The sequence below is a fragment of the Pseudoalteromonas sp. S1727 genome, assembly GCF_005886375.1.
Classification (GTDB): Bacteria; Pseudomonadota; Gammaproteobacteria; order Enterobacterales; family Alteromonadaceae; genus Pseudoalteromonas; species Pseudoalteromonas haloplanktis.
This window is the reverse complement of sequence record NZ_PNDT01000016.1, coordinates 1-100,420: the sequence shown is the minus strand read 5'-3', so window position 1 is coordinate 100,420 and position 100,420 is coordinate 1. Positions and strand designations below refer to the sequence as shown.

At 40.8% G+C, this 100,420-nt stretch carries 89 protein-coding genes and 1 tRNA gene; 58 read left to right on the top strand and 32 right to left on the bottom strand.

Annotated elements, in window-relative coordinates; translation table 11 throughout:
- Positions 1-206: 206 nt before the first annotated feature.
- A complete protein-coding gene (locus CWB85_RS05650) occupies positions 207-833 on the bottom strand; it encodes a trimeric intracellular cation channel family protein (protein ID WP_138554344.1) in 627 nt (208 codons plus the stop codon).
- Positions 834-1,123: 290 nt separating this feature from the next.
- Here CWB85_RS05650 and CWB85_RS05645 point away from each other — a divergent pair, with 290 nt between their 5' ends.
- Positions 1,124-3,010, top strand: coding sequence for a M61 family metallopeptidase (locus CWB85_RS05645; RefSeq protein ID WP_212748232.1), 1,887 nt, complete (start codon positions 1,124-1,126; stop codon positions 3,008-3,010).
- Between the two features lie 57 nt (positions 3,011-3,067).
- Here CWB85_RS05645 and CWB85_RS05640 read toward each other — a convergent pair whose 3' ends face one another.
- Positions 3,068-4,393, bottom strand: coding sequence for an amidohydrolase (locus tag CWB85_RS05640; protein WP_138554343.1), 1,326 nt, complete (start codon positions 4,391-4,393; stop codon positions 3,068-3,070).
- A 50-nt stretch (positions 4,394-4,443) separates the two neighbouring features.
- Here CWB85_RS05640 and CWB85_RS05635 point away from each other — a divergent pair, with 50 nt between their 5' ends.
- The 5 genes from CWB85_RS05635 to CWB85_RS05615 all read left to right on the top strand — a co-directional run bounded on the left by CWB85_RS05635 (position 4,444) and on the right by CWB85_RS05615 (position 7,633).
- Positions 4,444-5,118: a Crp/Fnr family transcriptional regulator gene (locus CWB85_RS05635; RefSeq protein WP_138554342.1), complete on the top strand. Its 675-nt coding sequence runs from the start codon at positions 4,444-4,446 to the stop codon at positions 5,116-5,118.
- Between the two features lie 87 nt (positions 5,119-5,205).
- A complete protein-coding gene (locus tag CWB85_RS05630) occupies positions 5,206-5,619 on the top strand; it encodes a hypothetical protein (protein ID WP_249314795.1) in 414 nt (137 codons plus the stop codon).
- 87 nt (positions 5,620-5,706) lie between these two features.
- A complete protein-coding gene (locus CWB85_RS05625; RefSeq protein ID WP_138554340.1) occupies positions 5,707-6,210 on the top strand; it encodes an Mpo1 family 2-hydroxy fatty acid dioxygenase in 504 nt (167 codons plus the stop codon).
- A 26-nt stretch (positions 6,211-6,236) separates the two neighbouring features.
- On the top strand, positions 6,237-7,028 hold the full coding sequence (locus CWB85_RS05620) for an SDR family oxidoreductase (RefSeq protein ID WP_138554339.1): 792 nt from the start codon (positions 6,237-6,239) through the stop codon (positions 7,026-7,028).
- 140 nt (positions 7,029-7,168) lie between these two features.
- A complete protein-coding gene (locus CWB85_RS05615) occupies positions 7,169-7,633 on the top strand; it encodes a DUF4826 family protein (RefSeq protein WP_016707293.1) in 465 nt (154 codons plus the stop codon).
- 100 nt (positions 7,634-7,733) lie between these two features.
- Here CWB85_RS05615 and CWB85_RS05610 read toward each other — a convergent pair whose 3' ends face one another.
- The 10 genes from CWB85_RS05610 to CWB85_RS05565 all read right to left on the bottom strand — a co-directional run bounded on the left by CWB85_RS05610 (position 7,734) and on the right by CWB85_RS05565 (position 19,259).
- Positions 7,734-8,192 (bottom strand): GNAT family N-acetyltransferase, encoded by a 459-nt coding sequence (locus tag CWB85_RS05610; RefSeq protein WP_016707292.1) that lies wholly within the window; start codon positions 8,190-8,192, stop codon positions 7,734-7,736.
- A gap of 12 nt (positions 8,193-8,204) precedes the next feature.
- Entirely contained in the window at positions 8,205-9,350 is a 1,146-nt protein-coding gene (locus tag CWB85_RS05605) for a ribosomal protein uL16 3-hydroxylase (protein WP_016707291.1), read from the bottom strand.
- A 72-nt stretch (positions 9,351-9,422) separates the two neighbouring features.
- The gene (gene purB, locus CWB85_RS05600) at positions 9,423-10,793 is read right to left on the bottom strand and encodes an adenylosuccinate lyase (RefSeq protein WP_016707290.1); all 1,371 of its coding nucleotides are present in this window, start codon (positions 10,791-10,793) and stop codon (positions 9,423-9,425) included.
- Between the two features lie 32 nt (positions 10,794-10,825).
- Positions 10,826-11,428 (bottom strand): high frequency lysogenization protein HflD, encoded by a 603-nt coding sequence (hflD, locus tag CWB85_RS05595; RefSeq protein ID WP_138554338.1) that lies wholly within the window; start codon positions 11,426-11,428, stop codon positions 10,826-10,828.
- A complete protein-coding gene (gene mnmA, locus CWB85_RS05590; protein WP_138554337.1) occupies positions 11,428-12,528 on the bottom strand; it encodes a tRNA 2-thiouridine(34) synthase MnmA in 1,101 nt (366 codons plus the stop codon). The genes hflD and mnmA overlap by 1 nt, the downstream gene beginning before the upstream one ends.
- 364 nt (positions 12,529-12,892) lie before the next feature.
- Complete coding sequence (locus tag CWB85_RS05585) at positions 12,893-14,740, bottom strand: ABC transporter ATP-binding protein (RefSeq protein ID WP_138554336.1); 1,848 nt, start codon at positions 14,738-14,740, stop codon at positions 12,893-12,895.
- 153 nt (positions 14,741-14,893) lie between these two features.
- A complete protein-coding gene (locus CWB85_RS05580) occupies positions 14,894-15,205 on the bottom strand; it encodes an Mpo1-like protein (protein ID WP_138554335.1) in 312 nt (103 codons plus the stop codon).
- Positions 15,206-15,376: 171 nt separating this feature from the next.
- Positions 15,377-16,774 (bottom strand): DcaP family trimeric outer membrane transporter, encoded by a 1,398-nt coding sequence (locus tag CWB85_RS05575; RefSeq protein ID WP_138554334.1) that lies wholly within the window; start codon positions 16,772-16,774, stop codon positions 15,377-15,379.
- 10 nt (positions 16,775-16,784) lie between these two features.
- The gene (locus CWB85_RS05570; protein ID WP_138554333.1) at positions 16,785-17,879 is read right to left on the bottom strand and encodes a DUF481 domain-containing protein; all 1,095 of its coding nucleotides are present in this window, start codon (positions 17,877-17,879) and stop codon (positions 16,785-16,787) included.
- A 90-nt stretch (positions 17,880-17,969) separates the two neighbouring features.
- Positions 17,970-19,259 (bottom strand): anti-phage deoxyguanosine triphosphatase, encoded by a 1,290-nt coding sequence (locus CWB85_RS05565; RefSeq protein ID WP_138554332.1) that lies wholly within the window; start codon positions 19,257-19,259, stop codon positions 17,970-17,972.
- Between the two features lie 176 nt (positions 19,260-19,435).
- Between CWB85_RS05565 and CWB85_RS05560 the strand changes: the two genes are divergently transcribed.
- The 6 genes from CWB85_RS05560 to CWB85_RS05535 all read left to right on the top strand — a co-directional run bounded on the left by CWB85_RS05560 (position 19,436) and on the right by CWB85_RS05535 (position 24,855).
- Positions 19,436-20,242, top strand: coding sequence for a glucosaminidase domain-containing protein (locus CWB85_RS05560; RefSeq protein WP_138554331.1), 807 nt, complete (start codon positions 19,436-19,438; stop codon positions 20,240-20,242).
- Entirely contained in the window at positions 20,235-20,903 is a 669-nt protein-coding gene (locus CWB85_RS05555) for a DUF2987 domain-containing protein (RefSeq protein ID WP_138554330.1), read from the top strand. The genes CWB85_RS05560 and CWB85_RS05555 overlap by 8 nt, the downstream gene beginning before the upstream one ends.
- 193 nt (positions 20,904-21,096) lie before the next feature.
- The gene (locus tag CWB85_RS05550) at positions 21,097-21,573 is read left to right on the top strand and encodes a GreA/GreB family elongation factor (RefSeq protein ID WP_016707279.1); all 477 of its coding nucleotides are present in this window, start codon (positions 21,097-21,099) and stop codon (positions 21,571-21,573) included.
- A 251-nt stretch (positions 21,574-21,824) separates the two neighbouring features.
- Entirely contained in the window at positions 21,825-23,219 is a 1,395-nt protein-coding gene (locus tag CWB85_RS05545) for a RimK family ATP-grasp domain-containing protein (RefSeq protein WP_016707278.1), read from the top strand.
- Positions 23,219-24,325, top strand: a complete 1,107-nt coding sequence (locus CWB85_RS05540) for a GNAT family N-acetyltransferase/peptidase C39 family protein (RefSeq protein WP_138554329.1) — start codon at positions 23,219-23,221, stop codon at positions 24,323-24,325. Before CWB85_RS05545 ends, CWB85_RS05540 begins: the two co-directional genes overlap by 1 nt.
- Before the next feature lie 14 nt (positions 24,326-24,339).
- The gene (locus CWB85_RS05535; protein WP_016707276.1) at positions 24,340-24,855 is read left to right on the top strand and encodes an MgtC/SapB family protein; all 516 of its coding nucleotides are present in this window, start codon (positions 24,340-24,342) and stop codon (positions 24,853-24,855) included.
- A gap of 18 nt (positions 24,856-24,873) precedes the next feature.
- Here the strand turns inward: CWB85_RS05535 and CWB85_RS05530 are convergent, their stop codons facing one another.
- Positions 24,874-25,899, bottom strand: coding sequence for a GlxA family transcriptional regulator (locus CWB85_RS05530; RefSeq protein WP_016707275.1), 1,026 nt, complete (start codon positions 25,897-25,899; stop codon positions 24,874-24,876).
- A gap of 126 nt (positions 25,900-26,025) precedes the next feature.
- Between CWB85_RS05530 and CWB85_RS05525 the strand changes: the two genes are divergently transcribed.
- The 7 genes from CWB85_RS05525 to CWB85_RS05495 all read left to right on the top strand — a co-directional run bounded on the left by CWB85_RS05525 (position 26,026) and on the right by CWB85_RS05495 (position 35,278).
- Positions 26,026-27,924, top strand: coding sequence for a beta-ketoacyl synthase (locus CWB85_RS05525; RefSeq protein ID WP_138554328.1), 1,899 nt, complete (start codon positions 26,026-26,028; stop codon positions 27,922-27,924).
- A gap of 185 nt (positions 27,925-28,109) precedes the next feature.
- Positions 28,110-29,915, top strand: coding sequence for a M14 family metallopeptidase (locus CWB85_RS05520; RefSeq protein WP_138554347.1), 1,806 nt, complete (start codon positions 28,110-28,112; stop codon positions 29,913-29,915).
- Positions 29,916-29,918: 3 nt separating this feature from the next.
- Positions 29,919-30,560: an MBL fold metallo-hydrolase gene (locus CWB85_RS05515; RefSeq protein ID WP_016707272.1), complete on the top strand. Its 642-nt coding sequence runs from the start codon at positions 29,919-29,921 to the stop codon at positions 30,558-30,560.
- Between the two features lie 89 nt (positions 30,561-30,649).
- Entirely contained in the window at positions 30,650-31,108 is a 459-nt protein-coding gene (locus tag CWB85_RS05510) for an Lrp/AsnC family transcriptional regulator (protein ID WP_016707271.1), read from the top strand.
- A 124-nt stretch (positions 31,109-31,232) separates the two neighbouring features.
- Positions 31,233-32,789, top strand: a complete 1,557-nt coding sequence (locus CWB85_RS05505) for a SulP family inorganic anion transporter (protein ID WP_138554327.1) — start codon at positions 31,233-31,235, stop codon at positions 32,787-32,789.
- 106 nt (positions 32,790-32,895) lie between these two features.
- The gene (locus CWB85_RS05500; protein WP_016707269.1) at positions 32,896-33,513 is read left to right on the top strand and encodes an NUDIX hydrolase; all 618 of its coding nucleotides are present in this window, start codon (positions 32,896-32,898) and stop codon (positions 33,511-33,513) included.
- 151 nt (positions 33,514-33,664) lie between these two features.
- Positions 33,665-35,278: an ABC-F family ATPase gene (locus CWB85_RS05495; protein ID WP_016707268.1), complete on the top strand. Its 1,614-nt coding sequence runs from the start codon at positions 33,665-33,667 to the stop codon at positions 35,276-35,278.
- Positions 35,279-35,333: 55 nt separating this feature from the next.
- Here the strand turns inward: CWB85_RS05495 and CWB85_RS05490 are convergent, their stop codons facing one another.
- Complete coding sequence (locus tag CWB85_RS05490) at positions 35,334-35,750, bottom strand: MgtC/SapB family protein (RefSeq protein WP_016707267.1); 417 nt, start codon at positions 35,748-35,750, stop codon at positions 35,334-35,336.
- 226 nt (positions 35,751-35,976) lie between these two features.
- On the opposite strand from CWB85_RS05490, the gene CWB85_RS05485 reads away from it, so the two are divergent.
- The gene (locus CWB85_RS05485) at positions 35,977-37,488 is read left to right on the top strand and encodes a BCCT family transporter (RefSeq protein ID WP_249314794.1); all 1,512 of its coding nucleotides are present in this window, start codon (positions 35,977-35,979) and stop codon (positions 37,486-37,488) included.
- Between the two features lie 36 nt (positions 37,489-37,524).
- Here the strand turns inward: CWB85_RS05485 and CWB85_RS05480 are convergent, their stop codons facing one another.
- Positions 37,525-39,507: a BCCT family transporter gene (locus CWB85_RS05480; RefSeq protein ID WP_016707265.1), complete on the bottom strand. Its 1,983-nt coding sequence runs from the start codon at positions 39,505-39,507 to the stop codon at positions 37,525-37,527.
- Positions 39,508-39,679: 172 nt separating this feature from the next.
- Between CWB85_RS05480 and CWB85_RS05475 the strand changes: the two genes are divergently transcribed.
- Entirely contained in the window at positions 39,680-40,063 is a 384-nt protein-coding gene (locus tag CWB85_RS05475; protein ID WP_138554326.1) for a hypothetical protein, read from the top strand.
- Here CWB85_RS05475 and fghA read toward each other — a convergent pair.
- Both fghA and CWB85_RS05465 read right to left on the bottom strand, forming a co-directional pair.
- Positions 40,014-40,859, bottom strand: a complete 846-nt coding sequence (gene fghA / locus CWB85_RS05470; protein ID WP_016707263.1) for an S-formylglutathione hydrolase — start codon at positions 40,857-40,859, stop codon at positions 40,014-40,016. The two genes, CWB85_RS05475 and fghA, sit on opposite strands and share 50 nt — an antisense overlap.
- Before the next feature lie 55 nt (positions 40,860-40,914).
- Positions 40,915-42,036, bottom strand: a complete 1,122-nt coding sequence (locus CWB85_RS05465; protein WP_016707262.1) for an S-(hydroxymethyl)glutathione dehydrogenase/class III alcohol dehydrogenase — start codon at positions 42,034-42,036, stop codon at positions 40,915-40,917.
- Between the two features lie 114 nt (positions 42,037-42,150).
- On the opposite strand from CWB85_RS05465, the gene CWB85_RS05460 reads away from it, so the two are divergent.
- The 12 genes from CWB85_RS05460 to CWB85_RS05405 all read left to right on the top strand — a co-directional run bounded on the left by CWB85_RS05460 (position 42,151) and on the right by CWB85_RS05405 (position 54,359).
- Complete coding sequence (locus tag CWB85_RS05460) at positions 42,151-43,020, top strand: LysR family transcriptional regulator (protein ID WP_016707261.1); 870 nt, start codon at positions 42,151-42,153, stop codon at positions 43,018-43,020.
- A gap of 139 nt (positions 43,021-43,159) precedes the next feature.
- Positions 43,160-44,377, top strand: a complete 1,218-nt coding sequence (locus CWB85_RS05455; RefSeq protein ID WP_138554325.1) for a lipoprotein-releasing ABC transporter permease subunit — start codon at positions 43,160-43,162, stop codon at positions 44,375-44,377.
- The gene (gene lolD / locus CWB85_RS05450) at positions 44,370-45,068 is read left to right on the top strand and encodes a lipoprotein-releasing ABC transporter ATP-binding protein LolD (protein WP_016707259.1); all 699 of its coding nucleotides are present in this window, start codon (positions 44,370-44,372) and stop codon (positions 45,066-45,068) included. The genes CWB85_RS05455 and lolD overlap by 8 nt, the downstream gene beginning before the upstream one ends.
- Positions 45,058-46,302 (top strand): lipoprotein-releasing ABC transporter permease subunit, encoded by a 1,245-nt coding sequence (locus tag CWB85_RS05445; protein WP_016707258.1) that lies wholly within the window; start codon positions 45,058-45,060, stop codon positions 46,300-46,302. The genes lolD and CWB85_RS05445 overlap by 11 nt, the downstream gene beginning before the upstream one ends.
- A 240-nt stretch (positions 46,303-46,542) precedes the next feature.
- The gene (locus CWB85_RS05440) at positions 46,543-47,016 is read left to right on the top strand and encodes a YehS family protein (RefSeq protein WP_138554324.1); all 474 of its coding nucleotides are present in this window, start codon (positions 46,543-46,545) and stop codon (positions 47,014-47,016) included.
- Positions 47,017-47,360: 344 nt separating this feature from the next.
- Positions 47,361-48,713 carry an NADP-specific glutamate dehydrogenase gene (gene gdhA / locus CWB85_RS05435; protein ID WP_016707256.1) on the top strand — a complete coding sequence of 451 codons (1,353 nt, stop codon included), beginning with the start codon at positions 47,361-47,363 and terminating at the stop codon, positions 48,711-48,713.
- Positions 48,714-48,899: 186 nt separating this feature from the next.
- Positions 48,900-50,297: a M28 family peptidase gene (locus CWB85_RS05430; RefSeq protein WP_050901562.1), complete on the top strand. Its 1,398-nt coding sequence runs from the start codon at positions 48,900-48,902 to the stop codon at positions 50,295-50,297.
- A 349-nt stretch (positions 50,298-50,646) separates the two neighbouring features.
- Entirely contained in the window at positions 50,647-50,922 is a 276-nt protein-coding gene (locus tag CWB85_RS05425) for a DUF6678 family protein (RefSeq protein ID WP_249314792.1), read from the top strand.
- Positions 50,892-51,017, top strand: a complete 126-nt coding sequence (locus CWB85_RS23030) for a DUF6678 family protein (protein ID WP_446887223.1) — start codon at positions 50,892-50,894, stop codon at positions 51,015-51,017. Before CWB85_RS05425 ends, CWB85_RS23030 begins: the two co-directional genes overlap by 31 nt.
- Positions 50,968-51,378, top strand: coding sequence for a hypothetical protein (locus CWB85_RS05420; protein ID WP_249314791.1), 411 nt, complete (start codon positions 50,968-50,970; stop codon positions 51,376-51,378). The genes CWB85_RS23030 and CWB85_RS05420 overlap by 50 nt, the downstream gene beginning before the upstream one ends.
- A gap of 355 nt (positions 51,379-51,733) precedes the next feature.
- Entirely contained in the window at positions 51,734-52,645 is a 912-nt protein-coding gene (locus CWB85_RS05410) for a hypothetical protein (RefSeq protein WP_249314789.1), read from the top strand.
- A gap of 871 nt (positions 52,646-53,516) precedes the next feature.
- Positions 53,517-54,359, top strand: coding sequence for an alpha/beta hydrolase (locus CWB85_RS05405; protein WP_138554322.1), 843 nt, complete (start codon positions 53,517-53,519; stop codon positions 54,357-54,359).
- Between the two features lie 60 nt (positions 54,360-54,419).
- On the opposite strand, the gene CWB85_RS05400 is transcribed toward CWB85_RS05405, so the two are convergent.
- From CWB85_RS05400 to CWB85_RS05390, 3 genes are all read right to left on the bottom strand, one after another.
- Positions 54,420-56,165: an AMP-binding protein gene (locus CWB85_RS05400; protein ID WP_138554321.1), complete on the bottom strand. Its 1,746-nt coding sequence runs from the start codon at positions 56,163-56,165 to the stop codon at positions 54,420-54,422.
- Positions 56,166-56,362: 197 nt separating this feature from the next.
- Positions 56,363-56,809: a DUF3010 family protein gene (locus CWB85_RS05395; protein ID WP_016707249.1), complete on the bottom strand. Its 447-nt coding sequence runs from the start codon at positions 56,807-56,809 to the stop codon at positions 56,363-56,365.
- A gap of 41 nt (positions 56,810-56,850) precedes the next feature.
- Positions 56,851-57,891, bottom strand: a complete 1,041-nt coding sequence (locus CWB85_RS05390) for an endonuclease/exonuclease/phosphatase family protein (RefSeq protein ID WP_138554320.1) — start codon at positions 57,889-57,891, stop codon at positions 56,851-56,853.
- A 258-nt stretch (positions 57,892-58,149) separates the two neighbouring features.
- Here CWB85_RS05390 and thrS point away from each other — a divergent pair, with 258 nt between their 5' ends.
- The 6 genes from thrS (at position 58,150) to CWB85_RS05360 (ending at position 63,546) form a co-directional block, all read left to right on the top strand.
- Positions 58,150-60,060, top strand: coding sequence for a threonine--tRNA ligase (thrS, locus tag CWB85_RS05385; RefSeq protein WP_016707246.1), 1,911 nt, complete (start codon positions 58,150-58,152; stop codon positions 60,058-60,060).
- Between the two features lie 59 nt (positions 60,061-60,119).
- Positions 60,120-60,683 carry a translation initiation factor IF-3 gene (infC, locus tag CWB85_RS05380; protein ID WP_016707245.1) on the top strand — a complete coding sequence of 188 codons (564 nt, stop codon included), beginning with the start codon at positions 60,120-60,122 and terminating at the stop codon, positions 60,681-60,683.
- Between the two features lie 208 nt (positions 60,684-60,891).
- Positions 60,892-61,092, top strand: a complete 201-nt coding sequence (gene rpmI, locus CWB85_RS05375; protein ID WP_004587840.1) for a 50S ribosomal protein L35 — start codon at positions 60,892-60,894, stop codon at positions 61,090-61,092.
- A 15-nt stretch (positions 61,093-61,107) separates the two neighbouring features.
- A complete protein-coding gene (gene rplT / locus CWB85_RS05370) occupies positions 61,108-61,470 on the top strand; it encodes a 50S ribosomal protein L20 (RefSeq protein ID WP_008110477.1) in 363 nt (120 codons plus the stop codon).
- A gap of 181 nt (positions 61,471-61,651) precedes the next feature.
- On the top strand, positions 61,652-62,725 hold the full coding sequence (locus tag CWB85_RS05365) for a sensor histidine kinase (protein ID WP_016707244.1): 1,074 nt from the start codon (positions 61,652-61,654) through the stop codon (positions 62,723-62,725).
- Positions 62,722-63,546: a LytR/AlgR family response regulator transcription factor gene (locus CWB85_RS05360; RefSeq protein WP_016707243.1), complete on the top strand. Its 825-nt coding sequence runs from the start codon at positions 62,722-62,724 to the stop codon at positions 63,544-63,546. Before CWB85_RS05365 ends, CWB85_RS05360 begins: the two co-directional genes overlap by 4 nt.
- Before the next feature lie 105 nt (positions 63,547-63,651).
- Here the strand turns inward: CWB85_RS05360 and pyk are convergent, their stop codons facing one another.
- Positions 63,652-65,088 carry a pyruvate kinase gene (gene pyk / locus CWB85_RS05355; RefSeq protein ID WP_016707241.1) on the bottom strand — a complete coding sequence of 479 codons (1,437 nt, stop codon included), beginning with the start codon at positions 65,086-65,088 and terminating at the stop codon, positions 63,652-63,654.
- Between the two features lie 439 nt (positions 65,089-65,527).
- Here pyk and gnd point away from each other — a divergent pair, with 439 nt between their 5' ends.
- Positions 65,528-66,901 carry an NADP-dependent phosphogluconate dehydrogenase gene (gnd, locus tag CWB85_RS05350; RefSeq protein ID WP_138554319.1) on the top strand — a complete coding sequence of 458 codons (1,374 nt, stop codon included), beginning with the start codon at positions 65,528-65,530 and terminating at the stop codon, positions 66,899-66,901.
- An 84-nt stretch (positions 66,902-66,985) separates the two neighbouring features.
- On the opposite strand, the gene ansA is transcribed toward gnd, so the two are convergent.
- Both ansA and sppA read right to left on the bottom strand, forming a co-directional pair.
- Positions 66,986-67,996, bottom strand: coding sequence for an asparaginase (gene ansA / locus CWB85_RS05345; protein ID WP_016707239.1), 1,011 nt, complete (start codon positions 67,994-67,996; stop codon positions 66,986-66,988).
- Positions 67,997-68,069: 73 nt separating this feature from the next.
- Positions 68,070-69,935 (bottom strand): signal peptide peptidase SppA, encoded by a 1,866-nt coding sequence (gene sppA / locus CWB85_RS05340; RefSeq protein ID WP_138554318.1) that lies wholly within the window; start codon positions 69,933-69,935, stop codon positions 68,070-68,072.
- Positions 69,936-70,154: 219 nt separating this feature from the next.
- On the opposite strand from sppA, the gene CWB85_RS05335 reads away from it, so the two are divergent.
- The 7 genes from CWB85_RS05335 (at position 70,155) to bamJ (ending at position 75,480) form a co-directional block, all read left to right on the top strand.
- Complete coding sequence (locus tag CWB85_RS05335; protein ID WP_138554317.1) at positions 70,155-72,116, top strand: oxidoreductase; 1,962 nt, start codon at positions 70,155-70,157, stop codon at positions 72,114-72,116.
- A gap of 64 nt (positions 72,117-72,180) precedes the next feature.
- Positions 72,181-72,858, top strand: a complete 678-nt coding sequence (locus CWB85_RS05330; protein ID WP_138554316.1) for an HvfX family Cu-binding RiPP maturation protein — start codon at positions 72,181-72,183, stop codon at positions 72,856-72,858.
- A 154-nt stretch (positions 72,859-73,012) separates the two neighbouring features.
- Complete coding sequence (locus CWB85_RS05325; RefSeq protein WP_016707234.1) at positions 73,013-73,561, top strand: NAD(P)H nitroreductase; 549 nt, start codon at positions 73,013-73,015, stop codon at positions 73,559-73,561.
- 191 nt (positions 73,562-73,752) lie between these two features.
- Positions 73,753-74,130, top strand: a complete 378-nt coding sequence (locus CWB85_RS05320) for a hypothetical protein (RefSeq protein WP_016707233.1) — start codon at positions 73,753-73,755, stop codon at positions 74,128-74,130.
- Positions 74,131-74,231: 101 nt separating this feature from the next.
- Positions 74,232-74,322: transfer RNA gene (locus tag CWB85_RS05315), tRNA-Ser, on the top strand.
- A gap of 49 nt (positions 74,323-74,371) precedes the next feature.
- Positions 74,372-74,758, top strand: coding sequence for a hypothetical protein (locus CWB85_RS05310; protein WP_016707232.1), 387 nt, complete (start codon positions 74,372-74,374; stop codon positions 74,756-74,758).
- Between the two features lie 104 nt (positions 74,759-74,862).
- A complete protein-coding gene (gene bamJ, locus CWB85_RS05305) occupies positions 74,863-75,480 on the top strand; it encodes a BamJ family beta-barrel-assembly machinery protein (protein ID WP_064666301.1) in 618 nt (205 codons plus the stop codon).
- 127 nt (positions 75,481-75,607) lie between these two features.
- On the opposite strand, the gene CWB85_RS05300 is transcribed toward bamJ, so the two are convergent.
- Complete coding sequence (locus CWB85_RS05300) at positions 75,608-77,986, bottom strand: TonB-dependent receptor (protein ID WP_138554315.1); 2,379 nt, start codon at positions 77,984-77,986, stop codon at positions 75,608-75,610.
- Positions 77,987-78,135: 149 nt separating this feature from the next.
- On the opposite strand from CWB85_RS05300, the gene CWB85_RS05295 reads away from it, so the two are divergent.
- Positions 78,136-78,663, top strand: coding sequence for a YaeQ family protein (locus CWB85_RS05295; protein WP_016707229.1), 528 nt, complete (start codon positions 78,136-78,138; stop codon positions 78,661-78,663).
- Positions 78,664-78,700: 37 nt separating this feature from the next.
- Here the strand turns inward: CWB85_RS05295 and yfaE are convergent, their stop codons facing one another.
- The 5 genes from yfaE to ubiG form a co-directional block, all read right to left on the bottom strand.
- Positions 78,701-78,973, bottom strand: a complete 273-nt coding sequence (yfaE, locus tag CWB85_RS05290) for a class I ribonucleotide reductase maintenance protein YfaE (protein WP_016707228.1) — start codon at positions 78,971-78,973, stop codon at positions 78,701-78,703.
- Entirely contained in the window at positions 78,973-80,103 is a 1,131-nt protein-coding gene (nrdB, locus tag CWB85_RS05285) for a class Ia ribonucleoside-diphosphate reductase subunit beta (protein ID WP_029216021.1), read from the bottom strand. Before nrdB ends, yfaE begins: the two co-directional genes overlap by 1 nt.
- 69 nt (positions 80,104-80,172) lie before the next feature.
- On the bottom strand, positions 80,173-82,455 hold the full coding sequence (gene nrdA / locus CWB85_RS05280) for a class 1a ribonucleoside-diphosphate reductase subunit alpha (protein ID WP_016707226.1): 2,283 nt from the start codon (positions 82,453-82,455) through the stop codon (positions 80,173-80,175).
- A 401-nt stretch (positions 82,456-82,856) separates the two neighbouring features.
- On the bottom strand, positions 82,857-83,540 hold the full coding sequence (locus CWB85_RS05275) for an HAD family hydrolase (protein WP_138554314.1): 684 nt from the start codon (positions 83,538-83,540) through the stop codon (positions 82,857-82,859).
- Positions 83,540-84,250, bottom strand: coding sequence for a bifunctional 2-polyprenyl-6-hydroxyphenol methylase/3-demethylubiquinol 3-O-methyltransferase UbiG (gene ubiG / locus CWB85_RS05270; protein WP_138554313.1), 711 nt, complete (start codon positions 84,248-84,250; stop codon positions 83,540-83,542). Before ubiG ends, CWB85_RS05275 begins: the two co-directional genes overlap by 1 nt.
- 178 nt (positions 84,251-84,428) lie before the next feature.
- Between ubiG and gyrA the strand changes: the two genes are divergently transcribed.
- From gyrA to pyrF, 9 genes are all read left to right on the top strand, one after another.
- Entirely contained in the window at positions 84,429-87,125 is a 2,697-nt protein-coding gene (gene gyrA, locus CWB85_RS05265; RefSeq protein WP_016707223.1) for a DNA topoisomerase (ATP-hydrolyzing) subunit A, read from the top strand.
- Between the two features lie 78 nt (positions 87,126-87,203).
- The gene (serC, locus tag CWB85_RS05260) at positions 87,204-88,286 is read left to right on the top strand and encodes a 3-phosphoserine/phosphohydroxythreonine transaminase (protein WP_138554312.1); all 1,083 of its coding nucleotides are present in this window, start codon (positions 87,204-87,206) and stop codon (positions 88,284-88,286) included.
- Positions 88,286-89,563: a 3-phosphoshikimate 1-carboxyvinyltransferase gene (gene aroA / locus CWB85_RS05255; protein WP_138554311.1), complete on the top strand. Its 1,278-nt coding sequence runs from the start codon at positions 88,286-88,288 to the stop codon at positions 89,561-89,563. Before serC ends, aroA begins: the two co-directional genes overlap by 1 nt.
- A 107-nt stretch (positions 89,564-89,670) precedes the next feature.
- Positions 89,671-90,381, top strand: a complete 711-nt coding sequence (gene cmk, locus CWB85_RS05250) for a (d)CMP kinase (protein WP_016707220.1) — start codon at positions 89,671-89,673, stop codon at positions 90,379-90,381.
- Between the two features lie 95 nt (positions 90,382-90,476).
- Positions 90,477-92,144: a 30S ribosomal protein S1 gene (gene rpsA, locus CWB85_RS05245; RefSeq protein WP_029216020.1), complete on the top strand. Its 1,668-nt coding sequence runs from the start codon at positions 90,477-90,479 to the stop codon at positions 92,142-92,144.
- Between the two features lie 62 nt (positions 92,145-92,206).
- Positions 92,207-92,494, top strand: a complete 288-nt coding sequence (ihfB, locus tag CWB85_RS05240; protein ID WP_016707218.1) for an integration host factor subunit beta — start codon at positions 92,207-92,209, stop codon at positions 92,492-92,494.
- A 21-nt stretch (positions 92,495-92,515) separates the two neighbouring features.
- On the top strand, positions 92,516-92,797 hold the full coding sequence (locus CWB85_RS05235) for a lipopolysaccharide assembly protein LapA domain-containing protein (protein WP_016707217.1): 282 nt from the start codon (positions 92,516-92,518) through the stop codon (positions 92,795-92,797).
- A 2-nt stretch (positions 92,798-92,799) separates the two neighbouring features.
- Complete coding sequence (gene lapB / locus CWB85_RS05230; protein WP_064666289.1) at positions 92,800-93,936, top strand: lipopolysaccharide assembly protein LapB; 1,137 nt, start codon at positions 92,800-92,802, stop codon at positions 93,934-93,936.
- A gap of 35 nt (positions 93,937-93,971) precedes the next feature.
- Positions 93,972-94,676: an orotidine-5'-phosphate decarboxylase gene (gene pyrF / locus CWB85_RS05225; protein WP_138554310.1), complete on the top strand. Its 705-nt coding sequence runs from the start codon at positions 93,972-93,974 to the stop codon at positions 94,674-94,676.
- Positions 94,677-95,292: 616 nt separating this feature from the next.
- Here the strand turns inward: pyrF and CWB85_RS05215 are convergent.
- The 3 genes from CWB85_RS05215 to CWB85_RS05205 form a co-directional block, all read right to left on the bottom strand.
- A complete protein-coding gene (locus CWB85_RS05215) occupies positions 95,293-96,477 on the bottom strand; it encodes a hypothetical protein (protein WP_138554309.1) in 1,185 nt (394 codons plus the stop codon).
- Positions 96,478-96,824: 347 nt separating this feature from the next.
- A complete protein-coding gene (locus CWB85_RS05210) occupies positions 96,825-97,655 on the bottom strand; it encodes a CvfB family protein (protein WP_138554308.1) in 831 nt (276 codons plus the stop codon).
- Between the two features lie 2 nt (positions 97,656-97,657).
- Positions 97,658-98,983 carry a DEAD/DEAH box helicase gene (locus tag CWB85_RS05205; protein WP_138554307.1) on the bottom strand — a complete coding sequence of 442 codons (1,326 nt, stop codon included), beginning with the start codon at positions 98,981-98,983 and terminating at the stop codon, positions 97,658-97,660.
- Between the two features lie 200 nt (positions 98,984-99,183).
- Between CWB85_RS05205 and trhO the strand changes: the two genes are divergently transcribed.
- Positions 99,184-100,191, top strand: a complete 1,008-nt coding sequence (gene trhO, locus CWB85_RS05200; protein ID WP_016707209.1) for an oxygen-dependent tRNA uridine(34) hydroxylase TrhO — start codon at positions 99,184-99,186, stop codon at positions 100,189-100,191.
- The last annotated feature ends 229 nt before the right edge of the window (positions 100,192-100,420 follow it).

Below are 100,420 nucleotides of genomic sequence, written 5' to 3'. Positions count from 1 at the left end.
CATGTACGACTGCATGGATGCAGGAGGTAGAGCAATGCAGGAGCAATTGCCGAGAACAACCACATGTCAAAATTTATGCCTTGTTATCACTCCATTTATCTGTCGCTATAAATGGTCAGTAACTTAACACGATTGGTATTATTGAATTGTAATCGAGAATTAAAAATTAAAATAACAACTCAGCTATTTATTTAACGGATAGCTTATTACTTTCTGATAGTCCTCTTTCTGAATATATTTGGTTGCCAGCCCCAGCGAAGGGCACCGAGTCGTAAAAATACGGTAATAAATAACGAGCCAAATATACACCATAAGTAAGGAACGCCTAATAAAAATAGTGCTGCGTAAGCAAGGCCACCGCAAAAACAAGCGGTGGAGTAGAGTTCATCACGCATCACCAGCGGGACTTCGCGGCAAATTACGTCGCGCATCAAACCGCCGAATATACCCGTGGTCATGCCCATGGTAATTGCAACTATCATGGTCGTGCCTTCGATTAATGCTTTTTCGATACCAACTACATTAAAAATTGCCATGCCAATGGCATCAACAAGTAACATATAATAGTTCGATACATCAGGCATATAGCGAATAAATATCACAGCAACGAAGATTGCAGCATACGTTGCGTATAAGTAATCGGGCTGGGCAATCCAAAACACTGGCTGATTTAATAATACATCACGTAGTGTGCCGCCGCCTAAGGCTGTAACCGTACCGACGACGACAACACCGAATCCTCCGATATCTTTATCATGGCCAAGCAACGTCCCTGAAATTGCGAAAAAGGCAACCCCAATAATGTTTAAAAAGTGAAAATAGTCAGCAGTCACTTTGATATTTATTCCATTAAAAATAACTGTGGATAAGTGTAACTGACTTTAAATTTATAGCACCTTAATATAACGCTATGTGATTAATTGTCATAATAGGTAGTGATCGCTTTAACGCTTTTAATCGTCATTGGTCCCATAAGTTATTGCTATTAGGGTTTCATGGCGTTATAAGGTTATGGTTGTTTCAGTAATTACTGAAATAAGTGGAGGTTTCCGAGTGTTTTGCACTCACATTATCAGGACAAGTCTAAATGCGCGTGCTTTGCGCTTCTTTATTGGAGAAGTAAGTGAAAAATTATGTTATCGCTGCTGCCCTCAGTTCTTTTATGGGCCTTGCTCTATCAGCTTCGGCTGGCGTTCAAAATCCGGTTGATAAAGTATTTCCCGGAACAATTAAAATCAAAGTTGATGCTACCGATCTTGCTCATCGTATTTTTCAAATAAACGAAACCATCCCAGTAAACTCTGGTGATATGACATTACTTTATCCACAGTGGATACCAGGACACCATTCACCGGTTGGACCAATAAGTCAGTTGGCTGGATTGAAAATTTCAGCAAAAGGTAAAGCGATCGCATGGCAACGCGATCCTGCTAACGTATACGCTTTTAACTTTAAGGTTCCTAAGGGTGTACGTGAGTTGCATGTTGAATATCAATTTTTGTCACCACAAAGTTCAGAGCAAGGACGCGTTATGATGACGCCAGAAATGCTCAACTTACAATGGGATACAGTAGCGCTTTATCCCGCAGGGCATTACAGTCGTAAAATTAAATTTCAACCAAGTGTAACGTTGCCGAAAGGCTGGCAATTTGCTACTGCACTTGAAAAGTCTTCGCAAAAAGACAATACAGTTACCTTTGAGGGAATTGATTTTGAAAACCTAGTCGACTCGCCTATGTTTGCTGGTAGCCACTATAAACGTGTTGATTTAAACCCAAATGCTGATACTAAAGTGTTCTTAAATATCTTTGCAGATAAAGAAAAAGATCTTCAGATCAGTGACGAAGGGTTAACAGCACACCGTGAGCTTATTCAGCAAATGTATGCGCTTTATGGTGCACACCACTTTGATCATTATGACTTTTTACTTGCCCTTACAGATAAGTTAGGCGGTATTGGTATGGAGCATCATCGTTCAAGTGAAAATAGCGCGAAAGAAAATTACTTTACCGATTGGGATAAGTCATGGGTGGGTCGCGATTTATTAGCGCACGAATTTAACCATTCTTGGAATGGTAAATATCGTCGACCTGAAGCCTTATGGACACCGACCTATAATCAGGTAAAAGAAGCGAATGGCCTTTGGGTTTATGAAGGGCAAACCCAGTTTTGGGGGCAAGTTATTGCGGCTCGTTCAGGACTTTGGAGCCAAGAAAATACGATGGACATGCTAGCCCGTTTAGGCGCAACCTATGATCAAGGTCGCCCTGGTATGACATGGCGCAATATTTTAGATACTACTAACGATCCAACCATCGCTCAGCGCTCATCTTTGCCTTATCGCAGCTATCAAATGAGTGAAGATTATTACTCAGGGGGCGAGTTAATTTGGTTTGCTGTTGATGCGAAATTACGTGAATTGAGTAACAACGGTCATTCATTAGATGATTTTGCTCACGACTTTTTTGGTGTAAACCCCGGTGATTGGAATGTACTGACCTATAAATTTGACGATGTGATCAATACTCTCAATGGGATTGAAAAGTACCAATGGGATGAGTTTATTAATGCGCGTTTAAAAGGCCATGTAAATTTGTCTAACTCACTTGCAGATCAAGGTTGGCAATTGATTTATAACGATAAAGCCTCTGATGGCATTAAAGCAATTGAAACCCGCTATAAAGCGACGGATCTACTTTATTCTCTGGGCTTTTCAGTAAATAAAGAGGGCAAAATGCGCGATGTATTATGGGATAGCCCTGCATTTAATGCGGGTCTTGCGCCAAGTATGCAAATTATTGCGGTTAATAATACGCAGTTCAGTGGTGATGCACTTAAAGATGCCGTCACTGATGCTAAAGGCACAACAGCGCCAATTAAGCTACTGGTGAAAAACTTTGATCAGTACAGTGAAATTCAGATAGATTACCATGATGGCCTTAAATACCCTCATCTTGAGCGTATCGAAGGAAAACCAGATTACTTATCGCAGTTACTTACTGCGCGCTAAGCCTTAGCTCCATAAATGTTCATATACCCACATCATGTGGGTATATTTTATTAAGAATTATTTTTCATTAGCAAAAAAATCCACAACCAATTGAGTCATTGAATCAACCCCCAGCTGCAATGCTTTCTCGTCGGCGAAAAACTGTGGCGAGTGATTACTTGCCGCCATTTTGGCATCTTGGCCTTGGGGTGTAACACCTAAGAAAAAAAACAAGCCCGGAGTTTCTAATGCGTAATAGCTGAAGTCTTCAGCACCGGTGATCAAATCAGTGGTAATGATATTCTCAGCCCCAGCCACTTTAGCGAGTGTTGGCGTCATTTTTTGGGTGAGTTTTACATCATTCACAGTAACCGGATAGCCATGATCGATATGTACATCGGCTTTAGCGCCGGCAGATTCTGCTACTAGTTCGGCGGTTTTCGCTAACCGTGTTTTAATATCTGCACGCATTGTTTGGTCAAAGGTGCGAATAGTGCCAATTAACTCAACACTATCAGGAATGATATTTGAGCGGACGCCGCCATTAATAGCCCCAAAGGAGATAACAGAGGGCGCTTTGGTAACATCAACTTGACGAGATGAAATGGTTTGTGTGGCCATAATAATTTGCGAAGCTGCGACGATTGGATCAACCCCATTCCAAGGTCGTGAACCATGGGTTTGGCGACCTTGAACATTAATAGTAAAAGAATCTTCACTGGCCATAAGTGGGCCTTCACGAAAGCCAATTTGGCCTGTATTTAATGAGCTGGTTACATGTAAACCAAATACCGCTACGGGTTTTTCTTTGAATAAACCTTCTTTGAGCATCAGTTCAGCACCGCCTTCCTCGCCGTCTGGTGCACCTTCTTCCGCTGGTTGGAATACGAACAGGACATCACCCGCTAAGTCATCTTGAACTTTAGCTAAAGACTCTGCCACAGCCATCAAAATAGCAACATGATTATCGTGACCACAGGCATGCATAACACCGACTTCATTGCCACGGTAGGTTGAGGTCTGGGTTGATGCAAATGGTAAGTCAACTTGCTCAGTAACTGGGAGGGCGTCCATATCGGCACGCAGCGCCACTAAAGGACCTTTTTTACCGCCTTTGAGTTTAGCCACCACACCAGTATGAGCTACCCCAGTTTGAACTTCGAGGCCCATTGCTTTTAAATGTTTAGTAATGTATTTAGCAGTTTCAAATTCGCGATTACTCAGCTCAGGGTATTGGTGCAGATGACGTCGCCACGTGATCACTTTTTCACTGACACTGTGATTGGCTTTTTTTAGATTATTGTTGAGCTGCTGATCATAAGCTGCTGCAAAGCTAGGGGAAGATAACGTGCTTATCAATATGCCGTTTAGTAATAAACTGCTGTAAATAATTTTGTTTAACATAGCAATCCCTTTTATTATTAGAGTATTAAACTACTGTAGAGTAAAGCGATATGAATGAACAGGACCGTGCGATAATTAACCAAGGAAACTGGTTTAGTAGCCGCGCTGACGAATTTCAGCAGTCGTTATTGCAACATGCAAAAGTAATTAAACTCGACGCTGGTGAGGCGTTATTTTTGCGTGGTGATGAAAACTCAGGTTTATACGCTGTACTTAATGGGGTAATACGAGTCAGTGGTGCAAATAGCGAAGGAAAAGAGGCGGTTTTGACTTTTATTGACGCTTCGACTTGGTTTGGCGAAGTAGCATTATTCGATGGCGGCCTGCGCACTCATGATGTACATGCACAAATACCGAGCCGATTACTGTTTATCCCCTATTGTGCACTGATACAACTATTGGCCGCTAAGCCGATATATTGGCATGACTTTGGGGTATTATTATCACAAAAAATGCGCTTATTGTTCACTTCATTAGAAGATCACGCTTTATTAACTGCACAGCAAAAAGTGTGTAAGCGATTGTTGATAATGACAGCGACTTCACTTGCTCGAAATACTGCAACAATCATGTTATCACAACAACAACTTGCAGATATGACCTACTTAACTCGGCAAACAATTAATCAAATTCTGCAACTGCTGAGCGAAAAAAACATTGTATCTTTACATTATCAACGGGTAGAAATTATAGATAAAGAAAAGTTGGCGGCATTGGCACAGTAAATTTCTTATCCGTTTTTAGCTAACTGGCTTCATAATTGCTTAGCATGGGGAGTGACCCATCTTTTCAATGGAATTGAGGCAATGAGCATGCTTACCTTTAATAATCAGTACCGTACACAGCCATATCGTGCGCCTGATCAAACACAAACAGTGATACCTCCTAAAGCGGCAACTGAATTGCCGGATATGGCAAATACTAGCCAAGTTGATACAACAACATCTCTTAAAAACCCACGCTATGAAAAAAGCTTTCTTGAACAGGCAAAAGAAGCGCTTATTTATCAACGATTAGGTGTCGATAAAGAAAAAATAGCTGAACTTAAGGCGGCGATAGAAGAGCTGGCGAAAAAAATACAAGATCATGACGGTGATACAACAGCATTATCTGAACAAATGGCAAATATGCAAAAAATGCTTGAGCAAGAGTATCAAAAAGGGCGAGAACTGCAACCCAAAGCACCAGAACACGACAAAGGCAAGATTATCAGTGCATTAGTATAGTTTTATTCAAATGTCGGCTAGCAGACATTGTTACTTTATAGTTATTTGCTAAAGTAATTTTATTACATGATAAAACTAGGATATGCGATGAAAACGTTACAACAACAACTTGGTAAGTATGGCTTATATCACCGCTCAAAACGAAATGTTTTAACGCACTTTTTTGGTATACCTTTGATTGTATTTGCGGTCATTTGTTTACTTGCACGTATTCATATTCCACTTGGAGAGTTTGTGATAAATGGTGCACAGCTTGTGGTGTTCGTGTCTGTGGTTTATTACTTAATGCTCAGTGTGTCATTGGCGTTAATGATGGCCGTGTTATTAGTATTATTGTCGATTGCTGCAGCCCCCATAGCGCACCTTGCTTTTAGTCATTGGTTGCTGATAAGTGTTGGACTTTTTGTACTTGGTTGGGTATTACAGTTTATCGGTCATTATTATGAAGGAAAAAAGCCAGCCTTTGTTGATGATATAGTGGGCCTTGTTATTGGTCCTTTGTTTGTCCTTGCCGAACTACTTTTTATGTTGGGTCTGTATAAAAAACTCGAACATGAAGTGACTGAAATTGCCGGACCAACTAAACCTTAAACACCCAATATCAATAAAGGTAAATAATGAATTTTAATAATAAAACAGTGTGGATCACCGGTGCATCTTCAGGCATTGGTAAAGAGTTGGCAATTCAATTTGCACAGCTGGGGGCGCGGGTTATTTTGTCAGCACGGAATGTTGCTAAGCTTGAACAGTTATGCAGTGAGTTAAACGGTAGCCAGCATCAAGTTATCCCTCTTGATTTAGCACAACCAGAGCAGGTACTTGAATACGTCACTCAGCACATCAACGACATTGGTAAGGTTGATATTCTGATCAATAACGGCGGTGTGTCGCAGCGTAGCTTATTTTTGGAAAATGATTTCTCAGTGTATCGCCAGTTAATGGAAGTGAACTACTTTGGTTTAGTGGCACTTACCAAAGCAGTGTTACCTTCAATGGTGGCACAAGGCGGGGGGGCGGTTGTATCAATCAGCAGTGTAGCGGGGAAAGTAGGTTCTCAGTTTAGAACGGGTTATTCAGGCTCTAAATATGCGGTAGTGGGTTTTATGGATTGCCTGCGCGCAGAGGTGTCAAATAAAAACATTCATTGTTTAACAGTATGCCCTGGTTCAATTAAAACGGCTATCGCACATAATTCGTTAAATGAGCATGGTGTGGCGCAAAATAAAGCGGAACCCTCTATTGAAAATGGCATGGACGTTACGGTTGCCGTTAAACAGATGATACACGCCATTGCGAACAGAAAAGATGAAGTTGTAATAGGTGAGGGGATCAGTGGTTGGGCGCCTACTATAAAACGTTTTTTCCCGGGTTTATTTAACCGTTTAACGGCAAGAACCAGCTATCGGTAATATAAATTTGGTCAGTTGTGCATATTGGTTGAATAGCAAACAAACACGCGGGTAACCACACCGTTTTGTCTTTTATTACTTGCACCATCAATTATATGCCCTTAAAGTGTAAAAAATGTTGTAAAAGAGTAACTATTGTAATGGATAAAGAACAAGTGGAATCAAAGCAAGCCAAGCCGCTAACAGCCGAAGAGCAAGCATTGGCTCATCAGCAGAGTGTAATGTGGCAGCGAGAATGCTTTCAAAACGCGCAAAAACATTTAGCAGAAAAAGGCGTAATGCCAAAGAGCTTAATAGAAAAAGAAAGCCGGTTTATTGCCCCACTGTGTGCACTTTGGAAGTTTAAAGGCCAAGACGGAAAAAGCTACTGGGTTATAACAGGTCGTCTGCCAACAGATCATGCGCTAGCGTCAGTGGCAGAAAACGCCCGTGAAGCATTGCGTTATTTTTCTTTGCAATGGCAGTTAAAAGCGGATCAAATCATTCACAGCGGCGGCGCGCGTGATAAAACCCAAGTTGATTTTGCTAATCTTTTAATTAATCGTGCACACGGTCTTTATGAGATGTACGAAAAAGAAGAGTTGTGGCTAAACGAACCTAAATAACATTAGCTCAGCTATACTAGCTCAACTTAAGTTAATAAGTACAAAAGCGAACGTATTATCTGGCTCTTCAAGCTTAATAAGTTCGCTTTTTTATATTTATTTAATGAACCAGCGTGAACGGTTTTGTATTAAATCTATTTATCGGGCATTGCATACGCAGCCGCGGAATTCCTGCTTCCATAAACACATGACCTTGTTGCTCAAAACCATTGCGTTTAAATCGCTCTACTTCGTTTAAAATGCAATTAATACTGACGCAATCACAGCCTTGTTGTTGTGCAAGCTCAACAATATAGGTGAGTAGTGAGCGATATACAGAACGGTTGCGATGCTCGGGTAGCACCGCAATTCGCCCAATTAGCCCATCGTTACATAACCGGCCGGTTGCAATAGGGCTTTGGCTATCATCGGTGACTAAAATATGATGAGCGCACCGATCAAGGTTATCAAACTCAACATGCTTGGGAATATGTAGTTCATATACAAAAACCCGCTCTCTGATCTGTTGCAGTAACTCCTTACCTAACTCCCATTCTACTTTGCTGATATGATAGCCCATAAATACCCACTCCTAGCAAAACCAAATCCCCTCATTAAGAAGTGTAGTAAAGGTTTGTACAAATAATAAACTATTTTTTGAACTATTAAGTTGCTCTGCTGTCACTGTGGTGTGATCTGTGAGTAATTTAACCGCGCTTAAATCACTCTCAGGGAGGGTATAATTTTCGCCATTAATACTTAGAAGTATTTCGTTTTCAAAAACTTGATATAGCGCTCGAGTACCACCTAAACGCTCAAAAATAATCTCATCATCCGCTATTAGCTCGCTCACTTGCTCACTACTAAATAAATCTTCTGGTGGCATTAGATCCATCTCATGCTTAGGTTGACTCAATGTAGTTCCTAACCAAGATTTAAATAAGATGTCGTCCTCTAAGATAGCCTGCATTAATTGCTTTACGTTATCGGCCTCTGTTGATTGGATCTCACCTTTAGACTCACGTAATGTGATTGCTGGATCTTGATAACGTTTATTTCCAGCTTCTTTATCAATGATATGATCGGCAAAGTTTGACAGTAAATCACGCTGATTTGGGGCGCGAAAACCGATAGAGTAATTCAGCGCATTTTCTACAGCGTAACCTTCATGTGGACAGCCTGGCGGAATATATAAAATGTCGCCAGGTTCTAGGATACAATCGATAACAGCAGGAAATTGTTCAACTTGTAATAAGCTTTTATTTTGTGCAAATTGTTTTAAACTCGCATCAGGCATTCCAACCCGCCAATGGCGCTTACCTTCACCTTGAATGATAAATACATCGTATTGATCTAAATGTGGGCCTACACCGCCGCCTGGCGTTGAAAAGCTGATCATTAAATCGTCAATACGCCAATTCGGAATGAATCTAAATGGCTCAAGAAGCTGTGCAGCTGCAGGATGCCAGTGGTCAACGGCTTGTACCAATAGGGTCGAATTTTGCTCTGTTAGTAATTCAAAATTTTCAAATGGACCATGGTGTGCTTGCCAATCGTTGTTCTGGTTTGTGATTATTCGTGATTCAATACTCTCTTCCATAGCAAGGCCAGCAAGCTCATTAGCATCAAGTGGATCTGCAAATTCTACAAAACCTTGTTTGATCAAGAGCGGTTGTTTTTGCCAATATTGGGTTAGAAATTGTTGCTCAGTTAAGCCATTTATAGTTAGTTGATACATGCTGCGCCTATTAAAAATAAAAAAGCGAAAGGCAAGGGCCTTTCGCTTTATAAACGTTTTAGCTAAAAGCCTTTATGCTAAGTTGTCGATGAACTCGACAGCACGGCCAATGTAATTAGCTGGCGTAAGTTTTTTCATTTCAACTTTAGCTTCTTCTGGTAATTCTAAACCATCGATGAAATCAGCCATAATTTCTTGGTTAACACGTTTACCGCGAGTTAAATCTTTAAGCTTTTCATATGGTTTTTCGATGCCATATTTACGCATAACTGTTTGGATTGGCTCTGCGAGCAATTCCCAGTTTTGGTCAAGTTCTTCAAGTAAACGCTCTTCGTTAACTTCTAACTTACTCACGCCTTTAAGCGTTGATTGGTATGCAATTAACGCATAGCCCATACCAACACCTAAGTTACGAAGTACCGTTGAGTCAGTAAGGTCACGCTGCCAGCGAGAGACAGGTAGCTTTTGTGCTAAATGGCCAAAAATAGCATTTGCTAGACCTAAGTTACCTTCTGAGTTTTCAAAATCAATCGGGTTAACTTTGTGTGGCATAGTTGATGAACCAATTTCACCAGCAATGGTTTTTTGCTTAAAGTGGTTAAGCGCAATGTAGCCCCATGCATCACGATCGAAGTCTAATAAAATCGTGTTAAAACGGGCAATGGCATCGAATAATTCAGCAATGTAGTCATGCGGTTCAATTTGTGTTGTAAACGGGTTGAATGTTAAGCCTAGGCTCGTTACAAATTGCTCAGCATGGTTGTGCCAATCGTAATCAGGGTAAGCGCTTAGGTGAGCGTTGTAGTTACCTACCGCGCCATTAATTTTACCGAGCATTTCAACTTGGGCAATTTGGTCACGTTGACGCTTTAAGCGCATATACACGTTGGCAAATTCTTTACCCATCGTCGAAGGTGTTGCTGGTTGACCGTGAGTTCGGGTCATCATTGGAACAGCTTTGTACTCAATGGCTTTTTCTTTAATAGCATTAAGTAATTGATCACAGTAAGGCAGTAATACTTCGTTACGAGCTTCGGTTAGCATCAAACCGTGAGACAAGTTATTGATGTCTTCTGATGTACAAGCAAAGTGAATAAATTCATTGATTGCATGTAGCTCGGCGTTATCTGCTACTTTTTCTTTTAGTAAGTACTCAACCGCTTTTACATCGTGGTTTGTGGTACGTTCGATATCTTTTACACGTTGCGCATCGGCTTCGCTGAAGTTATCAACAATCGCGTTAAGTAAAGCATTGGCTTCGTCGCTAAATGCCGGTACTTCTTGGATAGCATCCGCTGATGCAAGGGCTTGTAACCAACGAACTTCGACTGTTACACGGTATTTAATCAAGCCAAATTCGCTGAAAATACTGCGTAGTTCAGTGGTTTTGCTGCCGTAGCGACCATCCACCGGAGAGATAGCTGTTAACGCTGAAAGCTCCATAATAACTCCTAAATTTTAGTTTTGAACGATAATTAAATATGGTTTTTAGCAATGGCGATAATTTTTCTTTTTGCAAAGAAAAAATGACGGCGTTTACCGCCCATTTGTCGCCATAATACTGCACTGCGAATACCTGCTAATAATAACGCACGTATTTTGTGTTGTACTAATTGCTGTTTTAATAAATCAGGTTTGCCATAAACCTGAATTCGGTGCCCAAGGGGGCTAAGCACCTTTGAATAAATATCGGCAAGGGCAGCGATCACGGTGTCATCGGTGATGGCAAAGTGATTAAGGCGTCGCTTAACATCTTCAATACCTTTGCCAAGTTCTGTTAAGCTGCTTGCTTTGGCGCTTAAAGCGCGTTCAAGTTGCATTAAACCGCCAACGTATTTGACGATTTCTACATCTTTATTTTCACCAGTACTGAGTTGATTAACTAATATTTTATAGCCTTCTCTTAGGTTTTCAGTGCCTTGGTAAACATCGCTGGGTGTTTCTGGTGATGTTTCTACTATGCTGTTTAAGAGCTTTTCTAACTCGTAATCGTTACTACTGCCGTATTGCGCTATTTTTTGTACTTGTTTAGCTGCTTGGCACATTGCGGCCAGCGCCATAACTTGGTTTTCAGTCATTATTTGATCACCGAATCAATGATACCACCGCCCAAACACACTTCATTGGCATAAAATACTGCTGATTGACCTGGAGTGACGGCTTTTTGCGGTTCATCGAATAACACTCTTGCTACACCATCATCACCAACCAGCAGAGTACAGTTGATGTCTTCTTGGCGATAACGTGTTTTTACTGTGCAGCGCGTAGTGCCTTTAGGTCCAATACGGTCAACCCAGTGTAATTGGTTGGCATTTAAACCATTGCTGTAAAGGCGAGGGTGATCTTTACCTTGACCAACCACTAATACATTACGCTCAATATCTTTATCAACCACGTACCAAGGTTCGCCTGAGCCTTCTTTCATGCCGCCAATAAGTAAACCTTTACGTTGGCCTAATGTGTGATACATCAAACCTTCGTGCTCACCTACATTATTGCCGTCTGTATCTTCGATAGTTCCAGGCTGCGCAGGTAAGAATTTTTGTAAAAAGTCTTTAAATTTACGTTCGCCGATAAAGCAAATACCGGTGCTGTCTTTTTTATCGTGGGTAATTAAATCTTGCTCTTCAGCAATGCGCCGTACTTCTGGTTTGGCAATATCACCCACCGGAAACAATGTTTGTGCAATATGTTCATGGCTTAATGTATATAAGAAGTAACTTTGATCTTTATTATCATCAAGGCCACGGCACATTACGTATTTGTCATCGCGCAATTCACGACGTACATAATGGCCTGTTGCAATATAATCAGCGCCAAGTGCACCTGCAGCAAACTCTAAGAAAGCTTTGAACTTGATTTCTTTATTACACATGATGTCAGGGTTCGGTGTACGGCCCGCTTTATACTCAGCAAGGAAATATTCAAACACGTTATCCCAATATTCTGCAGCAAAGTTTACTGTATGTAGCTCAATCCCTAGCTTGTCACAGACTGCTTGGGCATCTTTTAAATCATCTGCCGCAGCGCAATATTCATCATTATCGTCTTCTTCCCAGTTCTTCATAAACAGGCCTTCAACGTGATAGCCTTGTTGTTTTAATAAATAAGCTGATACAGAAGAATCAACACCGCCGGACATGCCAACGATGACTTTAATGTGACTATTTTCGCTCATGGATAATTTCGCTTATACAGGTTACTGTCATTTAAACTACTAGCGTTTATACGCATTACAGGGCTCAAGAAAAGACACTCTGACAAATTACGCAGGCTATGAAAGGCCGCGATTATAGCAGCATACCCAAACCACCTCAAGATGCAGAATTCAGCGTTTCACAGGGGCTTAATATCAAGGCGTTACTTTGCAACAATGGCGGTCCCTTTTAAGAAGTAACAACGCCGAGAGTAACTACCTGTGAAACGCCCAACGGGTTGGTTTAAAAACGACAAAATTTTTTGTAATGGCATGTGGCAGGTTAAGTTTCAAAAAAACAGCGCTTGGATTTTGAAACTTAACCTTGTGTTATGGCTAGGTAAAATTACTCTACGCCAATAAAACCGCCGGTTTGATGTGCCCATAAAGCAGCATAAATACCATTTTGCGCTAATAGTTCATCATGACTGCCTTGCTCTACAATCCCGCCGTCATCAAGCACGATAAGCCTATCCATTTGTGCGATAGTGGATAGGCGGTGAGCAATTGCGATCACGGTTTTGCCGGTCATTAAGTCATCAAGACTTGCTTGAATGGCTGCTTCGACTTCGGAGTCAAGTGCGCTGGTTGCTTCATCTAAAATCAGTATCGGGGCATTTTTCAGCAGCACGCGGGCGATGGCGATACGTTGACGTTGCCCGCCGGAGAGTTTTACACCACGCTCACCTACTTGTGCGGCAAAGCCTTTATTGCCTTTGCTGTCTTCAAGATCGTCAATAAACTCAAGTGCTTTGGCTTGCTTGGCGGCGCGTAGCATCTCTTCATCACTGGCGTCAGGTCGGCCATATAAGATATTTTCTTTTACTGAGCGGTGTAGTAAAGAGGTGTCTTGTGTAACCATTGCAATGTACTGTCGTAAGCTTTCTTGGCTCACTTTTGAGATGTCTTGACCATCAATATTAATACTGCCGCTATCCACATCGTAAAAGCGCAATAATAAATTAACCAGAGTTGATTTACCGGCGCCTGAGCGTCCTACTAAGCCTATTTTTTCACCGGCTTTTATATTTAGATTTAAGTGATTGATCACTGCACCGCGGTTGGTTTCATTTGCTGCTTTGCCATAATTAAAATGCACGTTGCTAAAGTCAATTGCACCGCTGCTGACTTTCAGTGTGCCAGCATTTGGCAGGTCATCAACTTCTATTGGATTAGAAAGGGTTTTCATACCATCGGCGACAGTACCGATATTTTCAAATAATCCGCTAATTTCCCACATGATCCACTGTGCCATGCCGTTTAAACGCAGTGCTAAGCTCACGGCAATCGCAATTGCTCCCGCACTAATAGCGCTCAAGGTCCATAAATATAATGATAGGGCTGCAACGCTAAATACTAAAAAGTAATTTAGGGTTTGAATGGCAAAATTTAAGCTCGTTACTAAACGCATTTGTTTATAAACAGGTTGTAAAAATACATCCATACTGTCTTTTGCATACTGTTCTTCACGTTGTGTGTAGGAAAACAATTTAATAGTGGAAATATTGGTGTAGCTATCAACGATACGGCCTGTCATTTCTGAGCGGGCATCAGCTTGTGAACTGGCTACTTTTTTAAGTTTAGGCACGTAGTACATTTGAATCAAAATATACAAAGCTAACCATACCAAGAGTGGGATCATTAACCGCCAGTCTGCTTCTGCAACTAAAAATACCATAGCACCAAAATAGACAACGATGTACATAAGTACATCGAGTAATTTCATTACCGTTTCACGAACTGCAAGCGAGGTTTGCATGACTTTGGTAGCAATACGTCCTGCAAATTCGTTTTGATAAAAGCTGACGCTTTGACGCAGTAGGTAACGGTGTGCAAGCCAACGAATGGACATGGGGTAATTCCCCAATAAAGCTTGGTGTAGTATCGCAGAATGAAAAAACACCACGGTTGGCAAGACGATAAGTAATACAACCGCCATTTTTATGAGTTCGGACTTTTGCTCAACAAATAATGTTTCAGGCGTATAGATACTCAGCCAATCAACAAGTTGGCCCATGTAACTAAATAAAGACACTTCTAAAATAGCCAATAACGCCGCACTTAATGACATAAAGAATAATGAAACTTCCATGCCCTTTGTATAGTGGCGGCAAAAGGCAAACAAGGTTGTTGGCGGTTGAGTCGGTTGTTGCTCTGGAAACGGCTTGGTCATCCGTTCAAATAATCGATACATTCTAATATCTTGAATAGCTAAAATGACGTTAACTATATCATTGAAAAGCGACAAAAACAGAATTAGATAACGAACTGTTTGTGTTTAATATTAGGCGAGGTAGTCGTGTTGATTTGTAGCCCACGATTTTAACTTCGACTCGCTATCATGGAATTACCACTTTATTTTCCCAACCAACATGTCTTTAAACATTACCCAATCTCCCAACAAGCTATAGAGCGGATGTTTGAATGTCGCAGGGCGGTTTTTTTCAAAGAAAAAATGGCCAACCCACGCAAAACCGTAGCCAATAATAGGTAATAACCACAATAACGAAAATTGCTGGCTAAACAACGCGTATAAAATGACAAGGAGGATTAAAAAACTACCAGCAAAATGCAGACGACGGCAAGTGGCATTTCTATGCTCTTGTAAGTAGAAAGGGTAAAAGCGTTTAAAACTGGTAAATTCTGGGGTACTTTTCATATTACTTATCTTTTTATGTTGTTAATAGTCAACAATACCTGTGAGGCATTTATTTCGGCGAACGTTGAGTATTTATCCAACTCAATAAACTGAATAAAGGTGGTTCATCGATAGTTTAGTAAATTGTACTTACAAACAGGCTTGTAATTTTGTCATCATGGTACTTCCTTATTAATATTTAAAACCAATTGATGTTTGTAGCCTTACGTTATCAGCATCTTCGTTACCAAAACTTTCAACTTTACCGTATTGTAGTTCAACACCAACGCGAGACATTGGGGTTGGGTTCCAGATCAAATTAACGTTTGAGTAAAATGAACTGCTAAGCGCGCGACTTCGCTGTGAATCAATGTTATCAATCTCAACGTAGCCAAAACCGATAGAGCTGGTGTATTTATCACTCCATTGGTGATCTAAATAGGCGTAGCCAACGGTGATTGGGATTGCTTGCAGTTTGCCATTAATATCGACTCCCGCATCACTGCCACCTGTTGCAACGCCATCCGCAGTGCCATCTGCATAATAACTGCAGCAGGCATCATTGATGTAGCGGCCGATGCCTTCGCCATGAGTAAGCTGATATTTTAGGGTGTTTTTGCGGTCTATGGCGTATTTACCCGAGACGTTAATACCCCAGCCAATTACCTTGTCATCGCTGCTACTGGTCTCATAACCAAGTTGGCGCAAAATAATCGATGATTTAATATAGCCTTTTGTAAAGCCATTGATGTAGCTGGCTGTAATATCAGGTAAGTCATTTTGCTCTACGTATAAAAAGTCATTACCCGTGACAAAATTAGGCAAAGCTAAATCGGCATCTGACTTTTCAATGGTGAACATGAATTTATCATCTGTGTTGGTATGAAGGTTATAGCGCAGTTGCGGTTGGCGAGCGAAGACCACTGAATTTGGGCCCCAATAATCCATGATATTTGGAAACGCATCTATGTCCATAAAACCAGAAAACGTTTGCCCAGCCCCCCAATTACCGAGCTCTCCCCACAAATGTGTAAGATTAAATTTTGCATTTCCTTGGGAGTCAAATAAGTCAACACCAAAACGGGTGGTCATTGCACCGTATTGAGTGGGGGTGGAGCTATTAATAGTTAGGTTAGATTGTCCAGCACTGAGGGTGGTTTTATCGTGGGTTGCTCCTTCGTCATACGCAATAGAAGAAGGTTGAAAACCCGCTCTATTGGTCATTTCGCCACTGTTGTAAATTGCATCTAACCAAATTTGTCCGCCAATCTGTAAAGTGGTATCAGAGTTAGTGAGTTGAATACTCTTGTCGGGGGCGTCAAATTGATAGCTTGGCCGCTCTAAAAAACGTGTGAATAATGCCGACGAAATGGCCACTTCTGCCGCTTTATCAGCTAGGTGTGCAGTAACCACGGTCTCTCGTTCTAGCTCTTCAATTTTACGATCTTTTTGAGCGACTTGCTGCTCAAGTTCAGCTAAACGTTTTTCCAGTTGATCAAGGCGTTTATCTGTTTCATTAGCAAGCACAGGTTGTAAGCTTAAAATCGTTGCTACAGCAGTTGCACAAACTGAGTGATGAAATATCTTCATCTGTATGTCCTTAAAGTTCTATACCTAATTGTACAACCATTTTGTAGTCATCTTTTTCTGGAATAGTGCCATCAGCATTCGCAATTGGCGATTTTAGGTGATCCCATACAAATGAAATATCAAAATCGATGTCATCGGTAATATCAAATGATGCTCCTGCTTTTGCCGCTTGGGCATTACCACCAGCTGCGGTTTCAGCAAAGGTAAATTTATAGTCAAAGGTTAAATCAATATTAGAAGTGAGTTCATATTCTGTGTGAGACTCAATATAGAAGGAACTCGATGAATTAGTGGTGTCTGTACCTTCGACAACATCATCAAACTCGGTACGTTGGTACGCAGGACCCATACCGATATCCCATTCGGTTTTATCCGTATCAATTAAATAGTAACCAATACCAGCCCCGACAGTGTATTTGTGGGCAATATTTTGAAACGGGTCACGAAAGTATTCAAAGGAGATTGGTCTGAAATACAGTGACTTAGTGTAAAACCAGTCAAATGTGCCGCTAGCGCGAATATTATTTTCAGTTACTTCATTGTCATTTGAAGTTCGGTCAGCAAGTCCATTAATTAGCAAGCGATTTGTTGCAGTTCGACGTTTAATATCAACAGAGGCAGAATATTCTGTTTGTTCAGTATTACCTTTACTGATATTTGCCCCGATCCCCACTTTGATACTCCATGCACTTAGGGCATCGTCAAATGAGGGGGCCACAGAAACTAAATCACTGTACTTGTACTGATCGGGTCGGCTCATACCAACGACTACATAACCACCGGAAATATTGAGTGGGCCTTCAAGTACTGTTCCGTCATTAAAACGAACAGAGTGACTGCGCCCTGAAATAACCATGAAAATATCATCTCTATCAATATAGAGGGTATCGAGTACATCACTCTCAAATTCAAGCTGTTTATCGTAGTAGGCCTTGATATCACCTTTGAGCCACTCCCCCGATGTGAGTCTCACCCAGTCATATTTTTCACTTTCTTTTACAATGGCGCGTTGTTCATCCAAATGGGGATCTGGATTTTTAGTTGCTGCGAAACAGCCAAAAGATGTCATGGAAGCGATAGCGAGCGCTACTGGCAATATTTTCATTGTACAATCCTTGATTATTGCAGTTTCTATAAATCAACGTAATGCTAGTCCAAGCTAAAATAAATGTATAGCTTTGGGGACGCTGAGTGTTTAATTATTACTTGAAAACAAGCGTTGATGCGTTTTAAACGCATATTCATCTGTCATACCACTTAAGTAGTCACAAATTACCCGTTGCGTATTGCCGTTTTGTTGTTGTACGCGGCGAAATATGTTCGCAGTCGTTTCAGGCAAAAGCCGTAAAGGCTCACAAGCAAATGCTTCAAATAACTCAATGATTAACTTTTGTCCTTTAAATTCAATTTGCTGCATATGAGAGGCTCTGATCAACCGTTGATAAATGAAAGACTTTAAAGTATCGAGTAAGTGTTGGTAGCATGGCGCTAAAGTGACAGTGTGATTCAATATCGGGTTTTCAAACCCTATTTCTGTGTTAATGATTGATGATTGGGTGATAAAGAGGTTTACAAGCTCACCGATCACATCTTTTCTATGTGCTTCACTACCTAAAAATAACCGCTCGGTTAACTGGCTGTGTACAAGCCAGTCACACTCTACTTGAGCAAGTGCTGGTAAAGCATGATTTTGCCATTCCTTTAAGGTAATTTGTTCTGTTGCAATGGCGTCTTCAAGATCATGCACTGCATAGGCTATATCATCAGCAAGTTCCATGATCGCTGCGTCAAGGGACTTGAAATTGGTTTTAGATCTAAATTCATCAATCACATTAAACTGGCCTAAGCGCTGTTTATCAGTAGAAGACAGGGGGGCAATAATCCAATCAAAGGTTTCTTGATCATCTTGATATAGGCCTTTTGCAGGTCGCCAGTCATCCGCCTTTATGTAGGCACGCAGTGGATCATGATGAGGAATGGTATGCCATAAATCATTAATAAAAGCTGGGTACTTTATAAACCCGAGTAAAGTGCGCCGCGTTAGGTTCATACCGTGGCCATCACTGTAGGGTTCTAACTTTGATACAATTCTTAGCGTTTGTGCGTTACCTTCAAAACCGCCGTGTTCACGCATCATGTAATTAAGCGCGATTTCACCACCATGACCATAGGGAGGATGACCTATATCATGAGCTAGACATAATGTTTCGAGTAAGCTCGGATCGGGGAAATGAGTGAAGTCAGGGTGTTGCTTTTCTAAATGACGAAGTAAACCGCTACCAATTTGCGACACCTCTAAAGAATGGGTTAATCGTGTACGATGAAAATCATTAAGCCCTATACCCATTATTTGCGTCTTTGCTTGTAAACGACGAAATGCAGCTGCATGGATTATGCGGGAACGATCGACCTGCCATGGTGAACGGTTATCATTAGGGCGGTGTTTATTTTGATCAATAATACGACTTTGCCAAGCGAATTCCATTAAATGAACATCCAAAACTTCTTTAAGGTTTATATGAACTTAATTGTAGCCGATTTTTTTAGATTATAAATCACCCAAATGGGGATATTCGCCTTTATTTGCGGTGTTAGGTATAATGGCGGGTCACATGCATGTGGATATACCATGCATATATGTTAGTTTTTTTGAGAGAATACATGCTTAAGTTCCTATTTCGTTTAATTGTTAGCCTATTTTTTATTTGGGCATTAATTTACCCATTCATAGAAAAATCGACTTCGTTAATTGACAGTGAAACAATTGCAACTAAACCCCCGATAAAAAAACCAGAAAAGCCACTACACTCTGTAAAACTACCCGATTTTAATGGGTTTGTTGATGTTAAAGAAAAGAAACATGCATTTTTTGACTTTATTCGCCCACACATTGAAGCTGAAAATAAAAAGATTTTACAACAAAGGGCTACCTTAGAAATTGCGCTTATGATGCTGCAATACGATGAGCCATTGAGTGCTAGTCAAACAAAACAAGTTAAAACGATTTTAAACAGCTATAAATTACCCAAAACCATTGATCGATTGGCATTAAAGCAAGCTCTGCGTCGAGTAGATATTATTCCAAAGGAACTCGCATTGATGCAAGCTGCTAACGAGTCAGCATGGGGAACCTCGCGGTTTGCTCGTATTGGTTTGAATTTTTTTGGGCAATGGTGTTATAGCAAAGGATGCGGTATGGTGCCAAACCGCCGTAATGATGGGGCTGAGCATGAAGTGGCAGCATTTAAATCAGTTCGCGCCGCCGTTAATTCGTATTTTAGAAATATAAATACGCATGCAGCTTATAAGCAATTACGTAGTATTCGCGCCGATTTACGTCAGCAACAACAGCCGATTTCAGCCACTGAATTGAGCTACGGGCTCACGTCATATTCTGAACGTGGTGAAGCGTATATTGAAGAATTAAATCAGATGATCAACCACAATAGAGCTTACTTTGATGAATAATCCAGTATTTAGTTTTAGTTATGTAATTGCCACAGTAATTGCGCTTCTGGCCACTTTTAACCTACACGCAAAAGAGTTTGTGGTCTCTTATGATGGTTTTTATGACCGTTTAAAAGTGGTTAATAAAGGGGATTTTCAATTTGCTCAAGTTAACTTTTATATAACTGACATAGCGACTAATGACGAATGTTTAATTGAAAGTGGACGTATAATTACTGAGCGTGAAGAATTTGCTCTCAATTATACTGAACACGCCCAGTTATTATTACCCTACGATAAACAGCTTGATACAAACAAAGCTGTGGTTGTAATTGAACCACAAAATAAAAATCATGATTGTCAGTTAAAATTACAGATTGAAGCGCGTGAATTTTCCAACAGTAATTTAAATAAACATCAATTGTATCAGCTTGACCAAGAGTTTGATGACTTGCTTTCTGATTTATCAGGCTTTTTTATCAGTAAACTAATGAGCTTTTTGTTACCTGAACAAAAAGGGGTGGTATTAACATTTAGCTCCCCCGTTACCATTGCTGATCCTGCTTTTAGTTGCCAAGATGCAATTTGCCATGTCAGTGTTACTGACGAGTGGGAAGATGATAAATTTGCTTTTGATATTACAACACCATTATTAAAAGTAACTCCTTGGATTGCTAAATAGTAAGTAATACCAATCGACTTAAATATTTAACCATTATAGCGAGCTATAGTTGCTCAGTAACTTAACACGATTGGTATAAAAGATGGCCAAGCACTGTGGTATTCAGTGCTTGGTTTGCGTGGCTTGCTTGTTAAACGCAGCCGATGGCAGGCTTAGATACCTGTATAACTGATTGAAATTAATCTATTAAACTATGAATAAAAACCATGTAATTGAGTGTTTACGTTTTGCTCTAGAGGCCCAACTAGCAACCGCACAGGCTGCGGCTAAAACAGCTTACGATACTGCTATCCATGAAGAAAACATTGCTGAAAATAAGTACGATACACTAGGGCTTGAAGCGGCGTATTTAGCACAAGGGCAAGCCGAACGGGTGAATGATTGTCACTTAAGCATAATTGAATTTGAAAAAGCATTTAAAACACCGACTTCAAAGCAGGTTACAATCGGGTCATTGGTGTGTATTTGTGATGAAGATGAAAATCTCAAATGGTATTTTATAGGGCCACTGTCAGGCGGTTTAAGCATAAAAATAAAAAACACCTTAGTGTATGTACTGACCCCACAATCACCATTAGGGAAACTACTCATAAACAAGCAACAAAATGATGAGCTTAGTTTTACAGTAGCAAATAACACAACGCTTTTGGAAATAATTTCAATCAGTTAGCTTTATTTCAAGTCGATTCGCTAAGCTGTTAATCGCTGAACTGAGATTGATTAAATTTACTTATCTTAACGCCAAAAATTATTCGTTGGAAAGAGGCTGCAAAACCCTTTATAAATCACCTGTAGATTAAGCAGTAGCTAAATCTAAAGCACCCATCCTGTTAAGTACACGTGCTACGCACAATTATTACTTAGCAGTATGGGTGTTTCTATTTACATTCATTTTTATTTTGACTTATTTTAGGAAAAGTCGTGTTTAAAACCTTGATCGTGGTTGATAACAACGAGCAGTCTCTTGCTCACTCATTCGAAAACGTAATTACCTTCAATACCTACTTACGAGATTACCCAAAACATAATGAGCCAAAAACACGCATAATTAATTTATGCGACTCAAGTCAGTACTTGAGTAAAGGCTATTATTGTTCATTACTTGCTGAAGCACGGAAACATCAAGTTTTACCAAGTGTGAAAACCATTAATGCGTTACGCAGTGGTCAAACATTAATGCTAAGCATAGGCGTGCTGACTGATGCAGTTTACTTTGGTCAGGCTGTCAATGAGCTACAAAACAAAGCAGCTAAATCGGTATTCAAACAATACCCAGCACCGATTTTATTTGTAGATCAACAAGGGCTACTAAAACAAGGTTCTTTGGCGTCTCTTAATGCTGAACAACACCATGAGTTTGTAGCTAAACTAACTGAATTCACGCAAACACAATGGCGGATCAGTAGCACTCAAAAGCGTTACCGTTGGGATATGGCGATTTTGGTTGATCACAATGAGAAAGTACCACCAAGTGATAAAGATGCGATTGCCCGATTTATTAAAGCTGCTGCTAAACACGGTATTCATGCGCAAGCGCTTAGTTTTGATGAGATAGATAATATTGCTCAGTTTGATGCGTTATTTATTCGTCAAACAACGGCGATAGATCATCCAACCTATCGTCTGGCAAGTAAAGCGCAAAGCTTAGGTTTAGTGGTCATCGATGATGCTGACTCTATTTTGCGTTGCTGTAATAAAGTGTATTTACATGATGCGTTTAATTATCAAAAAGTGCCGAGTTTAAAAACATTAGTGGTTGCAGATCAAAATGACGACACCATTACTCAGCTTGAAAATACTTTTACTTACCCATTAGTACTGAAGATGCCTGAAGGCTCGTTCTCTAAAGGGGTGTATAAAGTAGCTGATCGCACTGAGTTGGTTGCAAAATTAAATGAGCTGTTTGAATTTAGCGCCTTAGTATTAGCGCAAGAATACATGTATACCGAGTATGATTGGCGAGTAGGGGTGTTAAATGGCCGTGCTATTTATGCATGTCGTTATTTAATGGCACGTAACCATTGGCAAATCTATAACCACGACGCAAAACGCTTCTTCTCAGGTGGCTTTGAAACATTACCTACTTTTGAGCTACCTAAAGCGGTGCTTGATGCTGCTTTAAAAGCCTGCAAAACAGTGGGGAAAGGTTTATATGGTGTTGATGTTAAAGAGCATCAAGGCCGTGCTTATGTGCTAGAAGTGAACGACAACCCAAGTATTGATCATAAAGTAGAAGATGCCTACTTAGGTGATGAATTATACATGCTTATTATGGATGAATTTAAGCAACGTCTTGAAGCTCGAGGTCGAGGTTAATGTCTGTTCATGATGTGGCAGTGCGAGTTGCCACAGACGCTGATTTAAAGGCATTACTTGCAATAGAGCAACAAAGCTTTAGTCAAGATCGGTTAAGTGCCCGCAGTTTGAAACGTTGGATCGCGGCTAAGCATGGAATTTTGCAGGTTGTCGAATCAAACAATCAATTGCTTGGCTATGGTTTAGTATGGTGTCACAAAGGCACTCGTTTAGCTCGTTTATACTCACTTGCAGTAGCACCGCAGGCGCAGGGGAAAGGTCTTGCACAGCAGTTACTAAGTTCACTTGAACGTGCTACTGCAGAGCGCGGTAGGGTGTTTATGCGCCTTGAAGTGGCGGTAAATAATTTAGCCGCCATTGCCTTGTATAAGAAACTGGGGTATCGGGTATTCGGGCAATACAGTGATTATTACGACGACCATAGCGATGCGCTACGAATGCAAAAAAACATTCGTAACACCAATGAACTTGAGTTTACACGAGAAACTCCTTGGTATCAGCAAACCACGGAGTTTACATGTGGGCCTGCTGCGTTATTGATGGCCATGTCATCACTAAAAAAAGCAGTGATCACCCAGGTCAGTGAACTTGCGATATGGCGTGAAGCAACGACTATTTTCATGACTTCAGGACATGGTGGTTGTCATCCATTAGGGCTTGCACTAGCGGCAAATAAACGTGGCTTTAAGGCTGAAGTGGTTATTAATACCCGTGATACTTTATTTGTAGATGGCGTGAGAAACGACAACAAAAAAGCGATTTTGCATACTGTGCATAATCAATTTGTAGTTGAAGCCATTAATCATAAACTCGATGTTAAATATCAGGAATTATCACTGGAACATATCGAGCGCTGGCTGGCTGAAAAAATGGCTGTGGTGTTGTTGATCAGTACATATCGCTTTGATGGTAAAAAATCGCCTCATTGGGTGTGTGTGACCCATCTAGATGAACATTGCTTGTATGTGCATGATCCGTTTTGTGAAAACGATAAACAACTAGCGATTGATTGCCAGCATGTACCCATTGCAAAAAGTGATTTTGTAAAAATGGCGAGTTTTGGCAGCTCTCGTTTGAGTACCGCACTGGCTATAAAAATAAAGTAATTTTAGGATGTTGAGTGAGTTTTTTTGAATTAGTAGATATTACCCCTTATTCGTGGTCAGCAATTGGTAGCGCGGCTTTTTGTGGCGCCTTAATAGGCATGGAGCGGCAATTACGAGGCAAACCCGTTGGGATCCGCACCTCTGTGTTGATCATATTGGGTACGTATTTGTTTTTAGCCACCGCGTTTATGCTCCATGGTGATGTAATTGACCATTCGCGGGTGGTTGGTCAAATCATCACTGGGATTGGCTTTTTAGGCGCTGGAGTCATGCTTGCGAAAGATGGCGCTGTGGTGGGGGTGACATCGGCCGCAACGATCTGGGTATTGGCATCCATAGGAGTTGTGATTGCAACGAATAATTTACTGGCAGCGATTAAATTGTCTATTCTCGTGGTGGGTATTTTATATGGTGTTGATGTACTTGAAGCGAAATTCAAAAGTTTGAGCAAAGGTGTACATCGCCATGTGAAAATTTACTCAAAACGGTATTACAGAAGTAATAAAAAAGAAGCTGAACGCCACGATTAAGTGGCGTTATTTGTATCATTAATTGCCAAATAACTTTCTTCTGACCACGTTGCGATAATCGCTAGGGGTTTGCGAGAGTAACTTTTTAAACACTCGGGTTAAATGTCCCTGATCGTTATAGCCCACCTCTAATGCGACTTCTTGAATCGACAAGTTTGATGACGCTAAAAGCTCCTTTGCCGTTTGCACTCGTAGTTGTTGCCAGTATTCAATCGGACTTTGATTGGTGGCTACTCTAAAGCGTCGTGTAAACGAGCGATAGCTTAAGCCAAATAATTGGGCCACTTCGGTTAAGCTTTGTTCTGTGGCTAAGTTGTTTTTTAGCCAAAATTGAATTTGAGCGATGAGTTCGTCGGGATGGCGATCCACCGCACCTTCAAGGTAGCGCTGATCTTCATAAGGTTTTCGTATTTCATGAGAAAAGTTACGTTCAACATGTTGAGCGGCAGCTTGTCCATAGTATTGACTAATAATGTGCACAATGACATCCGCTAATGCATTCAAACTTGCCACACTGTATAAACGTTCTGACTGAGTGATGAAAAAGTCAGGTTTGAGTAATACCTGTGGGTAATCGCGTTTAAATTGTTCTGCATAATGCCAGTGAGTTGTTGCTGGATGACCATTTAATAGCGTTGCCTCAGCCACTAAGCAGTTACCAGTGCCGACCCCAATAATCGAGCTACCCTGTTGCCAACTACAAGTTAGCCACTTCACAAGCCCTTGGTTTGCCCTAACAACGGGGCGCGGGTTACGCCAAATACCGGGCACTATGATCAAATCACTGTATGGTGCATTGGCATAGGTGTATTCGGGTATAATCGCCAAACCACTGCGATTTTGGATTGGCTGTCGATCTTCAGCTATCAAATTGATCTGCAATGGTCGAAATTGCGTTGCGGTTGAATGGCCTTTTGCATGACCTTTTGCGTAGGCTTCACCTGCTCTAAGCATTTCGATGGGCAGTGTTAAACTGGTGATCAATAAATGCTGATAGACCAACATACTGATCTGTAACGGGCTATCTTTGAAGTTGTTGTCCATTTAATTGCTCCGACCAGTCGCTACTGGCCTATTAAGCTTGTTATTTGGCTATTTAAGCACAATGCTTACAGTAAAATCCATCTAAACTAGTTACTTCTCCTATAACACGTTTTCTCAAGGTAAATTATGACAGCATTACCCGTTATTGTCGGCATGGGCGGAATTAACGCCGCGGGCCGTACCTCATTTCATCAAGGTTATCGTCGTATCGTGTTAGACAATTTAGCAGGCGACGCACGCCAAGAAACGTTTCTAGGCTTAGCGACTTTAATGAATCTTGTTTCTTTACAAGAGGGCGAATTAAAAGATCAACACGGTAACTCAATTAAACAAAGCGATATAGAGGCTCAGTTTGGCGAACAGATTATCGCGGGGACTTTGATCCGTAAAATTGAAAAAAATCATTTTGATGTTGATGCGACGCCATGGCAACAAAAAATGACATTAACGCTTAGCGATGAGCAAGCGATTGTATTTGAAGCACGTCGTCGTGACTTACCGCAACCAGTACCGTCAAGTTGGATAGTTGAAGACATTACTGATAAAAAAGTTAAAGTCACTATTGCGGCTGAGCTAGACATAAAGCATGACAGCACCCGTGATAACCCCATTAAAGCCGCAGGTCAGTTACCAACAGGTTTTGATCCGGCCATTATGTACAATAGCCGTTACCAACCACGTGGTTTACAAGCCACAATTTTCGCTGCTACGGATGCGATACGCTCAACAGGGCTTGATTGGCAGCATATTATGAACAGTGTTGAGCCAGACCAAATTGGTACCTATTCAGCATCTGTAGCAGGGCAGGTCAATGATGAAGGTTTTGGTGGTTTAATTCGTTCGCGCCAACAAGGCGAGCGGGTCAGCACTAAGCAGTTGGCACTGGGTTTAAATACCATGTCTACCGATTTTATCAATGCCTATGTAACTGGTAATGTCGGTACTACGTTTACCACCTCCGGTGCCTGCGCGACGTTTTTATATAATCTGCGTGCCGCTGTTAATGATATTCAAGCTGGGCGTACTCGTGTAGCTGTTGTAGCGTCTTCTGAATGTGCTATTACACCTGAGATCATTGAAGGTTTTGGCAATATGGGCGCACTGGCTAACGAAGAAGGCCTAAAGCGTTTAGATAATACAGAGACGGTTGATCATCGCCGTACAAGCCGTCCATTTGGTGAAAACTGTGGCTTTACAATCGGTGAAGGTGCACAAGTGGCTATCCTGATGGATGATGCGCTCGCATTAGCATTAGGTGCAGATATTATGGGAGCAGTAGCGGATGTATTTGTGAATGCCGATGGAGTGAAAAAGTCGATCACAGCACCAGGACCTGGTAACTACATTACTATGGCAAAATCGGTGGCATTAGCGGCTAATATTTTAGGCACTGAAGCGGTTCAACAACGCAGTTTTATTTTAGCGCATGGATCAAGTACGCCGCAAAACCGTGTGACTGAATCGCTAATTTATCATCGAGTAGCGCAAACCTTTGCAATTGATAACTGGAAAGTTGCTGCGCCTAAAGCGTATGTTGGGCACACTATTGCTCCTGCTAGTGGCGATCAGTTAGCCATGGCATTGGGTGTATTTAGCCACAATATTATGCCGGGTATTACCACTATAGATAAAGTGGCAGATGATGTGTATGACCAACATTTAGATATTCGTACAACACATTACCAATGTACAGATATGGACATTGCTTTTATCAATTCAAAAGGCTTTGGCGGTAATAATGCGACAGCGACAGTGTTATCACCTAAAGTCACCATGGAAATGTTAGCAAAGCGTCATGGCAGTGATGTAATGAACGCATACACAGTGGCCAATAACAGCGTTGCGGCTGCGCAAGCCAGTTATCAGCAACAAGCGGATTTAGGTCAGTATGACCTTATTTATCGCTTTGGTGATGGCATGATTGAAGAGAATGACATTGTTATTTCTGAAACTGATATGCAGATCCCAGGTTTTGACAAAGCAATATCATTTACTAAAACCAATCCTTATCAAGATATGTTTTAAGCACATAATTCTTGAATGGCAAGGCGCTTTTATAGCGCCTTTTTTAATGTATAAATATTAGCCCTATAAAGTTTTCAAATTGTCATTGGCTGCATTTTTTTGTTGAATCACCGCAGTTTACGCGATCTGTCATTTTTCCTTGTTATAATTTCACCCTATTAAAGAGGCCAATGTTTGAGAGTCCTATGATCGCCAGTTTATTATTGTTAAGTGCAACTACTGCCACATTAGATAGCCATTTACCGCCATTACTACCTTGGCAAGGGCAAAGTCTGACACTGATACAACAAAAAGGCCCATTAACCACTGACTTCGAACTGAGCGAAGGGCTAAATTCGCCAAATTACCAACAAACAATGGCGTTTGTTGATCGCCTTGTAGCAGCAAACCCGACTCAATTTCAAGTGCAAACTATTGCCCATAGTGCCAGCGGCCGTGCGATAAAAATGTTGGTCGCCAGTGAAGAGGGGGCTTTTACGCCTTCTCAGCTGATGCAAAATACAAAACCAACACTATTCATTCAAGCGGGTATTCACGCAGGTGAAATTGACGGTAAAGATGCGACGTTTATGTTACTACGTGATATCGCAACCGGTAAGCGTCGTGACATTTTAAGCCAAGTAAATATCTTGTTTATTCCTATTTTGAATGTGGATGGTCACGAGCGTCGTAGTCAATTCAACCGTATCAATCAACGTGGCCCAGTAGAAATGGGTTTTCGCACTAATGCTAATAACCTTAACTTAAATCGTGATTATACGAAGCTAGATACCCCAGAAGTACGCGGCGTATTAAAAGTCATTAAGCAGTTTAAGCCTGACTTATACATTGATGTACATGTAACAGACGGGGCAGATTATCAGTATGATGTTACCTATGGTTACAATCCTGTATTTGCAAGTGAATCACCCAGTGTTTCAGCTGCATTGGATCAGTATTTTAAACCTGTTATTGATAAAAAGTTACAGGCTCAAGGTCATCTTCCTGGACCTTTAGTTTTTGTTATGGATAAGCGCGACTTTAAAAAAGGCCTAGCGGGCTGGGTTGCGACTCCTCGTTATTCGAATGGTTGGGGCGATTTACGCTCACTACCTACAATTCTTGTTGAAAACCATTCGCTTAAACCTTATAAGCAACGAGTGCTTGGTACTTACGTGTTTTTAGATGGCGCGATTTCAGCATTAGCGCAGCATCATCAACAATTAACGGAGGCGGTTAAAAAAGAGTTAGCATTTGTACCAAGCCAACTGATTGTTGAGCGTGGTTATGCTAAAGAGCCAAATACGCTAATATTTGAAGGCATTAAATATACACGTAGTGAAAGTGCTTTGAGTGGCCAGATGGAAGTAAAATACCTTGGTGAAAAGCAACATTATGATGCATTACCTATTTTTTGGCAGAAAGAAGTAAAAACAACAATCAAAGTACCCAATGCATTTTATATTCCTCCAGCGTATCCACAGATTGTCGAAAAGTTAAAGCTACACGGTATAGCAGTACAAACAGTGACTGCAGATGCACTACCAAGCCATTTAAAAATGGCGATTGTAAAACGTCATGAATTTGCTAAAACGCCGTTTGAAGGTCGCTTTAGGGTAAGTGCTGATTTTGACTTTGTTGATGTAGCGGAAAAGAATTTGACCGGGTGGTCTAAAGTCGAAACTGCGCAACCGTTAGGTGAATTAGCGACGCATTTACTACACCCAAAGGCACCGGATTCATTTTTTGCTTGGGGTGAGTTTAATACGATTTTTCAACGCACTGAGTATATGGAAAACTACGCGTTAGCGCCTTATGCTCGTCAGATGTTAAAAGACAAACCGGCATTAGCATTAGAGTTTGATAAAAAAATTCGTGAAGATGCTGCTTTTGCAAACGATCCGCAAGCGCGCCTGAACTGGCTTTACGAACATACGCCATTTTATGATCAAGCCTATTTAAAGTATCCGGTACTTATGACATTTTTAGAACACGCCCAAGAAAAGAATTAATTTATGGAAATTATTACTCTACCGGTTACTGCGTTTGCACAAAATTGTCGAATTATTATTTGTAAACAGACTCGCCAAGCAGCTGTGATTGATCCAGGTGGCGATGCTGAAAAAATTATTGCTGAGCTGGCTAAGCATTCAGTTAGTGTGCAATGTATTTTACTGACTCATGGTCATCTTGATCATGTGGGTGCCGCAAAAATACTGGCAGAACATTTTTCAGTTGATATTGTGGGCCCACAGCAAGACGAGTTATTTTGGTTTGATGCATTACCTATGCAAGCGCAAATGTTTGGCTTTGCACCAATAACGCCTTTTTACCCCCATCATTGGCTCAATGATGGGGATATTTTCCCAGTGGGTGAATTGCGCTTTGAAGTTCGCCATTGCCCTGGCCACACGCCGGGTCATATAGTCTTTTATGAAGCAAAGCATCAGTTGGCCATTGTTGGTGATGTGATTTTTAAAGGCTCAGTAGGGCGTACTGACTTCCCTAAAGGAGATGCACAGCAGCTACTTGCGTCAATAAAACAAAAAATCCTAACTCTGCCAGATGAAACCAAAATCCTTTCAGGGCATGGACCTGACACTAAAGTAGTTACAGAGCGCATATCGAATCCATTTATAAGTGGTAAATATGGTTAGTTACGCATAAAAAATGCATAAAAACACAAGACTCAGCTAATAAAGCAATGTATAATTTAATCAATTTAGTAAAATAAAAAAGAAATAAAATGTCTCTAAATCACGTAGATCGCCAAATATTGGCACTGTTACAGCAAGATGCAAGTCTTTCGACCGCAGATATTGCTGATAAAGTAGGCTTATCTCAGTCACCTTGTTGGCGTCGTATTGCGAAACTTGAACAAGATGGTTACATCAAAGGCAAGGTTGCATTATTGGATGAGAAAAAACTTGGTTTTGATATGTTAGTGTACGCCCATGTTCGTTTGTCGAACCATGGCCGTACTAATCTTGCTGAGTTTGAACGACTGATCTTAAGTTACGACGAAGTAACGGAATGCTACAGCATGGCCGGTACTATGGACTTTATGTTGCGGATTATTTCAAAAGGTATTGAAGGCTACGAGCAGTTTGTTCGTGATAATTTATTAAACCTTGAGTTCGTCCAAGAAGTTCATTCAAATGTGACGATGACCTGCGTAAAACGCAGCACTTCACTACCGCTTTAATTATATTCCAACAGGCTAAAACGACTCTCGTGTTTAGCCTGTACCCCTTACTGCAATTGTTAACCTTAGCTTAATTTGTTAGAATTGGGCGCTTTTTTGATCCCACATCCGCAAGAGGAATTCAATGTTTAACTTACTAAGCAAGGCGCCAAGCTCTGCTAAAAACGATATTTTGTCAGGTATTACGGTTGCGCTTGCACTCGTACCTGAAGCTGTTGCATTTGCGTTTGTTGCGAATGTGGAGCCTTTGGTTGGTTTATATGCAGCATTTATTGTTGGCCTGATCACTGCTATCTTTGGTGGTCGCCCTGGCATGATATCTGGTGCGACCGGTGCACTGGCTGTTGTGATGGTAAGTTTAGTGCTTGATCATGGTGTTGAATACTTATTTGCGACCGTGTTGTTAATGGGGATCCTGCAGATATTAGCTGGGGTGTTTAAGCTCGGTAAATTTATTCGGATGGTTCCACATCCTGTTATGTTGGGTTTTGTGAACGGACTCGCGATTGTGATCTTTCTTGCCCAACTCGGCCAGTTTAAAGTCTCTGATGGCGCGGGCGGCGTGCAATGGATGACAGGTACTCCGTTGATGATCATGCTTGGACTTGTAGCATTAACAATGGCTATTATCCATTTTTTACCAAAGTTAACGACGGCAGTGCCCTCAACTTTAGTGGCTATTGTAACTGTGACAGCCATTGTGATGGGCTTGGACCTTGAAGCGCGCACTGTACTTGATTTCTTAAAAGATATGACTGGAGACAGCGCTGCGACTATTGCTGGTGGCTTACCAGAATTTCATATTCCAATGGTGCCGTTTACGTTTGAAACGTTCAAAATTATTTTCCCTTATGCACTTATTTTAGCGGCGATTGGTTTAATTGAGTCGTTGTTAACATTGAGCTTAATTGACGAAATAACAGAGACCCGTGGTCAAAGTAATAAAGAGTGTATCGGCCAAGGTGCTGCAAATGTCACGTGTGGTTTCTTTGGCGCGATGGGGGGCTGCGCAATGATTGGTCAATCTATGATCAATATTAACTCAGGGGGTCGTTCACGTTTATCTGGGATCACGGCAGCTGTTATGTTGCTTGCGTTTATCCTGTTTGCAGCGGGCTTAATTGAAATGATCCCATTGGCTGCACTTGTTGGCGTAATGTTTATGGTGGTACTCGGCACATTTGAGTGGGCGAGTTTCAAAATGATGAAGCGTGTACCTAAGTCAGATGCCTTTGTGATTGTGCTCGTGTCGGGTGTTACAGTAATCACTGATCTAGCGATTGCCGTCTGTGTGGGTGTGATTGTCTCAGCGTTAGTTTTTGCATGGCAACATGCAAAACATATTTTCACAACAAACTATATTGATGAACAAGGCTCTAAAGTTTACGAGTTACACGGCCCATTGTTTTTTGGCTCGGTGAAAAAGTTTGCAGAATTGTTTGATGTGAAAAATGATCCTAAAGACGTGATAATCGAATTTAAATACAGTCGTGTAGCTGATCACAGTGCGATTGAAGCTATCGATGCGTTAGCGGATAAATACACTAAAGCAGGCAAGCAGTTACATCTTCGCCACCTTAGTAAAGATTGTACTCAGCTACTGCATAAAGCCCGTGACTTAGTTGAAGTAAATGTGATTGAAGATCCAACGTATAAAGTTGCCTCAGACAAACTTGCTTAAGCAGTTTATTTGAGTAAAAAGCGAAGGCAGTTGCCTTCGCTTTTTTGTATTGAATGCTTTATTGTGTAAAATAAAAATAGGTCGCTTAAATCGAGATTAAAGTCATATGTCACAGTGGTTAGCATGGGCCAAACAAATACAGGCCATTAGTCAAACAGGTAAAGCCTATACAAAAGATGGTTATGACATTGAACGTTATGAGCAATTAGCTGATATTAGTCACCAAATGTTAGCTTCGCTTGCTGAGCAACCTGTCAGTGTGGTTGAAAATCTATTTATTGATGAGCAAGGCTATCCGACTCCTAAAGTCGATTTGCGCGCAGGTGTAATCGTTGATAATAAAATCTTGCTAGTACGAGAACGAACTGACGATAAATGGTCGTTACCAGGTGGGTGGGCTGATGTTAATGAAGCGCCTCGCGAAGGGATTATTCGTGAAGTATTAGAAGAGTCTGGGTATCAGGTAACGAATCCTCGTTTAATCGCTTTAAAAGATCGGGCACTTCACCCGTACTTACCTGTCTCTGCACAGCATATCTATAAATTATTTTTTCTGTGTGAGCTTATTGGCGGCGAACCTACAATTAACTTAGAAGTGTCTGAAATTGGCTTTTTTGCTTTAGATAATTTACCGGAGCTATCTGTTGGCCGGGTGCTCGTTGAGGATATACAGATGCTGTTTCACCACTATTATCAGCCCACCGAAGCATTGTTTATTGATTAACACTCATTACCCAAATAACTAAGACTAATCTCGACTAGTGCGCGGGCTGCCTGTATAATTCGCGTCCTCTTTATACCGTGTTATTGCCTGTATTAACTTTTCCTTATTTATCGAACAGTTTACTTGCCAGTATTTGCTTAGGAAATTCATCTTGATATCTACCGCTAACATTACCATGCAGTTTGGTGCTGAACCTTTATTCGAAAATATTTCAGCTAAATTTAGTAACGGTAACCGTTATGGCTTAATTGGCGCCAATGGATGCGGTAAGTCAACGTTTATGAAAATATTAAACGGCTCACTAACACCTACTTCAGGCAATGTGTCAATTACACCGGGCTTAAAGGTTGGTAATTTAAGCCAAGACCAATTTGCCTTTGAGCAATACACAGTAGTTGATACGGTGATCATGGGAGATGTTGAATTATGGAAAATAAAACAAGAACGTGAACGCATTTATTCGCTCCCTGAAATGAGTGAAGAAGATGGTATGAAAGTCGCCGAGCTTGAAAGTATTTTTGCTGAAATGGATGGCTACAGTGCAGAAAGCCGCGCTGGTGATATTTTGTTAAAAGCAGGTATCGAGGAAGAATTTCATTTTGGTTTAATGTCACAAGTTGCCCCTGGTTGGAAATTACGTGTACTACTAGCCCAAGCACTCTTTGCCAACCCAGATATTTTATTATTGGATGAGCCAACTAATAACTTGGATATTCATACAATTAGCTGGCTTGAGCAGGAGCTGAACCAACGTAAATGTACCATGATCATTATATCTCATGACCGCTACTTCCTTAATGCTGTGTGTACTCACATGGCAGATATTGATTATGGTGAGCTGCGCATTTACCCTGGTAACTATGAAAAATTCATTGAAGCATCAACGCTTATCCGTGAGCAACTACTAGCTGGTAATGCGAAAAAGCAATCAGAAATTGAAGAACTACAAGACTTCGTAAATCGCTTTGGTGCCAATGCATCAAAAGCGAAGCAAGCGAGCTCACGTGCTAAACGCATGGAGAAAATTAGTTTAGACGAAGTGAAGTCTTCAAGCCGTATGGCGCCGTCATTGTATTTTGATGAAGGTAAAAAAATGCACCGTCAGGCATTGATCTTAGAAAATTTTGGTCATGGGTTTGATGGAGAAGTACTGTTTGAAGGTGGCGAACTGATCCTAGAAGCGGGTTCGAAACTGGCGATTATTGGCGAAAATGGTGTTGGTAAATCAACATTTATTCGTTGCTTAGTAGGTGAGCTTGAAGCGAACCACGGCGTGGTTAAGTGGTCAGAAAATGCTTCTATTGGTTATTGCCCGCAAGATAGCAGCAAAGATTTTGATAACGATTTAACCCTGTTTGATTGGATGTCACAATGGCGTACCGCTAAACATAACGACTTAATGGTACGCGGTATGTTAGGGCGCCTATTGTTTACCGCTGATGACGCGAATAAAAAAGCGCGTAACTGCTCAGGTGGTGAGAAAAACCGCTTACTATTTGGTAAGTTGATGATGCAAGATGTCAATGTGTTGATCATGGATGAACCGACAAACCACATGGATATGGAAGCGATTGAAGCATTAAATAATGCATTAAAAGGTTTTGAAGGCACATTGATTTTTGTCAGTCATGATCGCGAATTTGTGTCGTCTTTGGCTACCCGCATTATTGATATTCGTGACAAGAAAGTCGTCAACTTTCATGGCACGTTCAACGAGTTTATGGCAAGCCAGCAAGAGCAAGCTAAGTTACTCGAAACCAAGTAAGCTTTTTATAGTTTAAACCGGCTTAGGCCGGTTTTTTGTATTCAGTCAAATATAGTTATTTTAAGCGTTTCACATAGCGCAGAGTTATAAAGTTGATAATGGCCATCAACACGGCTATTTCGTAGCGACTAAATGCCACGGCAATACCAATTAAGCCCATGTTCCATATGCTTGCGGCGGTGGCAGTACCGTATGTAGAGTTTTTGTTTTTTAAGATTGCACCACCGCCAATAAAACCAATTCCGGTGATGATCCCTTCAAGTACTTTTGCCTCAGCCTCTGAGGTGGTTAAGACTGACATAGCGACTAATGCGTAACCGCATGAAGCAACCGCTACGAGTGGAAAGGTACGTAAACCTGCGCCATGGTTTGAGCGTTCACGATCAAACGCCATCGGCAGGGCTAGTAAATAGGCAATTGATAAATGAATTAAATTTTCGATAATTTCATGTAATTGTAAGTTAAGTTCCATCTTAGATCTCATCGGCTATTTTTAAATAAAATTGCAAAGATCAAACCACCTTGGTAGATATAGTTTTTATTTTTTATCAATATGTTATGTTTCTGTAGTTAATAGCTTTACGTATTTTAGGTAACATTTACATATTACTGTGGGAGTTTTACTCAAGTAAATTGCTAATTTGATATCCGTATGAAAGCGCCGTATTCTTAGCATTGCTAATTTTTAAGGTATGAGTGTGACAAGTCGATCTCGTTTTTACAATTTTACTGCTAGTCTTGAAACGTATGCACTGATACTTTGTATGATCTCAGTTGCGGGGGCATTTTTGTTCCCGGATGCACTGACTGCGACTATCAAACCATTGATCATTAATGTGTTAGCAGTATTAGGCGGGCCATTTTTTCTGCTCGTGAATTTTTTATTGATTGGCGTGATAGTACTGGCGTTCAGCCCTCTTGGGCAACGTAAAATAGGGGGGGAACACGCAAAAGTTGAGTTTTCAAACTTTGGTTGGCTTTCTATGTTATTTGCTGCAGGAATGGGATCTGGTCTTGTTTTTTGGGGCGTGGCTGAACCCGCAATGCATGTTTTACAACCCCCTTTAAAGCAAAGTTTATATCCTGATCGCCAAGCAGCCGCGTTAGCTATCACATTAGTGAATTGGGGTGCACATGCGTGGGCTTTGTACGCAGTATTTGGCTTAGTGCTAGGTGGCTTAAGCCATAATAGTGGTAAAGCTGGTGATATTAGTGCCCCGGTGCTGAGTTTGACACGCTCATTTTTTAACAGAGCAGAGCAGTTAAAGTTAAAATTTTTGATTCAGTTATTAGCTATTTTGGCCATATTTTTTGGTGTGGTTGGTACGATTGCCAATTCAACTTTACTACTGAGTAAGGGAATTGAGTTAAAGCTGGATGTTCATACGCCGTGGTTGGTGGGGTTAATTATTATTGTGTTATTGGCTGTACTTTACAGCTTATCTGCACGATTAGGGCTTAAAAAAGGTGTGCAGACACTGAGTCAGTTTAACGTGTTTTTAGCATTTTTTATCCTTGTTTGGTTAATGACTATGGTACCCCTACAACCGATCATTGATGTGGCGATCAGTGGTAGCCAATATTATATCCACTTATTAGTAACGGGAACTTGGCAGTTCTCTAGCCAATTAAATGCGCCTAGTTGGGCGAATAGCTGGACCTATAATTATTATTTTTGGTGGTTAGCATGGGGACCATTTGTTGGTGTATTTTTAGCTAAAATAAGCCAAGGACGTCCAGTATGGCAATACATTGTTGGTGTGGTTATTGTGCCAACCTGTGTCACTATTTTATGGTTTAGTGTTTTTTCTGGATCTGCAATCGCTTGGGACAGTGGTCATAACAGCGGTATTATGGCCGCGATTAAAGTTGATTATACCCAAGGTTTATTTGTATTTTTTAAGCAGCTAGGCTGGCAAGGTGGTGTACTCATTTGGGCAAGTTTATTGCTTTTGTTGATCTTTGTGGCAACTTCTGTCGACTCTGCAATATTAGTGATACGCAACTTAGCTGGGGCAAAAAGCAGTCACCGTTTAAGCCTGTATACTTGGTCTTTTGTTCTTGCGTTGAGCAGCTGGGTATTGTTATTACAAAATAATGAACTACTTAACCGTAGTCTGGCAGTGATTGGTGCTCTGCCATTTTTGTTTATTTTTATTCTGCAGCTGATTGGTTTTGTGAAAGAATTTATGGCTGAGCTACAAGAGTAAGCATAAGATACTTACTCTTGTAATTGCTTTGCTGATTTAGCGTAGGGTATGTAAGAAGTGCATGTGTTTATGGTATTGATCGATCAGATCATTAATTACGGCTTCTTTAGACCATCCCATTACATCATAATCTTGACCACCTTCACGTAAATGAACCTCGGCACGGTAATAATTTTCATCACTATCGTCATCATCTTCATCATCAATTGTGTACGACGGTTTTTCATAAGAGCGGCGTTTTACTACATAAAGAAAGTCTATTTCTTCGCCAAGTAATACTCTTAAGCTGACTTGACCACGCTCAAGCTTATCAACATCAACGATGACCTCTAAGTTATGAGTGCCAAGCTCTTTGGCTACGCTTTGCATCGCGGGTAAAGCAATTGATTTAACAAATCGATTAACGTTGGTTTTATTTGGAAAATCAACAATATTGTTCAGGCGTTCTTGCCAACTTGCACCTTCACTGCCAGGTAAGGTAGGCGCAATTGGTGCTATATTCATTTGCAAGCTTTCCCGTTTGGCAATATCAACTCGCAATGCTTTGATCAAGCCGTATGTTGCTATGAGTAACACCACCGCAAAGGGCAGTGCACTGGCAATGGTCATCGTTTGCAGTGCCCCTAGGCCACCAACCATCAGCAGTACCGCAGCGACAACACCTTCACCACCGGCCCAATAAATACGTTGCCAAACAGGTGTGTTGTCTTTACCGTTAGAGCACAGCATATCTACTACCATTGAGCCTGAATCAGAGGAAGTAACAAAAAATACGATAACCATACAGGTGGCAATAAATGACAGTACACCAGACATAGGGAAGTTTTCTAAAAAGGCGAAAATTGAAATCGCGACATCTTGAGAAACAGCTTCACCTAGGCTTGTAACACCTTGATTCATGATCAAGTCAATGGCCGAATTACCAAAAAAAGTCATCCACATTAATGTAAAACCAGTTGGAATAAATAGCACACCCATTACAAATTCACGAATGGTACGTCCACGGGATACTCGTGCGATAAACAAACCAACAAATGGCGCCCATGACATCCACCAACCCCAATAAAGAATAGTCCAACCACCCATCCAATCCGTTTTTTCATAGGCAAATAAATTGAAGGTGTGGTTGACAATGTCGGATGCGTAAGCGCCTACGTTTTGCACAAACGCTTGTAATAAATAAACGGTAGGGCCAAGAATAAGTACAAATGCTAGCATGATGACCGCAAGGCCCATGTTTAATTCAGATAAAATACGGATCCCTTTATCAAGGCCTGTGGTAACCGAGATTATCGCTAAGCCTGTGACTGCTGCAATTAGGATCACTTGGGTGATAATACCCACGGGCACATCAAATAAATAATTTAACCCAGAGTTCACTTGCAGGACGCCATACCCTAGGGAGGTGGCGACGCCGAATACAGTACCAATAACGGCAAATACATCAACAGCATGACCAATTGGGCCGTAAATTTTATCGCCAATTAATGGGTAAAGCGCTGATCGTAATGTCAGTGGTAAGCCATGACGGTAGCTAAAAAAGGCTAAGATCAGTGCAACGATAGCGTAAATGGCCCAAGCATGTAATCCCCAGTGAAAAAAGGTGATTTTCATGGCTTCACGGGCAGCCTGTACGGTTTGTGCATCACCAACGGGAGGGTTCATGTAATGCATAACTGGTTCAGCAACCCCAAAAAACATTAAGCCTATTCCCATACCTGCACTAAACAGCATGGCAAACCAAGTAACATGATTATAATCGGGGGTCGAATGATCAGGCCCAAGCTTGATGTTTCCGTAGCGTGATAAACCTAAGAATGCCACCGTGATCAAAATAATGGCAACGGTTAACACATAAAACCAACTGGCATTTTGAACAATTGCAGCTTGCAAAGTATTAAAGAAGCTATCAGCTGTTGTTGGCGCTAACGCGGTAAACATGACTAATAGGATAATGAGTGCAGACGCCGTGTAAAACACGGGCGGATTGAGTTTTGATTTTTCTTCTGTGGTGGACATTGATATTCCCCGTGCTGAATTAAATGTTCATAGAAATAAAATTTCTAAAAAAGTATAGCATATTCAATTAATTAATTCATTGTCATGAACTTACAGTTTTTTACAGTGTTTTGTACTGTGTTAGTTATAGTATTAATTAACAATACATCAACGTAGTACAAGGATTTAATTTATGTTCAAACATTTTGTTGTAGCTTTAGCTGTTAGCCAATTATTGTCTGCATGTACCGTGGCTGGGGTATTGGTTGATGGCGCTATTTATTCAAAAGCAGATGAAAATTACGATGCTGATTTAGCGCTTTCCCCTGCGCATGTGGCGCCAGAAAAGGATTTTCCCGTTGGTGATCAACAAACATTTTCTTTTTCTGAGTTGGGTTTGGAAGTAGACCGATTCTTAGTTGGCTTAGTACAACAGCAATCACAGCCGCAAGTGCTCTGCAAGCGAGTGACTAAAACACTTAAAGAATGTGAGGAAGTACCGGCTGACAACCTCACACAGGAGCAGACTATTGAGCCTGCAAATACGATTGATGAAATAATAGGTGTTCGTCAATAAAGCTACTGATAAAAAAGTAACTATGGTCATAACCTGCATGCATGTTAATTTCAGCAGGGTAGTCATTCTCATTCACTTGTTGGAATAAGTTTTCAGTTTTTAGTTGTTCCACTAAAAAGTTATCAGCTTCACCTTGATCAATGCGCATTGGTAGGTAATTTTTTTGCTTGGCGTGTTTCATTAGCTCACAGGTGTCGTATTGGGCCCACGCCGATTTATCACTGCCTAAATACTGACTAAATGCTTTTTGCCCCCAAGGACAGTTAATTGGGTTCACAATCGGGCTAAACGCTGAAGCACTGGTGTAATTTTGTGGGTTACGTAGGGCAATCATCAACGCGCCATGCCCCCCCATAGAATGACCACTAATTGCTTTTTTGTCGGTTACTGGAAAGTGCTGCTCAATTAAAGCAGGTAGCTCATTTACCACATACTCATACATATTGTAGTGGGTGTTGTAGGGCGCTTGTGTGGCATTGACATAAAAGCCAGCACCTTGGCCGAAGTCATAGCTGTCTTCATCCGGAACATTGTCACCGCGTGGGCTAGTATCAGGAGCAACAATGGCAATGCCTAATTCAGCTGCTTTTTTAAAAGCACCGGCTTTTTGCATAAAATTTTCATCAGTGCAAGTTAAGCCTGATAACCAATACAGCACGGGAACTTTATTGGTTTGGCTTGCGCCGGGTGGCAAAAAGATAGCAAAACGCATTGTGCAGTGAGTACTGTTTGCAGTATGGCTATATTGCTTGTGCCAGCCACCGCTGACTTTTGTGGCACTTAAATTATCTAACATAGTATCCTCGCTAACAGGCCACCGAGCAAAAGCTGGGTGGCATGTGTACTTTATATTAGTAATGGATGACAGTACGAATACTTTTACCTTCATGCATTAGATCAAATGCGTCATTAATATCTTCAAGCCCCATGGTATGGGTAATAAAGTCATTAAGCGCAAATTCGCCCGCCATATAACGCTCTACAATCTCTGGTAGTTGTGAGCGTCCTTTCACACCGCCAAAGGCACTGCCGCGCCATACACGCCCAGTAACGAGTTGAAACGGGCGTGTGGAAATTTCTTGGCCTGCACCCGCAACCCCAATGATCACCGACTCTCCCCAGCCTTTGTGGCAACACTCAAGGGCAGAGCGCATCACATCAACGTTACCAATGCACTCAAATGAGAAATCAACGCCACCATCGGTCATCTCAACAATCACTTCTTGAATCGGTTTGTCGAAATCTTTTGGATTAATTAGATCTGTTGCGCCTAACTTAGTCGCCAGATCAAACTTAGAGGTATTAATGTCGATGCCGATAATGCGTGAAGCGCCAGCCATTTTCGCACCAATAATCGCAGATAGACCAATACCGCCTAGGCCAAAGATAGCAACTGTATCACCGGCTTTTACTTTTGCCGTATTTGTTACTGCACCCATACCCGTTGTTACGCCACAGCCAAGTAAGCAAATTTCTTCTAAAGAGGCTTCTTTATTGACTTTAGCTAGAGAAATTTCTGGCAGTACTGTGTACTCAGAAAATGTTGAGGTGCCCATGTAGTGATAAATTGGCTGACCATCTTTGAAAAAACGAGTTGTACCGTCAGGCATTAAACCTTTACCTTGAGTTTCGCGAACAGCCGAACACAAGTTTGTTTTACCTGAGGTACACATTTTACACTCACCACACTCAGCGGTGTATAACGGGATCACATGATCGCCCACTTCAACACTCGTTACCCCTTCACCAACAGCATAAACAACCCCAGCACCTTCATGGCCTAAGATAGCCGGAAAGATACCTTCAGGATCTGCACCTGATAAAGTGAACGCATCGGTATGACACACACCCGTTGCTGTGATTTTGACCATGACTTCACCTTTTTTCGGCATCATCACATCCACTTCTTCAACAGACAGTGGTTGGTTAGGTCCCCAAGCTATTGCAGCTTTTGATTTAATAAACTCTGACATGGGTTCTCTCTTTTATTAATTACTTAGATGGTTTAAAACAATAGCGCTATTTTATTTGTTTCTCAAACAATGTTAATCTTCATTTTAATAAAACACTTTTACAGTATGGTAATAATGAGTCGTTGGTTAGGCATAGATGAATTTATCGCAGTCGGCGAAGAGGGCAGTTTTACTCGTGCAGCCAGTGTGTTGGGTGTATCGGTAGCGCATATAAGCCGTCATGTTACGCAATTAGAGCAACGTTTAAACACACAATTATTAACCCGTACAACCCGAAAGGTAGTGTTAACCAAAGAAGGGGAAGTATTTTTACACCAGACCAAACACTTGCAGCACGCCTTAGACGACGCCACCGGCTTACTCGCTCAGCAACAAAGTACACCCAAAGGTAAAATTAAACTTACTGCGCCAGTGATGTATGGCGAAAGCTTTGTGATGCCTGCTGTACACACATTTATGCAGCAACACAGTGATGTTGAAGTAGAAATGGCGCTGAGTAACGAGCAAGAAAACCTATTAGAAGGTGGGTTTGATTTGGCTATTCGCTTGGGTCATTTAAAAGACTCTAGCTTAAAAGCACGGCGCTTAAGCGAGCGGCATTTTGTAATTTGCTGCTCAAAAGCCTATTTAGCGCGTTTTGGTGAGCCTCATACCTTAGCAGAATTACAAAATCATCAATGTTTAGTGGGTAACAGTAGTTATTGGCGAGTGTGCGAACAAGGGCGTGATAAGCATATTAAAGTAGCAGGACGATTACGCTGTAACAGTGGCTGGGCATTAGCGGATGCGGCAAAAAAAGGACTAGGTATTATTCAATTGCCTAACTATTACATTGAGCGTGACTTAGCCGCGGGGGATTTAGTACCAATATTGATGAACAGCCAGCCAAAGCCCGAAGGTGTGTGGGGCGTGTATCCCCCGAGACAGTTTGTGGCAACCAATGTACGTGCATTACTTGACCATCTTATAACGTCACTAAATTGAAGATCATTAAAAATAGGCGGGCCAATTGACGGCAGTAGTTGATTTGTCATTAATTTTTACATTTTTGCACATACCCAACAGCCGTTTATCTATGCTAGTATGAGCGCTGAATTGGCATTAAATGTAACCATAAATAATTATGTTTCAACCTGTTAGCCTGTTTATCGGGCTGAGATACAGTCGTTCCTCGAAAGGGAATGCATTTATCTCATTTATTTCGTTTTTCTCCATCGCCGGTATTGCCATAGGCTTAATGGCATTATTTACTGTTAGTTCAGTAATGAATGGTTTTGAAAATAACCTTAAAACTAATATGCTAGGCCTTATTCCCCATGTTGAAATTGCAGCTGATGGGCAAACACAGGCCCAAATGACGCAGTTACAAAATGATATTATGGCATCTGAATTTGTAAAACACGCGAGCTTGTATCGTCATGGTGAAGCAATTTTACAAACTAACCATGACCTTCACGGCGTATTGCTGCAAGGCTTATACGATGATAACGCATCTTTGTATAAAATCAGTGATAGAGTGACTCAAGGTAATTGGCAAACTGTTATGGCATCGCGCTATAACATTGCTATCAGTCGTTACTTAACTCGTAAACTCGGTATTGGTTTAGGTGATAAAGTACGGGTGATCATGCCCAATGCGTCAAGTTACACGCCGCTTGGTCGTGTCCCTAGCCAACGTTTATTTACAGTTGCGGCAATTTATGAAACCGGCTCTGAAATAGATATGAGTTTGGCGTTTACTAGTGGCGAATCGCTGCAACGGATTTTAAAGCTACCAACTAATAGCACACCAAATTTAAGCATTTCACTTTATGACCCTTTTGAGTTAGATACCTTTAGCGCATCAGCCAGCAACATTTTAAATCAATACACAGTCACCGATTGGCGTCAGTCACAAGGGACTTTATTTGCTGCTGTAGCTATGGAAAAACGCATTATGTCTATGCTGCTTGGGCTTATTGTGCTAGTGGCGGTATTTAATATTGTTTCAGCGTTGACCATGATGGTGAGCGAAAAACAAAGTGAAGTTGCTATTTTACAAACTCTAGGGTTAACCCCAGCACAAGTCCAGCACGTTTTTATGATCCAAGGTTTATACAACGGTTTAATTGGTACCAGTATTGGTGCAGGACTCGGCCTGTTACTCAGCGCTTATATTAACGAAGTATTAGCTGGGATTGGTTTAAACCTATTAACGGGGATTGCTTTACCCGTTAAATTTGACGTGATGAGTTTATTAGTGATTGCCATTGGCAGTATTACCATGAGCTTTTTAGCCACATTATATCCGGCACGTAAAGCTGCCAATGTTAGCCCCGCAGAGGTATTGCGTTATGAATGATTTAGTTATCCAATGTGAACAATTAAGCAAAACATATCAAGATGGTGCCAACCAAGTAGAAGTATTAAAAGGGATCGATTTAAGCTTGCAGCAAGGTGAAATGTTGGCAATTGTAGGCAGTTCTGGTTCAGGCAAAAGTACCTTGCTACATATTTTAGGCACACTTGATTCGCAAAGTGCTGGGACGGCTAAAATCAAAGGTCAGCAGGTCGCTAAGTTATCACGTGCTGAACAAGCTAAATTTCGTAACGACCATTTAGGATTTATTTACCAGTTTCATCATTTACTGATGGAGTTTAATGCTGTTGAAAATGTAGCTATGCCTTTATTAATAAAAGGTTTAAGTGCTAAAGAGGCCAATGTTAAAGCCCTCGCCATGCTTGATAAAGTTGGCTTGTCGCATCGCAGTAACCATAAACCCTCTATGTTATCTGGTGGTGAACGCCAGCGCGTGGCGATTGCTCGTGCCTTAGTAACTGAGCCTGATTTAGTTTTAGCCGATGAGCCTACAGGCAACTTAGATAAACAAAATGCGATTAAAATTTATGATTTGATCAAAACACTCAATAGCAGTTTAAACACCAGCTTTGTAGTAGTGACTCATGATTTAGAGCTCGCCGATAAACTAGGTAAAATTGCATACCTTGATGATGGTAAGTTGGCAATTAAAGAGGCTAATCATGTTGCTTAGTGCCTACTTAAGTAAACGTTTTAGAGCAAGTTCAGGTAGTAAAGACGAAAAAAATGGTTTTGTTAGCTTTATAGCAAAAGCCTCGACCATAGGTATTTTACTCGGTGTTGCTGTGCTCATTGTGGCTTTGTCAGTGATCAATGGTTTTGAACAGCAGCTTGTGCATCGTTTATTAAGTGTTGTACCGCAGGTTGAGTATGTTGCGCCAAATCGTGCAATTGATAATTGGCCTGAAAAAGTGGCAAAACTCACGAAGCAGCCAGGGGTAACGGGTGCTGCTCCTTTTATAAGTGTCAATGGTATGGCGCAATATAAAAGCGAACTAAAAGCGGTTGAAGTGCGTGGTGTTGATCCAGCTTTTGAAACTGAGGTGTCTGCGGTTAATCAGTTTACTTATGGCAAGTTGGTCAGCCAAATTAGCGAAGATGAAATTATTTTGGGCCAGCAAATTGTTAAACAGTTAGGCGTTGAACAAGGCCAGTTAATTACTTTATTGATCCCCCAAGTTAATCAAGCTGGTGCTGAAATACTCGCGCCAAAAAGGGTTACCTTAACATTGGTTGGTGTAATTGAAATGGGAGGCCCCATTGATAGCAGTGCGGCATTTATTCATTTAAGCAAAGCACAATCAGTACTTGGCTATGAACAACGACAAGTAACTGGGCTTCGCTTAGCAGTAAACGATGTATTTCAAGCACACCAAATAGCGCTGCGTGTTGGTCAAACAATTGATGATTATGTGTATATCTCTAGCTGGTTTAGAACCCAAGGTAGTTTATATCAAGATATACAAATGGTCAGAACCATCGTTTATATTGTGGTATTTTTAATTATTGCCGTGGCAAGTTTTAATATTGTTTCATCATTGGTGATGGAAGTACGAGAAAAGCAAGCTAACATTGCAATCTTAAAAACCATGGGTGCAAAAGACAGCACTATACTCGCAACGTTCATTTTGCAAGGGCTTAGCCAAGCCTTTATCGGCGTAGTGTTAGGCAGCTTTATTGGTGTGATGCTCGCGTTGAATATTAGTGAGCTATTTACTTTAGTGAGTCAGTTACTCGGGGCCAACCCTCTTGAAGGTGTTTATTTTATTGAATTTTTACCGAGTAAACTAGTATGGCAAGATATTGTGGTTACTGTGATCGTCACATTTATTCTCGCAGTACTGGCAACCCTTTACCCCGCATGGCAAGCAACCCGTGTTGATCCTGCTAAGGTGCTTGGCAATTGATCAAGTTTCATTTAAGAACCTGTGTATAAAAGGATTATTAATCAATTCGCACGTTACCTGCACGCTAATGAGGTTTATAAGGCGCACTTTGTATCAGTGGTGTAATGTCGATATTGGCATCGTGGCGTGGGGGGGCGAAAAATATCAATAGGGGAGCTTCATTAACTCTGTTAAACTGCACGGCTTCTTACTTAGCCAGCAATACTTGCTTGGTTGTCTTATCTTACTCTGGAATTTACTTTGACTAATAATGATATTTTACGTCGTCTGCGTTATACCTTTAATTTAACAGATACTAACATGATTGAAATTTTTGCGGCGGCGGATCATGTTGTCACACCACTACAAGTAACAGGTTGGCTGACGAAAGAAAGTGAAGCAGGGCATGTAGAGCCAAGTGACACTGAATTTGCGACTTTTCTAAATGGTTTTATTAATACAAAACGCGGTAAACGCGATGGCGAGCAGCCACTTCCAGAGCGCACACTAAATAATAATAGTATTTTAATGAAATTGCGTATTGCACTGAATATGAAAGCAGACGATGTGATTGCGGTACTGGCGTTGAGTGGCTTTAACTTAAGCAAGCATGAGTTAAGTGCTTTTTCACGCAAAGTAGATAATAAGCATTACCGTGTTTGCAACGATCAGGTGTTACGTAATTTCTTAACCGGTATTCAGCTACAATTACGTACAACGGTTAGCGGCGAATAGATTGTCTATTATATCGGTATGGCAAACGTTATTGAAACACAATACCTTGTTTATCGTTAGAAAAAGCTAAATGCTAATTGTGCTGCTGTTAAAGCTCTATTTCCCCAAGCTACTCACAGCATGAGTGTGCTTGGGTTTATATGCGGAATTTCTGGGTAAAAATTTAATTGTATTTTCGTTAACTCAAAAATAATTCACGTTACTAGGCGTTAATTATAAGGCTTCATCATGTTAGAGTGTTAAAAATTCTATTTTTTAAGGGTCTTACTATATGAATCACAAACTTGATCACGTTTATTTTAACATCTGATACAACTACAAATTTTGAACACGGAAGAATAATTATGAATTATATACACAGTACAATTGCGCAATTAAAACAGACGAGTCCGGCACAATGCGAATTTTACCAAGCAGTAGAAGAAGTGCTAGAATCACTCGAACCTATCCTCGAAAACTCCGCTGAATATCAAAAAAATGCGATTATCCAACGATTAGTAGAGCCTGAACGGCAAATTATGTTTAGAGTTCCTTGGGTTGATGATGAAGGCAACATTCACGTTAACAAAGGGTATCGAATTGAATTTAACTCCACCCTAGGCCCCTATAAGGGCGGCTTACGTTTTCACCCAAGTGTGAACGCCAGTATCATAAAATTTTTAGGGTTTGAGCAAATATTTAAAAACGCATTAACCGGGCTGCCTATTGGTGGTGGTAAAGGCGGCGCTAACTTTGATCCTAAGGGCCGCTCAGATGGCGAAATCATGCGTTTTTGCCAATCATTTATGAATGAAATGTACCGTCATATTGGCCCAACGACCGATGTTCCTGCGGGTGATATTGGTGTTGGCGCGCGTGAAATTGGCTATATGTTTGGCCAATATAAACGTTTGACTGGCCGTTACGATGGCGCGTTTACAGGGAAAAGTTTGGCCTGGGGCGGCTCATTGGTTCGTAAAGAAGCAACGGGTTATGGTGCTGTGTATTTTGCTAATTACATGCTGCAAGAGGCCAATAACTCTCTGCAAGGTAAACGCTGCTTAGTATCAGGTGCTGGGAATGTGGCTATCTATGCGATGGAAAAGCTCTATCAATTAGGCGCAACCCCTATCACGTGCAGTGATTCAACAGGCACACTTTATCATGAGTCAGGAGTTGATCTTGCGCTTGTTAAACAGCTCAAAGAAGGTGCTCGTGCAAGTTTAGCTGTGTATTTAGATACTCACCCGGATGCGCAATATATTCCAAAAGTTGATTATCCATGTGATGGCCACGCCGTATGGCGATTTGCTGCAGATGCCGCATTTCCATGCGCAACGCAAAATGAATTAACACAAGCTGATGCCGAAATGTTAATTGAAAATGGCTGCATTTTAGTCAGTGAAGGTGCAAATATGCCCAGCACCAAAGAAGCAATCGACGTGTTTCTTGCCGCTAAAATAGCGTATGGTCCAGGTAAAGCTGCTAATGCTGGCGGCGTTGCTACGAGTCAATTAGAAATGGCGCAAAATGCCAGTATGCAATCGTGGACATTTGAAGAAGTTGATTCTAAGTTGCAGCAAATAATGAAAAACATCTTTGATACAGCTAGTTGCACAGCAACTGAGTTTGGCCAGCCAGGCAATTTAGTGTTAGGCGCTAATATTGCTGCATTTCGTCGAGTTGCAGATGCAATGATAGAGCAAGGTGTGGTCTAGTCATTAAGTCAAACTAAGCTTATTAAGCCCACTACTTCCAGTGGGCTTTTTAATGGTGATTACACAGTTTATTGCACTAATCGGTAATTAAACGAGTTAATCAGTTGTTAGTCTCAAAATTATTTGCAGCATTTATTCACTCACGTATTGTAGTTTGTGTATTCATTAACAATAAAAGAGCCAACCATGTTTGAGCAAAAAAGCCATTTTCTTACATCCTGTAAACCTGCGTTACTCCTCAGCACACTGTTTATTACAACCAACACATTTGCTGTCGAACCCGATTATCAAGATCAAGCCAAACTTCATGACATCGCAGCAGCGGTATCACCTCAACGCATAGAAAAGGATATTCAAGCATTAGTTGATTTTGGCACTCGTCACACGTTGTCCGAGACTAAATCAAATACCCGAGGGATTGGTGCTGCGCGTCGTTGGATAAAAGCAGAATTTGAAAAAATATCTGCCGAGTGTGGCGGCTGTTTAGAGGTTTTAGAAGTAAAAGACACCATATCAGGTGAAAAACGTATTCCTAACCCTGTTGAAGTGGTTAATATTATTGCAATTCAGCGCGGTAGTGATGAACCAAACCGCATGGTGATGATGTCCGGTGATATTGACTCGCGTGTAAGTGATGTAATGGATTTTACCAGTGATGCCCCAGGTGCAAATGATAATGCATCAGGCGTTGCGGGCGTGATTGAATCGGCTCGTGTGCTCTCTAAGTATAAGTTTAATGGCTCAATTGTTTATGCGGCGCTTTCAGGTGAAGAGCAAGGATTATTTGGTGGTAAAATCCTCGCCTCGTATGCACAAAAACAAGGCTGGCAAGTACACGGTGTACTCAACAACGACATGATTGGTAATGTTACAGGTATTAACGGCGTAACGGATAACACCACTGCGCGTATCTTCTCTGAAGGTACACGGGTTATTGAAACCAAAGAGCAAGCTCATAAACGCCGCTTTACTGGCGGCGAGGTCGATTCTGCAAGTCGTAACCTAGCGCGTTATATTGATACTATTGCTGATCGTTACATTCCTAACTTAGATACTATGTTGGTTTACAGGCTTGACCGTTTTGGTCGTGGAGGGCATCACCGCCCATTTAACGACATGGGCTATGCCGCTGTGAGGGTGATGGAAACCAACGAAAATTACAATCACCAACACCAAGATCTACGTACAGAAAATGGTATTGTTTATGGTGACACGATCGACGGTGTTGATTTTGATTACACGGCAAAACTCACCTCACTTAATGCGGTAAGCCTGGCCTCTATGGCATGGGCGCCAGCGCCACCAAAAGACGTTGAAATCTCAGGTGCTGTGCAGCCAAGCACCACTTTGAAATGGCAAAAAAACAGCGACAAAACAACGGTGGGTTACAGAATTTACTGGCGTTATACCAGCGAGCCACAATGGCAGTTTAGCCGCTATGTCGGTGATGTAAGCGAAGCAACCCTTAAAAATGTGGTGATCGACAACTATTACTTTGGTGTAGCCGCAGTGAATAAAGACGGCATTGAATCACCGGTGGTATTTCCAGGTGATGTAGGTGCATTTGAGCAGGATATAAACTAATTAATTAGGCGTAGCGCAAGGCGCTTTTGCGCTACAGCTTTAATTCATTGAAGGGATATTGCACTAAAATTCTCGGTATATACTTGGTTTAAGTTCTCGCTTTATCTTATTAATAAAATTAAATGATTGACTTTAAGAGTGTTTATTTTGATTGTTCTCGTTTAATAAAAATGTTGATTCTCGATTAGGTAAGTTCTTGCTATGAGCGGGGCGAGTTTTTATTGCCATCTTCCTCATAAGTTAGTAAGTTAATAATATTATTATAAATTTTAATGCGTATTGGCACGAATACAGGCACTTTCATAAAGTGTTTATCGGTATTCTTGGTAAAACGCTGTTAGGTATACACATGAGTCTTCTGCCAATGGCTGATACAGTGTCCCATGAAAAGGACGTGAAAGAAGCTAAAAGGCTCATTGCAGAAAAGCAATTAGTTGGTGCTGCAAACAACACAAAATGGAATGAGCTAATATCACAAATGCGTGAAATTTCTAATCCACCTTGCTACCGAACTAAGGTGGTTAATGGCTACATCTCGGGTGGGATAGCGAATGGTATTATCACTTACCATTTCCATTACTTTGCGTTGAGTGGATTGATATTGATTTGTCTGAAAAGGTTCTAAGTCTTATTAAACGGATCGGCTTTGAATTTGAAGTGACGGAATCATTTGTTAGAGTTTGGGGTTATTTTCCAAAGTGTTACAAAGAATTTACCTAACAAGGCCGTTTACGGCAAGCGTTATGTTTTTATAGGACTATCGATGAAATACTTATGGTTAATTCCACTTTTCTTATTGGCTGGTTGCCAAACTGCTCCAACTTTTTGTGAAAAGGAGCCTGAATCAAATTTATGCAACCAAAAAACTTATCACTACAATACAGATCAGGCACTCAAGGAATTTGAAACGAAAAAATCAAAGAAAGCCTTTGCTTTAGGGCAAACTGAAGATGGATGGGAGTTTTATGGCTATTCAGAAAGTTATAGCTCTAAAAAGAAAGCTAACAAACGTGCGCTTGAAGAATGTCAAAAAAGGTTGAATAAACATGGATCTAAAAGTAAATGTGAGGTTATTCGTTAGCAAAACATAATCGGGTAGCCGGAGGTCTCCTCCAGCCCCCACACCACCCATCATGCGCTTTTTATTAATAGGAAGTACAATGGGCGGTTCATCTCCCGTAATGAATATTGATCCAAATATCTCTTAATGACGCTAACCTTGTGACGCTAGATAGTTATTGCCTAGCGCAATGTTAATTCCTTTTGTTTTTGAGCTTTTGTAATGCTTCCTAAAACGCCAATTAAAGCAACAGCAAATATTTTACGTAAAATCGAAGTAACCGATTGAATCAAAATAGGAACTTGGCTATGGTTAACGCATCAATAAAAATAAATTAAAAACGAGTTATTCTACAGGCTCGTTAGATGTAAGAGACATGCGAAGCACAGTTCTTATAATACTTTTATCAATAATGCTCATATCATGTGGCTCATCATACAGCGTCCCACGTGCCGCGCTGCATATCGATGTTACTGATGCAAATCAATTCAATACACTGCTGGGCAGTATTAGAGACTTTCTTCAGGCTAAAGATTTTGCCGATCTGGGAAAAAATGAAGAAATGCTTGAGCTATTAAAGTGGAGTAGTGGAAAGCATAAGGGTGATTCCATCGCTAATACTAATAACGACCAAATAAGTAGGATCCATCGGACAAGGCGTTTTAAGAGCGAAGAATTAGAACTGGATGTGGTAATAATTGATTACTCAGACCTTGCGATCAAAAAGCGTTTTGTAAATTACCCGAGCTCAGAATCAGTAATATCCGATTCTCCAGCTTTGGAATTGAATATCTACAACTACAGGCTTGGAGGTTTTTCAATCGAGGGACATAAGTTATATGAAGAGATACTTTCATTTATAGAATCAAATCATAATAAGCCCATAAATATTATATTTTCACCCCCTGAAACGAACCAAAAAGAATTTTACAAGGTCTCTGCTATCAATTTTCTTACTGGTGGGGTGTGGTGGCTAATTGTTTATACGATTTCGATTGGAATTTTTGGGTTTATAATAATAAAAACACTAAACCGTACTAAGTTTACAGTTGTTAACAAGCGAGCAATATTTGCTTTATTTGGAACCATCTTGGCTACACCACTGCCTTTTCCAGCTGCAACAATATTTGTGATAGTACTGCCGAGCGTCATGGCTTTGCCTGCAATTGGGTCAGATTATTTCTCACGAATTCAGACTTTTGCTATACCATCATTTATTGTTAGCGCTGCTTTGTGTGTACTCTTATCCATCTATCTCATAAAAGGCAGCAAAAGTGAAAACACCTAACACATATGAGCCTTAACTCTGTCGATTTGGCAGTTAAGCAGGTCGCTTACGGCAAATACATATAAGGAGCGCTACGCAATAATCCTTACATTATTAGCACAGCATTTGCTTATATTCCTCTAAAGCGCAGCGCCTTTTGACCTCTTTGTGAATAATTCACTAAATTTTTTTTGCACAAAGAGCAGAGAAAAAGAATAAATGAGGATTAACTTGAAGGCTAATATTAGCATGCGTAAAACACATTACATAAATAGGCATATACGTAAAAGCTGATACTCAATGTATCACTTTACTGTCTCTCGACTTAACATAACGAAAATGGTTAATACGCCAATGAATAAAGTTCCGCTAAATAGAAATGAATACTCGCAAGAATCAAAGCGCTCTGTCGGCCACGAATTTCTCGCAGCGTATTATGAAGATATTAAATACGTTTGCATCAAATGTGACAGTGAGGCTGTATTTCTTGCTCAAGGTCAGAAACAGGCTTATGAAGTAAGAAAAGAGTATATGTGGATTGAGCGTAAACTGTGCTACATCTGCTGAAAACAAATGCGGGCAATCAAGGCTGAGTTATATAGAGTCGAACGTGAATACTGCGAAAACAAACCTAAAGCACTATCAAATAAAGAATTTCTTACTCAATGGTTGGGTATGTTAGATCTTTATCCAAAGTTTGGAAAAAAGGCGAATTTTGCACGGATAGATTTCGTCAAAAAGCACCTAGCAAATAATGTATGGTGAAGTTATGGAAACAGCGAGATTAATCGTCTTTATTATTAGTTTTAATTGTATGATAAATTAGTTGTTTACTTCATACAAAAACAGTGAAATGATTAAAATACAATGACATCATAAATAAAATAACAATATGAAACATCTATTTATCATTATTTTTAGCCTCATTTTTAGTGCTCACACAATTGCATTTGAAGTTAAGAGCAGTACTTTCGTTGGGCAAAAAACAAAGATAGAGCAACCGATCACGGTAGTCCTGCCGGATAATTATTCGAGCAATAAACGTTACAATGTGATCTATGTATTACATGGTTTTAGCGGTAACCACACTGATTGGACTAAATTAACCGACATAGAACAATTAGCCGATCAGTATGATGTGATAGTTGTAAACCCAGACGGTAATTATGGTGCCTGGTACTTAGATTCGCCGCAGCTTAACGATTCTCAATATGAAACTTACATAGCAGAAGATGTGGTAAATTATATTGATAATACCTATTCGACCAATCGGTCTAAAATGGGGCGGGGGATCACTGGTCTATCAATGGGGGGATATGGCGCATTGAATGTTGCTATAAATAATCAAGATGTTTTTGCAGCTGTTACGTCTATGTCTGGTGGTGTTGATTTACGACCATTTGCTGCTGAATTTGGTATTGCAAAAGTATTAGGTGAGTATAGCCAATATCCACAGCGCTGGGATAATGCATCCATCATCAATAATTTACACAAACTGGCTGCGGGTAATACACGTTGGAAAAAAACCGCTGATAACCTGCCTATTATGCTTGATATTGGTGTTGATGATTTTTTTATTGAGCAAAACCGTGAACTTCATGACGCGTTATTAGCACTTAGGATCCGCCATGATTATGTAGAACGACCCGGTGTACATGACTGGCACTATTGGCAAAAAGTTATTCCTTATCAATTTTTGTTTTTAACCAGCCATATGCAAAAAGCAGTAGAATGATTTCAGTATTTAAGGCTGAATATAGTTATTCAGCCTTTTGCTCAACTAGAATTAGAAGGGCTAAGAAAATGCGCTTTCTTTTATTTCAGCTTGCATTTGTTCACGCATTTTAAATTTTTGTAGCTTACCCGTCACCGTCATCGGGTAGTGTTCAACAAACCGTATGTGCTTCGGTACTTTAAAATAGGCGAGTTTATCTTTTAAGAAAGTACGTATTTCTTGCTCTGTTAATATCGCATCTTCTTTGGGTTGCACCCAAGCACAGACTTCTTCACCGTATTTTTCATCACTGATACCAAAAATAGCGGCATCTTGCACGCCCGGATAAGTGTAGAGTACTTCTTCAATTTCTCGCGGATAGATATTCTCTCCACCGCGAATAATCATATCTTTTATCCTCCCTACAATGGCAACAAAGCCTTGCTCATCCATTACCCCTAAATCACCCGAATGCAGCCAGCCATCTTTATCAATCGTTGCGGCGGTTTTTTCTTCGTCATTCCAATAGCAGCGCATAATACCAGCGCCTCGGCTACATACTTCACCGGGCAGGCCGATTTTTTGAATATCACCCAGTTCATCAATAATTTTTACCTCTGTATGGGCGAGGGCGCGACCCACTGTGGTGACTTGTTTTTCAATAGGGGAATCAATTTCTGTGACATTATTAATAGGGCTGCATTCAGTTTGACCATAGCCAATGACCACTTCTTTCATATGCATAAGTGAGTGCACTTTTCGCATCACCTGCTCTGGGCATGTTGATCCTGCCATTATACCGGTGCGTAAACTTGATAAATCAAAACGGGAGAAATCTTTTAGTTCAAGCTCTGCGATAAACATAGTAGGCACGCCATGAAGCGCGGTGCAGTGCTCTTGCTCTACTACTTCTAAGGTGGTGGTTGGATCAAACGATTCACCAGGGAACACCGCAGTGGCGCCTTTGCTGATACACACAAGGTTTCCTAGTACCATGCCAAAGCAATGATACAAAGGCACGGGGATACACAGTTTATCTGCGGCAGTTAACCCCATGGCGTTAGCCATTAAAAAACCATTATTCAAAATGTTGCGATGCGATAAAGTCGCCCCTTTGGGATTACCCGTTGTGCCAGAAGTAAACTGGATATTGATATCTTGATCTGGTTTTAGTGTTGCTGCAATGCTCTTGAGTGCTTGTTGTGTTGCATCGTTGGGCAGTGCCATAACGTGTTTAAAACTAAACATGCCCGGTGCGGGTTCATCGCCAATACGAATGATATTCTTTAAATCAGGTAAAATTTTTGCGCAAAGTTGCCCAGGAGTTGCTGTTGCAAGTTCTGGCAGTAACTCATTAAGCATATCAAGGTAATTACTGGCTTTAAAATTAGAGGCGGTAATAAGGGTAGAGCACTGTACCGAGTTAAGTGCATAGTGTAATTCATTAGGGCGATAGGCTGGATTAATACAGACCATAATGGCCCCGATCTTCGCTGTGGCAAATTGAGTTAAGCACCACTCAAGGTTATTAGGTGACCAAATACCGACCCGATCACCAGGCTTTACACCTATCGCCAACAAGCCCATGGCGAGTTGATTGATCTGTTGCTGATACTCACTATAACTTAAGCGAATGTTTTGATGGTGAACGATAATCGCAGGGTGGTTAGGGTTATTGTCGACAATATTATCTAGGTAGTCACCAATGGTTTGATTGATCAATATTGGGTTTTGTGCCCCTTGATAGTAGCTTTGTGTTAATGGAATGGGAGCTTTGCCCTCAGTATCGCTGTCGAACACAGTTTTATTTGTATTTTTTACGTGCATCGCCGTTCTCCGTGTCAATGTTGTGAGAGTTTACTTTGTTAGAAAAACATAGATTGTCGACAAAGGGAAGGGCTATACGACCAATGTAGCAAGAAAAAGGAAATGCGAGGCAATAAAAAACGCTAGTAAGTTTATGCAAACAGGTTTGCAATACTCACTAGCGCTATAGTATGTAGTTGTTAGCGCGTTAATTAAAACTAAAGCTCTTCACTGCGGTAGGTTTTCTTCATTAAATAAACGTAGGCGTTAACAAAAGCATTTTCTTGATACTTTTTCAGCCCTGTTTCTGCAAAATCGATAGGAATTGGGTTGCGCTTTAATTGCTCTTTGATTTCAGTCACTGTAAATAAATGCACATCGAGCTCTTTAATTAATTGAATCGCGGTCTCCATCTTAAATCCGTTTGCACTACCTGCAAATTTACCTTTTGGCGCACGTTGACGAATAGCGACGGAATCGATTTGATAATCTTGCATAAGCTTAGCAAAATCAAACTGGAATTTGCGCATTACTTCTGTGTCATTGCCATTACCTAAGGTAAAGCGAGTTTGGCGAATATCGCGTATATCAAATACGTCTTTATCTTTTGTTAAAATACACAGTAGTACGTCACTACCGGTAATTTCTACACCGCATGTTCTCATTGTCATTCTCTAAATAACTAGTTTGTTACATTATACCCAAGTCAACTCAAGATGCGAGTGCAGTTGGTATTAAAAGCGATTTCAATGGCAACGCCGCCATGATCGCTGATGCAAATATCCTCCTCTGTATGGGCAGGGTTTAAATGCTTGTCGAAGCTTAAATAGCGCATAGAGTGTATACGTGATAACACACACTTAGTATTAAAGTGGCCGGAGACTAAAATATAATCCAGAACATTGCCACGGCCTTGATAATAATGGGTGGCAGGTTTGATTTTACCTTCAATCGCTTCGGTGCTTAATGCAAATGCGTCAGTCAGTCCAACTATGGGTTGTTCAAGCTCTAGACATGGTTCGCATCGAGTCGGGTGAAAACCTTGCGTCATAAACGATAACGCTGGGCTTTGGATATTGTCGTTAAAGTCGCCCATCACTAAGGTGGCACAGTTGTTCTCACGCTGCGTTTTAAGTGCGTCGTAGTAAACAATTGATGCTTCCAGTGACCGTGATATATGTGATTGCATCATGCCAACCGTTTGCTGCAGTAAATTAAGTAGTGGATCGTCTTGATTGTGAATGTTTAGCATATGCGCCATGGAATGCACTCGTTGTGATTTAAAGTGCACCACATAACAGGCTAGCTCGCCAAAGCCGGGTATATCAAAATGACATTTAATTGGCGTACGGTTAAATTTAAACTCATTTTGATTATTTAAATATTCCAGTAGCTCAGGGCAAGGAGTTAGTTGCTGGCATTGCTGAAAAGGAATTTTTGCGGCAATCGCGACGACGGGATTAAATAATACTTGCGGGTAGAGATTGTCACTGCGGGGGCAGGCGACGGTAGCAAAATAGTTATAGCCTTGCTCTTTACACAGTATTTCGAGTTGTTGTGGGCTAAATACTTCTTGAAATGCAACCACCGTGGCTTGGCTTTGTTGCAAGAAGTCAGCAATAAATTGCTGTTTTTGCCGCCATTGTGTTGCATTGTAACGTTCGTGTAATTGATAAAAGGAATAAGGGGGCGCTGCATAATTAAGTAAATTTAAGGTGGCAAAACGAATACTTTTAAGTGTGGTCATTCGATGATCCAACAGCTGAAATTGCATTAAGTATGAAATGCCGCGGTTATTTGTCAATTTGTCTGGCTAAATACTTGTATTTAACCGCCTCAAACGCGACAATAACTGCTTGCGTTTGGTAAGACTCAACAAATGCATTAACCAATATGGTTAAAATTAACAATGCTTATTCGTAAAAGCGTTGTCGAGTTACTCATTTTACTTTAAATAAATACATGTGATGCATTGTAGGCGTCACCACTGTAGTAAGGATTTATAATGCCAGTTATTACCCTTCCTGACGGCAGTCAGCGTAGTTTTGAAAACCCAGTTAGCACCCTTGATGTAGCCAATGATATCGGCCCAGGCCTTGCTAAAGCGACCATTGCAGGTCGTGTAAATGGCGTGCGTGTGGATGCATGTGATTTAATTTCTGAAGATTCACGCTTAGAGATTATCACGGTAAAAGATGATGATGGTTTAGAGATCATTCGTCACTCATGCGCTCACTTAATAGGTCATGCTGTTAAGCAGCTGTTCCCTGAAGCAAAAATGGCAATTGGTCCTACTATCGATAATGGTTTTTACTATGATATCGATATGGAACATTCGCTTAGTCAAGAAGACTTAGACGCCATTGAAAAGCGCATGTTACAACTTGCAAAAACAAACTACGACGTTGTTAAACAAACCGTCAGCTGGCAAGAAGCGCGCGATGCATTTGCAGCGCGTGGCGAAACATACAAAATCGAAATTTTAGACGAAAATATCGCTAAAGATGATCGTCCAGGCCTATATCATCACGAAGAGTATGTTGATATGTGTCGTGGTCCGCACGTACCAAATATGAAGTTCTGCCAACACTTTAAAATAATGAAAGTAGCAGGTGCTTACTGGCGTGGTGACTCAGAAAACAAAATGTTGCAACGTATTTATGGCACCGCTTGGGGTGACAAGAAGCAACTAAAAGCATATTTAAAGCGTTTAGAAGAAGCTGAAAAACGTGACCACCGTCGTATTGGTAAAGCCCTTGATTTATGGCATTGGCAAGAAGAAGCACCGGGCATGGTGTTTTGGCATAACGATGGGTGGAGCATTTACCGTGAACTAGAAGACTTTGTGCGCGAAAAACTACGCGAATACCAGTACGAAGAAGTAAAAGGTCCAATGATGATGGACCGCTCGTTATGGGAAAAGTCAGGCCACTGGGATAAATATTCAGATGCAATGTTTACCACTGAATCTGAAAAACGTGAGTACGCTATTAAGCCGATGAACTGTCCAGGTCACGTACAAATCTTTAATCAAGGTTTAAAATCGTACCGTGATTTACCACTGCGTATGGCTGAGTTTGGTTGTTGTCACCGTAATGAGCCATCAGGTGCGTTGCACGGCTTAATGCGTGTTCGTGGTTTTACTCAAGATGATGCGCATGTTTTCTGTACCGAAGACCAAGTGATGGATGAAGTATCATCATGTATCAAAATGGTTTACGACACGTACGAAACGTTTGGCTTTGAAAAAATAGTTGTAAAGCTTTCTACTCGCCCTGAAAAACGTATCGGCGAAGACGAAATTTGGGATAAAGCAGAGCAAGCATTGGCAGATGCGCTTAAAGCAAATAACATTGAATTTGATTATTTACCGGGTGAAGGCGCCTTCTACGGTCCGAAAATTGAATTTACTTTGTACGATTGCTTAGACAGAGCGTGGCAATGTGGTACAGTGCAACTCGATTTTGCTTTACCGGGTCGTTTAGGTGCAACGTATGTTGCTGAAAACAACGAGCGTCGTACACCGGTTATGATCCACCGCGCTATTCTTGGTTCTATCGAGCGTTTTATCGGTATATTGACTGAAGAGTATGCAGGTTTATTCCCAACGTGGCTTGCGCCTAAGCAAGTAGTGATCATGAATATCACTGATAAACAGGCGGATTATGTGCAAGAAATTGTACAAAAATTAAATAAACTTGGAATTAGAGCCGCTGCTGACTTGAGAAATGAGAAGATTGGCTTTAAAATCCGTGAACATACATTAAAACGTATTCCTTATTTACTTGTTGTTGGCGATAAAGAAGTTGAACAACAAGAAGTGGCAGTACGGACTCGCACAGGTGAAGACTTGGGCAAATTTAATGTTGATGACTTCGTCGCTAAAATTTGTGAAGAAATTAAACATCGACAATAAAAATCCAGCGTGTAGGGCATTAACACAACAGCTAACTACACGCTTAATATTTGATATTCTTGGAGGAACGTACCATTAGAGGCGGCAAGAAAGGGCAACAAACAGCTCAAAAAAATCGTATCAACGATGAAATTACAGCTAAAGAAGTTCGTTTAATCGACATCGACGGCGAACAAGCTGGCATTCAAACATTAAGAGATGCGCAAGCTATGGCTGATGAAGCAGGTGTTGATCTAGTAGAGATCAGCCCAAATGCTGAGCCGCCTGTGTGTAAGGTCATGGACTACGGTAAGTTCATCTTTGAAAAAAGCAAAGAACTAAAAGAGCAGAAGAAGAAACAAAAGCAAATCCAGATAAAAGAAATCAAATTCCGTCCTGGTACGGATGAAGGTGATTATCAGGTCAAGCTGCGTAGCTTACGTAAGTTCTTAGAAGCGGGTGATAAAGCTAAAATCACTATTCGTTTCCGTGGTCGTGAAATGGCGCACCAAGAAATTGGTATAGAATTATTAAACCGTGTTAAAGCTGATTTAGAAGATCTTGCGCAAGTAGAGTCTTTCCCAAATCGTGTTGAAGGTCGTCAAATGGTTATGATGATGGCTCCTGTTGCTAAAAAGCAATAAACAAGCTAGAATACGCACCGAATTTAGCTCAGGTCTGCAAGTAATATGCGAATATTCACCTGAGTTAACCGGTTTTAAAGTAAAACTGCAGCATTTATGTTGAGTTTTCACCGGAATATGGCAGTAAGTTAGGCCTAAAAGTGGAGCTGTAGCAATATATCTCACGCCTGCTTACTAATTTTAAAGCAATACATTTGGAGTTATTGCAATGGCTTATAAGCTAAAAAGTCACAGAGGCGCAGCTAAGCGTTTCAAGAAAACTGCTTCTGGCGGTTTCAAGCGTAAACAAGCGCATCTTCGTCACATTCTGACTAAGAAAACTTCTAAGCGTAAGTTACACCTACGTCCTAAGATGATGGTTCATAAAAATGACCATGGTCTAGTTTCACGTATGTTACCATTCGCTTAATAGGGGTTTTTAGAAATGGCAAGAGTTAAACGCGGCGTTGTCGCACGTGCACGTCACAAAAAAGTTTTAAAACAAGCAAAAGGTTACTACGGAGCACGTTCACGTGTTTACCGCGTAGCTTTCCAGGCTGTTACTAAAGCGGGTCAATACGCTTACCGTGACCGTCGTGCTAAGAAACGTACTTTCCGTCAATTATGGATTGCACGTATCAATGCTGCTTCACGTCAAAATGGTCTGTCTTACAGCCGTTTTATCAATGGTCTTAAAAAGACTTCTGTAGAAATCGATCGTAAGATCCTTGCAGATATCGCTGTTTATGACCAAGTTGCATTCGCAGCGCTTGTTGCAAAAGCAAAAGAAGGCCTAGCGGCAGCTTAAGCTTTAAAATAAGTAATGAAAAGGAGCCCATGGCTCCTTTTTTTGTGGCTAAAATAAACTGTGTACTCATTTCTAACTAAAATCTTTGCGGTAAGCCTCGTGAAAAGCGAGATAGTCGGTAGTGATCCCACCCCAATTAACGCTATATAATAATTACAAATAAATGAGGTAATTAACTATTTTGAATTGGCAATCCTTAGTTGATAACCGCCAACGGTTTTTTTGGGTCTTACAGATCGCCGGTTGGATAGGTTATGCACTTGTTAACTACATTGGCTCTAAAGTATTTGAAATGCGCGATATCTATGTATTTGTGATCGTGCTCAATGCTTACGCCGGATGTTTAATGACTGTGCCATTACGGTATATGTATCGTAAGGTCTGGAATGCAGCCCCTTGGATTTTAATGCTGGTGGTGTTCACTGCGTCTTATGTTACCGGTACTTTATGGGCGGTGATCCAAAAATTTAATTTATGGGAAATTTACCGCCATGGCTATCGCCCTACAGAGTGGTTTTACTATTTTCAGCAAGGTTTAGATTCGGTTTATATTATCCTTTGTTGGAGTGGTTTGTATTTTGGTATTAAATATTATCAGCTCTTGCAAAGTGAGCGACAAAAGGCCCTTAAAGCAACGACCATGGCCCATGAAGCGCAATTAAAGATGCTTCGTTATCAGTTAAATCCACACTTTTTATTTAATACTTTGAATGCCATATCGACGTTGATTTTGGTAAAAGAAAATAAAGATGCTAATTTAATGGTGTCAAAGTTAAGTGATTTCTTACGCTATACACTCAATACTGATCCAATAAAAAAAGTACCACTTGAACAAGAGTTACATGCACTGATGCTCTATCTTGAAATAGAGCGAGTGCGCTTTGATGAACGACTTCAAGTGAATGTACAAGTCAGCGATGAAGCAAAAAATGCATTAGTGCCAAGCTTGATTTTGCAACCGATCATTGAAAACGCGATTAAATATGCGATAGCTCATCTCACAGAGGGGGGAGTGATTGATATTAAAGCACAAGTTTTTGCTAATGAACTATTATTGGAAGTAGGCGATAATGGCCCTGGTACAGAATTACTTAATGGCCAATTGGTTAACTCACAAGGGGTTGGGGTGGCAAATACTAAAGACCGTTTAAAAACCTTATATGAGAATAACTATTCGTTTGTGTTGTCACATAATACGCCAAGTGGATTGAAGGTTAATCTGCGCGTTCCGTTTGAAAAGGCTGTGAAAAAATGAGCAAGATTAAGACCCTGATTGTTGATGATGAACCTTTAGCTCGTAGAGGTTTAGCAGTTAGATTAGAAGAATTTGATGATATTGAAGTCATGCAACTTTGTAGCTCTGGACAAGAAGCCATAGATGCATGCCAAGCAGGGAAAATAGATTTAGTTTTTTTAGATATTCAAATGCCTGGAATGAATGGATTTGAGGTAGCTAGAGCACTGAGTGAAAGTGTCAGAGCACTACCTGCGATTGTATTTGTTACAGCATTTGATCAGTTCGCAGTCAAAGCGTTTGAAATTCATGCTTTAGATTATATTCTTAAACCAGTCGATGACAATAGACTTAAACAGGCGGTAGAGAAAGTGCATACCTACTTGAAGACGCAACAAGACAACGCCCATAAAAAGAAATTGGCAAGTTTTGTCGCTGGAATTACTGGCAATAATTGTGAAGAGATTTTGAAAAAACTCGCCACCGGCGATACATTAACAGATCGACGTTACCCAGAGTCTTTAGCTGTGAAAGAACAAGGAGAAATAATCCGTGTTCCTGTCGCAACAATTCAATGGGTTGACGCTGCTGGTGATTATATGTGTTTGCATTGCCAAGATGGGCAAACTCATATCCTTCGCAAAACAATGAAAGAGTTAGAGCAGGAGCTTGATCCACAATTATTTGTCCGCGTACATCGCAGTGCAATAGTCAATACAAAACAAATTAGTAAGCTAGTTACCCAGGTCAGTGGTGAGTATTTGTTAGTGTTAGACAATGGTCAAGAACTAAAGGTAAGCCGTAGTTATCGCGACAAAGTTAAAGCTGCGTTAGCAAGTTAATATTAGTTAGTACAAGTTGTATTAAAACGCTTTTTTATTAAATAAAAAACGCGAGCTCAGTGTGCTCGCGTTTTTTTAGTTTTAACTTCTAGCTGAAGTGGCTGATCAAGCAACTGTCACTATTTTCATGGTGTTGGTTGCGCCGATGGTTTCCATTGCATCACCGTGAGTAAGAATAACAGTGTCACCTGATTGTAAAGAGCCTGATGCAACTAATGTGTTAAGAGCATCTTTTACCATGTTATCTTTTTCACATTGTGTTGAGTCAAAAAATACGGGGTAAACACCACGATATAATGCTGTTTGACCAAGTGTACTTGCGTGACGAGACAATGAATAAATTGGTAACCCAGAGCTAATACGTGACATTAATTTAGCCGTGCTGCCTGATTCAGTTAACGTTACAATCGCTTTCACAGAATCTAGGTGGTTTGCCGCATACATGGCAGATAAAGCAATTGATTCAGCGTTTGACGAGAAACGGCTATCTAAACGATGCTTAGAAACATGCGTTTCTTTTTGTGATTCTGCACCTAAACAAACGCGTGCCATAGTTGCAACGGTTTCTTCAGGGTAATCACCAGCAGCTGTTTCAGCTGAAAGCATCACAGCATCAGTACCATCTAGTACAGCATTGGCAACATCCATAACCTCTGCACGCGTTGGCATCGGGTTATCAATCATTGATTCCATCATTTGCGTTGCGGTGATCACAGTACGATTAAGTGAACGAGCGCGACGAATAATAAGCTTTTGCTTACCCATTAATGCGGCATCGCCAATTTCTACACCTAAGTCACCTCGTGCAACCATTACAGCATCAGATGCTAATACGATATCATCAACAGCTTCAACGGTTTCTACTGCTTCAGCACGCTCAATTTTAGCTAGCAATTGTGCGTTTGAACCTGCAGCTTCGGCAAGTGAACGCACATATCGCATATCATCACCACTGCGCGGGAATGAAACTGCAATATAATCAACGCCAATTTCAGCGGCAGTAATTAAATCTTCTTTATCTTTTTCAGTAAACGCAGGTGCAGTTAAACCACCACCTAAGCGGTTGATCCCTTTGTTATTTGATAACACACCACCCACGGTTACTGTGGTATGAACTAAATGACCTTCAACATTTGCAACGGTCAATTGAATTAAGCCATCGTTTAATAGTAATAAATCACCTGGTGCGACGTCTTGTGGCAATTCTTTGTAATCAATACCAACTGCGTTAATATCGCCTTGGCCTTTTTCCATTTTTGCATCTAAGATAAATTTAGCGCCAACGGCCAGTGATACTTTGCCATCTTTAAAAGTAGATACACGAATTTTAGGGCCTTGTAAGTCAGCTAAAATAGCAATGTGCTTACCTAATTTTTTAGCAATATCACGCACAGCTTGAGCGCGATCTTTGTGATCTTGTGCAACACCGTGTGAAAAGTTCAAACGCACTACGTTTGCACCAGCACGGATTATTTTTTCTAAGTTATTATCTCGATCGGTTGCAGGTCCAAGGGTCGCGACTATTTTTGTGCGTCTAAGCATCAAATTCTCCTGTAGGCTTATTAAATTATAAGCAGGTTGACGGTTTTTCGTTATTTATATATGTCGTTTTACACGCATAATACGGTTTTTATTGGCAGCTAATACATCTATAAAAGCTGTGTAACTTATTATGCTGCCATTATTTTATACAAAATAAATATTACCACATTATGACACCGGTGTCAGATTCCGTCAATGATCGGGCTACATCCAAGCTAGGAAAATTTATCGCCCTCAGTGAATGGTTGTTTGCTATAATCGCGCAGAATGTATGTTCTTATGAACTGTGAATAAGTAATTTATTATCCGCAGTACAGGTTTCATAATATATACGCAGTGGTATCTGTCTCTAGGCTCGCATTTTTAAGTGGCTTGGGTATAATGCGCGCGGTATTATTTTCATTTACTAACCAATAGTTGTTACCGAGGAGGACACTAAATGCAAGTTGCATTAGTCGGGTTAGGCGTTATGGGTAAAAATCTTGCTCTGAACTTGATAGAACAGGGTATGACGCTAGTAGCTTATGATAAAAACCCAGATGCGGGCGAAGAGCTATTAAGCTGTGCTAAATTACAAGGCATGGCAGATCGTCTGCACATTGTGTCTGATTTAGCTGATATGGTAAAACGGTTAACGCCACCTCGCTCAATCTTGTTATTAGTACCAGCAGGTGAGTTAGTTGATAAAGTGTGTAACGAATTAGTTGAAGCGGGTGTTGATTGCGACGACATTATTGTCGATTGCGGAAATAGTAACTATAAAGATGGCATAACGCGTAAACTTAAATATCAAAATAAATTTGAATTTGCCACTATGGGGATTTCTGGCGGTGCAGAAGGTGCTCGTCATGGTCCTGCAATGATGGCAAGTGGTTCAGAAGGTGGCTGGGAGCGTGTCGAGCCATGGTTTGAAAAAGTGGCTGCCAGTTACAAAGGTGAGTCGTGTTTTGCCCGTGTAGGTCAATCTGCCAGTGGTCATTTTGTTAAAATGGTGCACAACGGCATCGAATACGCATTAATGCAATTAATTGCTGAAATGTATCAATTATTGCGTTTAGGCACCAACCGTACACCACATGAAGTTGCTGAAATTTTTAACCAATGGTCTGAAGGCTCACTAAATAGCTACTTACTATCTATTTCAAGCCATATCTTAACGTTAGAAACTGACGAAGCGGAAGCCCTTGTTGATTTAATTGACAATAAAGTAGGCGCCAAAGGCACTGGTTTATGGACTGCGCAAAATGCACTAGAACTAGGTATAGCAGTCCCTTCATTGGTAGCTGCAGTTCAAGCGCGTCATCTAACCAATACCGGCGATACACACGCTGCAAAAGAAATGACTTATGCTGCTAAAGCAACGTCACAAGTTGAGCTTGATTTAGACGAACTTAAAGATGCTTTCTTGTTTGCAAGCTTATTGGCATATCGCCAAGGCCTTGCGCTTATTAAAGGCGCATCGCGGGCGCATCAGTGGAAAGTAGACTTATCTAAAACGCTACAAACATGGCGTGCAGGCTGTATTATTCGTGCTGATTATTTAGATAACATTGCTGAGGGTGTTGAGTTTATTGATACCCTTGAAAAAGAGTCACTCGCACTGCGTAAAGTCACAGGTCAAGCTATGATGACCGGATTAGCATTTCCGGTATTAAGCTCAACGCAAACGTATTTCGCCACACTAACTACGCCAAGTAATGGTCATTTAGTACAGGCTCAGCGAGATTACTTTGGTGAGCATGGTATTAAAACCCACAGTGGTGAAGTATGCCATTTAACTGACTTAGTTGATATTGACGCAAAAGTTCGTTAATTAGACTAAACGGTTTAAATAAAAGGCACGCTAATTAGCGTGCCTTTTATTTTTAAACAATGTTTTTATTGTCAGCAATCCAGCTTAGCGACTCAACTCACCACGTAAGTTATCTTGCATTAGATGGCGAATGGTTTCAATTTCAAGCTTTTGGCTAAACAAGTAATGTAATTTAGTTAAGCATGCTTCCAGTGTCATATCATAGCCACTGATCACACCAATATTGAGTAATGCATTACCTGTTGCATAACCGCCCATATTGACATGACCTTTTAAGCATTGAGTTAGATTGATGATCACCATACCGCGTTTACTTGCGCTGGCTAGGATCTCTAAAAACTCTGGATCTTGTGGAGCATTGCCTACACCAAAGCTCAATAATACTAAGGCTTTGATATTATCGTTTACTAGACTTTTAACCACGGCATGACTGATCCCAGGATACAAGTACAACACCCCAATAGGCTGCGGTGTGATGTTGGTGACTTGTAGTTCATTTTCAACATACGGACTCAACTGCCCCTTGAGTAACTGAATGTTGATACCTGATAAAGCCAGTGGCTCGAGGTTTGGCGAGGCAAAAGCATCAAACCCGTCTGCGTGTGCTTTCGTTGCGCGATTACCACGAAATAGTTGATTATTAAAAAATAAGCTGACTTCTGCGATTGGGTAATTTGCCGCTAAATACATGGCATTGAGTAAATTGACTTGGCCATCAGAGCGTAGCTGTGAAAGGGGAATTTGTGAGCCAGTGACAATTATTGGCTTGGTCAAGTTCTCAAACATAAATGACAGTGCAGATGCGGTATAGGCCATGGTATCTGTACCATGGAGTACCACAAAACCATCATAGTCTTGGTACTTACTTTTAATGTCATCAGCAATTAATTGCCAATGGGCAGGGGACATGTCTGATGAATCAATTAACGGGCAATACTCGTGAATATCGAATAAAGGCATTTCATCACGATTAAATTCAGCATTGTTTACTACGGTTTGTGTTAAAAAGCCATCCGCAGGAATATAACCTCGGCTTGATTTTTTCATGCCAATTGTACCGCCCGTGTATGCGATATAAATACGTTTACGTTTCATAAAAAAGCCCAGTAAAAAAAACTGGGCTTAGTATAACCTGTGCAGATATAGAGTACAGTCGAGAACGACTGATTTACTGAATAACGTTACACACTAAACAACGTGCATAAATTCCTTGCGGATCATTGTAATCTTGTAAGCTTTCAACCTCAGAGGTTAACTGCTTCACTAAGCCATTGATTGACGCTTTATTTGATAATAGATTTTGTAAGCTACTTTGTGAGCCGATAAATGCCTTAACTGATGCATTACCAAATATATCTTGCATTAATTGCTCTTGCCCAGAAAGACTCTGCTTGATGGTTTTAACTTCATAAAAATCAAGTTTAGCAAGTTCAGCGGCAGCTTTTATTGCATCTTGCTTATTACCAAGCTTATCAATTAAGCCTAGCTCTTGTGCTTGGCTTGCAATCCATACACGGCCTTGGGCAATGTTATCGACTTGCTCTGGGGTCATATTCCGTGCTTGTGCAACGACCTCTAAAAAGCGTTGATAGGCATCTTCAACGCTTAATTGAATAACTTGCGCCATCTTTTCATCAAGCGGGCGAGCGATTGATAGGCCACCCATTTCAGTCGTTGCTACACCATCAGAATACACGCCGAGTTTAGCCATCGTGTTTTCAAAGGTCATAAAATTACCAAATACACCAATTGAGCCGGTAATTGTACTTGGTGCAGCCCAAATTTCATTAGCTGCTGATGCAATCCAATAACCGCCAGACGCTGCTACAGAACTCATAGAAGCAATCACAGGCTTGCCTGCTGCTTTAAGGGCCAGTACTTCAGCGCGAATAACTTCAGACGCAAACATGCTGCCACCGCCTGAATCAATACGTAGCACCACGGCTTTTACTTTTTCATCTAAGCGCGCTTTACGTAATAATGCCGCAGTAGAGTCACCCCCAATTTCACCCGCTTTACGTTCGCCGTCAGAAATAGTACCGCGAGCAACAACAACAGCGACTTTTTCAGTTACTGGGTTATCAAACTCAATAGGCGGTTTAATTAATGATAAATATTCATTAAATGAAACTTGATTAAAGGTTTTACCAGTTTCTTCAGTACCTACTAATGCAATCAATTCTTGGCGAACTTGCTGATTCGTTTTTAATGAATCTACCCATTGATGTTCAAGTGCGTACCGACCTGAATCACCATTCACAGCTTGCATTTTTGCAAGGAAGATATCCATAGTTTCATCAAAGTTTGTTTCATCAAATGGGCGTACTGCGGCTACATCTTGCTTGTATTCTTGCCATAAGGCACCTAGCCAAACTCTGTTAGCTTCTTTGGCTGCATCCGACATATCATTACGAATAAATGGTTCAACTGCAGATTTAAATGTGCCAACGCGGAAGATATGCTGTGTGATACCCAGCTTCTCTAATGCATCTTTAAAATACAGTGGGTACATAGCAAAACCTTGAATTTCAACACCACCGTAAGGGTGCATTGAGACTTCATTTGCATGAGCCGCAAGGTAATATTGCGCTTGAGAGTAATAATAGCCTGATGCAATTACTTTTTTACCTGTCGCTTTAAAACGATCAAGCGCCTGTGTGATTTGCTTTAATTTATTCAAATGCGCATTCGGCATTTTTTGTAAATCGAGCAAAATGACACTAATACGATCATCTTTAGTTGCTTGGTCAATTACTTCAACAATATCATCGAGTAAAATTTCTGCCGGCTCTTCGTTACCCATTGTGGCATCATTGATGGCTGCTTCAATTGGATCTACGTAGGTTTTTTCTTCTACGATTGGTCCATTGAGGTTGAGCCTGAGCACAGAAGTATCGGCAACTTTAATTTCATCGTCATCACTGGCTATTGAGACAATGAAAAGAATCACAATTAGTACAAATAAAAAATTGAGAACTAAACGACGAGAAAAGTTAATTCCTGCCCAGAGTCCTTTAAACAGCTTTGCAATCAAAATAAATCCTTAGTCTGGTACAACTTACATCTAACTCCATCTTAGCCTAGAATAAAAATTTATTTAACTGTTAAATCGTAACTAAGTATTTATGAATGTCGTTATTTACAACGTTAACGGTCAATACCATACATAATTTAGTGCTTTTGTTGCTTATTACTTGCCATTCAAGCAAAATTCGCTAATGTATAGAGGTTAGACCAGTTAACGGGGCAGAGGATGTTAGAACAACAACTACAATTAAAACACACACAATTACGCAATCGCTTAGTGATGGGGTCAATGCACACTGGGCTTGAAGAGGGGTGGCATAATAGAAAACGACTTCGTGCTTTTTATGAAGCACGCGCTAAAGGTGGTACCGCTATGCTTATCACGGGTGGTTATAGTCCTAATCTGCGTGGTAAGTTAACCCCTATTTCATCCTCATTTAACAGCTATTATGATGTAGTTAAGCATCGTGCCTACACTGACGTTGTACACCAACATGGCGGAAAGATTTGCTTACAATTATTACACGCTGGTCGTTACGCTTATCATCCATTTAATCAAGCCCCGAGTGCAATAAAAGCGCCTATTAACCCTTATACACCAAAGGCGATGTCTGCTGGTGCAATTAAAAAAACCATTAAAGATTTTGCTCAGTCAGCTTATTTAGCGCAAAAGGCAGGTTATGATGGCGTTGAAGTTATGGGCTCAGAAGGTTATCTGATCAATGAGTTTATGGCGCCGCATACCAATAAACGCACAGACGAATACGGGGGAAGTTTAGAAAACCGGATGCGTTTAGCGTTAGACATTGTTAAAGCAGTTCGGGCGAAAGTAGCGAAAGAGTTTTTAATCATCTTTCGTTTATCAGTGATGGATCTGATCCCAAATGGATCAACGCCGCAAGAAGTCACAATTCAAGCTAAAGCGTTAGAGCAGGCTGGTGTTGATATATTTAATACCGGTATTGGTTGGCATGAAGCGCGTGTGCCCACCATTGCCAGTATGGTACCCCCTGGTGCATTTAAAGAAGCATCAAAACGCTTAAAAGAAGTGGTGTCAGTGCCTGTCATTGCGGTAAATAGGATTAACACGCCTGCAATTGCCAATGAAATTTTAACAGCAGGGGATGCAGATTTAATTTCGATGGCACGCCCACTGCTTGCCGATCCTGAGTTTTTTAATAAATACCAATCACAACACAGTGAACAAATTAATATTTGTATCGGCTGTAACCAAGGATGCTTAGATCATGTATTCAAAGGCAAGCGAGCCACTTGTTTAGTAAATCCTCAAGCGGGCTTTGAATTAGATTACCCGCTTGAACACACGCAAAAAGCTAAAAACGTATTGGTCGTTGGTGCTGGCCCTGCGGGGTTATCTGCGAGCTGCTACTTGGCACAAAAAGGCCATACAGTCACACTGATTGATAAAAACACCGATATGGGCGGTCAATTTAATTTAGCAATGCGAATCCCAGGCAAAGAAGATTTTAATCACACCCTTCGGTATTTTATAAACGAACTTGAGCGCCTCAAGGTTACAGTAACGCTCAACACTGCATATACAGATAGTATGCTTGATCAATACGATGATGTTGTTTTTGCCACCGGCGTTCGTCCGCGAGAAGCAAACTTTACCTGCGCTGATGGCAAACGGGTTTTTTCTTATGATGAAGTGATCCGTGGTGAGGTTGAATTGGGGCAGTCGATTGCGATTTTAGGTGCCGGTGGCATTGGTTTTGATATGGTTGCTTTTTTAAGTGAGCATAAAAATCAAACTATCACTGAGTTTAAAACCCAGTGGGGTATTGAGTGCGAGCCAACACCGCATAAAGATAGTCGCCAGCTATTTATGCTCAAACGCAGTGCAGGGCGCTTTGGCAGTGACCTTGGCAAAACCACGGGTTGGATACATCGCCAAGTTGCAAAGCAACATGGTGTAAAACAAATTGCTGACTGTCAGTACCATCACTTTGATGCCCAAGGCTTGAAAATTACAGTAGCAGCAGAGCAGCAAGTTTTACCTGTTGACACAGTCATTGCGTGTATCGGCCAAGTGTCTAACAATGAGGTTATGTCCCAATTAATTGAGCATCCAAAAGTACATGTGATTGGTGGGGCTAAGTTAGCGTCAGCAATTGATGCAAAACGAGCTATTTATGAAGCGCTTCAAGTTGCGCGTAAAATTTAGTTGAAATAAACTTTCTGTCGTAGCGGTCTTTGTTTAATACATTTCAAAAGACTAGACTGCTACGATGAATACATTGATCACACTCTATAAAACGTCCCTACAAAAAATGGCCTTGTTTGATGGTCTGCCTGCCTTACTATTTAGATTGATACTCGCGCCTGTTATGATCATCGCGGGTTATAACAAGCTCAATATAAGTGGTGGAGACACGGGCTTTTTTGAATTTTTTCTAGCTTCTCCTGATGTTGTTAGTTGGTTTGGCAATGCTGATTGGGGCTTAGGCTTACCTTTTCCTGACTTACTGGCTTTTTTAGCTGGTTGGAGCGAATTTCTAGGCGGTTGGCTGTTGTTGATTGGTTTATTTACACGCCTAGTGAGTATTCCACTGATGTTTACTATGGTCGTTGCTGCAACCTCTGTACATTGGCACAATGGTTGGTTTGCTATTGCGCCGACCGATCCCGATACCAGTGCTGCTCAAGTACTTGATTGGTTAGCTATTCCCGGTGCTAAAGAAAGCCTCGATAATTCTCGTGAGGTTAAAGATCGCATTGAAAAAATTCGCGATTTAGTTGAAGAGCATGGTTTCCCGGATTACCTATATGAAAAGGGCAAACCCTCCATATTAAATAATGGCATTGAATTTTCAGCCATCTATTTTGCTATGTTACTAAGCTTGTTTTTTACTGGTGGTGGACGCTTTGTGAGTGTGGATCACTGGTTACGAAGAAGGCTCGAATAATCGCGATATTTGTTTGTAAGTTTGCAGCACTCGCTGCAAACTTTCTAACTTTCTAACTTTCTAACTTTCTAACTTTCTAACTTTCTAACTTTCTAACTTTCTTAGCGTTCGCTAACAATGTTATGCTAGTTTCTTTTTAAAGTAGAGAATTGCTATGGACGCTATTGAGCTGTTATTAACTCGCCAATCTGATCCCAAATTAAGTTTCCCTGGACCCAATCAAGCACAATTAGACAACATTAAAAAGGCTGCATTAAAAGTTCCCGATCATGGTGGTTTGGCCCCTTGGCAATTTTTTATTGTAGAAGAAACAGGGCGCGATCGCTTGGGTGAGATTTATTATCAAAGTGCGATTGCAGAACAACAAGATGAAAAAACCATCAGTCGTGCTAAAGAGTTACCGCAGCGAGCACCCATGATCATCATTGCCGTGGCAAAGTATCAAGCGCACCCAAAAGTTCCTCGAATTGAACAAATACAAAGCGCAGGTTGTGCGGTGTTTGCAATGCAACAGGCAGCGTTTGCACAAGGGTTGGCTGGTATTTGGCGTACCGGCTACTTTGCGCAAAGTGCTGCAGTAAAGAATGCACTTGGCCTTGCTGAGCAAGATGAAATTGTCGGTTACCTTTATTTAGGCACTGCGGTTGTTGATTGCACTAAGCCTGCACGACATCACGTCGACGATTTTTTCAGTATATTATAAAGTGAACTTCTCAGCGCCATCATAGTCATACTGTATTAAGGTTGCTTTTGTTACCTTTGCTTCGTTATACGTTGGCTGTGAGAAGCGCTAGGATGCGAACAATAATTCTTCTACGGTTTGTTTTTTAATCTGTTGTTTTTTGTTAGTGTATGGAATGTCTTATAACAATAACGATAAAAAAGACGAGAACAATGGGAAATTTATTTTTACGTGAAAAAGAAAAATGGCTAACGTGGTCTCTATGGGGCTTTGTTGGCGCTGCTATCACTCTTTACACGGCTTTTAGCACACAGACTCCTCATTTAATTGCAATGTCATCAATAGGTATTGTTGTTATTTTAGCGTGGTGGATGCAGCGTACCAGACGATTTGATTTTGGCAGGGCATTTAAAGTGTGCTGCTATGTGTTAGTGCTTAGTATTCTACCTGCATTTATATTGGTTTTAGTACCAAGTGATGATCTCAATCGCTATGACTTAATTTTCCAAGGGCTAAGTTTTGTTACTTTTAGCTTACTTGTGTGTCTATTATGCTCGTGGATTGCGAAACGTCCAAAACAGTATTATTAACTTAGTTTTGCTGTTAGTAGCGTCATTATTACAATTAATTTCGGTTTTTTTATTTTAGGACTTTACAACAAGGCGAGTAACCACTATTATCCGCGCCGTACGGAGAGATGGCAGAGTGGTCGAATGCACCGGTCTTGAAAACCGGCATGGGTTTGTAGCCCATCTAGGGTTCAAATCCCTATCTCTCCACCATATTTAAAAAGCCGCCTTATGGGCGGCTTTTTGCTATCTGGAGTTTAGCATGTCAAAACAAAATCAATTAAATACAGCTCAAAGAATACTCAAACATGTATTGTTGTGGAGTGTATTTGGCTATTGTTACCACAGTGCAATTAATTTATTGGTTAAGATGGCTATCGATTCACAACCTGAGCAGGTATTAATGACTGCAATGGCGTATTGCTTAGGCTTTAATATTTTATCAGCCCATTTGATCACCAAATATGATAAGCATTGGCCAGAAGTAGCAGCAATTTATATTGGCCTTTTTGGCTTGTTAGTGGTCCCTGTAATACTCATAGGTCCGCAAGCATTACTGAGTCGTCCACTCCTTGCTGGTATTTTGATCAGTTTACCTATATTTACTTTTGCGGCGCGCTTCATTAAGCGAAAACTCCCTAAAAACTAATCTTAAAGAAGCCCAAAAGGGCTTTTTTTTATGATAGCATAGGCGCGTCTTTTAACTGATACCAAGGTTATTACGCTTGGTATAAACAAAACGTGAAACACATTATGTCAGATAATTTTACTACAGATGCTGAAAAAGCAAGTTACGGTATTGGCTTACAAATGGGTGAGCAACTTAAAGCAAACCCATTCGAAGGTTTAAACTTAAATTCAGTATTTGCAGGCATGAAAGATGCTTATACGGGTGGCGATTTCCAAGTTGAGATCCCTGAGATCCAAGCTGCTTTCGAAAAAATCAACACTGAAATTCAAGCTCGTCGTGAAGAAGAAGCTAAAGTACTCGCAGCTGAAGGTATTGCATTCTTAGAAGAAAATGCAAAGCGTGCTGAAATCACTGTAACTGAGTCAGGTCTTCAATACGAAGTACTTGCAACAGGTGAAGGCGAAAAGCCAACAGCAGAGTCTACAGTGCGTGTTGATTATCACGGTACACTTATCAACGGTACTGTTTTTGATAGCTCTTATGAGCGTGGTCAGCCTGCTGAATTCCCAGTTGGTGGCGTTATCAAAGGTTGGACTGAAGCATTACAAATGATGCCTGTTGGCACTAAATGGCGTATTTATGTTCCTCATGAGCTTGCTTATGGTGAACGTGGCGCAGGTGCAGCGATTGCACCTTTCTCAACGCTTGTATTTGATGTTGAGTTACACGCTATTCTTTAATAGCTTTTTTATGAGCGTTTTATGCTCATAATAAAAAAACCACTCTTAATTATTTAAGAGTGGTTTTTTTATAGTCAATTTTTGATTAACCCAGCCATTATAAACACTGAGTTAATCGTGTAATCGGTTAGAAGTAACCACGAACACCGAGTCTAAAGTTTCGCCCTGGTAATGGCGCTTGATCTTTAATAAAGGAGCTGTGTACAAAACCTAATTCATCAGTGATGTTATCAATATTGATATAAAACTGCGTGTCGACAGGGCCGACAGTTAATTGATAATTTGCTTGTGCATCAAATAAGGTATAACCATCAGTCGCTGTTTCATAAGCTGTAATGTCATTTTGTTCAAAGTAATGAGTGCCAGTTAAGCTAAATTGCCAATCACTTATATTATATTGTAATTCTGATCCTAGCTTATTCGCTGGAATTCGAGGTAAATAACCTTCATCATCGGCAAGTTTTGCTGTGGTTGAATCACCAAATACTTTGACCATTGCATTTGAATTTAATTGATAGTGAGCATCAAATTCAATACCGTATAATTTTGCATCTTTACTAACGAATTGATAAACAGCCATACCATCATCGTGGCCTGGCTCTGCAGCCTCAAGGCCGTGTTCTTCATCAAATACTAAGCCTGTGTTTTGCTGATAGTAAAAGTTTTTAATATCGTTATAGAAAAAATTAACGGTATAACCAAAATCACCGCTAAAGCGTCTAAAACCAAAATCAATATTGGTTGATGTTTCTTGTTTGATATTTTCCGGTTCAAAATGAATTTCACCGTCTTCTACCACATAGCCTAAACCTAGCTCATAAGTGCCAGTGGCAATATGTACACCATTAGAAAGCAGCTCTGCAGATAATGGGGCGCGCTCTGAATGTGATACGCTAAGAGACACGTTTTGGCCCGGTGTATATTGCCAAATAGCACCTGCTGAAGCACTTAGGTTAGTAAAACTTTTACTGTAGGCTGTTACTTCATTTTCGTGTTCATCCGTATGCTCATCTTCATGGTCATGCGCTGAAGCATCAACATTGCTATCAATGGTATAATCTTCTAAACGCGCACCCAGCTCAAGTGTCACATCGCCAAACTGTTGCTCTTCTAAGATAAACAGTGCATGGGTTGTGGTTTTACTCGCTGGTGTAAATGCTTCTTCACCATCAGCGTCGTAGTCAGATTCACTAAAGTGGTAGCCTGCCATACCATGCCAGTTACCTATTTTATGTTCGACATTAAACCGTGCTTCGGTGGTTTCATTACTAAAGATTGTACCAATTGTACCATCTTCAATTTCTGCATGGCGATAGTCAGTATAACCAAGGCGTAAATTAATGGTTTCAATCCAATTATTATGCAATGCATAACTCATAAGACCTTGCCAACGATCTTGTTCTACGCGTGCATAAACAGCTTCTTCTTCACCTTCTTCATGCTCGTGTTCATGTTCATGCTCATGTTCGTGACTATGCGCTGGAATGCCATAATCTGTTTCTATACGCCCATAAGAGAGACCTAACGTTAAATGCTCCCCCACATAGCTAGTACCAAAGTTAACCGTTTGACTGTCAATAAATGTATTTTCAACTGAGGTTGCTGTTTCATGCTCTTCTTCGTCATGCCCCTCATGATCTTCGTGTTCTTCTTCTGGTAAATTGAAGCGCGGAGTTTGGTAGTCATCACCAGTACGTTTGGTACCATCAAAATGGAAGTTAAAATTATTATGACCTGTTTCTAACTTAGCTGCATAAGTATTCGCGTTTGAAACAGTATCGTGGCTGTATTCTACTGCACCGGTTAATTGATCAATGTTATCAGTAGGAATTCGGTTATCAACCACATTAACAACACCGCCAATTGCACCTGAACCATACAATAACGTCGCAGGGCCTCGCAAAACTTCAATCTGTTCAGCAGCTAGGCTGTCGTTTGATGTTGCGTGATCAGGACCAATTCTTGATGCATCACTGCTGTCTAAACCATTTTGGGTGATTTTAACGCGAGGACCATCTAAGCCACGGATTATCGGGCTTGAAGAGACTGGGCCAAAATAACTCGCATTTACGCCAGGAATGCCTTTTAAGGTTTCACCTAAAGTTGGCTGTGCTTTATTGCGTAGTTCATCGCCGCTAAGTACACTCACCGGTGAAATCATCTCTAAACTATTTTTATGCAGGGCAGAAGCGTAAACCACAACTGTTTCAACTGAAGTTGGAACAAGGGTAATCTGTAATGCTGGACTTGTTTCATTGACTGCAATACGGGCATCAACATAATTGTCTTTACTAATATGCAATTGACTATTAGCGTCGATATTAATACTAAACTGGCCATTATTATCAGTTTTGATTGATTGAGCTTTACCGTGTATATGCACGTCGGCTTGGCTGATCGGTTGGTTTTTATCATCTAGAACTTGGCCTGATACAACCGCGGCATGAGCAGAAAAAGAACTTAGTGCAGTGATAATTGCTGTTGATACTAATGAATGTCGGATCATGGTTACTACATCGTGGCTATTATGTTGTGATATAATATAACACCATCATTTCAGCCAATCAATAATGTTATACCATAACTTTAAAATAAACACATTTTCATTAGTAAGGCTATACTCAAGTAGAAATAATCACTAGTTTGGTGAATGTTATGTCTGATAAAGCCCGGATCTTTAAAGCACGATTTAGCATTGCAGACTTGCGTCAGCAGCGAAATCATCAAGAGGTTTTTACCACCGCGTTAACAAGAAATGAAACGCTCGAGCATTTTGTTTTAAAGCTAGTAGGGTATTGCCTTTTGTCTTACGACAGTAATGCGGTGCTAAATAAACTCTCAGATAGACTGCAGCCAGATGTTGGTATACAAGCGTTGGATGATCATTATAAAACATGGTTAAGTGTGGCTCAGCCCAATCTTGATCAGCTTTTTAAAATAGCGAAACAAGTCGACGAATTATTAATTTTAACGACAAGCAATAGTCAGTGGTTAACTGAGTCTGAGTCACGCTTGAAGTTATTTGCAAATAGCCATATTATCGAAATTGATCAACAGTTTGTAGATGATATTCAAATGGACTTAACGCGTAGTTTAAATTGGGATGTTATTATCGATGAGAATAGCTTAATGATCAGTGATAAAGTGCATTGCTATGAAACAAAACAATTTGATTGGCACTAATAGCAATCGACTTAAATATTTTTCTCTACTAGCGGATTTATTTAAAGCTCAGAGTAATGTCACCATCGGGTTTGCAGCAGCACAGTAGCACTTCTCCGTCACGTACAAACGCAAGCGGCTCTTCATTGTAAATAACTTGTCCTTGGCTAAGTGTTGCGCGACAAGCACCGCAATAGCCTTCTCGGCATTGAAAAGGGATATCATATTGCTGTTGTTCAAGGCAGTCTAAAAGGGAATGGCAGCCAGTGCTAAATTCAACGCACTGGCTGTTATCTGCAAAGTAAACCTTTGCAGTTTTGTTGCTGCTCATTAGAGATCAAAGTCACCAAAGTCAGACGCATCAACTTGAGAATCAATTTGACCAACAAGATAAGAGCTGATCTCAGCTTCTTGTGGGGCAACTTGTACATTGTCAGACACGAGCCATGAGTTGATCCATGGAATAGGGTTGCTGCTGGTTTTGAATTGTGTTGGCAAGCCTACCGCACTCATACGTGCGTTGGTGATGTATTCAACGTATTGGCATAAAATGTCTTTGTTTAAGCCAATCATTGAACCATCTTTAAATAAGTATTCTGCCCATTCTTTTTCCTGCTCAGCCGCATCCACAAACATCTTGATTGCTTCATCACGACACTGCGCAGCAACGATAGCCATTTCAGGATCGTCTTTACCATCTTGCATTATGTTAAGAATATGCTGAGTACCTGATAGGTGAAGGGCTTCATCGCGAGCGATAAGCTTGATAATTTTTGCATTACCTTCCATCAATTCACGCTCTGCAAAGGCGAATGAGCAGGCAAAACTGACATAAAAGCGAATTGCTTCAAGAATGTTTACAGACATCATGGCAAGGTATAACAGCTTTTTAAGTTCAAATAAGCTGATATGAACAGTCTCACCATTGAGGGTATGTTTGCCTTCACCATATAAGTTGTAAATAGCTACTTTATTGATCAGCTCATCATAATACTTAGTTACGGCATCAGCACGTTCGCTGATCTTATCGTTACTGACGATGTCATCAAAAATAAGCTCAGGTGATTGCGTTACGTTACGAATGATATGGGTGTACGAGCGACTATGGATTGTTTCACTAAACGCCCATGTTTCAATCCAAGTTTCAAGCTCTGGGATTGATACGATAGGCAGTAGTGCCACATTGGGTGAACGCCCCTGTACACTATCAAGTAAAGTTTGGTATTTTAAGTTACTTAGGAATATATGTTTTTCGTGCTCTGGTAGGGCTTGAAAATCTAAGCGGTCTTTACTCACATCGACTTCTTCAGGACGCCAAAAGAACGACAGTTGTTTTTCAATTAACTTTTCGAAGATAGGGTACTTCTGTTGATCATAACGCGATACGTTAACGGTTTGGCCGAAAAACATCGGTTCTTGTAATTGGTTATTATGGTTTCGACTAAAAGTAGTATAAGACATAAGATCACTCAAAAAACGAACAGGGTAAAGCGGGCGTATAGCCCGCTTCCAATTTATAATTAGTATTGATTAAATTTTACACGCGCCGCCTGCACAATCATCATCTTCCAGCTCCGGTGTATCATCTTGTGCATCTGATGCGCCATCACGGGTGTTGTGATAGTAAAGGGTTTTAACGCCAAGTTTGTATGCACCTAATAAGTCTTGCAGCAATACCTTCATAGGTACTTTACCGCCTTCGAACTTACTTGGATCATAGTTAGTATTTGCAGAGATAGTTTGATCAACAAACTTTTGCATGATACCAACAAGTTCTATGTAACCTTTATTTGATGGGATATCCCACAATAGTTCATAGTTGTCTTTTAAACGCTCATATTCTGGAACAACCTGTTTTAAAATACCATCTTTACTGGCTTTAACACTGATATGGCCGCGAGGTGGCTCAATACCATTGGTTGCATTTGAAATTTGCGATGATGTTTCAGACGGCATTAACGCAGATAACGTTGAATTACGCATACCATGTTCTTTAATATTGGCACGTAACGTATCCCAATCTAAATGCAGTGGTTCATCACAAATTTTATCTAAATCACGCTTGTAAGTATCAGTCGGCATGATCCCTTGTGAATAAGTGGTTTCGTTAAACTTAGGGCAGGCACCACGTTCTTTCGCAAGCTCATTTGACGCTTTCATCAAATAATATTGAATCGCTTCGAACGTTTTATGCGTTAGTGCATTCGCACTGCCATCAGAATAACGCTTACCGTTTTTAGCAAGGTAATAGGCATAGTTGATCACACCTATTCCTAAAGTACGACGACCCATAGTGGCATTTCTTGCCGCAGGAACTGGGTAGTCTTGGAAATCAAGTAAGTTATCTAAGGCGCGTACGGCAAGCTCTGCTAATTCTTCAAGTTCATCAAGAGACTCAATCGCACCTAAGTTAAAGGCTGATAGCGTACACAGGGCGATTTCGCCTTCTTCATCATTTACATTGCTAAGCGGTTTAGTTGGTAAGGCAATTTCTAAACATAAGTTAGATTGACGAATTGGCGCAACTTTAGCGATAAATGGGCTGTGTGTATTACAGTGGTCAACATTTTGTAAATAAATACGTCCGGTGCTAGCACGCTCTTGAGCAAACATTGAGAATAACTCAATCGCTTTAATGCGTTTTTTACGTATTGACTCATCTTGCTCATACTGAACATAAAGACGGTCGAACTCATCTTGGTCTTCAAAAAAAGCGTCGTACAGGCCTGGAACGTCTGATGGGCTAAATAATGTAATGTAATCATCTTTGATCAAACGCGCGTACATTAGCTTATTGAACTGCACACCGTAATCTAAATGACGAACACGGTTATCATCAACCCCACGGTTATTTTTAAGCACTAATAAGTTTTCAACTTCTAAATGCCATAGTGGGTAGAAAAGGGTGGCTGCACCACCGCGTACACCACCTTGTGAACAGCTCTTAACTGCTGTTTGAAAGTGCTTATAAAAAGGAATACAACCTGTGTGATACGCTTCGCCATTACGAATAGGGCTGCCAAGTGCACGAATACGACCGGCATTAATACCAATCCCTGCGCGTTGTGATACGTATTTTACGATCGCTGAAGACGTGGCATTGATAGAATCTAGGCTGTCACCACACTCAATGAGGACACATGAACTAAATTGACGAGTAGGTGTACGTACCCCCGCCATAATTGGCGTAGGTAGTGAAATCTTAAACATTGATACCGCATCATAAAAACGCTTGATGTAATCTAAACGCGTTTCTTTAGGGTAATCAGAGAATAAACTTGCGGCAACCAGAATATATAAAAACTGTGCGCTTTCATAAATTTCGCCTGTTACGCGGTTTTGTACTAAATATTTGCCTTCAAGCTGCTTAACTGCAGCGTAGCTGAAGTTTAAATCGCGTGCATGATCTAGGTATTCATCGAGTTGATCAATTTCTTGCTCTGTGTAATCGGCAAGTAGATGAGCATCATAACGCTTATCTTCAACAAGTTTCACGATGTGATCGTATAAGCGTGGCGGCTCAAATTGACCATAGGCTTTTTTGCGTAAATGGAATACGGCTAAACGGGCGGCTAAGTATTGATAATCTGGAGACTCTTTTGAGATCTGATCAGCGGCTGCCTTAATAATCGTTTCATGGATGTCTTCAGTACGAATGCCATCATAAAACTGGATGTGTGATTTTAGCTCAACTTGTGAGACAGACACATTATTTAGACCTTCGGCGGCCCAAGCAATAACGCGATGGATTTTATCTAAATCAAGTGACTCTTTACGGCCGTCACGTTTGCTTACAGATAGCTGTTGGTTCATAGTTTTGCCTGTATTCCTTGGGATATAAAATTTTTTAGTGATACATTTTGCTTAGAATAAATATTTTATTGTCATAAGACTATTCTAGTGCGAATTTAATTGAATAACATTTAGCCACAACATCTGGTGTTCATCAAACTCTGGATCACAAGATAGTGTGGTATGCGATCATTTGCAAGGGGCATAAATGCCCCACATTGTGGATAACTTCGGGATAACACGTTTGTGTTAGTAGCCATTAACCTTTGACCATCTGATTAAAATGAAATTTATAAAAATCAACTCATGATCTATTAAATTTAACCATTTTAAAAATAAATTTAAGCTGCTTTTTTTATCGGCAAACAATGTGCAAAAAATAACACGGTCACAATATATAGTGGTTAATTTTTAGTAAACCACTATATATGGTTAAATGCATCAATGGGTGACTGCCAATTAAAATCAGCTTGCCAGCTCAGTGCTTCCTCTTCACTGGGTATATAGCCCCACAAAGCTGTGGCACTGTGCATGTTCGCTGCTTTAGCTGCAATAATGTCGCGTTCGGCATCACCAATATACAAGCAGCGGCTTGGATCTACATCTAATAGTTGCGCTGTATGCAGTAAAGGTAACGGTGAGGGTTTTGCCACATTTAAAGTGTCGCCACACACGATTGCCTGTGCATCATTTAGCTCAGTGATTGCGGCGACTAAAGGGGTAGTCAAAAATTCAGGCTTATTGGTCATGATCCCCCATTTGATCTGCTGTTGTTCAAGCGCAATCAATAACTGTGCAATACCTGTGAAACACTGACTATGGGTGGCAATATTATCAGCGTATGAATCAAGTAATTGCTGGCGTAAATCCATTTGTTTAGTTTGGTTATGCCAATGCTGCCCGAATCCCGCTTCGAGTAGAGCCATCGTGCCATTAGAAGCCGCAGGGCGATAGATATGTGAATCTACAGCTGGAAAGTTATGATCTATTAATACGTTATTCAGTGCGGCACCTAAATCATCTGCAGTGTCGAGCAGTGTACCGTCAAGATCAAAAATAAAAGCATCGTAATCAATTGCAGGTGCTGCTGTATTAAACCCAGCCATTACGCAAGTTTCTCAAAGTGGAGAATATAATTAACGCTAACATCGGTATTTAAACTGTATTGCTTTGATAGTGGGTTATAGCTTAGACCAGCACTCGCTCGTACTTTAAGTCCCGCTTGTTCTGCCCATGCAATAAGTTGTGCAGGTTTGATAAATTTTTTGTGATCGTGTGTGCCTTCTGGCACCATCTTCAATAACTTTTCTGCACCAATAATGGCATACAGATACGCTTTGGGGGTTTTATTAAGGGTAGAAAAAAATACATCGGCACCAGGTTTTGCTAAGGTGGCTACTGCTTGAATGATAGAAGCAGGATCAGGAACATGCTCTAACATTTCCATGCAAGTTATAGTATCAAAGCGAGCAGGGTGCTCAGTAGCGAACTGTTCAGCAGGTACTTTAATATAGTTAACTTTCACACCGGTTTCTAAACTATGTAGTTTAGCAACGGTTAATGGCTCTTGGCCCATATCGATGCCGGTAACGTGTGCGCCCATGCGAGCCATACTTTCACTGAGGATGCCACCCCCACAGCCTACATCCAGCGTTTCTTTATCAAATAAGCCATTGGCTTTATCAGCAATAAAGTCTAAGCGTAATGGGTTAATTTCATGAAGAGGTTTAAACTCTCCTTCGCGGTCCCACCATCGCTCAGCGATGGATTCAAACTTTGCAATTTCTGCACTATCTACATTCTGATGTTCGGTCATAAAAAACTTCCTCGTCAATCTGAGGCCATTATATAGGGGGAAATTAATAAATCGCAAAGATTTAGCGCCTGTAAATTTAAATTAATTGTGGTAGCATGACTTGGTAATAATAACTACATACCCGCAAGCGCCCATATATGGCACTTTGTGGGTATATACTGAAGGAATGTGATATCAAATGACTGATTTCGCCAATGAAATTCTGCCAGTCAATATTGAAGACGAGTTAAAAAACTCCTATTTAGACTACGCAATGAGCGTAATCGTAGGACGAGCACTGCCAGACGTACGTGATGGATTAAAACCTGTTCACCGCCGCGTTTTATTTGCTATGAACGAGCTTAATAATGATTGGAATAAGCCTTACAAAAAATCAGCCCGTGTGGTTGGTGACGTAATTGGTAAATACCATCCCCATGGCGATAGCGCAGTGTACGACACCATTGTACGTATGGCTCAGCCTTTCTCTTTACGTTATATGTTAGTTGACGGCCAAGGTAACTTTGGTTCTGTTGATGGTGATTCTGCAGCAGCAATGCGTTATACCGAAGTTCGTATGGCGAAAATGTCTCATGAGCTATTAGCAGATCTTGAAAAAGAGACGGTTGATTTTGTGCCTAACTATGATGGTACAGAGCAAATTCCTGACGTATTACCAACTAAAGTACCTAACTTATTGGTTAATGGTTCTTCGGGTATTGCCGTAGGTATGGCGACCAACATTCCTCCTCATAACTTAACTGAAGTTGTGAACGGGTGTTTAGCACTCATTCAAAACCCTGAATTGACCATTCACGAATTGATGGAATATATCCCGGGTCCAGATTTCCCAACTGCGGCGATTATTAACGGTAAAAAAGGCATCGAACAAGCCTATTTAACGGGTCGTGGTAAAGTGTACATGCGTGCCCGTGCTGAGATTGAAGTGGATGAGAAAAGTGGTCGCGAAACGATCATTGTTCACGAAATTCCTTATCAAGTTAATAAAGCCCGTTTAATAGAAAAAATTGCTGAGCTTGTTAAAGAGAAGAAGATCGAGGGAATTAGCGCATTACGTGATGAATCAGATAAAGACGGTATGCGTATCGTTATTGAGATCAAACGTGGTGACGTAGGCGAAGTAATCTTAAACAATCTTTATGCACAAACGCAGTTACAAACTGTGTTTGGTATGAATATGGTTGCGCTGATCAACAATCAACCTAAGTGTTTCAACTTAAAAGAAATGCTTGAAGAGTTTATTATTCATCGCCGCGAAGTTGTTACCCGCCGTACGGTATTTGATTTACGTAAAGCCCGTGATCGCGCGCACATGCTTGAAGGTTTAGCAATCGCCCTTGCTAACATCGACCCAATTATCGAGCTTATTCGTAACTCACCTACGCCAGCCGAAGCAAAAGTTGCCTTAGCATCACGTCCGTGGGAATTGGGTAATGTTAAAGCCATGCTTGAAAAAGCGGGCGAAGCCAATGTCGCACGTCCTGATTGGTTAGCTGATGACTTGGGTATTCGTGATGGTCAGTATTATATTTCTGAGCAACAAGCCCAAGCTATCCTAGATTTACGTCTACACAAGCTAACCGGCCTTGAGCATGAAAAGATTCTAAGCGAATACCAAACGTTATTAGATTTAATTGCTGAGCTTTTATATATTCTTGCTTCTCCTGAGCGTTTAATGGAAGTTATTCGCGATGAGCTTGTTGAAATTAAAGAGCAATACGGTGATGAGCGTCGTACAGAAATTAACGCCGCGGCTCACGATATTAGCCTTGAAGACTTGATCACAGAAGAAGATGTAGTCGTAACCTTATCACACGAAGGATATGTGAAGTATCAGCCATTGTCTGATTACGAAGCACAACGTCGTGGTGGTAAAGGTAAGTCAGCAACCAAGATGAAAGATGAAGATTTCATCGAGCGTCTACTGGTTGCGAACACTCACGATACTATTTTATGTTTCTCAACGGCAGGGCGCTTATACTGGCTTAAAGTGTATCAATTACCGCTTGCAAGCCGTGCTGCGCGTGGTAAGCCAATTGTTAACTTATTGCCACTTGAAGCAGATGAACGTATTACTGCAATCTTACCAGTACGTGAGTACGAAGAAGATAAATACATCTTTATGGCAACTGCATTCGGTACGGTTAAGAAAACGCCATTAACTGCATACAGTCGCCAGCGTGCAAGTGGTATTATCGCTGTTAATCTGAATGAAGGTGATAGCCTCATCGGTGTTGATATTACCGATGGTAGCAATGAAATCATGCTATTTACCGATGCAGGTAAAGTTGTACGCTTTAAAGAAGCAGAAGAGTCACCGGTATTAGATGAAAACGGTAACCCAGTACTTGACGAAAACGGTAACCCGGAAATTAAGTTCAAGGGTGTACGCCAGATGGGCCGTACAGCCACCGGTGTTCGTGGTATCAAGATGGCTGAAGGCCAACGTGTTGTCTCGTTAATTGTACCTAAGACTGATGGTGCTATCTTAACTGTGACTGAAAACGGTTACGGTAAACGTACGCTGCTTGAAGATTACCCATCGAAGAGTCGTGCGACTCAAGGTGTGGTATCAATCAAAGTATCAGAGCGTAACGGCGCCGTTGTTGGTGCAGTACAGGTTGATGAAAACGACGAAATCATGATTATCTCTAATCGTGGTACCCTTGTTCGAACACGTGTTAAAGAAGTTTCTACCGTTGGGCGTAATACTCAAGGTGTTATTTTGATAAGAACTATTGACGAAGAGCAAGTAGTTGGTTTACAACGTATCGAAGAAATTGAAATCGATGAGCTTGAAGCTATTGAAGGCGAAAGCGTCGAAGTAGTCGAAACGGTTAATGATGAAACTGGTGATAATCCACCGGCTGAATAAACTGACCAATAAAAAGCGGCTTCGGCCGCTTTTTTTATGGTTAAAAAACTTAAGTAATTACTGGAATGAGGAAAGGTAATGAATAAATATAATTTTTGTGCGGGTCCTGCTATGTTGCCTCCAGCTGTTATGGAGAAGGCACAAAAAGAATTTCGTGATTGGCAAGATTTAGGTGTCTCGGTGATGGAAATTAGTCACCGCAGTAAAGAGTTTTTGGCTCTTACAGAAAAATGTGAAGCAAGCCTTCGCCGACTCATGAATATTAGTGATGAATTTGAAGTGTTATTTATGCACGGTGGTGGCCGTGGTCAGTTTGCTGCAGTACCGCTAAATTTACATGTCGATAATAAAACCGCCGTGTATTGTGAGAACGGTGTTTGGTCTAAAGGGGCTGTTGACGAAGCAGTTAAATTTACCACTGTCACTGAGCTTGATGTACGTAATGACACTAGCGAGCAATTTTCTATCAAGCCAGTAAGCGAATGGCAGTTTCCTGCTGATCCGTCATACATCCATTATTGTCCAAATGAAACCATAGACGGCATAGAGGTATTTGATGTACCTAGTCACCCAACTGCACCGATCGTTGCAGATATGTCATCTACCATTTTGTCTCGTGAATTTGATGTTGACCAGTTTGATTTAATTTACGCTGGTGCGCAAAAAAATATTGGCCCATCAGGCCTTGCCATTGTGATCATTCGTAAAACTTTGCTTGAGCGTGAAGGGGTGGCAAAACCAGGTATATTCGATTATGCACTGGAAGTAAAACAAGGCAGCATGTATAACACGCCACCTACGTTTGCTTGGTACTTAGCGGCAGAAGTATTTGAATGGCTTGAGCAAAATGGCGGTGTAAAAGCCATGGAGCAGCAAAATATTGCTAAAGCTGAGTTACTTTATGGCTTTATAGACGAGTCGCCATTTTACAATAATAAAGTGGCAAAGCATTGTCGTTCACGTATGAACGTACCATTTTGGTTAAACGATGAAAGCTTAAATGCAGCGTTTTTAGCTCAAGCGAAAGAAGCAGGCTTATTGGCGCTTGAAGGCCACCGTATTGTTGGTGGTATGCGTGCAAGTATTTACAACGCCATGCCACTTGAAGGCGTACAAGCGTTAGTTGACTTTATGGCACAGTTTGCCAAGGAGAACAGCTAATGGAACAACTTCGTTTAGAGCCAATTAATAAAGTAAACGGCAGTGTAACGCTACCTGGTTCAAAGAGTCTTTCAAACCGTATCTTATTATTGGCTGCCTTAGCTAAAGGCACTACAGTTGTAGAAAACCTACTCGATAGCGATGACATTCGTCATATGCTAGGTGCACTTAAACAATTAGGTGTACAAGTCAGCCTAAATGACGATAAAACCGTAGCCACAGTACAGGGGGTAGGCGGGCAGTTTTTAACGCCATCTGAACCTTTGTTTTTAGGTAATGCGGGTACTGCATATCGTCCACTTACCGCGGTTCTTGCCGCTGTTAAAGGTGACTATGAGTTAATTGGCGAACCGCGTATGGAAGAGCGCCCAATTGGTCATTTAGTTGATGCCCTACAAGCGCTCGGTGGTGACGTTCGTTATTTAAAGAATAAAGATTATCCACCACTTAAAATTGTGGGCGGGCAAATAAACGGCGGCAACGTTGAAATTGATGGCAGTATCTCGAGTCAATTTTTAACAGCATTATTAATGGCAGCCCCGTTATTTAATGGCGATACCAATATCACCATTAAAGGCGCTTTAGTTTCAAAACCTTATATTGATATCACGCTAGATGTCATGGCGCGCTTTGGCATTTCGGTTACACACGATGACTATAAAACCTTTACCGTGAAAGGCGCGCAACAATACCAAGCTGTTGAGCGTATTATGGTTGAAGGGGATGCGTCATCGGCGTCTTATTTTGTTGCGGCAGCTGCAATAGCAGGTGGTGAAATTGAAATTAAAGGCGTTGGTGCAAAATCAGTGCAAGGCGATATCGGGTTTGCCAAAGTGATGGAGCAGGTGGGCGCTAAGATTGATTGGTATGACGAGCGTTTAGTTGTGCGCAAAGGCCAATTGAAAGGTGTTGATATCGATGCTAATGCAATTCCAGATGCGGCCATGACACTTGCAACAGTGGCGTTATTTGCTGATGGTCCAACCGCTATTCGCAATATTTATAATTGGCGCGTAAAAGAAACCGATCGCTTACATGCGATGGCTACAGAACTGCGTAAAGTGGGGGCTGAGGTTGTTGAAGGTGAAGATTTCATCGAAATTACCCCGCCTAAGCACTTTAATGACGTGGCAATTGATACCTATGATGATCACCGTATCGCTATGTGTTTTGCCATGGTTGCAGTCGGTGGTAAGCCTATTACCATTAACGATCCAAAGTGTACATATAAAACATTTCCGACGTTTTTCAATGTGCTAGCATCGGTCAGTCAATAAGCAACAGGCATTGAAATATAAAAAGTTACATACAAAAAGCGGATCTATTGAAATAAGTAACGTATAATGTCGCAGTTTAATTTTGGTGTGCATTGCAGGAGGTTTAAATGCAGGCGTTATTAATGCCCGTAATCACCGTTGATGGCCCAAGTGGTTCAGGTAAAGGAACTGTTTGTCGCTTGTTAGCCGATAAATTAGGGTGGGATGTACTGGATAGTGGCGCGATTTATCGCGTATTAGCACTAGCAGCACTTCATCACCAAATTGCACTCGACAACGAAGAGGCCTTAGTGCCTTTAGCTGCTAACTTAGATGTGCAGTTTTTAGTTGATAGTCACACTAATACTGGAAAGGTTATTCTTGAAGGCGAAGATGTATCAACCACAATTCGTAATGAAAATGTAGGAGCTGCAGCGTCAAAAGTTGCTGCTTTACCACGGGTCAGAGAAGCATTATTACGTCGTCAGCGTGCATTTCGAACAGAAAATGGTTTAATTGCTGATGGCCGTGATATGGGCACTGTGGTATTCCCAGATGCACCATTAAAAATTTATTTGACCGCCAGCGCGCAAGAGCGTGCGCGTAGGCGATTTGTTGAGTTGAATGAACGCGGTCTTGATGTTACACTAAGTGGTCTATTAGAAGATATTCAAGCTCGTGATGACCGCGATATGAATCGTGCCGTTGCGCCGCTTGTGCCAGCTGATGATGCCATTGAACTCGATACTAGTGAGCTCAATGCCCAGCAAGTGTTTGATAAAGTTATGACTTTAGTAGACGCTGCGATTATCAATGGTAAGCTTCCTAAGCGACGATAAACACATTTTTCGCACCAGCAGGATGCCAGTGCTATTTTAACAACCCCATGCAGCATGGTTGCTTATTGGTATTAATATATGAGACGTATATTCGTATGTCAGAAAATTTTGCGCAGTTATTTGAAGAAAGCTTAAAGGGTTTTGAAGCAGAGCAAGGCTCTATCGTTAAAGGTACAGTAATCTCAATCGAGAACAACATTGTACTTGTAGATGCTGGTCTTAAATCAGAAAGTGCTATCCCTGCAGAGCAGTTCAAAAATGCTGCTGGTGAGCTAGAAGTTGCTGTTGGCGACGAAGTAGATGTTGCACTAGATGCAATCGAAGACGGTTTCGGTGAAACTATCCTTTCTCGTGAGAAAGCGAAGCGTCACGAAGCGTGGATCCGTCTTGAGAAAGCATGTGAAGAGCAAGAGACTGTTACTGGTGTTATCAACGGTAAAGTTAAAGGCGGTTTCACAGTTGAAGTTGATTCAATCCGTGCTTTCCTACCTGGTTCACTTGTTGATGTTCGTCCAGTACGTGACACAACTCACCTTGAAGGCAAAGAGCTTGAGTTTAAAGTAATCAAGCTTGATCAAAAACGTAACAACGTTGTTGTTTCACGTCGTGCAGTTATCGAATCAGAGAACTCACAAGAGCGTGAAGAACTTCTTGCTAACCTTGTTGAAGGTCAAGAAGTTAAAGGTATCGTTAAGAACCTTACTGACTACGGTGCATTCGTTGATCTTGGTGGTGTTGATGGTCTACTACACATCACTGACATGGCGTGGAAGCGTGTTAAGCACCCTTCAGAAATCGTTAATGTTGGCGACGAAATCGCAGTTAAAGTTCTTAAATTCGACAAAGATAAAACTCGTGTATCTCTAGGCCTTAAACAGCTTGGCGAAGATCCATGGGCAGCTATCGCTGGTCGTTACCCAGAAGGTTCTAAACTTTCTGGCCGTGTAACTAACCTTACTGATTACGGTTGCTTCGTAGAAATCGAAGAAGGCGTTGAAGGTCTAGTACACGTTTCTGAAATGGATTGGACTAACAAGAACATCCACCCTTCAAAAGTTGTTTCACTAGGTGACACTGTTGAAGTTATGGTTCTTGAAATCGACGAAGAACGTCGTCGTATTTCTCTTGGTCTTAAGCAATGTATTGCTAATCCTTGGCAAGAATTTGCTCGTCTTCAAAACAAAGGCGACCAAGTTACTGGTAAGATCAAATCAATCACTGACTTCGGTATCTTTATCGGTCTTGACGGTGGTATTGACGGTCTTGTACACCTTTCAGACATTTCTTGGAATACACCTGGCGAAGACGCTGTACGTGAATTCAAGAAAGGCGACGAAATCACTGCTATCGTATTGCAAGTTGACCCAGAGCGTGAACGTATCTCTCTAGGTGTTAAGCAAATCGAAGCTGACCCATTCAATAACTACCTTGATGCAAACAAAAAAGGTGCTATTGTTAAAGGTAAAGTGACTGAAGTTGATGCGAAAGGCGCAACTGTTGAACTTATCGAAGGCGTTGAAGGTTACATCCGTGTAGCTGATATCGCTCAAGAGCGCGTTGAAGATGCAACTACTGTTGTTTCTGTAGGCGACGAGATTGAAGTGAAATATGTTGGTGTTGATCGTAAGAACCGCACTTTAAGCCTTTCAGTTAAAGCTCTTTTCGAAGCAGAAGAGAAAGAAGTACTAGAAAAGCTTAAGAAAGAAGAGCCAGTGTTCGAAAACGCAATGGCAGCTGCATTCGCAAATGCACAAAAAGACTAATTAATCAGTCTTAATTGGAAGGGCAGTGTTGCCCTTCCTTTATCTCTTTTTAAGGAAACGTTATGACTAAGTCAGAATTGATAGAACAATTAGCCGAGCAACATGCACATGTACCTGTGAAAGATGTTGAAAATGCTGTTAAAGAAATTCTTGAACAAATGGCCGGCTCATTATCAAGCTCAGATCGCATCGAGATCCGTGGCTTTGGTAGTTTCTCATTACACTTTCGTTCACCGCGCACTGGTCGTAACCCTAAGACGGGCGACACTGTTGAGCTTGAAGGTAAGCACGTACCACATTTTAAACCAGGCAAAGAATTACGAGATCGCGTAAACGCGAGTATTGCCTAGTTACTTAGTTGGAGTAGTTACTTGTTTAGGGTATTAAAAATTATCCTGGTAGCAATATGCTTAATTTTTGCATTTGTGCTTGGTTCGCAAAATCCGCAGTTAGTGCAAATCAATTATATTATTGCCAGCAATACTTTACCCCTCGCAATGATAATAAGTATCTGCTTTGCTTTAGGTGTCGCAATTGGTTGTTTTATTAGCTTTAAATTGTTTTCGCAATTGAAGTGGCAAAACTATCGTTTGAAAAAAAAGTTAGCGCCTGAAAAAGACAATAATAAGCTTGTTGCTAATAAAGACACCTAACTATGATTGAGCTTTTGTTTTTACTTTTACCTGTTGCGGCTGGTTATGGCTGGATCATGGGTAAAAACAGTGCTAAAAACCAAGCTCATCAACTTAATCGTCAGATCACCTCTGAATACAGTAAAGGCTTAAAGTTTTTACTTGATAGAGAAGAAGACCAAGGTCTTGAACATCTCATCAATTTGCTTGAAGTTGCAGCAGATTCTGTTGAGCATTATTCAACACTGGCTACAATGTTTCGCCGCCGCGGTGAATTAGATCGCGCAATAAAAATCCACGAATTACTACTTAAACACCCAAGCCTTAATGAGCAACAAGCTGCGACTAGTCGCCTTGAACTTGCTGAAGATTATATTATGGCTGGGCTACTTGATGGCGCAGAAGAACACCTTGTTTGGTTAGTTAAAGCAAATCACAGTGATGCGTTAGAGCCGATCCTTAATCTATATTCACAAACGCGTGAATGGGAAAAAGGTATCAATATGTTTGAAGCACACAGCGATTTATTTTCTAAACCGCAACACTTCAAGGCCATCGCTAACTTTTATTGTGAAGCGGCATTAATCGAAAATGATCCGCAAATAATGCGCAAAGCAATAAGCCTCAATCAAAAAGCGATTCGCCCATTATATGAACTTGGTAAGTCAGCGTTTGCAAAAGAAGATTATGTAAAAGCGATTTATTACTGGCGAGAGCTGATCTGCAATTTTACCTTCTTTGCGCCCTTGTTTATTGATGACTTAGCGCATAGTTACGAGCAATTAAACTTAACTCACCAATTTCATGAATTATTGCTGCAATTGCTTGATAAAGGCGGTGTACTAATAAAAATAAAACACTGTAAAGCATTACTCGAGCAAGGTCATACCGAGCAAGCAATCAAATTTTTAACTGATAGTTTAAAACGCCAGCCGACTATTCGCGGCTTTAGTTTTTTATTACAGCTATTAGCAAAACAAAATAATGATATTAAAGAAGTGTTAGATCAAATAGATAAATTGGTAACCTCTTATATTGCAACAAAGCCAGATTTTCAGTGCCAACACTGCGGTTTTACTAGCCACACCATTTATTGGGTTTGCCCGTCGTGTAAACATTGGGAAACCATAGTCCCAAGCCGTGGCTTAGACGGTTTTTAATTTTACTTATAATTTCAATTCGTTTTAGGAAAGTTATGTCTCTCGAACAATCTAAAAAAGTTCTTATCGCCCTTGATTATGATGATCAGCAAACAGCATTAAATTTTGTTAAACAACTTTCCCCTGATACTTGCCGTTTAAAAGTCGGAAAAGAAATGTTCACTTATTTTGGACCTACGTTTGTCAAACAGCTGATTGATTTAGGCTTTGACGTATTCTTAGATCTTAAATTTCATGACATTCCAAACACAGTAGCAAAAGCGGTTACTGCAGCGGCCAAAATGGGTGTTTGGATGGTTAATGTTCACGCCAGTGGCGGTGTCGAAATGATGACTAAAGCCAAACAAGCGCTTGAGCAATTTGGTGATAAAGCGCCACTGTTAATTGCGGTTACTGTTTTAACCAGCATGGATGCTGCAGAGCTTACTCGTTTAGGGGTTGATAAAACCCCAGAAGAGCAGGTTATTTATTTAGCAAAACTTGCAAAAGAATCAGGCCTTGACGGGGTAGTGTGCTCAGCACAAGAAGCGAAGAAATTAAAAGTGGAACTTGGCGCAGACTTTAAACTAGTGACCCCAGGTATTCGCCCTGCAGGCAGCGATGCAGGTGACCAAAAGCGCATCATGACACCAAAACAAGCTGTAGAAGATGGCAGCGACTATTTAGTTGTAGGCCGCCCAATCACCCAATCGGCTGACCCAGTTGCGGTTCTTAAAGAAATTAATGACTCGATAAAATAAACAAGCGTTATTTTAATTAGTACTATTACTAATACTAATACTAAGAACTAAGAACAAAGAGCAAAGTATTTACTTTGCTCTTTTTGTTTCTGGGTATACAAACTTAATAACTTGGCGATGAATAGGCTGGAATATGCCAATTGCAGATGGTCGGCAACGAGCCTGTAGAATAACTCGTTTTTAATTTATTTTTATTGGTGGTTTAACCATGCCAATACTAAGCGCTAAGTTTCCCTCATTTACTTCTCATTCCCTTCTCTTTGTGCAAAAAACTTAGTAATTTATTCACAAAGAGGTTAAGAGGCGCTGCGCTTAAGAGTAATACAGATTCTAGGTTCAAAAGTATTTGCGCGCCTGAGGACACTACTACCTAATAGCCAACGCTTTTCACCTAACAGTGGATTTAGATCACTGGATACGCTGAAGGGTAAGAATTTGCTACTGACGTAAACCTCGCACAAGGCAATGACAACTTGGCTTCACAAGGTTTAGCGTCATTGAGAGATATTTGGAGCAATATTCATTACGGGAGATAAACCGCCCATTGTACTTCCTGTTAATAAAAAAGTGCATGATCGGTGGTGTGGGGGCTGGAAGAGACTTCCAGGCTACCCGATTATGCTTTGGTTTCCGCTACGCTAAGCTCTTCAATAATATACTCCACAACCTCCGACAGGTATGAGAAAGGCTGCTCCCCATTAAAAACTTTTTCACAATCCTCTGAGTTTGCTTTAGTAACTAAAGTTTTGTCATTACTCTTTGGCACATACTTAAGAATTACTTTATCAGATTTTGATAAAACCCATAATTGATATACAAATTGAGAAGCATGTAACGCTCGCTGTAAAGATAAATCATCTGTAACATCACACAGTTTAGCAAATGCTTTATCAGTGGTTATTTCTAACTCAGTAACCTCAAATCCTTGCGACGCAGCACCAACACAAAATTGAAATGATTCATCATCTTCTTTTCTTTTGAATCCTTTACAGTGTGAAGATAATGAATCGGCATTATCTAGCACGAAGATTGTTTGTGATGTCCTAACTGCTGAGAACAATAAGAATACTGCTTGTGCGACAGCGAAAAGTTCTTCTCTAGTTAGAGTGATCTCATGTTGGTTTCTTGAGCCATATTTGCAAACAATATGATTATCATCAGTGTTGACAGAGAAGTGTTGTGCGATGTTTCGCCATTGATTCAGCGGAACCATCCAAGGTGGAAGCGTAAATATGTTATCGTCTTCTAGTTTGCTTGATAGTTGGTTTACTACTTTACCTAAACTCATTGATGCAACTTGCGAGTATGATACTTCAGCACCATTAAAAGATGAAACAAGATGGAAAAGTTCTTTAAGATATACTTGAAGGGTACCTTCAATTACAGCCCCTATATTTCGAAGTAGCTCATATGCATAATCGTCTAGCGGTAACTCAGACTTATGATATTCAAACTTAGCTGCACTCCAATAAAGTGATAATGCTTTGCCGATACTTTGCTCCCATTGAGCAACTATTTCAGCACACTTTGTTTCATCTTTTGCTAAGACGTTACGCCTCATATCAAGCGTTTTTTCGTAAACAGATTTCGACCAGTCATTCATTTTTACTTTTGTTACGTTGACCGATTCGACAGTTAACAGATCTAATCCATATCGCTTGAGCATGCTTTGATTCTCAAACTCACCGATTAGAGCTTCATTTATTGAACCTCTAATATCTTCTGTTGTATAACCAGCCTCATAAGCCTGCAACAGAGGGCTAAATGCTCTTACGCCTTCTAATAATCGACTATAACTCAATTAAAATCTCTTTCTCATAAAAACATAATAGTATATTGAACACCATTGTGGTGGTTTATAACACACCACAGCGGCGTATATTACATACCCTGATAATTTCACCAAAAATTACTTTTGTAAACAGTTAATTAAAATCGCTAAAATACAAGGGGTATTATTTTTCACCAAAACGGCGGTTAATAATGTTATTGGACAAAATTAGGCTTCTACTCAAAGAAGTAGGAATAAATTTAACTTTTTAGTGTCTGCTTCGCGCTCATTGCTGTCATTGGTGCTTATAAAACAAAAAAGAGCAAAGTTTTCACTTTACTCTTTTCTATATCAATATTAAATTGACCGCTGACCGCTTACTTAAGCCTAATAGACTTAGCTTCAATATCAATTAACCCTTGCTTAAACAAACCGCCAATGGCTTTTTTGTAATTTGCTTTGCTGGTAGAGAACACTTTTTTGATAAGTTCAGGATCGGATTTATCGCCAATGGCGAGCACGCCACCTTCTTGTTTTAACTTATCCATGATCTTTTCGCCAAGCTCGCTTACTTTAGCCATGCCTGGTTTTTCTAGGATAACGTCAATCTTACCGTCTTCACGTACTTTTTGAACATAACCTGTTAAACGTTGGCCTACAAACATGTTTTTAAATACCATGTTATAGAAGATCACCCCAAAGTGAGCTTCTTCAATAATAACCTTGTAACCAATGTCTGTTTTTCCTGCCACAATAAGTTGCACTTCTTGCAGTGGTGCATACTCAGGCTCTGTTTTATTCAGAAAACGATTAAAGTTATTAGATGCACAAATACGGCCGCTGGCATTATCTAAATATAAACGCACGAGGTAAGAATAACCTTCCTGCATTCTTGGTTTTTGTTCGTTGAATGGGGCAAGTACGTCTTTTTCAAGTCCCCAATCTAAGAAAGCACCAATGCTGTTTATTTCTTTAACACGAAGTAGGGCGTATTCACCCACTTGAGCTAGCGGCTTTTTCGTTGTCGCAGTGGCGAGATTAGCGTTATCCAAAAAGATAAACACGCTAACGCTGTCGCCCGCTTCAAGCTCATGTTTAATTTCATGACTTGGTAGAAAAACTTCGCCTAGCTCATGGCCGTCGAGGTACGCGCCTTCGTTACTTACTTCGTTTACAAATAAGGTTTGGGTAGTTCCGAGGTAACTCATTTTTATTCCTGTTCTGGCTTTTTACGGCGGCGCATCGGCGCATCACCATCAATGTTTAACGGCGCTTTTATTGGTGCTTGAGGCTGCTTTGGTTTCACTTTACGTTTAGTAACTGATTTAGCTTTAGGCTTGGCTTTGCGCGCAGTTGCTTTTACTGCGTCTGGTTTTGCTTCTCGCAACCCTTTAAATTTGCCTGTTAAACCTGCCACTGTATGAAATTCAAGCTCATCATTTAAAAAGGATTTAATCGCTTTATAGCTTGGCCAATCTTTAGGGCCTACTAAAGAAATAGCCGTTCCTTTAAAGCCTGCGCGACCAGTACGACCAATACGGTGAACGTATTCCTCGGCATGTTTTGGTAAATCAAAATTAATTACATGAGTGACGCTTAATAAATCAAGGCCACGAGATGCAACATCAGTGGTGATTAAAATTTTAAAGTTTTCGCGGCTAAAGGCATCCATGATATCAAGGCGCTTACTTTGCGTTAAATCACCGGCGAGCGCTTGTGCTTTTAAACCTTTGCTGAGCAATAATTCACTTAAACGTGTGGTATCAGCGCGTGTGGCCGTAAAAATAATACATTGACCAACATTATCCTGTTTTACAAAGTGTTCAAGCAAGGCTTCTTTATGATCTAAGTGATCTGCTAAATATAAGCTTTGCTTGATATCTGAATGCTGCTCGTTTGCTGCACTGAGCATAATTTGCTTTGGATTTTTTAATAAATTGCGAGAGAGCGCATCGACTTGTGCATGATCGAGTGTGGCTGAAAATAACAGAGTCTGGCGCAAGCGGTGATCGGCCAACTCATTAATCATTTTAAGTTGTTCGGTAAAACCTAAATCTAAAATACGGTCGGCTTCATCAAAAATTAACAGCTCCAACCCACTTAACTGCAACGAGCGCTGGGTTAAGTGATCGGCTAATCGCCCTGGTGTGGCAATAACAAAATGTGGGTCATTACGCAGTGCTTTAATTTGATCATTAAAGTTTTCACCGCCAAGAATTTTAACGGCTTTAATATTGGTACCGGCGATAAGCAACCTAAGTTGGGTAAAAACTTGGGTCGCGAGTTCTCGCGTTGGAGCAACAATTAATACACGTGGGTCACGTTTACTGAGGGCCTTTTGTTTCATCACTCGTTGAACAGCGGGTAATAAAAACGCTAACGTTTTACCTGAGCCCGTTTTAGACTGAGCGAAAATATCGTGGCCAGCAAGCGCTGTAGGCACAGCATGAGCTTGAATATCAGTGGGCTGAGTGATGCCTTGATGCGCAAGCTGTGTTTCAAGGCGAGTATCAATCCCAAGATCAGTAAAGTGCAAAGTGTGTTTCTCCAAATTGAGCAAGTCGTTGGCAATTTGCCAAAAATAATGCACCTATTATAGCGTAGTAGGGTGTTGCGCTAACAGTAAAAACCAATGAATCGCGGCTTTTTTTGCATTTAATTTGAAAAAGCGTAAAATACGCGCCCCAATGCGCCGGATTTACGATTCGGTTTTGAAAAAGCAAAATAGGAAAACCCATGACAGCCATTCATAAAGATAATGTCACCAGTGCGCACTTTGTTGTGTGTGCTTTGTATAAATTTGTCGCTTTACCTGAGTTTGAAGCACTGCGCCAACCACTGCTTGATGTAATGGAAGCCAATGAAGTACGTGGTACTTTGCTGATCGCCGCTGAAGGCATCAATGGCACTGTTGCAGCTAAACGTGAAGGCATTGACAACTTATTAGCGTGGCTTGATAAGCAACCAAACTTAGACAATATCGTCTCTAAAGAATCATACGATGATGAATGCCCGTTTTACCGCACTAAAGTAAAATTAAAAAAAGAAATCGTGACTATGGGTGTTGAAGGCGTTGACCCGTTAAAAGTGGTTGGCAGCTATGTAAAACCAAAAGATTGGAATGCGCTTATTTCTGATCCTGAGGTTATTTTAGTTGATACTCGTAACGATTATGAAATTGAAATCGGTACTTTTCAAAACGCGATAGATCCAAATACTAAAACGTTCCGCGAGTTTCCACAATGGGCGAAAGAAAACCTTGATCCAAGCAAGCATAAAAAAGTAGCCATGTTTTGTACTGGCGGGATCCGCTGTGAAAAATCAACAGCTTATATGAAAGAGCAAGGTTTTGAGGATGTATATCATCTTGAAGGCGGCATTTTAAAATACTTAGAAGAAGTGCCAAAAGAAGAAACCATGTGGGAAGGTGAGTGCTTTGTATTTGATAACCGCGTTGCGGTCGATCACGACTTACAAAAAGGCTCATATGATCAGTGCCATGCCTGTCGTATGCCAATCACTGAAGACGAAAAGTTAAAAGCTGAATACATGGAAGGCGTTTCGTGCCATCACTGTATTGATGATGTGACCGACGAGCAAAGAGCACGATTTGCTGAACGTCAAAAGCAAATTGAATTAGCGCAAGCTCGTGGTGAAGGCCATATTGGCAACGAAGCGCAAGCTGTTTTACAAAAACGTAAAGAAGCCAAAAAAGCACAAAAAGACGCACAGCGTAAAAAGTAATTTAGCGTTACCTGCATTAAATGTAAAAGCCTCAGCATTGTCTGGGGCTTTTTGTTTTTAGGCTCAGACGCCTTATACCAATCAACTTAAATAGTTAACCATTCTAGCGGGCTAAATAAAGCGCTAACTGCTTTATAAATTTTTCATGTACGACTGCATGGATGCAGGAGGTAGAGCAATGCAGGAGCAATTGCCGTGAACAACTACATGTCAAAATTTATGCCTTGTT

Coding starts and splice junctions, on each gene's coding strand:
- CWB85_RS05640 (WP_138554343.1), bottom strand. CDS start 4,393: ATGTTAAACAAAATTATTTACAGCAGTTTATTACTAAACGGCATATTG.
- CWB85_RS05635 (WP_138554342.1), top strand. CDS start 4,444: ATGAATGAACAGGACCGTGCGATAATTAACCAAGGAAACTGGTTTAGT.
- CWB85_RS05630 (WP_249314795.1), top strand. CDS start 5,206: ATGCTTACCTTTAATAATCAGTACCGTACACAGCCATATCGTGCGCCT.
- CWB85_RS05625 (WP_138554340.1), top strand. CDS start 5,707: ATGAAAACGTTACAACAACAACTTGGTAAGTATGGCTTATATCACCGC.
- CWB85_RS05620 (WP_138554339.1), top strand. CDS start 6,237: ATGAATTTTAATAATAAAACAGTGTGGATCACCGGTGCATCTTCAGGC.
- CWB85_RS05615 (WP_016707293.1), top strand. CDS start 7,169: ATGGATAAAGAACAAGTGGAATCAAAGCAAGCCAAGCCGCTAACAGCC.
- CWB85_RS05610 (WP_016707292.1), bottom strand. CDS start 8,192: ATGGGCTATCATATCAGCAAAGTAGAATGGGAGTTAGGTAAGGAGTTA.
- CWB85_RS05605 (WP_016707291.1), bottom strand. CDS start 9,350: ATGTATCAACTAACTATAAATGGCTTAACTGAGCAACAATTTCTAACC.
- purB (WP_016707290.1), bottom strand. CDS start 10,793: ATGGAGCTTTCAGCGTTAACAGCTATCTCTCCGGTGGATGGTCGCTAC.
- hflD (WP_138554338.1), bottom strand. CDS start 11,428: ATGACTGAAAACCAAGTTATGGCGCTGGCCGCAATGTGCCAAGCAGCT.
- mnmA (WP_138554337.1), bottom strand. CDS start 12,528: ATGAGCGAAAATAGTCACATTAAAGTCATCGTTGGCATGTCCGGCGGT.
- CWB85_RS05585 (WP_138554336.1), bottom strand. CDS start 14,740: ATGTATCGATTATTTGAACGGATGACCAAGCCGTTTCCAGAGCAACAA.
- CWB85_RS05580 (WP_138554335.1), bottom strand. CDS start 15,205: ATGAAAAGTACCCCAGAATTTACCAGTTTTAAACGCTTTTACCCTTTC.
- CWB85_RS05575 (WP_138554334.1), bottom strand. CDS start 16,774: ATGAAGATATTTCATCACTCAGTTTGTGCAACTGCTGTAGCAACGATT.
- CWB85_RS05570 (WP_138554333.1), bottom strand. CDS start 17,879: ATGAAAATATTGCCAGTAGCGCTCGCTATCGCTTCCATGACATCTTTT.
- CWB85_RS05565 (WP_138554332.1), bottom strand. CDS start 19,259: ATGGAATTCGCTTGGCAAAGTCGTATTATTGATCAAAATAAACACCGC.
- CWB85_RS05560 (WP_138554331.1), top strand. CDS start 19,436: ATGCTTAAGTTCCTATTTCGTTTAATTGTTAGCCTATTTTTTATTTGG.
- CWB85_RS05555 (WP_138554330.1), top strand. CDS start 20,235: ATGAATAATCCAGTATTTAGTTTTAGTTATGTAATTGCCACAGTAATT.
- CWB85_RS05550 (WP_016707279.1), top strand. CDS start 21,097: ATGAATAAAAACCATGTAATTGAGTGTTTACGTTTTGCTCTAGAGGCC.
- CWB85_RS05540 (WP_138554329.1), top strand. CDS start 23,219: ATGTCTGTTCATGATGTGGCAGTGCGAGTTGCCACAGACGCTGATTTA.
- CWB85_RS05530 (WP_016707275.1), bottom strand. CDS start 25,899: ATGGACAACAACTTCAAAGATAGCCCGTTACAGATCAGTATGTTGGTC.
- CWB85_RS05525 (WP_138554328.1), top strand. CDS start 26,026: ATGACAGCATTACCCGTTATTGTCGGCATGGGCGGAATTAACGCCGCG.
- CWB85_RS05520 (WP_138554347.1), top strand. CDS start 28,110: ATGATCGCCAGTTTATTATTGTTAAGTGCAACTACTGCCACATTAGAT.
- CWB85_RS05515 (WP_016707272.1), top strand. CDS start 29,919: ATGGAAATTATTACTCTACCGGTTACTGCGTTTGCACAAAATTGTCGA.
- CWB85_RS05510 (WP_016707271.1), top strand. CDS start 30,650: ATGTCTCTAAATCACGTAGATCGCCAAATATTGGCACTGTTACAGCAA.
- CWB85_RS05505 (WP_138554327.1), top strand. CDS start 31,233: ATGTTTAACTTACTAAGCAAGGCGCCAAGCTCTGCTAAAAACGATATT.
- CWB85_RS05500 (WP_016707269.1), top strand. CDS start 32,896: ATGTCACAGTGGTTAGCATGGGCCAAACAAATACAGGCCATTAGTCAA.
- CWB85_RS05490 (WP_016707267.1), bottom strand. CDS start 35,750: ATGGAACTTAACTTACAATTACATGAAATTATCGAAAATTTAATTCAT.
- CWB85_RS05480 (WP_016707265.1), bottom strand. CDS start 39,507: ATGTCCACCACAGAAGAAAAATCAAAACTCAATCCGCCCGTGTTTTAC.
- CWB85_RS05475 (WP_138554326.1), top strand. CDS start 39,680: ATGTTCAAACATTTTGTTGTAGCTTTAGCTGTTAGCCAATTATTGTCT.
- fghA (WP_016707263.1), bottom strand. CDS start 40,859: ATGTTAGATAATTTAAGTGCCACAAAAGTCAGCGGTGGCTGGCACAAG.
- CWB85_RS05465 (WP_016707262.1), bottom strand. CDS start 42,036: ATGTCAGAGTTTATTAAATCAAAAGCTGCAATAGCTTGGGGACCTAAC.
- CWB85_RS05460 (WP_016707261.1), top strand. CDS start 42,151: ATGAGTCGTTGGTTAGGCATAGATGAATTTATCGCAGTCGGCGAAGAG.
- CWB85_RS05455 (WP_138554325.1), top strand. CDS start 43,160: ATGTTTCAACCTGTTAGCCTGTTTATCGGGCTGAGATACAGTCGTTCC.
- lolD (WP_016707259.1), top strand. CDS start 44,370: ATGAATGATTTAGTTATCCAATGTGAACAATTAAGCAAAACATATCAA.
- CWB85_RS05445 (WP_016707258.1), top strand. CDS start 45,058: ATGTTGCTTAGTGCCTACTTAAGTAAACGTTTTAGAGCAAGTTCAGGT.
- gdhA (WP_016707256.1), top strand. CDS start 47,361: ATGAATTATATACACAGTACAATTGCGCAATTAAAACAGACGAGTCCG.
- CWB85_RS05430 (WP_050901562.1), top strand. CDS start 48,900: ATGTTTGAGCAAAAAAGCCATTTTCTTACATCCTGTAAACCTGCGTTA.
- CWB85_RS05425 (WP_249314792.1), top strand. CDS start 50,647: ATGAGTCTTCTGCCAATGGCTGATACAGTGTCCCATGAAAAGGACGTG.
- CWB85_RS05410 (WP_249314789.1), top strand. CDS start 51,734: ATGCGAAGCACAGTTCTTATAATACTTTTATCAATAATGCTCATATCA.
- CWB85_RS05405 (WP_138554322.1), top strand. CDS start 53,517: ATGAAACATCTATTTATCATTATTTTTAGCCTCATTTTTAGTGCTCAC.
- CWB85_RS05400 (WP_138554321.1), bottom strand. CDS start 56,165: ATGCACGTAAAAAATACAAATAAAACTGTGTTCGACAGCGATACTGAG.
- CWB85_RS05395 (WP_016707249.1), bottom strand. CDS start 56,809: ATGAGAACATGCGGTGTAGAAATTACCGGTAGTGACGTACTACTGTGT.
- CWB85_RS05390 (WP_138554320.1), bottom strand. CDS start 57,891: ATGACCACACTTAAAAGTATTCGTTTTGCCACCTTAAATTTACTTAAT.
- thrS (WP_016707246.1), top strand. CDS start 58,150: ATGCCAGTTATTACCCTTCCTGACGGCAGTCAGCGTAGTTTTGAAAAC.
- rpmI (WP_004587840.1), top strand. CDS start 60,892: ATGGCTTATAAGCTAAAAAGTCACAGAGGCGCAGCTAAGCGTTTCAAG.
- rplT (WP_008110477.1), top strand. CDS start 61,108: ATGGCAAGAGTTAAACGCGGCGTTGTCGCACGTGCACGTCACAAAAAA.
- CWB85_RS05360 (WP_016707243.1), top strand. CDS start 62,722: ATGAGCAAGATTAAGACCCTGATTGTTGATGATGAACCTTTAGCTCGT.
- pyk (WP_016707241.1), bottom strand. CDS start 65,088: ATGCTTAGACGCACAAAAATAGTCGCGACCCTTGGACCTGCAACCGAT.
- gnd (WP_138554319.1), top strand. CDS start 65,528: ATGCAAGTTGCATTAGTCGGGTTAGGCGTTATGGGTAAAAATCTTGCT.
- ansA (WP_016707239.1), bottom strand. CDS start 67,996: ATGAAACGTAAACGTATTTATATCGCATACACGGGCGGTACAATTGGC.
- CWB85_RS05335 (WP_138554317.1), top strand. CDS start 70,155: ATGTTAGAACAACAACTACAATTAAAACACACACAATTACGCAATCGC.
- CWB85_RS05330 (WP_138554316.1), top strand. CDS start 72,181: ATGAATACATTGATCACACTCTATAAAACGTCCCTACAAAAAATGGCC.
- CWB85_RS05325 (WP_016707234.1), top strand. CDS start 73,013: ATGGACGCTATTGAGCTGTTATTAACTCGCCAATCTGATCCCAAATTA.
- CWB85_RS05320 (WP_016707233.1), top strand. CDS start 73,753: ATGGGAAATTTATTTTTACGTGAAAAAGAAAAATGGCTAACGTGGTCT.
- CWB85_RS05310 (WP_016707232.1), top strand. CDS start 74,372: ATGTCAAAACAAAATCAATTAAATACAGCTCAAAGAATACTCAAACAT.
- bamJ (WP_064666301.1), top strand. CDS start 74,863: ATGTCAGATAATTTTACTACAGATGCTGAAAAAGCAAGTTACGGTATT.
- CWB85_RS05300 (WP_138554315.1), bottom strand. CDS start 77,986: ATGATCCGACATTCATTAGTATCAACAGCAATTATCACTGCACTAAGT.
- CWB85_RS05295 (WP_016707229.1), top strand. CDS start 78,136: ATGTCTGATAAAGCCCGGATCTTTAAAGCACGATTTAGCATTGCAGAC.
- yfaE (WP_016707228.1), bottom strand. CDS start 78,973: ATGAGCAGCAACAAAACTGCAAAGGTTTACTTTGCAGATAACAGCCAG.
- nrdB (WP_029216021.1), bottom strand. CDS start 80,103: ATGTCTTATACTACTTTTAGTCGAAACCATAATAACCAATTACAAGAA.
- nrdA (WP_016707226.1), bottom strand. CDS start 82,455: ATGAACCAACAGCTATCTGTAAGCAAACGTGACGGCCGTAAAGAGTCA.
- CWB85_RS05275 (WP_138554314.1), bottom strand. CDS start 83,540: ATGGCTGGGTTTAATACAGCAGCACCTGCAATTGATTACGATGCTTTT.
- ubiG (WP_138554313.1), bottom strand. CDS start 84,250: ATGACCGAACATCAGAATGTAGATAGTGCAGAAATTGCAAAGTTTGAA.
- gyrA (WP_016707223.1), top strand. CDS start 84,429: ATGACTGATTTCGCCAATGAAATTCTGCCAGTCAATATTGAAGACGAG.
- serC (WP_138554312.1), top strand. CDS start 87,204: ATGAATAAATATAATTTTTGTGCGGGTCCTGCTATGTTGCCTCCAGCT.
- aroA (WP_138554311.1), top strand. CDS start 88,286: ATGGAACAACTTCGTTTAGAGCCAATTAATAAAGTAAACGGCAGTGTA.
- cmk (WP_016707220.1), top strand. CDS start 89,671: ATGCAGGCGTTATTAATGCCCGTAATCACCGTTGATGGCCCAAGTGGT.
- rpsA (WP_029216020.1), top strand. CDS start 90,477: ATGTCAGAAAATTTTGCGCAGTTATTTGAAGAAAGCTTAAAGGGTTTT.
- ihfB (WP_016707218.1), top strand. CDS start 92,207: ATGACTAAGTCAGAATTGATAGAACAATTAGCCGAGCAACATGCACAT.
- lapB (WP_064666289.1), top strand. CDS start 92,800: ATGATTGAGCTTTTGTTTTTACTTTTACCTGTTGCGGCTGGTTATGGC.
- pyrF (WP_138554310.1), top strand. CDS start 93,972: ATGTCTCTCGAACAATCTAAAAAAGTTCTTATCGCCCTTGATTATGAT.
- CWB85_RS05210 (WP_138554308.1), bottom strand. CDS start 97,655: ATGAGTTACCTCGGAACTACCCAAACCTTATTTGTAAACGAAGTAAGT.
- trhO (WP_016707209.1), top strand. CDS start 99,184: ATGACAGCCATTCATAAAGATAATGTCACCAGTGCGCACTTTGTTGTG.